112 protein-coding genes, 1 tRNA gene, 1 other RNA gene, 1 pseudogene and 1 riboswitch (2 of these 116 cut by a window edge) are annotated in these 109724 nt (G+C 72.6%); of the genes and pseudogenes, 49 read left to right on the top strand and 66 right to left on the bottom strand.

Annotated features, from left to right (window positions below):
- A protein-coding gene (locus ACFW47_RS02145; RefSeq protein ID WP_386304419.1) for a hypothetical protein crosses the window boundary here: on the top strand, positions 1 to 541 show its 3' portion. Its footprint begins 158 nt before the window's first position; the window shows 541 of its 699 coding nt (coding positions 159-699); the start codon falls outside the window, past its left edge; it ends in the stop codon at positions 539 to 541.
- A gap of 52 nt (positions 542 to 593) precedes the next feature.
- Here ACFW47_RS02145 and ACFW47_RS02140 read toward each other — a convergent pair whose 3' ends face one another.
- Complete coding sequence (locus tag ACFW47_RS02140; RefSeq protein ID WP_386279068.1) at positions 594 to 1034, bottom strand: MarR family winged helix-turn-helix transcriptional regulator; 441 nt, start codon at positions 1032 to 1034, stop codon at positions 594 to 596.
- 127 nt (positions 1035 to 1161) lie between these two features.
- Here ACFW47_RS02140 and ACFW47_RS02135 point away from each other — a divergent pair, with 127 nt between their 5' ends.
- The 3 genes from ACFW47_RS02135 to ACFW47_RS02125 all read left to right on the top strand — a co-directional run bounded on the left by ACFW47_RS02135 (position 1162) and on the right by ACFW47_RS02125 (position 3699).
- Positions 1162 to 2184 (top strand): NADP-dependent oxidoreductase, encoded by a 1023-nt coding sequence (locus tag ACFW47_RS02135; RefSeq protein ID WP_386279070.1) that lies wholly within the window; start codon positions 1162 to 1164, stop codon positions 2182 to 2184.
- A gap of 118 nt (positions 2185 to 2302) precedes the next feature.
- Positions 2303 to 2722 (top strand): organic hydroperoxide resistance protein, encoded by a 420-nt coding sequence (locus ACFW47_RS02130; RefSeq protein ID WP_102930817.1) that lies wholly within the window; start codon positions 2303 to 2305, stop codon positions 2720 to 2722.
- 116 nt (positions 2723 to 2838) lie between these two features.
- Positions 2839 to 3699 (top strand): EI24 domain-containing protein, encoded by an 861-nt coding sequence (locus ACFW47_RS02125; protein ID WP_386304416.1) that lies wholly within the window; start codon positions 2839 to 2841, stop codon positions 3697 to 3699.
- Here the strand turns inward: ACFW47_RS02125 and ACFW47_RS02120 are convergent.
- From ACFW47_RS02120 to ACFW47_RS02110, 3 genes are all read right to left on the bottom strand, one after another.
- Positions 3635 to 4954, bottom strand: a complete 1320-nt coding sequence (locus ACFW47_RS02120) for a pyroglutamyl peptidase (protein WP_386304415.1) — start codon at positions 4952 to 4954, stop codon at positions 3635 to 3637. The genes ACFW47_RS02125 and ACFW47_RS02120 overlap by 65 nt on opposite strands.
- A gap of 276 nt (positions 4955 to 5230) precedes the next feature.
- On the bottom strand, positions 5231 to 6208 hold the full coding sequence (locus tag ACFW47_RS02115; protein ID WP_386304413.1) for an aldose epimerase family protein: 978 nt from the start codon (positions 6206 to 6208) through the stop codon (positions 5231 to 5233).
- 39 nt (positions 6209 to 6247) lie between these two features.
- Positions 6248 to 7177 (bottom strand): SGNH/GDSL hydrolase family protein, encoded by a 930-nt coding sequence (locus ACFW47_RS02110; RefSeq protein WP_386279079.1) that lies wholly within the window; start codon positions 7175 to 7177, stop codon positions 6248 to 6250.
- Between the two features lie 258 nt (positions 7178 to 7435).
- Here ACFW47_RS02110 and ACFW47_RS02105 point away from each other — a divergent pair, with 258 nt between their 5' ends.
- A complete protein-coding gene (locus tag ACFW47_RS02105) occupies positions 7436 to 7930 on the top strand; it encodes a DUF3145 domain-containing protein (RefSeq protein WP_073722735.1) in 495 nt (164 codons plus the stop codon).
- Positions 7931 to 8009: 79 nt separating this feature from the next.
- On the opposite strand, the gene fabF is transcribed toward ACFW47_RS02105, so the two are convergent.
- The 5 genes from fabF to fasR all read right to left on the bottom strand — a co-directional run bounded on the left by fabF (position 8010) and on the right by fasR (position 12966).
- Complete coding sequence (gene fabF, locus ACFW47_RS02100; protein WP_386279082.1) at positions 8010 to 9290, bottom strand: beta-ketoacyl-ACP synthase II; 1281 nt, start codon at positions 9288 to 9290, stop codon at positions 8010 to 8012.
- 87 nt (positions 9291 to 9377) lie between these two features.
- Positions 9378 to 9626 carry an acyl carrier protein gene (locus tag ACFW47_RS02095; RefSeq protein ID WP_125506686.1) on the bottom strand — a complete coding sequence of 83 codons (249 nt, stop codon included), beginning with the start codon at positions 9624 to 9626 and terminating at the stop codon, positions 9378 to 9380.
- Positions 9627 to 9702: 76 nt separating this feature from the next.
- Positions 9703 to 10734 carry a ketoacyl-ACP synthase III gene (locus ACFW47_RS02090; RefSeq protein ID WP_386279084.1) on the bottom strand — a complete coding sequence of 344 codons (1032 nt, stop codon included), beginning with the start codon at positions 10732 to 10734 and terminating at the stop codon, positions 9703 to 9705.
- A gap of 16 nt (positions 10735 to 10750) precedes the next feature.
- Entirely contained in the window at positions 10751 to 11671 is a 921-nt protein-coding gene (locus ACFW47_RS02085) for an ACP S-malonyltransferase (RefSeq protein WP_386279086.1), read from the bottom strand.
- 89 nt (positions 11672 to 11760) lie between these two features.
- The gene (gene fasR / locus ACFW47_RS02080) at positions 11761 to 12966 is read right to left on the bottom strand and encodes a CdaR family transcriptional regulator (protein WP_217252297.1); all 1206 of its coding nucleotides are present in this window, start codon (positions 12964 to 12966) and stop codon (positions 11761 to 11763) included.
- A 62-nt stretch (positions 12967 to 13028) separates the two neighbouring features.
- On the opposite strand from fasR, the gene ACFW47_RS02075 reads away from it, so the two are divergent.
- The gene (locus tag ACFW47_RS02075; protein ID WP_386304818.1) at positions 13029 to 13691 is read left to right on the top strand and encodes a pirin family protein; all 663 of its coding nucleotides are present in this window, start codon (positions 13029 to 13031) and stop codon (positions 13689 to 13691) included.
- Positions 13692 to 13882: 191 nt separating this feature from the next.
- On the opposite strand, the gene ACFW47_RS02070 is transcribed toward ACFW47_RS02075, so the two are convergent.
- Entirely contained in the window at positions 13883 to 14704 is an 822-nt protein-coding gene (locus ACFW47_RS02070; RefSeq protein ID WP_386304411.1) for a serine hydrolase domain-containing protein, read from the bottom strand.
- Between the two features lie 39 nt (positions 14705 to 14743).
- Positions 14744 to 14878, bottom strand: a pseudogene (locus ACFW47_RS02065) (GNAT family N-acetyltransferase); the annotation flags it as partial.
- A 76-nt stretch (positions 14879 to 14954) separates the two neighbouring features.
- On the opposite strand from ACFW47_RS02065, the gene ACFW47_RS02060 reads away from it, so the two are divergent.
- Entirely contained in the window at positions 14955 to 15440 is a 486-nt protein-coding gene (locus tag ACFW47_RS02060) for a MerR family transcriptional regulator (RefSeq protein WP_386279091.1), read from the top strand.
- The gene (locus ACFW47_RS02055; protein WP_386304409.1) at positions 15437 to 16453 is read left to right on the top strand and encodes an aldo/keto reductase; all 1017 of its coding nucleotides are present in this window, start codon (positions 15437 to 15439) and stop codon (positions 16451 to 16453) included. The genes ACFW47_RS02060 and ACFW47_RS02055 overlap by 4 nt, the downstream gene beginning before the upstream one ends.
- Positions 16454 to 16562: 109 nt before the next feature.
- On the opposite strand, the gene ACFW47_RS02050 is transcribed toward ACFW47_RS02055, so the two are convergent.
- The 3 genes from ACFW47_RS02050 to ACFW47_RS02040 all read right to left on the bottom strand — a co-directional run bounded on the left by ACFW47_RS02050 (position 16563) and on the right by ACFW47_RS02040 (position 19477).
- Positions 16563 to 17432 (bottom strand): DUF4429 domain-containing protein, encoded by an 870-nt coding sequence (locus tag ACFW47_RS02050; protein WP_386304407.1) that lies wholly within the window; start codon positions 17430 to 17432, stop codon positions 16563 to 16565.
- Positions 17433 to 17507: 75 nt separating this feature from the next.
- On the bottom strand, positions 17508 to 18716 hold the full coding sequence (locus ACFW47_RS02045; RefSeq protein ID WP_386279097.1) for an alpha/beta hydrolase: 1209 nt from the start codon (positions 18714 to 18716) through the stop codon (positions 17508 to 17510).
- Between the two features lie 83 nt (positions 18717 to 18799).
- Positions 18800 to 19477, bottom strand: a complete 678-nt coding sequence (locus ACFW47_RS02040; RefSeq protein WP_386304404.1) for a TetR family transcriptional regulator — start codon at positions 19475 to 19477, stop codon at positions 18800 to 18802.
- 155 nt (positions 19478 to 19632) lie between these two features.
- Here ACFW47_RS02040 and ACFW47_RS02035 point away from each other — a divergent pair, with 155 nt between their 5' ends.
- Together ACFW47_RS02035 and ACFW47_RS02030 are read left to right on the top strand one after the other, a co-directional pair.
- Positions 19633 to 21249 carry an MFS transporter gene (locus tag ACFW47_RS02035; protein WP_386304402.1) on the top strand — a complete coding sequence of 539 codons (1617 nt, stop codon included), beginning with the start codon at positions 19633 to 19635 and terminating at the stop codon, positions 21247 to 21249.
- Between the two features lie 230 nt (positions 21250 to 21479).
- On the top strand, positions 21480 to 21788 hold the full coding sequence (locus ACFW47_RS02030) for a small hydrophobic protein (RefSeq protein ID WP_386279472.1): 309 nt from the start codon (positions 21480 to 21482) through the stop codon (positions 21786 to 21788).
- Here the strand turns inward: ACFW47_RS02030 and ACFW47_RS02025 are convergent.
- Positions 21773 to 22633, bottom strand: a complete 861-nt coding sequence (locus ACFW47_RS02025; protein WP_386279103.1) for a potassium channel family protein — start codon at positions 22631 to 22633, stop codon at positions 21773 to 21775. The genes ACFW47_RS02030 and ACFW47_RS02025 overlap by 16 nt on opposite strands.
- 79 nt (positions 22634 to 22712) lie before the next feature.
- The gene (gene aceE, locus ACFW47_RS02020) at positions 22713 to 25469 is read right to left on the bottom strand and encodes a pyruvate dehydrogenase (acetyl-transferring), homodimeric type (RefSeq protein WP_386304400.1); all 2757 of its coding nucleotides are present in this window, start codon (positions 25467 to 25469) and stop codon (positions 22713 to 22715) included.
- 412 nt (positions 25470 to 25881) lie between these two features.
- Between aceE and ACFW47_RS02015 the strand changes: the two genes are divergently transcribed.
- From ACFW47_RS02015 to ACFW47_RS01990, 6 genes are all read left to right on the top strand, one after another.
- A complete protein-coding gene (locus tag ACFW47_RS02015) occupies positions 25882 to 26319 on the top strand; it encodes a DUF3052 domain-containing protein (RefSeq protein WP_386279108.1) in 438 nt (145 codons plus the stop codon).
- 123 nt (positions 26320 to 26442) lie between these two features.
- The gene (locus tag ACFW47_RS02010; protein WP_386279110.1) at positions 26443 to 26901 is read left to right on the top strand and encodes a peroxiredoxin; all 459 of its coding nucleotides are present in this window, start codon (positions 26443 to 26445) and stop codon (positions 26899 to 26901) included.
- 153 nt (positions 26902 to 27054) lie between these two features.
- Positions 27055 to 27630 carry a calcium homeostasis/redox stress adaptation protein gene (locus ACFW47_RS02005; protein WP_219177445.1) on the top strand — a complete coding sequence of 192 codons (576 nt, stop codon included), beginning with the start codon at positions 27055 to 27057 and terminating at the stop codon, positions 27628 to 27630.
- A 111-nt stretch (positions 27631 to 27741) separates the two neighbouring features.
- The gene (locus tag ACFW47_RS02000) at positions 27742 to 28317 is read left to right on the top strand and encodes a TerD family protein (protein ID WP_386279112.1); all 576 of its coding nucleotides are present in this window, start codon (positions 27742 to 27744) and stop codon (positions 28315 to 28317) included.
- A 49-nt stretch (positions 28318 to 28366) separates the two neighbouring features.
- A complete protein-coding gene (locus ACFW47_RS01995) occupies positions 28367 to 29509 on the top strand; it encodes a DUF475 domain-containing protein (protein WP_386279114.1) in 1143 nt (380 codons plus the stop codon).
- A 165-nt stretch (positions 29510 to 29674) separates the two neighbouring features.
- Positions 29675 to 30412: a Tellurium resistance gene (locus ACFW47_RS01990; RefSeq protein WP_386304398.1), complete on the top strand. Its 738-nt coding sequence runs from the start codon at positions 29675 to 29677 to the stop codon at positions 30410 to 30412.
- A gap of 80 nt (positions 30413 to 30492) precedes the next feature.
- Here ACFW47_RS01990 and ACFW47_RS01985 read toward each other — a convergent pair whose 3' ends face one another.
- Positions 30493 to 31458 carry a TerD family protein gene (locus tag ACFW47_RS01985; RefSeq protein ID WP_386279118.1) on the bottom strand — a complete coding sequence of 322 codons (966 nt, stop codon included), beginning with the start codon at positions 31456 to 31458 and terminating at the stop codon, positions 30493 to 30495.
- A gap of 207 nt (positions 31459 to 31665) precedes the next feature.
- Here ACFW47_RS01985 and ACFW47_RS01980 point away from each other — a divergent pair, with 207 nt between their 5' ends.
- The 3 genes from ACFW47_RS01980 to ACFW47_RS01970 are packed head-to-tail and all read left to right on the top strand — an operon-like array spanning position 31666 to position 36344.
- Positions 31666 to 32832 carry an HpcH/HpaI aldolase/citrate lyase family protein gene (locus ACFW47_RS01980; protein ID WP_386304396.1) on the top strand — a complete coding sequence of 389 codons (1167 nt, stop codon included), beginning with the start codon at positions 31666 to 31668 and terminating at the stop codon, positions 32830 to 32832.
- Positions 32833 to 32862: 30 nt separating this feature from the next.
- The gene (locus ACFW47_RS01975; RefSeq protein WP_386304393.1) at positions 32863 to 35532 is read left to right on the top strand and encodes a phosphoribosyltransferase; all 2670 of its coding nucleotides are present in this window, start codon (positions 32863 to 32865) and stop codon (positions 35530 to 35532) included.
- Positions 35532 to 36344, top strand: a complete 813-nt coding sequence (locus tag ACFW47_RS01970) for an HAD family hydrolase (RefSeq protein ID WP_386279124.1) — start codon at positions 35532 to 35534, stop codon at positions 36342 to 36344. The genes ACFW47_RS01975 and ACFW47_RS01970 overlap by 1 nt, the downstream gene beginning before the upstream one ends.
- Here ACFW47_RS01970 and ACFW47_RS01965 read toward each other — a convergent pair.
- Positions 36262 to 37092 carry a DedA family protein gene (locus ACFW47_RS01965; RefSeq protein WP_386279126.1) on the bottom strand — a complete coding sequence of 277 codons (831 nt, stop codon included), beginning with the start codon at positions 37090 to 37092 and terminating at the stop codon, positions 36262 to 36264. The genes ACFW47_RS01970 and ACFW47_RS01965 overlap by 83 nt on opposite strands.
- A 132-nt stretch (positions 37093 to 37224) precedes the next feature.
- Here ACFW47_RS01965 and ACFW47_RS01960 point away from each other — a divergent pair, with 132 nt between their 5' ends.
- Both ACFW47_RS01960 and ACFW47_RS01955 read left to right on the top strand, forming a co-directional pair.
- Positions 37225 to 38367 carry a sensor histidine kinase gene (locus tag ACFW47_RS01960; protein ID WP_386304390.1) on the top strand — a complete coding sequence of 381 codons (1143 nt, stop codon included), beginning with the start codon at positions 37225 to 37227 and terminating at the stop codon, positions 38365 to 38367.
- On the top strand, positions 38358 to 39002 hold the full coding sequence (locus ACFW47_RS01955) for a response regulator (RefSeq protein WP_386279130.1): 645 nt from the start codon (positions 38358 to 38360) through the stop codon (positions 39000 to 39002). The genes ACFW47_RS01960 and ACFW47_RS01955 overlap by 10 nt, the downstream gene beginning before the upstream one ends.
- Positions 39003 to 39089: 87 nt before the next feature.
- Here the strand turns inward: ACFW47_RS01955 and ACFW47_RS01950 are convergent, their stop codons facing one another.
- From ACFW47_RS01950 to ACFW47_RS01940, 3 genes are all read right to left on the bottom strand, one after another.
- A complete protein-coding gene (locus ACFW47_RS01950; protein WP_386279132.1) occupies positions 39090 to 39320 on the bottom strand; it encodes a zinc ribbon domain-containing protein in 231 nt (76 codons plus the stop codon).
- Between the two features lie 97 nt (positions 39321 to 39417).
- Positions 39418 to 40824, bottom strand: coding sequence for a hypothetical protein (locus ACFW47_RS01945; protein ID WP_386279134.1), 1407 nt, complete (start codon positions 40822 to 40824; stop codon positions 39418 to 39420).
- 71 nt (positions 40825 to 40895) lie between these two features.
- Positions 40896 to 41678 (bottom strand): DUF4097 family beta strand repeat-containing protein, encoded by a 783-nt coding sequence (locus ACFW47_RS01940; protein ID WP_386304387.1) that lies wholly within the window; start codon positions 41676 to 41678, stop codon positions 40896 to 40898.
- A 225-nt stretch (positions 41679 to 41903) separates the two neighbouring features.
- Here ACFW47_RS01940 and ACFW47_RS01935 point away from each other — a divergent pair.
- Positions 41904 to 41978 (top strand) — tRNA-Val (locus ACFW47_RS01935).
- Between the two features lie 109 nt (positions 41979 to 42087).
- Here ACFW47_RS01935 and ACFW47_RS01930 read toward each other — a convergent pair.
- Positions 42088 to 42444 (bottom strand): hypothetical protein, encoded by a 357-nt coding sequence (locus ACFW47_RS01930; protein WP_386279138.1) that lies wholly within the window; start codon positions 42442 to 42444, stop codon positions 42088 to 42090.
- A gap of 116 nt (positions 42445 to 42560) precedes the next feature.
- Between ACFW47_RS01930 and ACFW47_RS01925 the strand changes: the two genes are divergently transcribed.
- On the top strand, positions 42561 to 43094 hold the full coding sequence (locus ACFW47_RS01925) for a GNAT family N-acetyltransferase (RefSeq protein WP_386279140.1): 534 nt from the start codon (positions 42561 to 42563) through the stop codon (positions 43092 to 43094).
- A gap of 4 nt (positions 43095 to 43098) precedes the next feature.
- Positions 43099 to 43332: a DUF2277 domain-containing protein gene (locus ACFW47_RS01920; RefSeq protein ID WP_386279142.1), complete on the top strand. Its 234-nt coding sequence runs from the start codon at positions 43099 to 43101 to the stop codon at positions 43330 to 43332.
- 139 nt (positions 43333 to 43471) lie between these two features.
- On the opposite strand, the gene ACFW47_RS01915 is transcribed toward ACFW47_RS01920, so the two are convergent.
- From ACFW47_RS01915 to ACFW47_RS01900, 4 genes are all read right to left on the bottom strand, one after another.
- Entirely contained in the window at positions 43472 to 44110 is a 639-nt protein-coding gene (locus ACFW47_RS01915) for a DedA family protein (RefSeq protein ID WP_386279144.1), read from the bottom strand.
- A gap of 194 nt (positions 44111 to 44304) precedes the next feature.
- Positions 44305 to 44760, bottom strand: a complete 456-nt coding sequence (locus tag ACFW47_RS01910; RefSeq protein ID WP_386279146.1) for a DoxX family protein — start codon at positions 44758 to 44760, stop codon at positions 44305 to 44307.
- A 233-nt stretch (positions 44761 to 44993) separates the two neighbouring features.
- Positions 44994 to 46724 (bottom strand): alkaline phosphatase D family protein, encoded by a 1731-nt coding sequence (locus ACFW47_RS01905; RefSeq protein ID WP_386304384.1) that lies wholly within the window; start codon positions 46722 to 46724, stop codon positions 44994 to 44996.
- An 88-nt stretch (positions 46725 to 46812) separates the two neighbouring features.
- Complete coding sequence (locus ACFW47_RS01900; protein WP_386279150.1) at positions 46813 to 47457, bottom strand: HNH endonuclease family protein; 645 nt, start codon at positions 47455 to 47457, stop codon at positions 46813 to 46815.
- A gap of 434 nt (positions 47458 to 47891) precedes the next feature.
- Between ACFW47_RS01900 and ACFW47_RS01895 the strand changes: the two genes are divergently transcribed.
- Positions 47892 to 48473 (top strand): TMEM165/GDT1 family protein, encoded by a 582-nt coding sequence (locus tag ACFW47_RS01895; RefSeq protein ID WP_386304381.1) that lies wholly within the window; start codon positions 47892 to 47894, stop codon positions 48471 to 48473.
- Positions 48474 to 48615: 142 nt separating this feature from the next.
- Positions 48616 to 49281, top strand: a complete 666-nt coding sequence (locus ACFW47_RS01890) for an HAD-IA family hydrolase (protein ID WP_386279154.1) — start codon at positions 48616 to 48618, stop codon at positions 49279 to 49281.
- Between the two features lie 267 nt (positions 49282 to 49548).
- Here ACFW47_RS01890 and ACFW47_RS01885 read toward each other — a convergent pair whose 3' ends face one another.
- Both ACFW47_RS01885 and ACFW47_RS01880 read right to left on the bottom strand, forming a co-directional pair.
- The gene (locus ACFW47_RS01885; RefSeq protein WP_386304378.1) at positions 49549 to 50742 is read right to left on the bottom strand and encodes a peptidoglycan-binding protein; all 1194 of its coding nucleotides are present in this window, start codon (positions 50740 to 50742) and stop codon (positions 49549 to 49551) included.
- 167 nt (positions 50743 to 50909) lie between these two features.
- Positions 50910 to 51404: a GNAT family N-acetyltransferase gene (locus ACFW47_RS01880; RefSeq protein ID WP_386279158.1), complete on the bottom strand. Its 495-nt coding sequence runs from the start codon at positions 51402 to 51404 to the stop codon at positions 50910 to 50912.
- Positions 51405 to 51566: 162 nt separating this feature from the next.
- Here ACFW47_RS01880 and ACFW47_RS01875 point away from each other — a divergent pair, with 162 nt between their 5' ends.
- Together ACFW47_RS01875 and ACFW47_RS01870 are read left to right on the top strand one after the other, a co-directional pair.
- A complete protein-coding gene (locus tag ACFW47_RS01875) occupies positions 51567 to 52238 on the top strand; it encodes a hypothetical protein (protein ID WP_386304376.1) in 672 nt (223 codons plus the stop codon).
- Between the two features lie 5 nt (positions 52239 to 52243).
- The gene (locus ACFW47_RS01870) at positions 52244 to 52702 is read left to right on the top strand and encodes a hypothetical protein (RefSeq protein ID WP_386304374.1); all 459 of its coding nucleotides are present in this window, start codon (positions 52244 to 52246) and stop codon (positions 52700 to 52702) included.
- A 10-nt stretch (positions 52703 to 52712) separates the two neighbouring features.
- Here the strand turns inward: ACFW47_RS01870 and ACFW47_RS01865 are convergent, their stop codons facing one another.
- On the bottom strand, positions 52713 to 53120 hold the full coding sequence (locus ACFW47_RS01865; RefSeq protein WP_386304372.1) for a DUF1992 domain-containing protein: 408 nt from the start codon (positions 53118 to 53120) through the stop codon (positions 52713 to 52715).
- An 87-nt stretch (positions 53121 to 53207) separates the two neighbouring features.
- Between ACFW47_RS01865 and ACFW47_RS01860 the strand changes: the two genes are divergently transcribed.
- A complete protein-coding gene (locus ACFW47_RS01860; RefSeq protein WP_386279166.1) occupies positions 53208 to 53600 on the top strand; it encodes an FHA domain-containing protein in 393 nt (130 codons plus the stop codon).
- A 13-nt stretch (positions 53601 to 53613) separates the two neighbouring features.
- On the opposite strand, the gene ACFW47_RS01855 is transcribed toward ACFW47_RS01860, so the two are convergent.
- Together ACFW47_RS01855 and proP are read right to left on the bottom strand one after the other, a co-directional pair.
- Positions 53614 to 54285 carry an O-methyltransferase gene (locus tag ACFW47_RS01855; protein WP_386279168.1) on the bottom strand — a complete coding sequence of 224 codons (672 nt, stop codon included), beginning with the start codon at positions 54283 to 54285 and terminating at the stop codon, positions 53614 to 53616.
- 538 nt (positions 54286 to 54823) lie between these two features.
- Positions 54824 to 56221 carry a glycine betaine/L-proline transporter ProP gene (gene proP / locus ACFW47_RS01850; RefSeq protein WP_386279170.1) on the bottom strand — a complete coding sequence of 466 codons (1398 nt, stop codon included), beginning with the start codon at positions 56219 to 56221 and terminating at the stop codon, positions 54824 to 54826.
- A gap of 481 nt (positions 56222 to 56702) precedes the next feature.
- On the opposite strand from proP, the gene ACFW47_RS01845 reads away from it, so the two are divergent.
- Entirely contained in the window at positions 56703 to 58862 is a 2160-nt protein-coding gene (locus tag ACFW47_RS01845) for a bifunctional glycosyltransferase 87/phosphatase PAP2 family protein (protein WP_386279172.1), read from the top strand.
- Here ACFW47_RS01845 and ACFW47_RS01840 read toward each other — a convergent pair.
- The 3 genes from ACFW47_RS01840 to ACFW47_RS01830 all read right to left on the bottom strand — a co-directional run bounded on the left by ACFW47_RS01840 (position 58816) and on the right by ACFW47_RS01830 (position 61638).
- Positions 58816 to 60453, bottom strand: coding sequence for a hypothetical protein (locus ACFW47_RS01840; RefSeq protein WP_386304371.1), 1638 nt, complete (start codon positions 60451 to 60453; stop codon positions 58816 to 58818). The genes ACFW47_RS01845 and ACFW47_RS01840 overlap by 47 nt on opposite strands.
- A gap of 95 nt (positions 60454 to 60548) precedes the next feature.
- The gene (locus ACFW47_RS01835; protein ID WP_386304369.1) at positions 60549 to 60830 is read right to left on the bottom strand and encodes a DUF397 domain-containing protein; all 282 of its coding nucleotides are present in this window, start codon (positions 60828 to 60830) and stop codon (positions 60549 to 60551) included.
- Entirely contained in the window at positions 60790 to 61638 is an 849-nt protein-coding gene (locus ACFW47_RS01830) for a helix-turn-helix domain-containing protein (protein ID WP_386304366.1), read from the bottom strand. Before ACFW47_RS01830 ends, ACFW47_RS01835 begins: the two co-directional genes overlap by 41 nt.
- Positions 61639 to 61788: 150 nt before the next feature.
- Here ACFW47_RS01830 and ACFW47_RS01825 point away from each other — a divergent pair, with 150 nt between their 5' ends.
- Positions 61789 to 62199 carry an ATP-binding protein gene (locus ACFW47_RS01825; RefSeq protein ID WP_386304364.1) on the top strand — a complete coding sequence of 137 codons (411 nt, stop codon included), beginning with the start codon at positions 61789 to 61791 and terminating at the stop codon, positions 62197 to 62199.
- Here ACFW47_RS01825 and ACFW47_RS01820 read toward each other — a convergent pair whose 3' ends face one another.
- The 3 genes from ACFW47_RS01820 to ACFW47_RS01810 all read right to left on the bottom strand — a co-directional run bounded on the left by ACFW47_RS01820 (position 62200) and on the right by ACFW47_RS01810 (position 64777).
- Positions 62200 to 63345: a hypothetical protein gene (locus ACFW47_RS01820; RefSeq protein WP_386304361.1), complete on the bottom strand. Its 1146-nt coding sequence runs from the start codon at positions 63343 to 63345 to the stop codon at positions 62200 to 62202.
- A 119-nt stretch (positions 63346 to 63464) separates the two neighbouring features.
- The gene (locus ACFW47_RS01815; RefSeq protein ID WP_386279184.1) at positions 63465 to 64187 is read right to left on the bottom strand and encodes a cysteine hydrolase family protein; all 723 of its coding nucleotides are present in this window, start codon (positions 64185 to 64187) and stop codon (positions 63465 to 63467) included.
- Positions 64187 to 64777, bottom strand: coding sequence for a cysteine hydrolase family protein (locus tag ACFW47_RS01810; protein ID WP_386304359.1), 591 nt, complete (start codon positions 64775 to 64777; stop codon positions 64187 to 64189). Before ACFW47_RS01810 ends, ACFW47_RS01815 begins: the two co-directional genes overlap by 1 nt.
- Positions 64778 to 64923: 146 nt before the next feature.
- On the opposite strand from ACFW47_RS01810, the gene ACFW47_RS01805 reads away from it, so the two are divergent.
- A complete protein-coding gene (locus tag ACFW47_RS01805; RefSeq protein WP_386279188.1) occupies positions 64924 to 65943 on the top strand; it encodes a GlxA family transcriptional regulator in 1020 nt (339 codons plus the stop codon).
- Here ACFW47_RS01805 and ACFW47_RS01800 read toward each other — a convergent pair.
- Positions 65915 to 66151, bottom strand: a complete 237-nt coding sequence (locus ACFW47_RS01800; protein ID WP_386279190.1) for a hypothetical protein — start codon at positions 66149 to 66151, stop codon at positions 65915 to 65917. The genes ACFW47_RS01805 and ACFW47_RS01800 overlap by 29 nt on opposite strands.
- A 95-nt stretch (positions 66152 to 66246) precedes the next feature.
- Complete coding sequence (locus ACFW47_RS01795; protein ID WP_386279192.1) at positions 66247 to 66903, bottom strand: M15 family metallopeptidase; 657 nt, start codon at positions 66901 to 66903, stop codon at positions 66247 to 66249.
- Positions 66904 to 66984: 81 nt separating this feature from the next.
- Between ACFW47_RS01795 and ACFW47_RS01790 the strand changes: the two genes are divergently transcribed.
- A complete protein-coding gene (locus ACFW47_RS01790; protein ID WP_384474118.1) occupies positions 66985 to 67164 on the top strand; it encodes a hypothetical protein in 180 nt (59 codons plus the stop codon).
- A 116-nt stretch (positions 67165 to 67280) separates the two neighbouring features.
- Here ACFW47_RS01790 and ACFW47_RS01785 read toward each other — a convergent pair whose 3' ends face one another.
- From ACFW47_RS01785 to ACFW47_RS01755, 7 genes are all read right to left on the bottom strand, one after another.
- Positions 67281 to 67694, bottom strand: a complete 414-nt coding sequence (locus tag ACFW47_RS01785) for a transglycosylase SLT domain-containing protein (protein WP_386304355.1) — start codon at positions 67692 to 67694, stop codon at positions 67281 to 67283.
- 197 nt (positions 67695 to 67891) lie between these two features.
- Complete coding sequence (locus tag ACFW47_RS01780) at positions 67892 to 68743, bottom strand: ECF transporter S component (protein ID WP_386304353.1); 852 nt, start codon at positions 68741 to 68743, stop codon at positions 67892 to 67894.
- Positions 68740 to 70431, bottom strand: coding sequence for an ABC transporter ATP-binding protein (locus tag ACFW47_RS01775; protein ID WP_386304351.1), 1692 nt, complete (start codon positions 70429 to 70431; stop codon positions 68740 to 68742). The genes ACFW47_RS01780 and ACFW47_RS01775 overlap by 4 nt, the downstream gene beginning before the upstream one ends.
- A complete protein-coding gene (locus ACFW47_RS01770) occupies positions 70428 to 71597 on the bottom strand; it encodes an energy-coupling factor transporter transmembrane component T (RefSeq protein ID WP_386304349.1) in 1170 nt (389 codons plus the stop codon). Before ACFW47_RS01770 ends, ACFW47_RS01775 begins: the two co-directional genes overlap by 4 nt.
- Complete coding sequence (locus ACFW47_RS01765; protein ID WP_386304347.1) at positions 71584 to 72240, bottom strand: SCO2322 family protein; 657 nt, start codon at positions 72238 to 72240, stop codon at positions 71584 to 71586. The genes ACFW47_RS01770 and ACFW47_RS01765 overlap by 14 nt, the downstream gene beginning before the upstream one ends.
- Positions 72237 to 73490 (bottom strand): prenyltransferase/squalene oxidase repeat-containing protein, encoded by a 1254-nt coding sequence (locus ACFW47_RS01760; protein WP_386304344.1) that lies wholly within the window; start codon positions 73488 to 73490, stop codon positions 72237 to 72239. Before ACFW47_RS01760 ends, ACFW47_RS01765 begins: the two co-directional genes overlap by 4 nt.
- A gap of 129 nt (positions 73491 to 73619) precedes the next feature.
- Positions 73620 to 73693: riboswitch (cobalamin riboswitch) on the bottom strand.
- 30 nt (positions 73694 to 73723) lie between these two features.
- Positions 73724 to 74428 carry a TetR family transcriptional regulator gene (locus ACFW47_RS01755; RefSeq protein WP_386279208.1) on the bottom strand — a complete coding sequence of 235 codons (705 nt, stop codon included), beginning with the start codon at positions 74426 to 74428 and terminating at the stop codon, positions 73724 to 73726.
- Between the two features lie 205 nt (positions 74429 to 74633).
- On the opposite strand from ACFW47_RS01755, the gene ACFW47_RS01750 reads away from it, so the two are divergent.
- From ACFW47_RS01750 to ACFW47_RS01740, 3 genes are read left to right on the top strand one after another with little or no spacing between them, the layout of a single operon-like run.
- On the top strand, positions 74634 to 76064 hold the full coding sequence (locus tag ACFW47_RS01750; protein ID WP_386304341.1) for a glycosyltransferase family 4 protein: 1431 nt from the start codon (positions 74634 to 74636) through the stop codon (positions 76062 to 76064).
- Positions 76058 to 76792: a class I SAM-dependent methyltransferase gene (locus ACFW47_RS01745; protein WP_217252414.1), complete on the top strand. Its 735-nt coding sequence runs from the start codon at positions 76058 to 76060 to the stop codon at positions 76790 to 76792. Before ACFW47_RS01750 ends, ACFW47_RS01745 begins: the two co-directional genes overlap by 7 nt.
- A complete protein-coding gene (locus ACFW47_RS01740; RefSeq protein ID WP_386304338.1) occupies positions 76789 to 77877 on the top strand; it encodes a prenyltransferase/squalene oxidase repeat-containing protein in 1089 nt (362 codons plus the stop codon). The genes ACFW47_RS01745 and ACFW47_RS01740 overlap by 4 nt, the downstream gene beginning before the upstream one ends.
- 4 nt (positions 77878 to 77881) lie before the next feature.
- Here ACFW47_RS01740 and ACFW47_RS01735 read toward each other — a convergent pair whose 3' ends face one another.
- The 5 genes from ACFW47_RS01735 to ACFW47_RS01715 form a co-directional block, all read right to left on the bottom strand.
- Entirely contained in the window at positions 77882 to 78172 is a 291-nt protein-coding gene (locus tag ACFW47_RS01735; RefSeq protein ID WP_383278927.1) for a hypothetical protein, read from the bottom strand.
- A 124-nt stretch (positions 78173 to 78296) separates the two neighbouring features.
- Positions 78297 to 79163 (bottom strand): hypothetical protein, encoded by an 867-nt coding sequence (locus ACFW47_RS01730; protein ID WP_386279216.1) that lies wholly within the window; start codon positions 79161 to 79163, stop codon positions 78297 to 78299.
- Positions 79164 to 79321: 158 nt separating this feature from the next.
- Positions 79322 to 80320, bottom strand: coding sequence for an N-acetylmuramoyl-L-alanine amidase (locus ACFW47_RS01725; RefSeq protein ID WP_386279218.1), 999 nt, complete (start codon positions 80318 to 80320; stop codon positions 79322 to 79324).
- Positions 80321 to 80342: 22 nt separating this feature from the next.
- Positions 80343 to 81017, bottom strand: a complete 675-nt coding sequence (locus ACFW47_RS01720; protein WP_386279220.1) for a class I SAM-dependent methyltransferase — start codon at positions 81015 to 81017, stop codon at positions 80343 to 80345.
- A gap of 142 nt (positions 81018 to 81159) precedes the next feature.
- Positions 81160 to 82926: an MFS transporter gene (locus ACFW47_RS01715; RefSeq protein ID WP_386279222.1), complete on the bottom strand. Its 1767-nt coding sequence runs from the start codon at positions 82924 to 82926 to the stop codon at positions 81160 to 81162.
- 221 nt (positions 82927 to 83147) lie between these two features.
- On the opposite strand from ACFW47_RS01715, the gene ACFW47_RS01710 reads away from it, so the two are divergent.
- Complete coding sequence (locus ACFW47_RS01710) at positions 83148 to 84602, top strand: MFS transporter (protein WP_386304335.1); 1455 nt, start codon at positions 83148 to 83150, stop codon at positions 84600 to 84602.
- Positions 84603 to 84620: 18 nt separating this feature from the next.
- On the opposite strand, the gene ACFW47_RS01705 is transcribed toward ACFW47_RS01710, so the two are convergent.
- From ACFW47_RS01705 to ACFW47_RS01690, 4 genes are all read right to left on the bottom strand, one after another.
- Entirely contained in the window at positions 84621 to 85244 is a 624-nt protein-coding gene (locus tag ACFW47_RS01705) for a response regulator (RefSeq protein WP_386279226.1), read from the bottom strand.
- 313 nt (positions 85245 to 85557) lie between these two features.
- A complete protein-coding gene (locus tag ACFW47_RS01700; protein WP_386279228.1) occupies positions 85558 to 86748 on the bottom strand; it encodes a sensor histidine kinase in 1191 nt (396 codons plus the stop codon).
- A gap of 28 nt (positions 86749 to 86776) precedes the next feature.
- Positions 86777 to 87496: an ABC transporter permease gene (locus tag ACFW47_RS01695; RefSeq protein ID WP_386279230.1), complete on the bottom strand. Its 720-nt coding sequence runs from the start codon at positions 87494 to 87496 to the stop codon at positions 86777 to 86779.
- Positions 87493 to 88434: an ABC transporter ATP-binding protein gene (locus ACFW47_RS01690; RefSeq protein WP_386304332.1), complete on the bottom strand. Its 942-nt coding sequence runs from the start codon at positions 88432 to 88434 to the stop codon at positions 87493 to 87495. The genes ACFW47_RS01695 and ACFW47_RS01690 overlap by 4 nt, the downstream gene beginning before the upstream one ends.
- A gap of 161 nt (positions 88435 to 88595) precedes the next feature.
- Here ACFW47_RS01690 and ACFW47_RS01685 point away from each other — a divergent pair, with 161 nt between their 5' ends.
- Positions 88596 to 89471: a MaoC/PaaZ C-terminal domain-containing protein gene (locus ACFW47_RS01685; RefSeq protein WP_386304330.1), complete on the top strand. Its 876-nt coding sequence runs from the start codon at positions 88596 to 88598 to the stop codon at positions 89469 to 89471.
- A gap of 72 nt (positions 89472 to 89543) precedes the next feature.
- Here ACFW47_RS01685 and ACFW47_RS01680 read toward each other — a convergent pair whose 3' ends face one another.
- Both ACFW47_RS01680 and ACFW47_RS01675 read right to left on the bottom strand, forming a co-directional pair.
- Positions 89544 to 89711, bottom strand: a complete 168-nt coding sequence (locus ACFW47_RS01680; RefSeq protein ID WP_361204959.1) for a hypothetical protein — start codon at positions 89709 to 89711, stop codon at positions 89544 to 89546.
- Positions 89712 to 89808: 97 nt separating this feature from the next.
- A complete protein-coding gene (locus tag ACFW47_RS01675; protein ID WP_386304328.1) occupies positions 89809 to 91053 on the bottom strand; it encodes a hypothetical protein in 1245 nt (414 codons plus the stop codon).
- 198 nt (positions 91054 to 91251) lie between these two features.
- Between ACFW47_RS01675 and ACFW47_RS01670 the strand changes: the two genes are divergently transcribed.
- The 3 genes from ACFW47_RS01670 to ACFW47_RS01660 are packed head-to-tail and all read left to right on the top strand — an operon-like array spanning position 91252 to position 94265.
- On the top strand, positions 91252 to 92109 hold the full coding sequence (locus tag ACFW47_RS01670) for a Nif3-like dinuclear metal center hexameric protein (RefSeq protein WP_386279239.1): 858 nt from the start codon (positions 91252 to 91254) through the stop codon (positions 92107 to 92109).
- A complete protein-coding gene (locus ACFW47_RS01665) occupies positions 92106 to 92849 on the top strand; it encodes a zinc ribbon domain-containing protein (protein WP_386279474.1) in 744 nt (247 codons plus the stop codon). Before ACFW47_RS01670 ends, ACFW47_RS01665 begins: the two co-directional genes overlap by 4 nt.
- Positions 92850 to 92897: 48 nt before the next feature.
- A complete protein-coding gene (locus tag ACFW47_RS01660; RefSeq protein WP_386279476.1) occupies positions 92898 to 94265 on the top strand; it encodes a bifunctional RNase H/acid phosphatase in 1368 nt (455 codons plus the stop codon).
- On the opposite strand, the gene eda is transcribed toward ACFW47_RS01660, so the two are convergent.
- From eda to ACFW47_RS01640, 4 genes are all read right to left on the bottom strand, one after another.
- The gene (eda, locus tag ACFW47_RS01655; RefSeq protein WP_386279241.1) at positions 94240 to 94905 is read right to left on the bottom strand and encodes a bifunctional 4-hydroxy-2-oxoglutarate aldolase/2-dehydro-3-deoxy-phosphogluconate aldolase; all 666 of its coding nucleotides are present in this window, start codon (positions 94903 to 94905) and stop codon (positions 94240 to 94242) included. The genes ACFW47_RS01660 and eda overlap by 26 nt on opposite strands.
- Before the next feature lie 73 nt (positions 94906 to 94978).
- Positions 94979 to 95761, bottom strand: coding sequence for a peroxide stress protein YaaA (yaaA, locus tag ACFW47_RS01650; RefSeq protein ID WP_386279243.1), 783 nt, complete (start codon positions 95759 to 95761; stop codon positions 94979 to 94981).
- A 33-nt stretch (positions 95762 to 95794) separates the two neighbouring features.
- The gene (locus tag ACFW47_RS01645; RefSeq protein ID WP_386279245.1) at positions 95795 to 96409 is read right to left on the bottom strand and encodes a hypothetical protein; all 615 of its coding nucleotides are present in this window, start codon (positions 96407 to 96409) and stop codon (positions 95795 to 95797) included.
- On the bottom strand, positions 96406 to 97167 hold the full coding sequence (locus ACFW47_RS01640; protein ID WP_386279247.1) for a MerR family transcriptional regulator: 762 nt from the start codon (positions 97165 to 97167) through the stop codon (positions 96406 to 96408). Before ACFW47_RS01640 ends, ACFW47_RS01645 begins: the two co-directional genes overlap by 4 nt.
- A gap of 176 nt (positions 97168 to 97343) precedes the next feature.
- On the opposite strand from ACFW47_RS01640, the gene ACFW47_RS01635 reads away from it, so the two are divergent.
- Entirely contained in the window at positions 97344 to 97910 is a 567-nt protein-coding gene (locus ACFW47_RS01635; protein WP_386304816.1) for a Uma2 family endonuclease, read from the top strand.
- 60 nt (positions 97911 to 97970) lie between these two features.
- Positions 97971 to 98374: RNase P RNA component class A (gene rnpB / locus ACFW47_RS01630), an RNA gene on the top strand.
- 51 nt (positions 98375 to 98425) lie between these two features.
- On the opposite strand, the gene ACFW47_RS01625 is transcribed toward rnpB, so the two are convergent.
- Positions 98426 to 99475: an LLM class flavin-dependent oxidoreductase gene (locus ACFW47_RS01625; RefSeq protein ID WP_386279249.1), complete on the bottom strand. Its 1050-nt coding sequence runs from the start codon at positions 99473 to 99475 to the stop codon at positions 98426 to 98428.
- A 359-nt stretch (positions 99476 to 99834) separates the two neighbouring features.
- Here ACFW47_RS01625 and ACFW47_RS01620 point away from each other — a divergent pair, with 359 nt between their 5' ends.
- Together ACFW47_RS01620 and ACFW47_RS01615 are read left to right on the top strand one after the other, a co-directional pair.
- Entirely contained in the window at positions 99835 to 100833 is a 999-nt protein-coding gene (locus ACFW47_RS01620; protein ID WP_386279251.1) for a glycoside hydrolase family 11 protein, read from the top strand.
- 33 nt (positions 100834 to 100866) lie between these two features.
- Positions 100867 to 101847 (top strand): polysaccharide deacetylase family protein, encoded by a 981-nt coding sequence (locus tag ACFW47_RS01615; protein ID WP_386304326.1) that lies wholly within the window; start codon positions 100867 to 100869, stop codon positions 101845 to 101847.
- A 44-nt stretch (positions 101848 to 101891) separates the two neighbouring features.
- On the opposite strand, the gene ACFW47_RS01610 is transcribed toward ACFW47_RS01615, so the two are convergent.
- Both ACFW47_RS01610 and ACFW47_RS01605 read right to left on the bottom strand, forming a co-directional pair.
- Positions 101892 to 102248, bottom strand: a complete 357-nt coding sequence (locus tag ACFW47_RS01610) for a MazG-like family protein (protein ID WP_386279256.1) — start codon at positions 102246 to 102248, stop codon at positions 101892 to 101894.
- Between the two features lie 39 nt (positions 102249 to 102287).
- On the bottom strand, positions 102288 to 102830 hold the full coding sequence (locus ACFW47_RS01605) for a DoxX family protein (protein ID WP_383278984.1): 543 nt from the start codon (positions 102828 to 102830) through the stop codon (positions 102288 to 102290).
- Positions 102831 to 103023: 193 nt separating this feature from the next.
- Between ACFW47_RS01605 and ACFW47_RS01600 the strand changes: the two genes are divergently transcribed.
- The gene (locus tag ACFW47_RS01600; RefSeq protein ID WP_386279258.1) at positions 103024 to 103350 is read left to right on the top strand and encodes a nuclear transport factor 2 family protein; all 327 of its coding nucleotides are present in this window, start codon (positions 103024 to 103026) and stop codon (positions 103348 to 103350) included.
- Positions 103351 to 103608: 258 nt separating this feature from the next.
- On the opposite strand, the gene ACFW47_RS01595 is transcribed toward ACFW47_RS01600, so the two are convergent.
- The gene (locus ACFW47_RS01595; RefSeq protein ID WP_386279260.1) at positions 103609 to 104400 is read right to left on the bottom strand and encodes an SDR family oxidoreductase; all 792 of its coding nucleotides are present in this window, start codon (positions 104398 to 104400) and stop codon (positions 103609 to 103611) included.
- A 132-nt stretch (positions 104401 to 104532) separates the two neighbouring features.
- On the opposite strand from ACFW47_RS01595, the gene ACFW47_RS01590 reads away from it, so the two are divergent.
- Positions 104533 to 106188, top strand: a complete 1656-nt coding sequence (locus tag ACFW47_RS01590) for an alkaline phosphatase D family protein (RefSeq protein WP_386304324.1) — start codon at positions 104533 to 104535, stop codon at positions 106186 to 106188.
- Here ACFW47_RS01590 and ACFW47_RS01585 read toward each other — a convergent pair.
- Positions 106175 to 107212: a Gfo/Idh/MocA family protein gene (locus ACFW47_RS01585; protein ID WP_386279264.1), complete on the bottom strand. Its 1038-nt coding sequence runs from the start codon at positions 107210 to 107212 to the stop codon at positions 106175 to 106177. The genes ACFW47_RS01590 and ACFW47_RS01585 overlap by 14 nt on opposite strands.
- Positions 107213 to 107328: 116 nt before the next feature.
- Here ACFW47_RS01585 and ACFW47_RS01580 point away from each other — a divergent pair, with 116 nt between their 5' ends.
- The gene (locus tag ACFW47_RS01580; RefSeq protein ID WP_386304322.1) at positions 107329 to 108627 is read left to right on the top strand and encodes a multidrug effflux MFS transporter; all 1299 of its coding nucleotides are present in this window, start codon (positions 107329 to 107331) and stop codon (positions 108625 to 108627) included.
- Positions 108594 to 109724: the 5' portion of a serine hydrolase domain-containing protein gene (locus ACFW47_RS01575; RefSeq protein ID WP_386279268.1), read on the top strand. The gene runs 39 nt beyond the window's last position; the window shows 1131 of its 1170 coding nt (coding positions 1-1131); the start codon lies at positions 108594 to 108596; its stop codon lies off the right edge, out of view. The genes ACFW47_RS01580 and ACFW47_RS01575 overlap by 34 nt, the downstream gene beginning before the upstream one ends.

The following is a 109724-nucleotide window of genomic DNA, read 5'->3' as shown; positions in this document are numbered from 1 at the left end:
GCCCTCTGCCGGCGGGCGGGCCGGGCGCCGCGACCGCAAGGCCGCCGCACACCGCAGGCGCCGCCGCCGGGTCCTGTTCGTCACCGCCGGTTTCGTCCTGGCCGTCGGCGGGCTGAGCCTCGCGGAACTCGGCCTGGACGCCCCGGGAACCCCGCCGCAACCGGCGGCGGCCGGTGGCGAGTCCACGGACGGCGAGGCCACGCGGGAGGTGGGGGAGACGTCCGCCGTGCCGGTCGACGCGGCTTCGGACAAGGTCTCGACCTCGGGCACGCCCTCCCCGGACGCCTCCGCGTCGACTTCGGCGTCGGCCTCGCCGTCCGCGTCGGTCTCTGGGTCCGCGTCGGCGGAGAGCCAGGAAACGGCCGAGGAGGGCGGGGGCCCGTCGCGCCCTGCGGCCTCGGCTCCGGACGCACCCGACACCCCGGACCGCCCGACGGCGTCCCCGGCCGACCCGCCCCCGACCACCACCCCCACCCCGACGACCTCGCCGGAGCCCACCCCCACCGAAACGTGCGACCGCTTCCTGTGGTGGTGCACGTAGCCCGGTCCCGCAGGGCGCGGGACGACCCGGGTGGGTGCGGCGGCACCCCGCCTCACTCCTCCAGCATCCTCCGCAGCGCGTCCCGCAGGGCCACCCGCTCACCCTCCGACAGCCCGGCGAGCGGCTCCCGCGCGAAGCGCAGGGACTCCCGCAGCCCTCGCGCGACCCGGCGCCCCTCGTCCGTCGCCGCCGCCACCTTCACCCGCCGGTCGCCGGGATCGGGCCGTCGCTCGACCAGCCCCCGCGCCTCCAGCCGGTCCACGATCCCGGTCACGTTCGACGGCTCGCACTTCAGCTTCTGCGCCAGCTTCCGCATCGGCAGCGGCTCCAGCGAGAGCAGGCTGAGCAGCTTGGCCTGCGCGCCGGTCAGCGCGCGCTCCGCGGCCGCCTCCTCGTAGTCGGCGTGGAAGCGGGCCACGACCTCGCCGATCAGCTCGACGACTTCGAGGGTGAGTGCGTCGGGTCGACGGGTCGTGTCGCGTGGTGTGGCCATGGAATCCAGGGTACCCATTTGTTTGACAACCTGAAATGTCCAGCCGCATGGTTGTTTCAGGACCTGAAACAACTGGAACACCGAGACGACCGCGAGACCCCCTTCCCGCCGCAGGAAAGGCGAACCCATGACCGACTCCCCCTCCCTCCCCGCCGTCAACCGCGAATGGCACCTGGACAGCCGCCCGGTCGGCTGGCCCAAGCCCGAGGACTTCTCCCTCGTCGAGGCCGAGCTGCCCACCCCGGGCGAGGGCCAGGTGCTCGTGCGCAACCTGTACGTCTCCGTCGACCCCTACATGCGCGGCCGCATGAGCGCCGCCAAGTCCTACGTCGCCCCCTACGAGCTGGGCAAGCCCATGCAGGGCGGCGCGGTGGGCGAGGTCGTCGCCTCCAACGCCGAGGGCATCGCCGTCGGCGACCACGTCCTGCACTTCTTCGGCTGGCGCGAGTACGCCGCCGTGGACGCGAAGAACGCGGTGCGGGTCGACCCGGAGGCGGCGCCGCTGTCGACGTACCTGGGCGTGCTCGGCATGACCGGCCTGACCGCCTACGCCGGGCTGCTGCGCACCGCGTCCTTCAAGGAGGGCGACTCCGTCTTCGTCTCCGGTGCCGCGGGCGCCGTCGGCAGCCAGGTCGGCCAGATCGCCAAGCTCAAGGGCGCCTCCCGCGTCATCGGCTCGGCGGGCTCGGACGAGAAGGTCAAGCTGCTCCTCGACGAGTACGGCTTCGACGCCGCCTTCAACTACAAGGACGGCCCGGTGAGCGAGCAGCTGCGCGCCGCCGCCCCGGACGGTGTCGACGTCTACTTCGACAACGTGGGCGGCGACCACCTGGAGGCCGCCATCGGGTCCCTCAACCGGGACGGCCGCATCGCCATCTGCGGCGCGATCTCCGTCTACAACAACACCGAGCCCGCCCCCGGCCCGAAGAACCTCGCCCGCCTGATCCAGACCCGCGGCCGCATCGAGGGCTTCCTGGTCGGCGACCACTACGACCTCCAGCCCCAGTTCGTCCAGGAGGTCGGCCCCTGGGTCCGCTCCGGCGAGCTGAAGTACCGCGAGACGGTCGTCGAGGGCATCGAGAACAACCTGGAGGCGTTCCTCGGCGTCCTGCGCGGCGACAACACCGGCAAGATGATCGTCAAGCTCTGACGATTCCGCGCGGGGGAGGAGCGGCCTTCACTGAATTTCCGGCATGCGGTAGCGTCTTTCCGAAATCCGTCGTGGTCGTGGGCGCGAGTCACGGCGGACCGAGGAGGAAGACAACCGCATGCCCATTCAGCAGTCCGAGGTCCTCTACACCGCCGTCGCCACCGCCGAGAACGGCCGCGACGGCCGGGTCGCCACCGATGACGGCAAGCTCGACGTGGTCGTGAACCCGCCCAAGGAGATGGGCGGCAGCGGCGCCGGCACCAACCCGGAGCAGCTGTTCGCCGCCGGGTACAGCGCCTGCTTCCAGGGCGCGCTCGCCGTCGTGGCCCGCCAGGAGGGCGCCGACGTCTCCGGCTCGACCGTCACCGCGAAGGTCGGCATCGGCAAGAACGACGACGGTTTCGGCATCATCGTCGAGATCTCCGCCGAGATCCCGTCGGTGGACGCCGCCACCGCGCGCTCGCTCGTGGAGAAGGCCCACCAGGTCTGCCCGTACTCGAAGGCGACCCGCGGCAACATCACCGTGACGCTCGTCTGACGGCGAGCCCGTCGCGCAGGACTCACCGGAGGCCGCACCCGGCGCACGCGGGTGCGGCCTCCGGCGTGCTGCGGCGGCGCCCGCCCGGCCGGCACGGTCCCGGTAGAGTTCCGCCCATGCGCGATCTTGGGGCGGGATTCGGTCATCTTCTGAAGGGCCAGCGCTGGGTGGCCCGGCACGGCAAGAGCTACGGCTTCGGGCTGGTCCCCGGCCTGATCACCCTTGTCCTGTACGTGGCGGCGCTGGTGTCGCTGGCACTGTGGGGCACGGACTTCGTCGCCTGGGCGACCCCCTTCGCCGACGACTGGTCGAGCTCCTGGTCCGGCCTCTTCCGCGGCTTCCTCACCGTCGTCCTCTTCGCCCTCGCGCTGCTCCTGGCCGTCCTCACCTTCACCGCGGTCACCCTCCTGATCGGCCAGCCCTTCTACGAGAGCCTCTCCGAGCGCGTCGACCGGGACGTCTCCCCGGACGGCACCGCTCCCGAGTCGGACCTGCCGCTCCTGCGCGAGCTGTGGATCTCGGGCCGCGACAGCCTCCGCATCCTCGTCCGCGCCGCCCTGTGGGGCGTACTGCTCTTCGCCCTCGGCTTCATCCCGGTCGTCGGGCAGACGGTCGTCCCGGTGGCCGGCCTCTTCGTCACCGGCTTCTTCCTCACCGAGGAGCTGACCTCCGTCGCCCTCCAGCGCCGCGGCGTCGGGCTGCGCGACCGGCTCGCCCTCCTGCGCGCCCGCAAGACACTGGTCTGGGGTTACGGCACCCCGCTGGCCGTGTCCTTCCTGGTGCCCTTCGTCGCGGTGTTCCTGATGCCGGGCGCGGTCGCCGGGGCCACCCTCCTCGCCCGCGAACTGCTGGGCGAGGAGATCCGGGACAGCGACGAGGGCCGTCCCGACGGCGGCTCCGCCGGCCAGACGGTCAGTTCCGGTCCGACCGGTCCGACCGGTCCGACCGGTCCCGCCGGTCCGGCTCCGACGCGCTGACCGCCACCGCCACGATCGACCGCACCTGCGCCACGATGTCCAGCCGGTTCCGCACGAACGCGGGGTCGGTGACCGTCCCCGTCGCCGGGTCGGTGTTCCCGTCCCCGAACCGCAGCACCGGCGTGTGGACGTGCCCGCCCGGCAGCGTGCCGCGCAGTCCGAGCCGGTCCCGCAGCAGGGTCGCCCGGTAGGCGATCTCGTTGGAGAGGTAGTCCCCGCCGCCGCCCGCCCGGGCCGTCGAACCGGGCGTCGGCCCGCCCGGCCGTACGACCGCCTCCGTGCCGCCCGCCGGGATCTCCGTCACGCTCGTGTTGTCGTACACGGGGAACCGGCCGGTGTCCGCGGCCGTGATCGCCTCGTACGGCAGCGTCGTGGCCGTCCACTGTGGCTGCGCGGCCGGATCGGCCACGGGCACCGTCTCCGTACGGGAGACGTTGTCGTTGTCCGGGAAGCCGCCCCGCCACGCCCCGTTGGTCCGCTCCACGTCGAACCGCCCGACCCGGCCCTGGCTCACGGTCGTGAACAGGTCCACCCGCGGCAGGTACGGCCGCAGCGCCTCCTCCACCGCCCCTCGCGTGAAGTCCCGCCACCGCACCGGGAACACGGCCGTCTCGACCCGCGCGGGACCCGCCTCGGTCTGGATCACGGTGCCGTCCAGCGCGAGCGCGGCGGCGCCGGACGGGTTGGAGATCCGGATGTCGCGGTCCAGGGTGAACGGGTCGAAGCCGGTGAGCAGGACCCGCTTGAGCCCCTTGCCCCGCTGCTCCCCGCCGGGCAGGTCGATGTCGGTCTGGCCGCGCGAGGTGCGCTCCAGCACGCCGAGCAGCGCGTCCCGCTGCCGCTCCGTCAGCCGGAACCCCGGATGCCAGGTGCGCAGTTCCCGGGTCATCCCGAGCCGGGCCCAGTAGAGCGGACGGTCGTCGTCCCGCGCCATGTCCCCGCCGGCGGGTCCCCGTCCCTGCGCCCGGTCCACCGCCCGCCGCCACAGCGCCGAGCCCTCGCGCGCGACGAGGCGGCGGGCCTCCCGGTAGGAGTCGGCCCGCCCGAGTCCGCGGGCGAACGCCGGTGCCGCCCCGGCGAACCCGGAGCGCCGCAGGATCTCCCGGGGCACCTCTCCGTCGAGCCGCCGTTCCTCGACGGTGGGAGCGTGGGCGGTGGCGGGGGCCGGGGGAGCCGCCGTGGCCGTCGCGGGGGCCACGAGTCCCGCCACCAGGGCCAGTCCGAGTACGCCGGTTCGAACGCGTATGTCTGTCAAGGGAGTCCAGGCCTTCCGTCGCCGAGAGGTGCGCTGCGGACGGCGGCAGTATCGCGTGACGGAAGGGACGCGCGCTACGGCGACCGGCTCCCGGACGTTTGTGAAGGGTTCGTACGAACTCCGGTCCGGACATCCGATCACCGGCCACCGGATCCCGGCGGCGATTAACGTCTGAGACGGGCCGCCGCGCGACGGCGTGGCCCCCGCGAGCAGCCCCGGCCCGGGACCTGACGGCCGGGCCGGGGCTCAGTACCGCGGGCAACGCCCGACGCACCGCTACCGCACGGAGAAGCCGTACACCGTCTCCGAGCGGAACACCTCACCCGGCCGCAGCACCGTGCTGGGGAACTCCGGACGGTTCGGGGAGTCGGGGAAGTGCTGCGTCTCCAGCGCGACACCGTCGCCGGGCGCGAAGGGCTCGCCCAGGTGGTCGGCGGTGTACAGCTGGAGGCCCGGCTCGGTCGTCGACACGGTCAGCACCCGCCCCGACGCCGGGTCGTACAGCTCGGCGACCTCGACGGCGGTGTCCGTCACGCCCTTGTCCAGGACGAAGTTGTGGTCGTAGCCGGAGCCGACCTTGCGCGAGCGCCGGAAGTCGAAGCGCGTGTCCGTCACGTCCTGAGGCGCGCCCTCCGGGACGAGGTCGGCGTCGACCGGCGTGATCCGGGAGGCGGCGAGCCGCAGCTCGTGACCGCCCGTGTGCCCGGACCGGGGCCCGCCCAGGTTGAAGTAGCTGTGGTTGGTCGGGTTGAGCACGGTCGGCGCGTCGGTGACCGCCTCGTAGACGATGCGCAGCGCACCCGACGCGTCCAGCGCGTACGTCACCGACATCTCCAGCCGCCCCGGGAAGCCCTCCTCGCCGTGCGGGCTGACCCGGCTCAGCCGGACACCGTCCGCCACCGGCGCCACGTCCCACACGCGCTTGTCGAAGCCGCGCTCACCGCCGTGCAGCGAGTTCGGCCCGTTGTTGAGCGCCAGCGCGTACGTCCGCCCGTCCAGCGGGAAGCGGCCGCCCGCGATCCGGTTGGCGTAGCGGCCCACGAGCGCCCCGAAGTAGGGCTCCGGGTGCGCCAGATAACCGTCCATACCGGCGAACCCCAGCACCACGTCGGCACTGTTCCCGTCCCGGTCCGGGACCTCGGCCGACTGCACGATCCCGCCGTACGACAGGATCCGCACCCGTACGCCGGCCCGCTGAAGGGTCCAGCGGTGGACGGGGGTGCCGTCGGGAAGTGTGCCGAAGAGTTCGTTCATGTGCGGAACTCTAGGACACGCCGCCCAGGTCAGAGCGGGTCAGGGTTTCTTCGCGGTGACCGCGCGGTAGGCGATCTCCGCCAGCCGCGCCTGGCCGTCCACGCTCGGGTGGAACCAGTCCCAGCGGCTCAACTGGTCCGTGCCGAACCGGAACTCGTGCACCGCCCCGCCGTCGGTGCGGCACCGCCGGTCCTTCGCGCAGACGTCCCGCAGCACCGCGTTGTAGTCCTCCACCCGGTCCCGCACGGTGTTGCGCCGCAGGACCGCCGCCGAGTCCAGCGCGTCCGCGTCCGCCAGCATCGACGGGCAGATGCCCAGCTTCCAGACCTGCTTGCCCAGCGGGTTGGTGCGCCCCTGGGACCACAGCCGCTTCAGGTCCGGGATGCTCGCGACGTACACCTGCGCCTTCGGCAGCTTCTCGCGCAGGACGCCCATCGCCTCCTCGAACTGAGCCCGGAAGTCGGCCACCGACGTCATCGCGGAGGTCGTGGCCCGGCACGCGTCATTGGCCCCGGCCATCACCGCCACCAGCTCCGGCTTCCGCGCCGCAGCCCGCGTCACCTGCTCCTTGAGGTCCGCCATCCGGGCGCCGGTGACCGCGTAGTTCCAGCTGTTCTCCGCCGCCCGCGCCTTCCCCAGCAGCCGTACGGCCAGACTGTCGACCTCGGCGCTGGTGCCGGTGGCCCACGAGACCTCGGGACAGTCCGACAGGACCGCGCACGCGTCGAAGCCGCGTGTGATGGAGTCGCCCACGGCGGCGACCGACTCGGGGCTGGTGTCCCACAGCGGAGCGGGCTTCGGGCTCTTCGACGCGGAGCCGGACGGGGCGGGGGAGTCGCCGCCCACCGCGTCGCAGCCCGTCGCGCCGACGACGGCCGCGGTCAGGACGGCCGCGGCGCGGACGGCGAGTGCGGCACGCGAACGGCGGCGGACGCGCCGCGCCCCGCGCTCCTCCCTGCCCTGCCCCATGCCGGTCCCGTCCCTCGTCTCGTGCCTCCAGTGTGCTCAACCCATGACACCGCGCGAGGGTTCCCGGGGGAGGCGATGCGACGTCTCACACCCGTACAAGCGTCCTGCCGGGTGAATGGCGGAGGTTTGTCGGCACCGGGACCGACGGTACGTCACACTCCGCGCCCCGGCGCACGGTAGCCTCGCCATCAACGTGGCCCGCCCGGCCACGGGCCGTTCCACCCGTTCCGAGATGTCCCGCTCAGCCCGGAGGTTCCGGTGACGACACGTGGAGTTCTGTACGTGCACTCCGCGCCGCGCGCGCTCTGCCCGCACGTCGAGTGGGCCGTCGCCGGGGTGCTCGGCACGCGCGTCAGCCTGGACTGGATCAGGCAGCCCGCCGCGCCCGGCACCTGGCGCTCGGAGTTCTCCTGGCAGGGCCAGGCCGGCACCGCCTCCAAGCTCGCCTCCGCGCTGCGGGGCTGGCAGCTGCTGCGCTTCGAGGTCACCGCGGAGCCGTCCGCGAACGCCGAGGGGGAACGCTACAGCTGCACCCCCGACCTCGGCATCTTCCACGCCGTCACCGGCATCCACGGCGACATCCTGGTCCCCGAGGACCGGCTGCGGGCCGCCCTGACCCGCTCCCAGCACGGCGAGAGCGACCTGGAGTCTGACATCGCCAAGCTCCTCGGCAAGCCCTGGGACGACGAGCTGGAGCCCTTCCGCTACGCCGGCGAGGGCGCCCCGGTGCGCTGGCTGCACCAGGTGGTCTGAGTCCCGGGCGCCGTACACGGGCATGTGTGAAAGGGCCCCACCGACCGGTGGGGCCCTTTCACATGCCTACGGGAGCCGCTCAGACCGTGCGGAACGCCAGCACCACGTTGTGACCGCCGAAGCCGAACGAGTCGTTCAGCGCGGCGATACGGCCCTCGACCGGGAGCTTCCGGGCCTCACCGCGCACGATGTCCGCGTTGGCCTCGGCCTCCGGGTCGAGATTCTCGACGTTGATGGTCGGCGGCGCCACCCGGTGGTACAGGGCGAGCACGGTCGCCACGGACTCCACGCCGCCCGCGCCACCGAGGAGGTGACCGGTCATCGACTTGGTGCCGGAGACCGCCATGTGGTCGACGTCGTCGCCGAGGACCTTGCGCAGCGCCTTCAGCTCGGCGATGTCACCGGCCGGCGTCGAGGTGGCGTGCGCGTTGACGTGCACGATCTCGGCCGGGTCGAGGTCGGAGCGGTCCAGCAGGTTCTGCAGGGCGTGCGAGATGCCGCGGCCCTCCGGCTCCGGCTGCACGATGTCGTGGCTGTCGGCGGAGACGCCCTGACCGACCGCCTCCGCGTAGACGCGGGCACCGCGCGCGGCGGCGTGCTCGGCGGACTCCAGGACGAGGACGCCGGCGCCCTCACCGAGGACGAAGCCGTCACGGCCCGTGTCCCAGGGACGCGAGGCGCCCTGCGGATCGTCGTTGTTCTTGGACATCGCCATCATGTTGCCGAACGCGGCGATGGGCAGCGGGTGGATCGCCGCCTCCGTGCCGCCCGCGACGACGACGTCGGCGCGGCCGGTGCGGATCATCTCGATGGCGTAGCCGATGGCCTCGGCGCCCGACGCGCAGGCGGAGACCGGCGTGTGCACGCCCGCGCGGGCGCCCACGGCCAGACCCACGTTGGCGGAGGGGCCGTTCGGCATGAGCATGGGGACGGTGTGCGGGGAGACGCGGCGGACGCCCTTCTCCTTGAGCACGTCGTACTGGTCGAGCAGGGTCGTCACGCCGCCGATGCCGGAGGCGATGACCGCGCCGAGCCGGTCGGGGTCGACCGTGCCGCCCTCACCGGCCTCGCCGGCCTTGCCGGTGAAACCGGCGTCCTTCCAGGCCTCCTGCGCGGCGATCAGCGCGAACTGGGCCGAGCGGTCCAGTCGGCGGGCCTGCGGCCGCGGGATGACCTCGGAGGGGTCCACGGCGACGGGTGCGGCGATGCGGACCGCCTGGTCGGCGGCCCATTCCTGCTCCAGGGGCTTGACGCCGGACTTGCCGGCGACCAGGCCCTCCCAGGTCGAGGCTGCGTCGCCACCCAGCGGTGTGGTTGCGCCGATACCGGTGACGACCACGGTGCGCTTGGTCGGGCTCACGGGAATTCTTTCTCCAACGGGATACGGATTCGTACGGCGCCACCGCCGGGTGGCGGGGCAGTCAGCCCAGAGGCAGTGATCGGGTGATCAGCTCTGGTGCTTGAGGATGTACTCGGTCGCGTCACCGACCGTCTTGAGGTTCTTGACGTCGTCGTCCGGGATCTTGACGTCGAAGCGCTCTTCGGCGGCGACGACGACCTCGACCATGGACAGCGAGTCGACGTCCAGGTCGTCGGTGAAGGACTTGTCCAGCTGGACGTCCTCAACCGGGATGCCGGCGATCTCGTTCACGATCTCGGCGAGACCGGCGACGATCTCTTCCTGAGTGGCGGCCATGATGGCGCTCCTTCGTAGATGTTCCAGAGTGTGTGGCTTGTTTCCGTACCGGACCGCATGATCCGGCACGGAGTGCCTAGGGGAGGGTAACGACCGTCGCGGCGTAGACGAGACCCGCCCCGAAGCCGATGACGAGCGCGGTGTCGCCGCTCTTCGCCTCGCCGGTCGCCAGGAGCCGCTCCATCGCGAGCGGGATCGAGGCGGCCGAGGTGTTGCCGGTGGTGCGGATGTCACGGGCGACCATGACGTGCTCCGGCAGCTTCAGTGTCTTCACCATCGAGTCGATGATCCGCACATTGGCCTGGTGCGGGATGAAGACGTCCAGGTCGTCCGGGCTGATCCCGGCCGCGTCCAGCGCCTGCTGGGCGACCTTCGCCATCTCGAACACGGCCCAGCGGAACACCGCCTGGCCCTCCTGCGTGATCGCAGGAAACTTCACGTTGCCCTCGGAGTCGAGGGGCAGCTCGGAGACGTCGCCGATCCGGAAGCGGTCCCAGGGGACCGTCTGCTTGATCGTCTCGGACTTGTCGCCCTCCGATCCCCAGACGGTCGGGCCGATCGCCGGCTCCTGGGAGGGGCCGACCACGACCGCGCCCGCGCCGTCACCGAACAGGAAGGCCGTGGCCCGGTCCTCCAGGTCGGTCAGGTCGCTCAGCCGCTCCACGCCGATGACCAGGACGTACTCCGCCGAACCCTCGACGATCATGCCCTTGGCCAGCGTCAGACCGTAGCCGAAGCCCGCGCAGCCCGCCGAGATGTCGAAGGCGGCGGCCTTGTCGGTGCCCAGCTTGTCGGCGATCTCCGTCGCGACGGCCGGGGTCTGGCTGAAGTGCGACACGGTCGAGACGACCACGGCGCCGATCTGCGTGGCGTCGATGCCGGCGTCCGCGATCGCCTTGCCGGACGCCTCGATCGACATCGCGGCGACGGTCTCGTCCGGACCCGCCCAGTGCCGGGTCTCGATGCCGGAGCGCGAGCGGATCCACTCGTCGGACGAGTCGATCTTCTCGAGGATCACCTCGTTCGGCACGACCCGGGTCGGGCGGTAGCCGCCGACACCGAGGATGCGCGCGTACGGGGCGCCCTTGCTGGGCTTGATCTTCGACATGCTCTCGCGCTCCTTGTCAGGCCTGCCGGCCGTGCTCGGCGACGAGTTCACGGGCCGCGTCCAGGTCGGCGGGGGTCTTCAGGGCCAGCGTCTTCACACCGGGGAGCGCACGCTTGGCCAGGCCGGTCAGGGTCCCGCCAGGGCACACCTCGATCAGCGCGGTGACGCCGAGCTCCTTGAACGTCTCCATGCACCGGTCCCAGCGGACCGGGTTGGCGACCTGTCCGACCAGGCGCTCCAGCACCTCGGTACCGGAGGCGACGGCCTGCCCGTCCTTGTTGGAGACGTACGTCACCTTCGGGTCGGCGGGCGTGAGCGCCTTCGCGGCCTCGGCGAGCTTGTCCACGGCGGGCGCCATGTGGTGCGTGTGGAACGCTCCGGCCACCTTCAGCGGGACGACCTTGCGCACGCCCTCGGGCTTGTCCTCGTTCAGCGCGGCCAGCTGCTCCATGGTGCCGGCCGCCACGATCTGACCGGCGCCGTTCACGTTCGCCGGGGTCAGGCCGAGCTTCTCCAGGTGCGCCACGCTCACCTCGGGGTCGCCGCCGAGCAGCGCCGACATGCCGGTCTCGGTGACCGCGGCGGCCTCCGCCATGGCCAGACCCCGCTTGCGTACGAGGGCCAGTGCGGCGGTGTCGTCGAGGACGCCGGCGAACGCGGCGGCGGTGATCTCACCGACACTGTGGCCGGCGACCGCGCCGGGCGCGATGTCACCGAGTGCCGCGGCGGACAGCAGGCCCGCGGCGACCAGCAGCGGCTGGGCGACGGACGTGTCACGGATCTCGTCCGCGTCGGCCTTGGTGCCGTAGTGGGCGAGGTCGAGTCCGATGGCGTCGGACCACGCGGCGACGCGGTCGGCGGCGCCGGGAAGGGCGAGCCAGTCAGTCAGGAAGCCGGGCGTCTGGGCGCCTTGGCCGGGAGCGACGAGTACGAGCACTCTCACACTCTCTCTTGTGGACGGGCGCGGCCGCCCGTGGGGACAGGGACGAAGAACACGAGGGGGTTTTGTAGGCCCCCCACAAAAGTCTAGAGTTGCGGATCTCCATCGGCCAGACGCCCCAGGATGAGCGCGATCCGCAGTGTGAACGCAGACCGTACATCAGAGGGTGACCATCCGGTGACGTCAGTCACACGTCGGAGCCGGTAGCGCACGGTGTTCGGGTGAACGAAGAGCATCCGGGCGGCCCCTTCGAGGCTGCTCGCCTGTTCGAGGTAGACGCTGAGTGTTTCCAGCAGCGCCGCCCCGGCTTCCTCCAGCGGTCTGTAGATCTCCTCCACCAACTGCACGCGGGCCGAGGGGTCGGAGGCGATCGCGCGCTCCGGAAGCAGATCGTCCGCCAGTACCGGGCGCGGGGCGTCCTGCCAGGCGGTGCAGGCCTTGAGACCGGCGGCGGCGGCCTGCGCGGACCGGGTCGCGGCGAGCAGGTCGGGCACCACCGGACCGGCCACCACCGGCCCCTGCGCGAACGGCCCGATCAGCGACTTGGCGACGGCGAGCGGGTTGTCGCTGCCGCCCGCGATCACCACCAGCCGGTCCCCGAGCACCCCGGTCAGCACCTGGAGCTTGGCGTGCCGGGCCGCCCGCCGGATCGCCTCCACGGTCAGCTCGGAATCCCCGTCGGGCGCGGTGCCGAGCACGACGCAGACATGCTCGGGCGAGTTCCACCCCAGCGCGGCCGCCCGGGACACGGCTCCCTCGTCGGCCTCCCCGCTGAGCACGGCGTTCACCACCAGCGACTCCAGCCGCGCGTCCCAGGCACCGCGTGCCTCGGCGGCCTGCGCGTACACCTGGGCGGTCGCGAAGGCGATCTCCCGGGCGTACACGAGCAGCGCCTCGCGCAGCACCGACTCGTCACCGGGCGCGGCGACCTCGTCGATGGCGGACTCCATCACCTCGATGGTCGTCCGCACCATCTCCACGGTCTGCCGCAGCGTGATCGCCCGGGTCAGCTCGCGCGGCGCGGTGCCGAAGACGTCGGTGGAGATGGCCTGGGGCGCGTCCGGCCGCCGGAACCACTCGGTGAACGCGGCGATGCCCGCCTGGGCCACCAGCCCGATCCAGGAACGGTTCTCCGGTGGCATGGCCCGGTACCACGGCAGGGTCTCGTCCATGCGCGCGATGGCCTGCGCGGCGAGCGATCCGGAGGACTGCTCCAGCCGCTTCAGGGTCGCGGTGTGCGGATGGACGGCGCGCGCCGCGGGCTCTGGCTTGCTGGTTTCGGGTTCGGGCACGGGGACAAGACTGCCTTATCGGGACGGGTGCGCGTGTCGCCGGGGCTACGGTGGACGGCGTGATGGACGTACGGCGCGCCGACGAGCGCTATCAGGGCGGTGACCCGGCGGCCGGGATCGAGACACGGCACGCCTTCTCCTTCGGCCCCCACTACGACCCCGGCAACCTGCGGTTCGGCTCGCTGATCGCCTGCAACGAGGAGCGCCTCGCCCCCGGCGCGGGCTTCGACGAGCACCCGCACAGCCACACCGAGATCGTCACGTGGGTGGTGGAGGGCGAGCTGACCCACCGGGACACCACGGGCCGCGAGACGGTCGTGCGGGCCGGTGACGTCCAGCGGCTCAGCGCGGCGGCCGGCGTACGCCACGTCGAGCGCAACGACGGCGCCACCCCGCTGACCTTCGTCCAGATGTGGCTGGCCCCGCTCGACCCCGGCGGCGACCCCGCCTACGAGATCGTCCGCGGCATCGCCGACTCCACCCCGTACGCCGTCCCGGAGGCCGGCGCGATGCTCCACGTGCGCCGTCTGTCGGCGGGGGAGCGGACGGCGGTGCCGGACGGGGCGTGCGCGTACGTGCACGTGGTGCGGGGCGAGGTGGTGCTGGGCGGGGAGACGCTGGGTCCGGGGGACGCGGCCCGCGTCACGGACGCCGGGGCGCTGGACGCGGTGGCGGGGGCGACGTCCGGCGCGGAGCTGCTGGTGTGGGAGATGACGGCCCGCTGACGCGGTGGGGGCCGCGCGTCAGGTCAGCGGGTGTGTGAACGGGCCCGCCGCCCTTCCAGTACTCCGCCGCCCCGTCGATCACCCCCTCGGGCCCTGCCGCGACGGGCGAGAGGACCGCCCGGACCAGGTCCGTGTCGAACTCTCCCGACTCTCCGTCGGAGAACAGGTGGCGGCCCAGGGAGTAGCCCACCTCAGCCGCGCGCCTCCGCCAGCACCGCGTCCGTGAACACCGGCCACGCCTCGACCGCCCACGGTCCGAACGCGCGGTCGGTGAGGGCCACGCAGGCGAGCCCGGCGTCCGGGTCGACCCACAGGAACGTACCGGACTGGCCGAAGTGCCCGAAGGTGCGCGGCGAGGACGACGCGCCCGTCCAGTGCGGGGACTTGGAGTCCCGGATCTCGAAGCCGAGGCCCCAGTCGTTGGGGTTCTGGTGGCCGTAGCCGGGCAGGACGCCCTTGGTGCCCGGGTACTGCACGGTCATCGCATCGGCGACCGTGCGCGGGTCCAGCAGTCGGGGTGCCTGCACCTCGGCGGCGAACCGCAGCAGGTCCTCGACCGTGGACACCCCGTCCTTCGCCGGGGAGCCGTCGAGAGTGGTGTGCGTCATGCCCAGCGGCTCCAGCACCGCCTGCCGCGCGTACTCGGCGAACGGGATGTCCGCGGCCTTCGCGATGTGGTCGCCGAGCTGCTCGAAGCCGGCGTTGGAGTACAGCCGGCGATCGCCGGGCGGGGCCGTCACCCGGTGCTCGTCGAAGGCCAGGCCCGAGGCGTGGGCGAGGAGGTGACGGACCGTCGACCCGGACGGCCCGGCGGGCTCGTCCAGCTCGATGGCACCCTCCTCGTACGCCACGAGCGCCGCGTACGCCGCGAGCGGCTTGGTGACCGAGGCGAGGGGGAAGCGGTGCGAGACCGGGCCGTGGGTGCCCAGCACCGTGCCGTCGGCGCGCACGACGCCCGCCGCGGCGGAGGGAACCGGCCAGTTCTCGATCAACGCGAGGCTCTGCAAGGACATGACGTCGAGCCTAAGCGCTCAGAGCCTCAGCTCCAGCAAGGGGTCGGTGGCGACGCTGCAGACGTGACCGTCCGTGCCGGCCACCAGGGCGGCCAGCGCCCCCGGACGCTCCGGGTGGTCCACCACGAACGCGGCGAAGACGCCGTCCGGCTCGGCCGGCCCGCCGCGCAGCACAGAGCCCGCCCATCCCGCCGTTTTCCCGCCTTACGCGCTTGCTTGGAGTGCACTCCAAGGTCATAGCGTGTGGCACATGACGGTGATGCAGACCACGGCCGGGACGCTCGCGCCGGACTCCACCAGCACGGACATCTGCTCCGCCCCGCCCCCGCGCCACCCGCGGCCGGACGGGCAGGACCGCTACACCATCAGCGAGGTCGTCGCCTTCACCGGGCTGACGGCCCACACCCTGCGCTGGTACGAGCGGATCGGCCTGATGTCCCACATCGACCGCTCGCACACCGGGCAGCGCCGCTACAGCAACCGCGACCTGGACTGGCTCGACTTCGTGGGCAAGCTCCGCATGACCGGCATGCCGGTCGCCGACATGGTCCGGTACGCGGAGCTGGTGCGCGAGGGCGAGAGCACCTACCTCGAGCGGCGGGAACTGCTGGAGTCCACGCGCCGCGACGTGCTGGCGCGGATCGCCGAACTCCAGGACACCGTCGCCGTACTCGACCGGAAGATCGGCTTCTACGGGGACGCCGGACGCGCCCGTGAAAAGGAGAGCACCCGATGACCGACCACACCATCCCGACGACGCGCCTCGGCGACGGCGGCCCCGAGGTGGGCGTCCAGGGCCTGGGCTGCATGGGCATGAGCTTCGGCTACGGTCCCTCGGACGCCGGCGCGTCACGGGCGACCCTGGAGCGGGCGCTGGAACTCGGCGTCACGCTGTACGACACGGCCGACGCGTACGGGGCGGGCGAGAACGAGCGGTTCCTGGCGCCGTTCCTCAGGGCCCACCGCGACGAGGTCGTCGTCGCGACCAAGTTCGCCCTGTCCATCCCGCCGGACGACCCGACGAAGCGGATCATCCGCAACGACCCGCCGTACGTCCGCCAGGCGGTCGAGGGCAGCCTGCAGCGCCTCGGCATCGATGTCGTCGACCTCTACTACATGCACCGGCGCGACGTGAACGTGCCGATCGAGGAGACCGTCGCCGTCATGGCCGGCCTCGTGCGCGAGGGCAAGGTCAAGCACCTCGGGCTGAGCGAGGTGACGGGCGACGAGCTGCGGGCGGCGCAGGCGGTCCACCCGATCGCCGCCGTCCAGTCGGAGTGGTCGCTGTTCAGCCGGGACATCGAGGCGGGTGTGGTGCCGGCCGCCCGCGAACTGGGCGTGGCCCTCGTCCCGTACTCACCGCTCGGCCGCGGCTTCCTCACCGGTGCCTTCACGGACGCGCACCAGGACCTCACGGACGGCGACTTCCGCCGTCAGCAGCCCCGCTTCACCGGCGACAACGCGGCGGCCAACGCGGCCCTCCTCGACCCGGTCCGCACGGTCGCCGAGGCCCACGGCGCCACCCTCGGCCAGATCGCCCTGGCCTGGGCCCAGCAGCGCGCGTCGGTGCACCGCCTGCCGGTGGTCCCGATCCCGGGCACGCGGAAGCCGGCACGGGTGGAGGAGAACACGGCGGCGACCCGCATCGTCCTGACGGACGCCGAGCTGGCCCTGCTGGACCCGATCGCGGGGAAGGTCGCGGGCGACCGCTACGCGGACATGACGTTCACGTCGGCGGGCCGGGAGTAGCGGCGACCACGGCCGGGTGCCGGGCACCGCAACGTCCCAGGGGCGCGGGGAACTGCGCGGCCAGCCACATACGACCCGCACCCAACGACGAACCCGAACCCCGCAGACGCTAAAGCTCCGCCAGCAACTCCGCCTTCTTCGAAGAGAACTCCTCGTCCGTCACCAGCCCCGCCTGATGCAGCTCCCCGAGGTGCCGTATCCGCTCGGCGATGTCCGCCGGATCCCGTCGAGGCGCCGGCACGGGCACGGGAACCGGGGCGCCCGCGCCCTGCTCCCGCACCGCCGCCAGCACCGCCGCGGCGAACGGCAGTGACTCGTGCACCGGCCCGTACCCGAGCCCGAACACGACGGCGGCGGGATCCTGGTCGGCCTGCGGAACGGCCGGCGCGGCGGCCGTGGCGGACGCGTCCCGCGGCAGCAGCCGGAGGTGCCCGTCGAACAGCTCGGGGGAGCGCCACTCCACCCCGCCCAGGCCGGCGACCGGGAACGTCTGGTCGCCGGCCTTCCACTTCGCCGACGACGCGCCGGTCCAGAACCACCGGAAGGAGACCGACGTGCCGTCGAAGGACGCCTTCCCGTCGTACGCCTTGAAGTGCAGCGGCGCCTCGGGCGCCGTCACCAGGTACCGCTCGGTCTTGCCGGACTCGGTCAGCAGTCCGCGCAGCTCGTCGGCGTAGTACTCCGCGAGTACCTCCCGTTCGGCGGGCAGCACCAGCCGGTACGGGTCGCACCCTTCCTTCAGCTGCCCGGCCGCCGCCTCCATCAGCGGGTCGGCGCCCGGGCGCGGCTCGGCGCGCAGCACGACGGTGCCGCGCCTGCCGGGCGTGAGCGTCACGCCGGCGATCGCCTCCAGGGGTACACGGCGTGCCCCCAGGGCCTGGAACAGCTTGGGTGTTCGAATCCCCCGTTCGTAGCGGATGAGCACGGAGTCGGACTCGAACTCCCAGGCGGCATGAAATCCGGCCAGTACGTCACCCATGCGGCTCATCGTATGCGGCACGAGCTCTTCCGTCCCCTCCCCGTGCAAACCGGAGTATCTGCACCTCTACGCGCGTCAGGCGGCCATCGCTCCGGACAAACCCGCCCGGCATGTGCCGTTCTCCACGGCGCAGGCGACCGTGCGGTATGCGCCAACGCCGATCTCCGCGAAGTTCCGCAGACTCTCCGTGCCCGGCACGAAGTAGCCGCTGTGTCCCTGGGCGCCCCGCGCGGACAGCACCCGTGCCCCGAACGCCGCGGACACCGGGTCCGCGCCGTGTCCGAGGCCGCCGACCTCCATGTACGGCACGTCCTGGATCCAGTCGTCGGCGTCCCGCATCGCCCACACGTGGGCGGAGGTGTTCAGGTGGGCGGCCTTCTCGACGCGCATGCCGGGGCTGCCGGCCACCGCTATGTCGGTCACCCGGACCGGCAGGCGGCCGGCGGCCAGTCCGCAGACCACCGAGCCGTAGCTGTGGCAGAAGAGGGAGACCGGGGCCCGGCCGGGGAGCGCCCGCAGCAGGGCGTTCAGCCGGACGGCGCCGTCCGCGGCGCGGGTCGCCGTGGCCGCCTCCATGCCGAGGCCGCTCGGCGAGGTGTAGTCGGCCCAGGCGATCACGGCCGTACGCGTGCCCGGGCTCGCCTCGTGCTCGGCCGCGTACAGCGACTCGGCCATGCCGGCGGGCGCCGAGTACTTGCGGTCGGTGCGCTGGAAGGTGAGCAGTTCGGTGTCCACGCCGGGCACGACGACGGACACCCGGTCGGCGCGGTTCAGGTTCCCGAACACCTCGGCGACCTTGCCCGAGCCCGCCGGGTCGAAGGCGAGGACGCGGCGGTCGGGGTCCAGCAACGAGTCGTAGCGGTGTGCGCGCCGGGCCGCCTCGCGCTGCCCCGACGGGGACAGGCGTTTGTCGTGCATCCGCAGTCGCTCCACCGCGCGGGCCTTGGTCAGCGCCGCCCGGTTGGCGAGGTAGCGCACGTCCACGGGGGCGCCGTTCATGTTGCCGACGGCGAGGGGGTAGCGGCGGGCCAGGCTCGTGCGCTGCCAGTCGGAGAGCGAGGCGAAGAAGCGGGCCAGGCGGGCGGGAGCCGACTGCGCGTCGGGCAGCCGGCGTCCGTCGATCCGGCCGTGCTCCCAGGCCGTGACCGACGCTTCGAGTGCCGTGGGTCCCCGCTGGTTGCGCAGGGCGGTCCACCCGGTCGTCGCCAGCATCACGAACACCACGGCCAGGGCGAGCAGTGCGCGCCAGACGTTGAGCTGCGGGGAGGTGTCGAAGGAAGTCACTGGGAGGACACACTAGGAGAACGGGACGGTCTCGCGTGAATGCAGTGACACGGATCACGTTTTGGTCTTCCGTTACGGGGTTCCTACGGGGTGCCCCCGGTCCCCCCGGCCTGTCGGCGGCCGGCCCGCCAGTCGCCGGCGAGGGCGGGCCCGACCTGGTCGAGGTAGGCGGAGGTCAGCTCGCGCAGCGCCGCGAGGCCGGCGTCGTCGCGCGTCGACCAGATCCGTTCGGTGACCCGCATGACCGCCCCGAAGACGGCCACGACCACGCGGGGCCGGGGGTCCGCGTCGACGTCGAGGTGTTCGCGGTCGGCGACGACGCGGGCGATCTCCTCCTCCAGCTCGGTGGCGCGCCGCAGGTGGGCGGCGAGCAGGGCGGGCGTCGACTCGATCACCCGGTAGAACCGCATGTGCAGCTCCAGCGGAACGAGCTGCTCGACGGCCTCCCCGATGGTGTCCCAGCTCTCCACGAGGGCGTGGCGCAGCGCGTCCAGGGGCGCCTCCTCGGGCGGCCGGCGGCGTACGGCGTCGACGAAGTGCCACTCCGCGAGCCGTGACACGAAGAAGGCCGCCTCCTCCTTGCTGGCGAAGTAGCGGAAGAAGGTGCGCTGCGAGACCTCGGCCGCCTCCGCGATGTCGTCCACGGTCGTCGCCTCGTAGCCCCGCGCCGTGAACAGCTCGAGGGCGGAGCGCAGCAGGGTGTCCCGGGTGCGCTGTTTCTTCCGCTCGCGCAGACCCAGCGGGGGCGCCGTCTCCGCCATGTTCAAAGGGTCGCTCCTCGGGTCGGCTCCGGCGTGTCGCCGCGCTGTCGTTCTCGCGTCGTTTCCGCAGTTCAGGCTAGCCGCAGATGTCCTGTCAGTTACCGACTGGTGAAACCGTTTGTCAACTGTCAGCGGCTGTCATTAGCCTCCCCGGTATGACTAGTCAGACCACCATCGACAAGACGGGACCGGGGGACGGACCGTCCACCCCGTCGGGCCCGGCGCCGGCCTCGGGGTTGCGCGGACACCCGTGGGTCACCCTCATCACCGTCGCGGTCGGGGTCATGATGGTGGCCCTCGACGGCACCATCGTGGCCATCGCCAATCCGGCCATCGGCAAGGACCTGGGTGCCAGCTGGTCCGAACTGCAGTGGATCACCAACGCCTACTTCCTCGCCCTCGCGGTCTCCCTGATCACCGCGGGCAAGCTCGGTGACCGCTTCGGCCACCGGCAGACCTTCCTCATCGGCGTGGCCGGCTTCGCCGCGTCCTCGGGAGCCATCGGGCTCTCCGACAGCATCGCCGCCGTCATCGTCTTCCGTGTCTTCCAGGGGCTGTTCGGCGCCCTGCTGATGCCGGCCGCGCTCGGCCTGCTGCGGGCCACCTTCCCGGCCGAGAAGCTCAACATGGCCATCGGTATCTGGGGCATGGTCATCGGCGCCTCCACCGCGGGCGGCCCGATCCTGGGCGGCGTGCTGGTCGAGCACGTCAACTGGCAGTCGGTGTTCTTCATCAACGTGCCGGTCGGCGTCCTCGCCGTGGTGCTCGGCGTACTGATCCTGCTCGACCACCGGGCCGAGAACGCCCCGCGCTCCTTCGACGTCGTCGGCATCGTCCTGCTGTCGGCCTCGATGTTCTGCCTGGTGTGGGCGCTCATCAAGGCGCCCGAGTGGGGCTGGGGCTCCGGGCAGACCTGGCTGTTCATCGCGGTGTCCGTGGTGGGCTTCGCCGCCTTCTCCTTCTGGGAGACCAAGGTGAGGGAGCCGCTGATCCCGCTGGCGATGTTCCGCTCGGTGCCGCTGTCGGCGGGTGTCGTCCTGATGGTCCTGATGGCCATCGCCTTCATGGGCGGTCTGTTCTTCGTGACGTTCTACCTCCAGAACGTGCACGGCATGAGCCCGATCGACGCCGGCCTGCACCTGCTGCCGCTCACCGCGATGATGATCGTCGCCTCGCCGCTGGCCGGCGCGATGATCACCAAGGTCGGGCCGCGCGTGCCGCTCGCGGGCGGCATGGTGTTCACCGCGGTCGCCATGTACGGCATGTCCACGCTCGAGAAGGACACCGGCAGCGTCGCGATGTCCGTCTGGTTCGCGCTGCTCGGTCTCGGCCTCGCGCCGGTCATGGTGGGCGCCACCGAGGTCATCGTGGGCAACGCCCCGATGGAGCTGTCGGGCGTCGCGGGCGGCCTCCAGCAGGCGGCGATGCAGATCGGCGGCAGCCTCGGCACGGCGGTGCTGGGCGCCGTGATGGCGTCCAAGGTCGACAGCGACCTCGCGGGCAACTGGACGGACGCGGGGCTGCCCGCGCTCATGCCGGACCAGGAGGAGCTGACGGCCCAGGCGGTGCAGCAGGGCATCGCGCCGGTGCCCGAGGGCGCCCCGGAGCAGATCGCCGCGAAGATCACCGACGTCGCGCACGACACCTTCATCTCCGGCATGAGCCTGGCGTCGCTCGTCGCCGCCGGTGTGGCCGCCGTGGCCGTGCTGGTCGCCTTCCTCACCAAGCGCGGTGAGAACACGGAGGCCGGTGCGGGCGTGGGCCACATCTGAGGCATTCCGGTGCGTCCCCGGCCCTGTTCGCCTATCCGGGTGACAGGGCCGGGGAACCCTCCCCTCCGACGGACCTCGCAGGTCACAGTGGGTCAAGTCCTCCGCAGGGCACGGAGGGCGAGAGGCTGCGGCGCGCTGCTGGAGGGGGGCAGCGCGCAGGCAGCCCGCTCCGGGCAGGCATGAGCCGCCGTGCGGGGGTACCCGAACTCCACGAGGAGTTCAGGGAGTTGATGATGGCGAGCTTCAATGCCGGATCGCGCAAGCACCCCCGCTCACGTGGCCGGACGTGGTCCCGGACCGGGCCGGATCGCGCGACCCTCGCCGTCGTCGGACTCGTCTGCGCGGTCGCCGGCTTCTTCGTGCTGGGGATCGTCCTCGGCCCCGCCGCGATCGTCTGCGGCCGGCTGGCCATGGGCCGTACCCGGGCGGGATCCCGCCCGGTCCCGGCCGTGGTCGCCCTGGTCCTGGGCGTGATCGACACGGTCCTCGCGATCATCTGGCTCGCCGGAGCGGCATCACCGGGCTACGGCGTGTTCTGACCCGGCACGGCGAGTGGCCCCCGGAGACGGTGGCCCGGGGGCTCGCTGCCGTCCGGACCGCTGCCCGTGGCGCCGGCCCCGGACGCGGCGGAGCCGTCGCCGGGGGGCCGCCGCAGCTCGGCCACCTCCGCCCGCAGCGCACGGACCTCTTCCGTCAGGACTCTGATCGCTTCCGTCTGACGTCGGCCCTCCACGTCGTCCCGCTCGAAGCGGGCGATGAACCACGCCGCGATGTTCGCGGTGACCACACCGAGCAACGCGATGCCGGACAGCATCAGCCCGACGGCCAGGACCCGGCCCATCGCGGTGGTCGGGGCCAGGTCCCCGTACCCGACGGTCGTCATCGTCGTGAACGACCACCACAGGGCGTCGCCCAGCGTCCGGATATTGCCGTCCGGCGCGCTGCGCTCCACCGACAGCACCGCCAAGGACCCGAAGATCAGCAGCCCGGCCACCGAACCGGCGACATACGTGGTCAGCCGGATCTGCGAGGCCATCCGCGCCCGCCGCCCCACCAGGAGCAGGGTGGAGACCAGCCGTAGCAGCCTCAGCGGCTGGAGCAGCGGCAGCGCCACCGCGCAGAGGTCCAGCCAGTGGGTGCGGACGAAGCGCCACCGGTCGGGGGAGAGCCGCAGGCGGATCAGGTAGTCGGCCGTGAACGCCCCCCACACCGCCCACTCGGTCACCAGGCAGGCCTGCCGTACGGCCGGGCCCGCCGAACCGTCCACGATCGGTACCGCGTAAGCGACGGCGAACAACACGGCCAGGGCCAGCAGAGGCCGCTGGCTGCGCCGTTCCCAGCGCGTCAGCGCCTCGTGCCGTCGGGTGTCCGCGTCCGTACTCATGGCGGCATCGTAGGCATCCCGCCCGGGCGGCGAGGTGGGCGGCGCCCCCGAGCCCGCCGCCCCGCGGACCGCCGGAGAGTCAGGCGTCTCCGCCCGCGACGCCGGGGTCGGCCGCCGCCACGTCCAGCAGCCGGTACCGGTCGATCGCCTGCTTCAGCACCGACCGGTCGACCTTCCCCTCCCGCGCCAGCTCGCTCAGCACCGCCACCACGATCGACTCGGCGTCGATGTGGAAGAACCGCCGGGCCGCCCCGCGGGTGTCCGCGAAGCCCCAGCCGTCCGCGCCCAGCGACTGGTACGTTCCCGGCACCCAGCGCGCGATCTGGTCCGGCACCGACCGCATCCAGTCGGAGACGGCCACGAACGGCCCCTGCGCGCCGGCCAGCTTCCGCGTCACGTACGGCACCTGCTGCTCCTCCTCGGGGTGCAGCAGATTGTGTTCCTCGCAGGCCACCGCCTCGCGCCGCAGCTCGTTCCAGGAGGTCGCCGACCAGACGTCGGCGCGTACGTTCCACTCCTCGGCGAGGATTCGCTGGGCCTGGACCGCCCACGGCACCGCGACCCCGGACGCCATGATCTGCGCCGGGATCGAGCCGCCCGTGCCCTCGCTGAAGCGGTGGACGCCCTTGAGGATGCCCTCGACGTCCACGTTCTCGGGCTCGGCCGGGTGCTGGATCGGCTCGTTGTAGACGGTGAGGTAGTAGAAGACGTCCTCGCCGTGCGGGTGCTGCTCGTCCGCCCCGTACATGCGGCGCAGGCCGTCCTTGACGATGTGCGCGATCTCGAACCCGAAGGCCGGGTCGTACGCCACGCACGCCGGATTGGTGGAGGCGAGCAGCTGCGAGTGGCCGTCCGCGTGCTGCAGGCCCTCACCGGTCAGCGTCGTACGCCCCGCGGTCGCCCCCAGTACGAAACCGCGCGCCAGCTGGTCGCCCATCTGCCAGAACTGGTCACCGGTACGCTGGAAACCGAACATCGAGTAGAAGACGTAGACCGGGATGAGCGGCTCGCCATGCGTGGCGTACGCCGATCCGGCCGCGATCAGCGAGGCCGTGCAGCCCGCCTCCGAGATGCCGTCGTGCAGCATCTGCCCGTTCGGCGCCTCCTTGTAGGCGAGCAGCAGGTCCCGGTCCACGGACTCGTACTGCTGGCCCAGCGGGTTGTAGATCTTCGCACTCGGGAAGAACGAGTCCATGCCGAAGGTGCGGTACTCGTCCGGCGCGATCAGCACGAACCGCTTACCGAGCTCCTTGTCCCGCATGAGGTCCTTGAGCAGTCGCACGAACGCCATCGTCGTCGCGATGGACTGCTGACCCGACCCCTTCTTCACGGTCGCGTACGTCTTGTCGTCCGGCAGGGCGAGCGGCTTCGACCGTACGACGCGGGTCGGCACGTAGCCGCCGAGGCCGAGCCGGCGGTCGTGCATGTACTGCATCTCCTCCGTGTCCCGGCCCGGGTGGTAGTACGGCGGCGGGCCGGACTCCAGCTCCTTGTCGGAGATCGGCAGGTGCAGCCGGTCGCGGAAGCGCTTGAGGTCGTCGACCGTCAGCTTCTTCATCTGGTGGGTGGCGTTGCGGCCCTCGAAGTTCGGACCCAGCGTCCAGCCCTTGATCGTCTTGGCGAGGATGACGGTGGGCTGGCCCTTGTGCTCGAGCGCCGCCTTGTACGCCGCGTAGATCTTCCGGTGGTCGTGACCGCCGCGCCCCAGGTGCAGGATCTGGTCGTCGGTCATGTTCTCGACCATCGCGCGCAGCCGGTGGTCGTCGCCGAAGAAGTGCTCGCGGATGTAGGCGCCGGACTCGGTGGCGTAGGTCTGGAACTGGCCGTCCGGGGTGGTGTTCATGCGGTTGACCAGCACGCCGTCGCGGTCCTGCGCGAGCAGCGGGTCCCAGGTGCGGTCCCACACCAGTTTGATCACGTTCCAGCCGGCGCCCCGGAAGACCGACTCCAGCTCCTGGATGATCTTCCCGTTGCCGCGCACCGGGCCGTCCAGGCGCTGGAGGTTGCAGTTGACCACGAAGGTCAGGTTGTCCAGGCCCTCGCGGGCGGCGATGGAGAGCTGGCCCAGCGACTCCGGCTCGTCCATCTCGCCGTCGCCCAGGTATGCCCACACGTGCGACCTCGACGTGTCCGCGATCCCGCGCGCGTGCATGTAGCGGTTCATGCGCGCCTGGTAGATCGCGCCGATCGGGCCGAGGCCCATCGAGACCGTCGGGAACTCCCAGAAGTCCGGCATCGAGCGGGGGTGCGGGTACGACGACAGCGCGTTCGGCGCCGCGGACTTCTCCTGCCGGAAGCCGTCCAGGTGCTGCTCGCTGAGCCGGTCCAGCAGGTAGGCGCGCGCGTAGATGCCCGGGGAGGCGTGGCCCTGGAAGAAGACCTGGTCGCCGCCGTCGCCCTCGTCCTTGCCGCGGAAGAAGTGGTTGAAGCCCACGTCGTACAGGGACGCCGAGGAGGCGAAGGTGGCGATGTGGCCGCCGACCCCGATGCCGGGCCGCTGCGCGCGCGAGACCATCACGGCGGCGTTCCACCGGGTGGCGTTGAGGATCTTGCGCTCGATCTCCTCGTTGCCGGGGAAGAACGGCTCGCTCTTGGTCGGGATGGTGTTGACGTAGTCCGTGCTGCGCATCTCGGGCACGGCCACGCGCTTCTCGCGGGCCCGCTCGATCAGCCGCAGCATCAGATACCGGGCCCGCTCCCGGCCGCGCGCGTCGACGGCGGCGTCGAGGGAGTCGAGCCACTCCTGCGTTTCCTCGGGATCGAAGTCAGGAACCTGACTCGGAAGGCCGCCAATGATGATCGGACTGCGATCACTGCGGTCGGATGCGGAAGCCACGCTGTTCCTTCGCTGTCAGAGGGCCACTTTGCGGGATGCTGCCTGATGCCGGATGCTGCCTGGTGTCTGCGCCGATTCCCCGCCGGATCCCCATCGTGTACCTCGCGGGGGGAAACGTCATCTGTACCGTGGGGTAACCGGTCCCCCCACGGGGGCCGGGGGCACGTTCATTCGAGTCTCGTACCCACACATGGTTCCCAAATACGCAAACGGGGCAGATAGGTGTGGTGTACGTCACCTTCGGTCTGGACGGCATGGCTGGAGTTGCGGCGACACGGCCGGGATCGTCACCGTTTCGGCGGTCCCAGTCGCCGGGTACTTGCGCGATCCGTCCCGCCCGTGTGGACTACGGCCAAGCTTCGCGCACGCGCGTGGCTGAAGACATCTACCGAACATGATCAGGAGGCAACCCGTGAGCGCGACCGCGGACCACGCGGAGGAGCGGACGAACCCTGCCGTCAGGCTGGGTTTCCAGCCCGGGCAGGTGGTCCAGGAGATCGGCTACGACGACGATGTCGACCAGGAGCTCCGCGAGGCCATCGAAGGCGCCGTCGAGGGCGAGCTGGTGGACGAGGACTACGAGGACGTGGCCGACGCCGTCGTGCTGTGGTTCCGTGACGACGACGGCGACCTGACGGATGCGCTGGTGGATGCCACCACGTACATCGAAGAGGGCGGGTCGATCCTCCTTCTGACGCCGAAGACCGGCCGTCCGGGGTACGTCGAGGCCAGCGACATCTCGGAGGCCTCGACGACGGCCGGACTGACGGCGTCCAAGAGCGTCAGCGTCGGAAAGGACTGGAGCGGCAGCCGGCTGGCGACGCCCAAGGCGGCCAAGTCCAAGCGGTAGCCGACCGGGCTCCGCACCACCGGACCCCGGACGGGCCGGCCGCCGTCGGCCCGTCCGCGGGTCCGTGATGATCCCTGCGTAGGGTGGTCCCAGCGAACCACCCTCTGAAGGGACGAACAGGACATGGCGCTCCAGGTCGGCGACAAGGCCCCCGACTTCGAACTCAAGGACAACCACGGCGCGACCGTCCGGCTGTCCGACTTCCGCGGGCAGAAGAACGTCGTGCTGCTCTTCTACCCGTTCGCCTTCACCGGCGTGTGCACCGGCGAGCTGTGCGAGGTGCGCGACCACCTGCCGCGGTTCTCCGACCGCGACGCCCAGGTGCTCGCCGTCTCCAACGACTCCATCCACACCCTGCGCGTCTTCGCCGAGCAGGAGGGCCTGGAGTACCCCCTGCTGTCCGACTTCTGGCCGCACGGCAACGTCTCGCGCGACTACGGCGTCTTCGACGAGGACAAGGGCTGCGCCGTCCGCGGCACCTTCATCATCGACCGGGAGGGCGTCGTCCGCTGGACCGTTGTCAACGGCCTGCCGGACGCCCGCGACCTTGACGAGTACGTGAAGGCGCTCGACACCCTGTGATCCGACGCTGTGATCCGACACCTGTGATCCGACACCTGTGATTTGTCGGCCGCAGGGCCTGCGGGGGGCGGGAACCCGTCACTAGGATCGGATCGTTGATCCGATATCCACGCACTACGGGGCTCCCCGCCCCTGGACACCAATGGAGGACTCGTGGGAGTCAGCCTCAGCAAGGGCGGCAACGTATCGCTGACCAAGGAGGCCCCCGGCCTCACCGCGGTCATCGTCGGTCTGGGGTGGGACATCCGCACCACGACCGGCACCGACTTCGACCTCGACGCCAGCGCGCTGCTGCTGAACAGCGGCGGCAAGGTCGCCAGCGACGCGCACTTCATCTTCTTCAACAACCTGAAGAGCCCGGACGGCTCGGTCGAGCACACCGGTGACAACCTCACCGGTGAGGGCGAGGGCGACGACGAGCAGATCAAGATCGACCTCGCCGCCGTCCCCGCCGACGTCGAGAAGATCACCTTCCCGGTGTCGATCTACGACGCCGAGAACCGCCAGCAGTCCTTCGGCCAGGTCCGCAACGCGTTCATCCGCGTCGTCAACCAGGCCGGCGGCGCCGAGATCGCCCGCTACGACCTCAGTGAGGACGCCTCCACGGAGACCGCCATGGTCTTCGGCGAGCTGTACCGGCACGGCGCCGAGTGGAAGTTCCGCGCCATCGGCCAGGGCTACGCCTCCGGCCTGCGCGGCATCGCCCAGGACTTCGGCGTCAACGTCTGAGCGACCTGAACCGCCGGGGCCAGCGCCCCGACCGTCCGGCGCCGCACGGTTTACGTGCGGCGCCGGACGCGCAGGAACACCAGGAACCATCACCCGGGGAGGGACAGCAACATGGGCGTCACGCTTGCCAAGGGAGGCAACGTCTCCCTGTCCAAGGCCGCACCGAACCTCACACAGGTACTGGTCGGACTCGGCTGGGACGCGCGCTCCACCACCGGAGCACCCTTCGACCTCGACGCCAGTGCGCTGGCGTGCAGCAGCGGCCGGGTACTCGGCGACGAGTGGTTCGTCTTCTACAACCAGCTCAAGAGCCCGGACGGCTCCATCGAGCACACCGGCGACAACCTCACCGGCGAGGGCGACGGTGACGACGAGTCGGTGATCGTCGACCTCTCGACGGTGCCCGACCGGTGCGACAAGATCGTCTTTCCGGTGTCGATCCACATGGCCGACGAGCGCGGCCAGACCTTCGGCCAGGTCAGCAACGCGTTCATCCGCGTGGTCAACCAGGCCGACGGCCAGGAACTCGCCCGTTACGACCTCAGCGAGGACGCCTCCACGGAGACCGCGATGATCTTCGGCGAGCTCTACCGCTACCAGGGCGAGTGGAAGTTCCGAGCGGTCGGGCAGGGGTACGCGTCGGGGCTTCGGGGCATCGCCCTAGACTTCGGAGTCAACGTTTCGTAAAGCCGCGTACGGCGCGGGGGAGCCCCGTACAAACACGATTGGGTAGCCAGTGGTTCTGAAAACCTTCGGGTGGTCGTTCGCGGTCACCGCGCTCGGCCTGGTGGCCGCGATCTTCTACGGGGGGTGGGCCGCTTTCGGCATCGTGGCGATCCTGTCCGTCCTGGAGATCTCGCTGTCCTTCGACAACGCGGTGGTCAACGCCGGGATCCTGAAGAAGATGAATGCCTTCTGGCAGAAGATCTTCCTCACCATCGGCATCCTGATCGCCGTCTTCGGCATGCGCCTGGTCTTCCCGGTCGTCATCGTCGCGGTCAGCGCGTCGCTCGGACCCATCGAGGCCGTCGACCTCGCTCTGACCGACAAGGACCGCTACCAGGAACTGGTGACGGACGCGCATCCGTCGATCGCCGCCTTCGGTGGCATGTTCCTCCTGATGATCTTCCTCGACTTCATCTTCGAGGACCGGGACATCAAGTGGCTCGGCTGGCTGGAGCGCCCGCTGTCCAAGCTCGGCAAGGTCGACATGCTGTCGGTCTGCATCGCCCTGATCGTGCTGCTGGTCTCCGCGATCACCTTCGGCGCCCACGCCCACCAGCACGGCGGCACCCACGCCGACAAGGCGGAGACTGTCCTGCTCTCCGGCATCGCCGGTCTGATCACTTACCTGGTCGTCGGCGGCCTCTCCGGCTTCTTCGAGGACAAGCTCGAGGAAGAGGAGGAGCGCGAGCACGAGGCGGAAGAGGCGGCCGAACGCGCGGGCAAGCCCAAGTCCGCCGTCAAGCTGGCCGGCAAGGCCGCGTTCTTCATGTTCCTCTACCTGGAGGTCCTGGACGCGTCCTTCTCGTTCGACGGCGTCATCGGCGCCTTCGCCATCACCAACGACATCGTCCTGATGGCCCTCGGCCTCGGCATCGGCGCCATGTACGTCCGGTCCCTGACCGTCTACCTGGTCCGTGAGGGCACCCTCGACGACTACGTCTACCTGGAGCACGGCGCCCACTACGCCATCGGTGCCCTGGCGGTCGTCCTCCTGGTCACCATCCAGTACGAGATCAACGAGTTCATCACCGGCATGATCGGTGTCGTCCTCATCGGCGCCTCCTTCTGGTCCTCCGTGCGCCGCAACAAGCGGCTCGCCGCGGCCGGGGGAGAAGGCGGCAAGGAGAGGGCGGAGGTCTCCTCCGGGGTGTGAAGCCCTTCTGTTCCCGGGCCGGGTTCGCCCCCGGTGCGCCCGCACCTCTGGTGTGAACGCGGCCCGGGTGAGGAACGCTCTCGACGGGGCGGCCGACGAGGACGACTCCTCGGGGCCGCCCCGTCGGGCGGTCCGCGGCCGGTGCGAGTGAACGTGGGGGCGGGAATGGGCTTCTTGGACGGTCTGTGGCGAGGACGCGAGTCCGAGTTCGACTCGGGCAGCGCGGCGACCAACGCCATCCAGCTGACCAAACGGCACAGCCAGGTCTCGCTGACCAAACAGGGCGCGGCGACCGGCAACCTCCGCATCAACCTCTCCTGGCGGATGCGGACCTCGGACATCATGGGCAACCAGCGCGAGAGCCTGCTGCGCCACCCCTTCAAGGCGCTCAAGCCCCCCGAGGTCGTGGGCCACAGCCAGAGCATGGTCAACGTCGACCTCGACCTCGGCTGCCTCTACGAACTCCAGGACGGCACCCGCGGGGTCGTCCAGCCGCTCGGCGGCTTCCTGGGCGACGTCAACGGGCCGCCGTACGTCAAGCTCAGCGGCGACGACCGGTTCGGCTCTGCCTCCGGCGAGACGATCTACGTCAACCTGGACCACAAGGACGCCATCAAGCGGTTGCTGCTCTTCGCCTACATCTACGACCAGACGCCGGCCTTCGACCGCACCCACGCCATCGTGACGCTCTACCCGAGCAACGGGCCCCGCATCGAGATAGGCCTCGACGAGCGTCACCCCCAGGCCAGGTCCTGCGCCGTGGTGATGATCGAGAACGTCAAGAACGAGATCCTCGTCCGCCGCGAGGTGAAGTTCGTGTACGGCTTCCAGGGTGAGCTGGACCGGCTCTACGGGTGGGGACTGCAGTGGGGCCGGGGGCACAAGAGCAAGGCGCAGCGCTAGGAACCCGGCCCGCGGCGTCCGGACCCGGACGCGGTGCGGGCCGGTGAGGCGACCGGTGGGGCACCAAGTCAGGCGACCGCCTACCGGCCGACGAACTGCGGCCCCTGCGGCGGCAGCCGGAAGTCCGGGTCGGGCGTCCCGGACGCCGGCGGCGGGTAACCGTAGCCGGACTGCGCGCCGGTGACCCCCGCCGCCGCGGGAGCCTGCGGGTACCCGTACGCGGGCCGGGCGGCCGGCTGCGGATATCCGTAGGCGGGCTGAACCGGCGGCGGCTGCTGCGGGTAGCCGTAAGCGGGCTGCGCCGGGACCCCCGCGGGCTGCTCCGGGGGCAGCGGGCGGGAGACCTCCGGGAGGGGCTGGACGGCCGTCGGCTCCTCGGGACCGACCGACGGCGCCGCGGGAGCGGGAGCGGACGGCTGAGCAGGGGCGGGCGGCGACGACTGGGCGGGCGTGTGCGGGGGCGTCTCCGGCCGTGGCGCCGACACGGGGTCGTCCGCCCCTTCCGACTCGTCCACCGAGATGCCGAAGTCGGTCGCCAGGCCCTTGAGTCCGTTCGAGTAACCCTCGCCCAGCGCCCGGAACTTCCAGCCTTCCCCGCGCCGGTAGAGCTCGCCGCAGATCAGCGCCGTCTCCTGGCCCGTCTCCGGCTTGACGTCGAAGTGGGCCAGCGGCTCCGCGTCGCCGGCCGTGGCGTCGTAGAGCAGGATGCGCAGCGAGGTGACCCGGTCGAAGGCGACGCCGTCGGCCGAGGCGATCAGCAGGATCCGGCCGACCGATGCCTCGACCCCGGTCAGGTCTGTCTGGATCGTGTCGGTCAGACCCTCGGCGACCCGCTTCTTGCCGAGCCGCCAGACCTGGCCCGAGGGATGCCGGGGCTGGTTGTAGAAGACGAAGTCCTCGTCGGAGCGCACGCGGTCGTCGGGCCCCAGCAGCAGTGCGGAGGCGTCGACGTCGGGGACCCCCTGCCCGGGAGCCCAGCGCAGCACGGCGCGTACCGTGGTGGCTTGCAGCGGGACGTTCGATCCCTTCAGCATCGCGTGCGTCATGCCGTCATCCTGCCTTCTCGGTCCTGGTCACGACAACGCGGGGGCGGGTACTCGGGTCGTGTCCGCGCAGCCCGGGTCGCCGTCGTCGACACGGCCGGGTTACCTGGAATTCATGCCCGGTGGGAACCGCCGACATGGTCACGTACGTACTATTACCGGCCACCTTGGACAGTTCACAGGTCGCCCAGACACCACGGGGGAGTATTCATGCGTCATTTCGGACAGATCGCCCCTGAAGTGCGGAAGCGTCTCTTCCATCAGGAGCCCTGCGCCTTCACGGCGGACTCCCCGGCCCGGCTGCTGTCCACGGCCCTGGGCGCGACGCTCTACAGCCCGGCCACCCGGCCCAGACTCGACGAGGACATCCTCAAGCAGGCCGCTCGGGGCGTGGTGTCCATGGTGCTGTGCCTGGAGGACTCGATCGACGACGCCGACGTACCGGTCGGCGAGGAGAATCTCGTCCGTCGGCTCAACGACCTGGAGAAACGTTCCGACGTCGACGTTCCCCTGCTGTTCGTCCGGGTTCGCACGCCCGAGCAGATACCCGACCTCGTGCGGCGCCTCGGCCCGGCGATCCGGCTGCTGTCCGGATTCGTGCTGCCTAAGTTCACCGAGACACGCGGCATGCCGTTTCTGGAGGCCCTCTCCGCCGCCGAGGCCGCCAGCGGGCACCGGCTCTTCGCCATGCCCGTGCTGGAGTCGCCCGACCTGCTGTACCGCGAGACCCGGGTGCAGACCCTGGAAGGCATCTTCCGCGCGGTCGACAAGTACCGTGACCGCGTGCTCGCCCTGCGCCTCGGCGTGACCGACTTCTGCTCCTCCTACGGGCTGCGCAGGGGCCCCGACATGACGGCGTACGACGTCCAGATCGTCGCCTCCGTGATCGCCGACGTGGTGAACATGCTGGCCAGGGCCGACGGCACCGGGTTCACCGTCACCGGACCGGTGTGGGAGTACTTCCGCGTCCAGGAGAGGATGTTCAAGCCGCAGCTGCGGCAGAGCCCCTTCCTCGAAGGGCAGGCCGTGGAACTGCGCTCGAAACTCATCGAACACGCCATGGACGGACTGCTGCGGGAGATCTCCCTGGACCGCGCCAACGGACTGCTCGGCAAGACCTGCATCCACCCCTCGCACGTGCTGCCGGTGCACGCTCTGTCCGTGGTCAGCCACGAGGAGTTCAGCGACGCCCAGGACATCCTGCGGCCGGAACGCTGCGGCGGGGGTGTACTGAGGTCGGCGTACACCAACAAGATGAACGAGGTGAAGCCCCACCGCGCCTGGGCCGAGCGGACGCTGCTGCGCGCCGAGGTCTTCGGGGTGGCCAACGAGGACATCGGCTTCGTGGAACTGCTCGCCGCCGGCCTGTCCGACTGAACACCCCGCTCGACCGAACGCAAGGAATCCATGACCGACGCAAGGGCCCACACTGCGGTGGACAACGGGAGGCACGAGTACATGACCGAGAGGGCGCGCGCCGACGAGCGAGCCGGAGTCTGGTCCGGCAGCTGGGTCGCCGAGCGGCTCGGCGTCGAACTCGCCGGCGACGACACACTGCCCGCCCTGCTGGGACTCGCCCTGCGCCGCAACCCCAAGCGGGCGCACCTGCTCGTCTCCAACGTGCTCGGCAAGCACGTCCCGCAGTCGCCCTCCGTCGTTCACGGCCACGGCGTCACCCTCGGCCGCCGCGTACGCGACCTGCTCGGTGCCGAGGCCGCCGAGCGCGCCGTCGTCCTCGGCTACGCGGAGACCGCCACCGGCCTCGGCCACTCGGTCGCCGACGGCCTCGGCACCGCCCCGTACCTGCACTCCACCCGCCGTCCGGTCGCCGGGGCCGCCCGCGCGGGCGGCTTCGAGGAATCCCACTCGCACGCCACGTCCCACCTGCTGCTGCCCGAGGACCCGGCGCTGCTCGCCGGGGACGGGCCGCTGGTCCTCGTCGACGACGAGTTCTCCACCGGCAACACGGTCCTCAACACCGTCCGCGCCCTGCACGAGCGCTACCCCCGCAAGCGGTACGTCGTCGTGGCCCTGGTCGACATGCGCTCGCCCGCCGACGCGGGCCGGCTGGAGGATTTCGCCCGGGAGATCGGTGCCCGCGTGGACCTGGTGACGGCCGCCTCCGGCACGGTCCGGCTGCCGGACGACGTCCTCCAGAAGGGGCAGGAACTGGTCGCCCGGTACGAGGCGCTCGCCGCCGGGCCGGCCGGCGAAAGCCGGGGCGCCGGGAAACCCGGGCTCGCGCAGTCCTCCCGCGACGGGGTGACCGGCGCCGACGCCACCGCACCCGGCCCGGACCGCGCGGGAGCCTCCGCACAGGGCGCCGCCTGGCCGCAAACGCCCGCTCCTGCTCCCACGCCGGCCCCCGGGACCGTCGCGCGCGTCGACCTGCACTGGCCCGCGGGCGTGCCGGACGGCGGACGGCACGGGTTCACGCCCGCCCACCGGGAGCGGCTGGAGGCGGCCCTGCCCGGCATGGCCGGCCGGATCGCCGAAGCGCTGCCCACCGACGCCCGGCGCGTGCTCGTCCTCGGCTTCGAAGAGCTGATGTACGCCCCCCTGCGCCTGGCCCGCGAGCTCGAGCACACGGTCGATGCCGACGTGCGCTACTCGACCACCACCCGCTCGCCCGTCCTCGCGGTGGACGACCCCGGCTACGCGATACGCACCCGCCTGGTCTTCCCCGCGCACGACGACCCGGCCGACGGCCCCGGCGAGCGCTATGCCTACAACGTCGCGGGCGCCGGCTTCGACGCCGTCGTCGCCGTCGTCGACTCGGCCGCCGACACCCCCGCACTCCACGCGCCCGACGGACTGCTGGCCCGGCTCGCCGCCCACTCCCCGCACGTCCTGCTGGCCGTGGTCCCGTCCTACCTCCCCCAAGCCCCGCATGCCTCGCACGCCCCCGAAAGGCCCCCCATGCTGCCCGAGCCCCTGCGCGGCCCCGACTTCTCCTCGTACGCCCCCGACGAGGTCGGCTGGCTGCTCCAGGACCTCTCGGACGTGACGCTGGAAGCTCCGACCGAGGAGCGCGAGGAGGCCATCCAGAGCGGCGGCGCCCACTACGCGGAGTCGCTGCCGGTGGAGTACCAGCCCAGCGAGCAGTACCAGGAACTGTTCCACGCGGCGCTGCAGACGTCCGCCGCCCGCCTGGCCCGAGCCGTCGGCGCCGTCACCGAGGTCGTGCTCACGGAGCGGTCCCCCCGCCCCGTCCTGGTGTCCCTCGCCCGCGCGGGCACACCCGTCGGAATCCTGATGCGCCGCTGGGCGCAGTACCGTCATGGTCGCGACCTCCCTCACTACGCGGTGTCGATCGTCCGGGGCCGCGGCATCGACGCCAACGCACTGCGCTGGCTGGCCGACCGCCACGACCCCGCCGACGTCGTCTTCGTCGACGGCTGGACCGGCAAGGGCGCCATCACCCGCGAACTCGCCGCCGCTCTGAGCGACTTCGAGTCCACCGACGGCGTCACCGGCTTCGACCCCGAGATCGCCGTGCTGGCCGATCCCGGTTCCTGCGTACGCACCTACGGCACCCGGGACGACTTCCTCATCCCCTCCGCCTGCCTCAACTCCACGGTCTCCGGCCTGATATCGCGCACCGTGCTCCGCGCCGATCTCGTCGGCCCGCACGACTTCCACGGCGCGAAGTTCTACCGCGAACTCGCCGGCGCCGACCTGTCGACGGCCTTCCTCGACGCCGTCACCGCCCGCTTCCCGGACGTCGCCGACACGGTCGACGCCCAGGTCAAGGACCTTCTCTCCGCCGACCGCAGCCCCACCTGGGAGGGCTGGGCCGCCGTCGAGCGGATCAGCGAGGAGTACGGCATCCACGACGTCAACCTCGTCAAGCCCGGCGTCGGCGAGACCACCCGCGTCATGCTGCGCCGAGTCCCGTGGAAGGTGCTCGCCCGAGCCGGCGCCGGCGCCGACCTGGACCACGTACGCCTCCTGGCGGACCAGCGGGGCGTCCCCGTCGAGGAGGTTGCCGACCTCCCCTACACCTGCGTCGGTCTGATCCACCCCAAGTACACGCGGGGCGCGACCGGCGCCGACGGCAAGGCGGTGGCGCTCTGATGCCGGTGCTCGTCGCGAGCGACCTCGACCGCACGCTCATCTACTCCGCCGCCGCGCTCGGGCTGACCATGCCCGATCTGCGGGCACCCCGGCTGCTGTGCGTCGAGGTCTACCAGAGCAGACCCCTCTCCTACATGACCGAGACGGCCGCCGGACTGCTGACCGAACTCGGCGACACGGCGGTCTTCGTACCGACGACCACCCGCACCCGCGCGCAGTACCAGCGCATCAACCTCCCCGGCCCGCCCGCCCGGTACGCGATCTGCGCCAACGGCGGCCACCTGCTGGTGGACGGCGTCTCCGACCCCGACTGGCACGCGCGGGTGACCGCGCGGCTGGCCGACGAATGCGCCTCGCTGGCCGAGATTCGCGACCACCTGATGAACACGGCCGACCCCCTGTGGGTCCGCAAGCACCGGGTCGCCGAAGACCTCTTCGCCTACCTCGTGGTCGAGCGCGAACTGCTGCCCGAGGACTGGGTGAAGGAACTCGCCGTGTGGGCCGAGAACCGGGGCTGGACCGTCTCCCTCCAGGGCCGCAAGATCTACGCCGTCCCCAAGCCGCTCACCAAGAGCGCCGCCGTGCGCGAGGTCGCCCGTCGCACCGGCGCCGATCTCACCCTCGCCGCCGGCGACTCCCTCCTCGACGCCGACCTGCTGCTCGCCGCCGACCGGGGGTGGCGCCCCGGTCACGGCGAGCTGGCCGACTCCGACTGGACGGCTCCGGCGATCAGCGCCTTGCCCGAGCGCGGCGTGCTGGCCGGTGAGCGAATTCTCCGGGAGTTCCTTCGCGCGGCGAATCCGGCTCGCTGACCCCGCCGCCACGGCCCCCGGCACCACCCCCGGTGCCGGGGCGGCCGTCGTCACTGGCCGGCGGCCGTATCTCCTGTCCTCCATCGCGTCCACGGCCCCGCCGGCGCTGTCCGCCGCCGGGCCGCAGCAGACGCATGCCTACGAAGACCAGCAGCGCCAGGGCGGCCAGGGCGAGGATCACCTTCGAATAGGCGGAGGCGATGCCCGACACCTCGGACCAGTTGTCCCCCAGCGCGTAGCCCGCGAGCACGAACACCGTGTTCCAGATCGCGCTGCCCAGCGTGGTCAGAGCCAGGAAGACGGGCAGCCGCATCCTCTCCACGCCTGCCGGCACGGAGATCAGACTCCGGAAGATGGGGATCATCCGGCCGAAGAAGACCGCCTTGGTCCCGTGCTTCTGGAACCACGCCTCCGTCTTCTCTATGTCCGACACCTTCACCAGCGGCAACTTGCCCGCTATCGCCACCGTGCGGTCCCGGCCGAGCAGGGCGCCCACCCCGTACAGGGCGAGCGCACCGATGACCGAACCCGCCGTCGTCCACAGCAGGACGGCGATCAGGTTCATCCGGCCCGAACTGGCCGCGAAGCCGGCGAGGGGAAGGATCACTTCGCTCGGCAGCGGAGGGAAGAGATTCTCCAGAGCGATGGCCAGGCCGGCGCCCGGTGCGCCGAGCGCGTCCATGAGGTCGTTGATCCACTGCGGAGCGGCACCGCTGTCCGCGGCCGTCTGCGCTGCGATGGCTGTCATGCCGACCACGCTAGAAAATCGCAGCTGAAGGGAGCCTGAGGAAGACCGCACGATCGTGTGCGGTGTACCGCAGGCGGGAATTGCGGTTTTCCGCAGTGTGCGTCGTGCCGGCGCCCGGCTAGCCTCGCGATCATGCGAGACATGGCGCGACGTGTAGTGCGGTGCGGGGTGGGCCTCATCATGGGGACCGCCACGGCCGCCGTCGAGCTGCTCTTCGCCCTGCTGGCAGGCGCGGCACTCCTGCCGGTGGCGGCCTGGCCCACCGCCCGCCGTGCCGTCCTGCGCCCGGTCCTCGCGGGCGCGCGGATACTGGCGGGCCTGGAGCGGGCCCGGCTGGCGATGTGGCTGGACCTCCGCATCACGCCCGCGCACGAGGACGTGCGGGCCCTGCGGTACGTGGCCTGCCACTGGGCACTGGGCGTCCTGGGCGGCGTGGTGATGCTGACCGCCGCGATCGGCCTCGGATACGGCACCTTCGGGATGTACGGCTGGTTCCTGCTGGACGGCATACGCAACCCCGGTTCGTTCGTCCTCGGCAGTCTGGGCGGCTTCTTCCTCGTGTTCCTCGCCGTGCAGGGAATATTCGGCGTGGTGGGACTGGAGGGGCAGCTGGCGCGCCACTTCCTCGGCCCCCGCCACCAGGAGGAGCTGGAGCGGCGCATCGCCGAGCTGTCCGCCAGCCGCGCCGCCGTGGTCGACGCGGTGAACGACGAACGGCGCCGCATCGAGCGTGACCTGCACGACGGCGTGCAACAGCGCCTCGTCGCCCTCGGCATGCTGCTCGGCCGTGCCCGCCGCAGTCAGGACGCCGACCGGCGCGACCGGCTCCTGGGCCAGGCCCACGACGAGAGCCGCCGCGCCCTGGACGAGCTGCGGGAGGTGGCCTGGCGGATCTACCCGACCACGCTGGACGAGGCGGGTCTGCGCGCGGCCCTGGAGACGGTCGCCGAGCGGGCGTCCGTGCCGGTGGGAGTGGAGTACGACGTGGCCGAGGAACCCGAGCAGGCCGTGGCGACCGTCGCCTACTTCGTCGTCTGCGAGGCTGTCACGAATGCCGTCAAGCACGCGGCGCCCACCCGGATAAGCGTCGCTGTCAGAGCTGAGGAGCAACGGATGTACGTGAGCGTGCAGGACGACGGCTGCGGCGGGGCGAACGCCGCCGGCAGCGGACTGTTCGGGCTCGCCCGACGTGTCGCGGCCCTCGACGGCAGCCTCAGCGTGGTCAGTCCGCCGGGCGGGCCCACCCTCGTGGCCGCGGAGCTGCCATGCGCTTGATCCTCGCCGAGGACTCGACACTGCTGAGGGAGGGGCTGGTGCGGCTGCTGATGGAGGAGGGGCACGAGGTGCTCGCGGCCGTGGGCAACGCCGAGCTGCTGCTGAAGGCGGTCGCCGAGGACCCCCCGGACGTGGTCGTCGCCGATGTCCGGATGCCGCCCACGCACACGGACGAGGGCCTGCGCGCCGCACTGGAGATACGCGAGCGCTGGCCCGAGGTCGGGGTGCTGGTCCTCTCCCAGTACGTCGAGAAGCGGTACGCGACGGAGCTGCTGACCGGTGACACCGAAGGGGTGGGGTACCTGCTGAAGGACCGGGTCGTCCAGATCGACGAGTTCCTGGACGCGCTGGAGCGGGTGGCCGCCGGACGCGCGGCCTTCGACCCGGAGGTCGTCCGGCAGCTGCTCGGCCGCACGACCCACACCGACCTGCTCGCCCGGCTCACCGCGCGGGAGCGGGACGTGCTGGCCGAGATGGCACAGGGGCACACCAACGCGGCGATCGCGCGGCGGCTGCACATCTCGCAGAGCGCGGTGGAGAAACACACCAACGCGATCTTCGACAAGCTGGAACTGACCGGAGGGGAGGGCTATTCGCGCAGAGTGCTGGCGGTACTTCGCTACCTGGGCAGTTGAAGGAGGCCGAGGGGAGCCGGAGCCGGGTCGCCCCAGGTAGTCCGGTGACGGCCCGGCCGCCTGCCGGAAGGCGCGATCAGGATCGGGTCAGCCGCAGCAGCCCCCGCCGCAGCAGCCGCCACCGCCTCCGCCACCCGGTGCTGGAGCGGGAGCGGGAGCGGATCCGGTGGAGGAGCCGCCGACCGCGACCGTCGACAGCAGCTTCACCGTGTCGTCGTGGCCCGCCGGGCAGGCGGCGGGAGCGGAGGACTCGGCCATGGGGCGGCTCAGTTCGAAGGTGTCGCCGCAGCTCCGGCAGCGGTACTCGTAGCGAGGCATGGGCACAGGTTAACCGGCCGGGCGGCCGGCGCCGGCGGGTGAAGCCGGAAATCCGGTCGGGAGGAGACGCGCGCGGTCACCGGCAGCCGGTCGATGATCAGTGACCGGCGCCGCGCTCCTCGCGGATCCGGGAGACCACGTGGGCCACCGTCTGCCGGACCTCCTCGGTCTCCGTGAGGAAGTGCCAGTAGTCGGGGTGGCGGCCCTCCAGCGTGGTGATCGCCCGTTCCAGCCGCGCCACGGCGTCGTCCAGTGGGCGCGCGTGGCGGGGATCCGGGGTGTTGCGGCCGGCCATGGCCAGGCGCTGGGCGTCCCGGATGGCGAAACGGGTGCGTTCGATCTCCTGCTGGGGGTCCTTCTGCACGGCGTTCAACTGCCGCAGGCGGTCGCCGGCGGCCGAGACCGCCTCGTCGGTCGCGTTCAGCAGCGCCCGTACCGTCGACAGGAGGGCGGTGGCGTCCGGCCAGCGCTGTTCGTCGCGGGCGGTCTGGGCCTCGGCCAGTTTCCGTTCGGCCTGCCGGACCGACTCGGCGGCCTGGTCGGGCACCTGCTGGAGGTCCTGCCAGCAGGCGGCGGTGAAGCGTCGGCGCAGCTCGCTCAGTACCGGTTCGACCTGCTCGGCGCGGGTGGTCAGGGCCTGGGCGCGGGTGCGCAGGGAGACCAGCCGGTGGCCGATCTCGGCGGCGCGCTCGGGCAGCCGCTCGGCTTCCGCGCGGACCGACTCGGCCTCCCGGGTGACCCGCTCGGCCCGCTCCAGGGTCTGCGGCACGCCGTGCTGTCCGGCGCCCTGGTTCAGCCGGGTCAGCTCCGGGCCGAGGGCGGCGAGCCGGGCGGCGAGGTCGTCCGCGCTCAGCCGGGACTCGCGTGCCGCGTCCAGGGCGTTGGAGGCGGCGAGCAGAGCCTGCCGGGCGCGCTCGACGGCCGGCGCCAGCCGGGCCAGCTGGGTCTCCGCCTTGCCGAGCAGGGGGCCGAGTCCTTGGGCGAAGCGGTCCAGCTCCTGTTTGACGCGGCCGAGCTCGGTCTTGGCGGCGGTGAGTTCGGAGCGGGCGCGGGAGGCGGCCGACGCCTCCAGGTCGTCCCGGTCCAGGTCGTGGGCGTCCACGGCGTTGATGTACTGGTGGCTGACCTCGTCGATGCGCCGGCCGAGCGCCTCGAAGTCGCCGACCGCGCGCCGGGCGGCGGGGGAGGAGTCGACGGCCGCGATCGTCTCCACCGAGATCCGCAGGTCCCGCTGCGCGGTGTCCAGCTCGTAGAAGGCCGCCGCGGCGTCGTCCTTGGCGGCCTGTGCCTCGGCCCGCTGGCTCTCGGCCCGCCCGCCGAACCAGCGGCGCGTGCCGCCGCCGGTGAACGCGGCGGGAAGCGCGAGCGCGACGAGGAGCGGCATGCCCACGAGGGTGAGAAGGTCATGGACCGCGGCGGGTGTGCGGCGGCGGGTGGAGCGGTGAGGCGGGCGCCGCGCGCACGGCACCATCGGCGAGTCCGGCTGCGATGGTGTCGCCGTCACATCCCTCTCCCGTGTCGTCCGTCCTGCCCGGGTTCATTCTCCCACCCGTTAGGGACGAACACACGGGCCGGTCAGTTCGCGGTTCGGACCGCGACTTTGCCGTCCTGGGTCCGCGCGTTCACCACGTGGGCGCTGGAGTCGTCACGGGGCACGGACACGTCGACCGAACCGTCGTCGCTCTCGGCGGACACCTTGTACGTGCCGCGGGGCAGGGCGACGCTCACGGAGCCGTCGTCGCTGCGGGTCTCCACCAGGTCCGGGACGGCTCGCAGATCGAGGCGGACGGAGCCGTCCTTGGTGGACGCCGCGACGCGGCGCGAGGAGACGTCCGCGCGCAGTGACCCGTCGTCGCTGTGCAGTTCCAGCGGCCCGGTGGTGTCGCTGACGCGGACGGACCCGTCCGCCGTACGGATCTCCAGCGCGTCCCGGAAACCCCGCGCCCGCACGCTGCCGTCGTCGGACTCCACCTTGACGGCGACACCGCGCGGCACTTCCACGCGGTGCTTGCTGGCACAGTCGGCGACCACGCCGGAGCAGTGCGTACGCAGCTTGAGCCGGTCGCCGTCCATGCTCCAGGTCACCTCGGGGTCGGAACCGAGGACGACCGAGCCCTGGAACCACCGTGTCACCTCTACCTTGCCGGCGGCATGGGCGTCGGCGGCGACCACCTCCAGGCCGGAGTCGTCGGCGTCGATGGTGAGGGTGTCGCCCCGGAAGGAGAAGGTCCGGTGGTCGGGGTCCGTGTCGTCCTCCGCGGAGGCGCAGGCACCGAGGCCCGCGACGAGGACGGCGACGGTACCGGCGGCGGCGAGCGCGCGGACCGATGCGCGGGCCGGAAGGATACGGCGGGACATGACGGTTCCCCCAAGGACGGACGACGAGGTGCCGCCGGGTGGATCCGCGGAGCGGGGCCCGGCGCGGCGAGGCTCTTCGAGCGTATGGAGCGGTGGGTCCCTGCGGGATCCGGGCCGCTCCCGGATCGAGGGTGGGGTTAACCCCCCGGCCGGGAGGGACCGGAGTCCGGCACCGACGCGATTGCCGGGCAGCGCCCTGTGCCATGTAGGCTGTCCACTCGTCCTGGGTGCGTAGCTCAGGGGTAGAGCGCCTGCCTTACAAGCAGGATGTCGGCGGTTCGAAACCGTCCGCGCCCACCAGGACCGGCGCCGCTGTCGTCGGTGCGAGGCCCTCGGAGAATGCTCCGGGGGCCTTTCGCGTGCGCCCGCTCGGCGCGCACCGCACGATGCCGGCCGGTGCGGGGGCTTCTCAGGCGTCGTCGGGCGGGGTCCCGGGGTCCGGGGCGGCGTGTGCGCGTTTCAGTTCCGAGCGGGCGGTCACCTGGTCGGGGCCGGTGATCTGCGACCAGTAGCGATGGGTGCTGACGAACACGGCGAGTTCGCGCTCGCGCTGTCGGAGCTTCTCCACCTCGGCCTGCTCGTCCGCGGACCAGCCGGGCGATGCCGGGCGTTCGACCTTGCGCCAGCCGTTGTCGTCGCTGAAGCCGTCGAGCGGTTCGACGGACCAGGGAAGTCTCTTGAGCAGGGCCGACAGCTCGGCCCGGACCTGATGCAGTTCCTCCTGGCCGGCGAGGAGGTCACTGGGGAAGTCATAGGTCGTAGCCACGATCCAATGATACGCCTGTTCGATTTTAAGGCGCGCGTTCCCTTCAGTGGTTCACGCGAAAGGGTGGCCCCCGCCGCCGGGGCCGACTGTCAGACCCCTGCCCTACCGTGAAGAACATGGACGGCGTGGAAGAGCGGGCCGGTGGTGAAGCGGGCCGGGTGTGCCTGGTGCCCTGGGCGGAGGGGGATCTGTGGCTGCTGCGCAGGACCAACGCCCCCGAGATGACCGCGCACCTGGGCGGCCCGGAGACCGAGGAGCAGCTCGCGGTGCGGCACCGGCGCTACGTCGGGCTGGAATCGGGACGGATGTACCGGGTCGCGCTGGCGGACGGTGGCGAGACCGTCGGCTCGATCGGGTACTGGCAGCGGACCTGGCGGGGCGCGGAGGTCTGGGAGACCGGGTGGGCGGTGCTGCCGGAGTTCCAGGGGCGGGGGCTGGCCGCGCGGGCCGCCCGTGCGGTGGCGGAGGCCGCCCGGGACGCCGGTCCGCACCGGTATCTGCACGCGTTCCCGAGCATCGACCACGCCGCTTCCAACGCGGTCTGCCGGCGGGCCGGCTTCATCCTGCTCGGCCAGGCCGACTTCGAGTACCCGAAGGGCCACTGGATCAGGTCGAACGACTGGAGAGTGGACCTGGAGAGAGGAGACTGAGGCCATGTGCCGAAGCATCAAGACACTGCGTCCGCCCGCGCTCCCCGAGGAGGCCACCGAGGACGAGATCAGAGCCGCCGCCCTGCAGTACGTCCGCAAGGTCTCCGGCTTCCGAGCGCCGGCCGCGCACAACCGCGAGGTCTTCGAACGTGCCGTGGAGGCAGTCGCGGGTGCCACGGCCGAGCTGCTCGCCGGCCTGGAGGTACGGGGAGGCGCCGGTGCCCGGCGGGCCTCATGACCTGCGACCCGTGACCTGCGACCCGTGCCTCGTGACCTGAGATCTGTGACCTGCGACCCGTGACCTGAGACCTGTGACCCGTGACCCGTGACCCGGGATCGGGCCCCGTGGGCCGTCGCGTCCCCGACCCCGGCGTCCGCTACGACGCCTCCCGCGCCCCGGGCTGTCGGCGCATCAGGTACGCGGCCGCCGCGCCCGCGCCGAAGAGCGCCGCGAGGGACACTCCCGTGGCCAGCCAGGTCGCGCCCAGCCACTGGCTGCCGAAGTAGCCGAGGGCCACGCTGTACAGGGCCCAGGCGAGTCCGGCGAGGGCGGACCAGGGGAGGAACTCGCGGATCCGGCGGTGCGCGGTGCCGGCGAGGAGGGAGACGACCGAGCGGCCGGCGGGCGCGAAACGGGCCAGTACGACGAGGGCGCCGCCCCCTCGGGCGAGCGCCCCGCCGAGACGTTCCTGCGCCGTCGTCAGCCGGCGGGAACGGGCGATGGCGCGGTCCAGACGCGGCCCGCCGCGCCAGGCGAGACGGTAGACCGCCAGGTCGCCGAGGACGGAGGCGGACGCCGCGCACAGGATCAGGACCAGGATGTCCGGCACGTCCTGCGGGACCCGCCCGGCGGCCGCCGCGCCCGAGCCCGCTGCCGCCGCCGTGGCCGCCGCGATCACCAGCACGCCGCTCGGCAGCACCGGCAGGAAGATGTCGAGGAGTACGGAAGTGGCCACCAGCACATAGATCCATGGGCTGCTGACCAGCGAACCGATGCTTCCGAGACTCTCGACCACCACAACTCCCCGTTACTCCCCCGTGGGCCGGGCCATGCCGCAGGACGCGGGGACGGCAGGAGCGGCCGATGACAGCCATACAGCGTACGCCCGGGGTGTGACAGGCGGTTCACAGGGGGCTTGGGTGTTCGGCACGGAACGTTCACCGGGAGGCGGGCGTCACGTCCCCGGGTCGTTGGGGGACGTGGAGGCGATCAGGCCGCGACCGGGGTCTGCCGCTCGGTGGCCGCCTTCTCCGGCTCGGTCGCGCGCCGGGCGAGGAGCCGGTCGAGGCCGAAGGCGCCGGAGCCGGTGAAGGCCAGCAGCAGGAAGGCCCAGCAGAACATGGCGGAGGCCTCGCCGCCGTTCTCCATCGGCCACAGGGCGCCCGGCTGGTGCACCTTGAAGTACGCGTAGGCCATGGATCCCGAGGAGACGAGTGCGGCGGCGCGGGTGCCGAGGCCCAGCAGGACGAGGCCGCCGCCGACCAGCTGGATCACGGCGGCGTACCAGCCGGGCCAGGTGCCCGCCTCGACCGTGCCGCCGGTGCCCGACGCGCCGCCGAGGACCCCGAAGAGGGAGGCGGCGCCGTGGCAGGCGAAAAGCAGGCCGACGACGATGCGGAACAGGCCGAGGGCGTAGGGCTGGGCGCTGTTGAGGCGTCCGGACATGTGGGGGGTGCTCCTTCGGTCGGGCCGGCCCGGGACGGGGGCCGGTGGGGGACGGAACCGAGTGGGCTGTCCACGTTAGGTGAGCCTAATGAGTACTTGCAAGTTCAACATTTGGCCATGGCGTGGCGGGTGGTCACCGTCCTGTCGCGGCGCACCCTGCTGGTGGGAGCGCTCCCACGGGCGGGCCGAGGCCTGTCGGCATGACTGAATCCATACCCGCCCCCGCCCTGGGCCTACGCCAGCTCCCGGTCCGTGATCACCCGCAGGGCGGTCGTCCCGTCGCGCTCGGCCCGGGCCTGCTCGAGCCGCAGCCGGGCCGACCGCCCCCGCAGCGTCAGCGTCATGATCTGGTTGCCGAACCACGGACCGCCGGTTTTGCGCCAGCCGACCGCCGGCTCCGCGCAGCGTCCGTGGCGGGCGACGCGCCGCCCGAGGGCGCGCGCCCAGGCGCTCCAGCCGAAGCGGAAGCCGAGCCGGATGGAGAGCGGGACGGAGTTGTGGACGGGGGAGCAGGTCAGCTGTGCGACGTGCGCGTCGGGTGCGCGCCCCGGCCAGGACGGTTCGGCCACGTAGGCGTGGTGGACGTCACCCGACAGCACGCTCACCGTCGCGGGCGCCCCGGGCCCCGTACCGGCCTCGGCGATCAGGTCCGCGAGGGCGTCGAAGGAGGAGGGGAAGGCCGACCAGTGCTCCAGGTCGGCGCCCCGCCGGATCCGCTCCCCGAGCCGTGCCCAGCGCGCGCCCCGCTCACCGGCGCACATCGCGGCGTTCCACGCCTCCACGTCGTGCACCAGGTGAGGCAGCAGCCAGGGCAGGGAGGTGCCGATCAGGAGGTGGTCGTAGGCGCCCTCCGGCTCGCCGACGCGCGCCTCCTCTGCCCGGCCGTCGCCCGCGCCCGCCTCCGTGTGGCCGCTCGTCCCCGCGCCCGCCTCCGCACCGCCGCCCCGTCCGTCGAGGATCTGCTCGCGCAGCCAGGCGGCCTCGCCCGGGTCGAGCATCGCGCGGCGGTTCTCCTTCAGGACGCGGGCCGCGCGGGAGTCCACCATCAGCAGCCGTACGCGGCCGAGGTCGCGTCGGTAGCTCCAGCGGACGGAGGAGGGGTCGGCGTCGGTCCGCGCGGCGAACGTACGCAGCACGTCGGTGCCGTCGGGGGTGTCGCGGACGGCGGCGTAGAGGGGGTCGGTGGCCAGCTCCGCGGGGGAGAGGTTGCCGAGTTGCTGGTACACCCAGTAGGACATCAGCCCGCTCAGCAGCCGCTCGCGCCACCAGTCGGTGGCCCGCATGTCGGCGAGCCAGGCCTCTGAGGTGTTCCAGTCGTCGATGACGTCGTGGTCGTCGAAGATCATGCAGCTGGGCACGGTCGACAGCAGCCAGCGCACCTCGGGGTCGAGCCACGACTCGTAGTAGAGGCGGGTGTACTCCTCGTAGTCCGCGACCTGGTCGCCGGGAGGATCGGCGAGGTCGCGGCGGCCGGAGATCCAGCGGCGCGTGGCGTCGGAGACCTCGTCGGCGTAGACCTGGTCACCGAGCAGGAGCAGCACGTCGGGGCGCGCGGCCTCCGGGTCGGCCGCGATGCGGGCGGAGAGGGTGTCCAGCGCGTCCGGCCCCACCGGATCGTGGCCGCCGGCCGGAGGCGCGGCCCAGCGACAGGAGCCGAAGGCGATGCGCGTGCCCGCGTCGGCCGGGGACGAGGCGATGACGGAGGGCGGGAAACGGGAGTCGGGCGGCGGCCACACGCGCGCGCCGTCGAGGAGCACTTCGTACTCGGTAGCCGTGCCGGGTGTCAGGCCGCTCACCGCCACCAGCGCGTAGTGGTGGCCCGCGATCTGGAACGTACGGCTCGTGCCCGAGGCGCCGTCGGCGCAGCGCACCTCGGCGGTGCACGGGCGGTCGCTCTCGACCCACACGGTCGCGCACGAGCCGTCGGTGTATCTCAGCAGTGGCCCCAGGCGCAGTCCGGCCATGGTGATCCCCTCCTCCGTCGCCCCGTACGGTACGGAACGACGGAGGCCGGCGGGGAGATTCCGCGCCGAACACACGGTGGACGGTGGGTCAGCAGTTCGCGAGGTGGCCCTGCAGCGCCGACTTCTCCGCGGAGTCGACCGAGAGGTCGTAGTAGTACTTCACCTGGACCCAGGCGCGGACGTACGTGCAGCGGTAGGCGCTGCGCGAGGGCATCCAGGTGGCGGGGTCCTGGTCGCCCTTGGACTGGTTGACGTTGTCGGTGACCGCGAGGAGCTGGGGGCGGGTCAGGTCGTTGGCGAAGGACTGGCGCCGGGAGGTGGTCCAGGAGCCGGCGCCGGAGTCCCAGGCCTCGGCGAGCGGGACCAGGTGGTCGATGTCGACGTCGGAGGCGGCGGACCAGGTGGCGCCGTCGTAGGGGGAGTACCAGCTGCCGCGCGTGGGGTAGCAGGAGGAGTCGGTGGTGACGCCCGAGCCGTCGCGCTTGAGGACGGTCTCGCGGGTGTTGCAGGTGCCGGACTGGGTGATCCAGTGCGGGAAGAGGTCGCGGTCGTAGCCGGTGCGGCTCTCGGTCTTCACGGTGAGGGAGGCGAGGTAGGCGCGGGCGGTGGCGGCGCTGACCGGGGTGGGGAGGGCGGCGGAGGCGGCCGGGCCGTTGAGCAGCCCGGCCGAGGCTATGAGCCCGGTGAACGCGGCGAGGAAACCGAGCCGTCGACGCGCGTAGAACTTCGGCATGCGAACTCCCTTGGGGTGTGGGGGTGTCGGGACGCGAGCAGGGGAATGCTCACGGCGCCGCATGGCGCACAGGTGTGCGGCCGGTAAGAAGTTAGTGACGTGTGCATGGCACGTCTACGGGTGCGGCAGGACTCGTGACGGAGCGTCCCGGGACTTTCGTCCCACGGGTTGGCCCGCGGGCGTCGCGTACTATGGACGGCGCAGAAGGGGAGTAGCTCTTCGCCGGACCGTCGACACACTGCTCAGCTCGCCTGAGCCGGCGCCCGGAGGCGGGTCTCGTGCGCGAGGCCGGCCAGCGAGACCTTCGGCAAGCAGTGCACGCCCGTGCCGTACGGCGGGGGCGATCCGTGTGCTGCCGTGCCGAGGTGTCCGCAGCGCAGGAGCGGCAAGGACCAGCACTCTCGGCGGGGCGGCCCCGACCGATAGAGGATCCCTTGATCAGCCTGACCGTGACGGCAGTCGTCTTCGGCGTCGTCTTCCTCGCCGAACTGCCCGACAAGACCGCGCTCGCCGGCCTCGTCCTCGGCACCCGCTACCGGGCCTCGTACGTCTTCGCCGGCGTGGCCGCCGCCTTCCTCCTGCACGTCGTGCTCGCGGTCGCGGCCGGCAGTGTGCTGACCCTGCTGCCGCAGCAGATCGTGCACGCGATCACCGGAGTGCTCTTCCTGGGCGGCGCGGCCGTGCTGCTGATGAAGAAGGGCGACGAGGACGAGGAGATCCGCAAGCCCGAGGACCAGTCCTTCTGGAAGGTCTCCGGCGCGGGCTTCATGCTCATCCTGGTCGCGGAGTTCGGCGACCTCACGCAGATCATGACCGCGAACCTCGCGGCCCGCTACGACGACCCGCTCTCCGTCGGCCTCGGCGCGGTGCTCGCGCTGTGGGCGGTGGCCGGACTCGGCATCGTCGGCGGGAAGGCCCTGATGAAGCGGGTGCCGCTGGCGCTGATCACGAAGATCGCCGCGCTGCTCATGCTGGGTCTGGGTGTGTGGAGCCTGTGGGAGGCGGTCGCCGGCTGAACGGTCCGTGAACGTTCCGGCGGGGCGGTGGCGCGATCCCCGACGCGTTTTGTACCGTGGAGAAACAAAGTGGCTCCCGTCCGTTCTCCCTGACCGGCGGGCGGGGCCGCCTTGTTTCCTCCCCGCGCTTTGGAGTCTGCCGATGACGGCCACCGCCCCCACCGTTCTCACCGCCCGTGCCCTGCTGCTGGACATGGACGGCACCCTCGTCAACTCGGACGCCGCCGTCGAGCGCGTCTGGCGGCGCTGGGCCGACCGGCACGGGCTGGACGGCGACGAGGTCATGAAGGTCGTCCACGGGCGTCAGGGCTACGCCTCCATGGCGCTGTTGCTGCCGGAGCGGCCGATGGAGCAGAACCACGCCGACAACGCGCGCATGCTCGCCGAGGAGACCGCCGACACCGAGGGCGTCGTCGCCATCCCGGGCGCGCCGGAGTTCCTGGCCTCGCTGCGCGGCCTGCCGCACGCCCTGGTGACCTCGGCCGACGTGCCGCTTTCCACCGCGCGGATGGCCGCCGCCGGGCTCGCCCAGCCGGACGTCCGGGTCACCGCCGAGTCGGTCGGCGCCAGCAAGCCGGACCCCGAGGGCTTCCTCAAGGGCGCCGCCGAGCTGGGTGTCGAGCCCGCCGACTGCGTCGCCTTCGAGGACTCCGGCGCCGGCATCGCCGCCGCCCGCGCCGCCGGGATGCGGGTCGTGGGCGTCGGCCCGCGTGCCGGTCTGCACGGGCCGGACGTGGTCGTGGAGGACCTGACGCGGGTGCGGGTGGAGGCCGGCGCGGACGGCTCGCTGCGGCTGCACATCGGCTGACGGCCGTCCGCTGACGCGCGATGAGCGAGTCGGCCGGTGTACGGCGAGCGTCGGCTGACGCACGGCGTCGGCTCGCACCGGACGACCGTCGGCTGCCGCACGACCCGAGCACAGTGTCCGTACGACGAGCACAGTGTCCGTACGACGGGCACAGCCGACGTGCGACGACCACGGTGTCCGTACGACGAGCCCAGCCGACGTGCGACGAGCACGGGCTGCCCCGAGCGAGCCGCGGGACCGCCCCCGCGGCTCGCGGCCGGACGCGGACTACGGCTCGTGCGTCTCCGACTCCAGCATGCGCCGGGTGTCCTGCCCGTAGACGCCGAGCTCGTCGGAGCGGACGCCGCGGGCCCACTGGTATCTCCGGACCGCGTCCTCGACCTGGTGGTTGTAGTTGCCGTTGATGTCACCGTTGTAGAGGTACAGCTGGGTCAGCCGCTGCTGCAGCTCGGCCACCTCGGAGCCCCGGTCGCCGCGGTGCAGTGTGGGGCCGCCGCCGTAGCCCTGGTCGCGGTCGTCGTCCTCGGGCTCCTCTGCGGGCGCGTCGGAAGGGGTGGTGGCGGCGGCCGGCGACGTCTCGGCCGACCGGGACGGCGACGGCGGGGCACTGGACGCCGACTGCGAAACGGACGGCGAGGGTGACGGACTGGTGCTCGCGGACGTCGACGCGGACGGCGACGGTGACCCGGAGGTCTGGGAGGCGGACGGCGAGCTCGGCGCGGGCGCGGTGGACGCCGCACTGGCCGACGGCTCCGGCACGCTCGCCCTGACCTCCTCCGGCAGCGCGCCGTCCCGCGAGGGCGACTCGTAGGCGAACAGGCCGCTCGCGAACCCGGCGGCGCCCACCACGACCACGACCGCCCCCACCGCACTGAGCAGCACTCCCCGGCGCCGCCCGCGACGCCCGCCGGTGCCGTCCGCGCCGGGCTCCACCGGCATGACGGGCGCGGTGGCCGAGACGGCCGACGTTTCGAACAGGCGCAGGTCGTGCGCGCGTGGCGCGCCGGTCGAGGGTGCCAGCGGCGTGGGCAGCACGGAGGTCGCCTCGGTGGCCGCGGCCGGCGGCTGCCCGGCATCGACGGCGCGCAGCGTCATGGTGGCGTCGGATTCCGGCGCGGCCGTTGCGGCGGCCGGGGCGGGTGAAGTGGACGCGGACGGGGGCGTCGCGTCCGGCGGAACGGTGGCCTCCGGTGCCCCGTCGGCGGAGGTGTCTCGCGGCGGCTGCCCGCCCGTGCCGTCCAGCTCGACGTACGGACGTATCCGCAGCGGGTCGAAGTCCTCCGCCGCTGCCGCCTGCGCCGTACGCGCGTCGCGCAGGGCGTCTGACGCGCGCGTTCCGCAGGCGCAGGCGGGCGTGTTGTCCGCTTCCCTGGGCGTGCCGCACTCCGGGCACGAGTGCCCGGAGGAGGCTCGCTCCCGCGACGCCTCTCCCTGCCGTTCAGGCTGTTCCCGCTGCTCCAACGCGCTCGTCCCTCCCCTCGCGACTCCCCTCGCGAACTCCAGAGATTATGCAGATCTTCTCCCTGCTTCCGCGCGGACGCCCCCGGAATCCCGGCTTCCCTCAGTTCCGAACCGCCCAAATCCGGTCACACCCACTGCGAAGCCCGGCCCGGGTCCCGCGACCACCGTCACGACGGCAGCGGCTTGGCGAACCAGTGCTCGGCGTACGGGCCGTCGTTGTACGGCTCGGTCTCCGCGTAACCGAGTCGGGCGTACAGGGCACGGGCCTCCACGAGGTCACCGCGCGTGTCGAGCACCATCCGCGAGGCCCCGAGCGCCCGTGCCGCCTCCTCGGCGGCCCGTACGAGGAGCGCGGCGCCGCCCCGGCCGCGCATCCGCTCGTACAGGAACACCCGGGTCAGCTCGGCGGTGCGGGCGTCCAGCAGCCGCACGCCCGCCGTGCCCGCCGCCTCGCCGCCGTACCGCGCGACCAGCAGGCGGCCCCGGGGAGGAGCGAGGTCGGCGCCGGACTGGGCGGCGATCTCCCGCTCCAGTTCGCCGGAGTCGGTGGGCCGCCCCTCGTGCAGCAGGTACCAGCGGTCGCTGACTTCGGTGTAGTACGCGCGCCACAGGGCGACGGCCTCGGGGGAGTCGTACGGCTCCGGGGCGACAGTCCAGGTCATCCGGCCATTCTCGGAACGGACCGTCCGCCGCGCGAGCGTATTTTCCCACGGACGCGCCGTCCCCGCTCCCCGTGCGCCGTTTGACCGGGAACTGAGGGGCAACCCGAACGGCGAACCGGCCCGCCAGGAGAGCCGGTGGGGCCGACAACCCGGAAGGCACTCATGTCCACAGGCGTGATCATCGCGTTGATCGTGATCGTGGCGGCCGTGCTCGTCGTGGCGGCCGTCCTGGCCCTGCGCGCACGGGGCCCTCAGCACGGCGGAAGCCTGAAGCGGCGCTTCGGGCCCGAGTACGACCGGGCCGTGGCCCGGCACGACGGCGACACCAAGGCGGCCGAGCGCGAGCTGGCCGACCGCGTGGAACGGCACGGGGCGCTGCGCGAACGGGAGCTGGAACCGGCCGAGCGCGAGCGCTTCGAGGCGCGCTGGACGGCGGCCCAGGAGCGCTTCGTCGAATCCCCGCGGGAGGCGGTCGGCGAGGCGGACCGGCTGCTCGCGGAGCTGGCCGGCGCCCGGGGTTTCCCGGACGGCGGGCAGTACGAGGAGCAGCTGGCCGCGCTGTCCGTGCACCACGCCCACCACGTCGACGGCTACCGGCGCGTGCACCGCGTGACGCACGCGAGGGTGGACGGCGCGCACGACGCCGGAGCGGGCACGGAGGAGATGCGCGAGGCCATGGTCGCGGCCCGGGCGCTGTTCGAGGATCTGGTACGCCCGGCCCGCCACCACGACGGAGGCCGGCACCGGGCCGGCACGGACGGCCACGGAGCGGCGCCCGCCACTCGCGCGCACCACTCCTGGTCGCTCGGCAAGAGCCGCCCGAAGGAGAGTTGAGGCACATGTCCGACGTGACCCGGCAGCCCGACGGCACGCCCGTCGGGCCCCAGACACCCGAACCCCGAGCACGCGGTGCGGAAGCGGCCCTCGGACCGCGGACCGACGGCGAGACCCACCCCCGGTCCACCGGTGGCACCACCACCCCGGCCGCCACCACCCCGGCCGCGGCCCACGGGGACGCGCTCCTCCCGCACGACGAGTGCGACAAGCTCGGACAGCGGCTGCAGCACGCGGTGGCCGGCTTCGTCGACGCGCCGCGCGCCTCCGTGGAGGAGGCCGACCGCGTCCTGGAGGAGCTCACCGCACGCTTCACGGACGCCGTGGCGCACCGCCGGCGCACCGTGCGCACGTCCTGGCACGACACGGACCCGGACGACCGCGCGACGAGCACCGACACCGAACAACTCCGCCTGGCCCTGCGGGACTACCGCGAACTGGCGGACCGCCTGATGCGCCTGTGACCGACGGGCGTCACCGCTCCGCCCGGCGCTCCCGCCACTGCCGTACGACCTCTTCGACGTCGTAGGGCTTCAGACCCAGCGGGGGGCCGGGCGGCGGCTTGAACATCACCTCGCGGATCTTGACGTTGATCTCCCCGACGATGCGGCGCACCACCCGCTCCGACGGGGCGTTCACCGCCGCCTGAAGGGCGTCCTCAGCCTCCTTGCGCAGGGCGAGGGTCGGCGGCAGTACGGAGAAGCCCTCGCGGGCCATCTTCCGCTTCACCCACCACAGCTCGTCGTAGGTGCTGTCCACCTCGCTCGGCAGGGGCTTGCCCGCGCCGGGCAGTTCGGCGAACTCGCCGCGCGCCTCCGCGTCACGGATCTGTTTGTCGACCCAGGACTCGAAGTCGACGCCGGGTGGCTTTCGCTCGGTCATGACCCCATTGTGCCGGACACCACACCACCGGCCGACTTATCATGCGGCGGCGGTACGTCAACGAGGGACGTCACTGGAGGAGCGCACGTGCTCGAACTCACCATGGCCGCCGTCACCGCGGCGGACGCGGGTGCCACGGCCGGCATGCAGATGGCCGAGGCGCCCAGCGAGCCGGGAGCGGTGCTGCGGGTGGGCAGGGACAAGTCCGTGTGCCGGCTGTCGACGCCGGACGACTGGCTGTTCGTCTCCCGGGTCCACCTGGAGTTCCGCTGCGGGCCCGACGGCACGTGGCAGCTGACGTGGCTGCGCGGCTCCCAGCCGGACCCCTCCTCGGAGGTCCGGCTCACCGTCGGCGGCCACGCCCGGTCCCTGTCCTACGGCGGGACCGTGCCGCTGCCCGGGGGCGGCAGCGGCGAGATCGTGGTCCAGGACCGCTCGCAGCCGCGCAGCGTCAACGTCGGCTTCTACCACGAGGCCTGAGGGCGCGCCGCCCTCACTCCAGCACGCGGGCCAGCGCGAAACCGTCGTAGCCCTTGCTGCCGACCGTCTGGATCGCCGTGCCGCTGAGCCGCGGGTGGCTGCCGATCATCTCGATGGCGGCGCGGGTGCCGCGCACGTCGTCGCCGGTGTCACCGGCGTCGGCCACGCGGCCGCCGCGGACCACGTTGTCCACGACGATCAGACTGCCGGTGCTGGTGAGCTTCAGGGCCCACTCCAGGTAGTGCGGGTTGTTGCCCTTGTCCGCGTCGATGAAGACCAGGTCGAACGGCGGCGGGTTGTCGTCGGCGAGCTTCGGCAGCGACTCCAGGGCCGGGCCGACGCGTACGTCGACGAGGGCGTCGAGGCCGGCGCGGGCGATGTTGCGGGTGGCGACCTCGGCGTGCCGGGCGCTGTACTCCAGCGTGACCAGGCGGCCGTCGGCGGGCAGGGCGCGGGCCAGCCAGATGGTGCTGTAGCCGGCGAGGGTGCCGATCTCCAGGATGGTGCGGGCGCCCTGGATCTGCGCGAGCAGCTGGAGGAGCTTCCCCTGGCCGGCGGTGACGTTCACCGGCGGCAGCCCGGCGGCGTCGCTTTCCCGCAGGGCGGCGTCCAAGGCGTCGTCGGCGGGGGAGAGCTGGGCGGTGAAGTAGGCGTCGACGTCGTCCCAGAGCTGTGAGTCGCTCATGCGGGCCTCCCGTGTGCGTCGTTAGCTTTTCTAAGTAGATGCGCTAACGAAGATAGCCGGGGGTGGGGCGGGGGAGGTGTGTTCCGGACGGGCGGGTGTTGCCGTGTCGCCGGTCTCTGGGGCCCGGCGCGGGTGTGGGCGTCGGGGGTGGGTCGCGCGGCCCGGCGCGGCGGGGTGCCTCCGCCGCTCTCGGCTTCGCTCGGGCGGGAGGTGCCCCCACCGCCCACCCGTGCCGCCCTGGGGGTACCTCCCAGGCCGTTCAGGCACCGGGGGAGGCACGGCTGCCCGCAGCTGGGGCGGGACGGCGGCCCGCCTCGCGCGGGCGGTTGGCCGCGTACGGCGGGAAGGGGACGTGTCGGGGGTGTCCGCCCGCAGCGGTTGGCGCGTCCGCGCCGTTCAGCCCCGTAGCCGACCGATTCCGCGCCGTTCCGAGGACGGACACCCCCCGGCGCGCCCCGACCCACCCACCGAACCAACCGCGCTACCCGCCCCCCCCCACCGAACCCGCGCAGGCCGCCGCAGGCACCCGTCACACGCGTCAGCGTTCACGCTCGCGCGCGTCCACCGCCGGTGCCGAGCCCGGCAGCGGCCGGCCCGCCGACTCCGACATGAACCACACCGCCACGCCGCCGACGACGGCCGCGGCCATCATGTAGTACGCGGGCATCATCATGTTCCCCGTCGCCCCGATCAGCGCCGTCACCACCAGCGGCGTCGTCCCGCCGAACAGGGAGACGGACACGTTGAAGCCGATCGACAGCGACCCGTACCGCACCCGCGTCGGGAAGAGCGCGGGCAGTGCGGACGGCATCGACGCGGTGAAGCAGACGAGCAGCAGACCCAGCGCGGCCATACCCAGGCCCACCGCCCACAGGCTGCCGTCGCGGATCAGCAGCAGCGCCGGGACCGACAGCAGCAGGAAGCCCGCGCAGCCCGCCGCGATCACCGGACGCCGCCCGACCCGGTCGGTCAGCGCTCCCGCGAACGGCTGGACGACCATCATCAGCGCCATCACGGCCAGCACCACGAGCAGCCCGTGCGTCTCGTCGTACTCCAGCTCGCTCGTCAGGTAGCTCGGCATGTACGACAGCAGCATGTAGTCCGTGACGTTGAAGACCAGCACCAGGCCGACGCAGAGCAGCAGCGCCTTCCACTGCCCGGTGACCATCTCCCGCAGCGGCACCTTGACCCGCTCGGCCTCCGCCTTCTCGACCTCGGCGGCGAACGCCGGCGTCTCCTCCAGCCGCATCCGCAGGTACAGCCCGATGATGCCCATCGGCCCCGCGATCAGGAACGGGATCCGCCAGCCCCAGGACGTCAGGTCGCCGTCCGACAGCAGTGCCGTCATCAGCGTCACCAGGCCGGCGCCGGCGATGTAACCGGCCAGCGTGCCGAACTCCAGCCAGCTCCCCAGGAACCCGCGCCGCTTGTCCGGCGCGTACTCCGCGATGAAGGTGGACGCGCCCGCGTACTCACCCCCGGTGGAGAATCCCTGCACCAGCCGCGCGACCAGCAGCAGCACCGGCGCCCACACGCCGATCGACGCGTAGGAGGGGATCAGCCCGATGGCGAACGTGCCCGCCGCCATCATGATCATCGTCAGGGCGAGGACCTTCTGCCGCCCGACCCGGTCGCCGAGCGGCCCGAAGACCATGCCACCGAGCGGCCGGACCAGGAACGCCGCCGCGAAGGCGCCGAAGGTGGAGAGCAGCTGGGCGGTCGGGTTCCCCGACGGGAAGAAGACCTTGCCCAGCGTCACGGCGATGTAGCTGTAGACGCCGAAGTCGAACCACTCCATCGCGTTGCCGAGCGCCGCCGCCTTGACGGCACGCCTGACCAGCGCGGGATCGGTTGCGGTGGGGGTACCGGAGGAACCCGAGGGGAACGGTGCGGGGGTCGTACGGGACGGATGGGCGACGACGGGGGCGGCCGACAAGACTCCGCTCGCCTACCTTTCGACGGGAACAGGGACGCCCCGACCCGCACGGCGGCACTGTCGCCGGGCCGGAAAGAACCCGCGGCCACTCGGCCACGGGCAGAAAAGCGACCATAGGCGCTGATGCGCCGCTTACGCCCGGTATGCTTTTCGTTGCACACTGCACCAAAAGGGCGTACACGCAGGGACATCCGCGCGCCAGGGAGCGCTCCTCGCCCCTGTGGCCTGTGATCCTTCTCGCTCCCCGGAGAGGCAACCGGCCCGTTCCCGCACTATCGTCGTCCGAACATGGCCCGAACAAACGGCCGGAAGGCGGCCGAAACCCGGGCAGGAGAAAAAACAGGGCGAAAAGCGGGCGGCCGTCAGGTTGAGCGGGGGTTGCCTGCGTCTCCCTCCGGGGGTGGTGCGAGCCTCATAGGGTTCGCAAGGACGACACATCGCGCGCGGGCGCGGTACGAACGGGGCGGGAGGCCGACGGGGCGTGGCGAATGCGGAGCACAGTGGGCGACCGGCGGAGGCTTTCGGAGCCCCGGCCGTCGATGCGACCAGGGCGCGGCTGCGCGTAGCCCGCCTCGGCCTGTGGCTGGTCGCCGCCATCCTCGCCGTCCGGCAGCTGGCCGCGGTCCTCAGCACCCCGAGCGGAGAACGGCTCACGGACCTGGAGACCTGGGTCGGCGAGCACGGCGTCCTGCACGTCGAGGGCTCGCTGTACGAGTCCACACAGTTCACCGGCACCCCCTTCGTCGGCCTGGTCCTCAAACCCTTCACCCGCGCCGCCGAGCAGGCCCTCGGCTGGGGCTGGACCTTCGGCTCACTGCTGCTCGTCGTCGCCCTCGGCCTGGTCGCCGCCCGCGCCCTGCCCCAGCCGGTGGGACGCCGTACGGCGCTGCTGGCGGCGCCCGTCGCGATCAGCCTGCTGATGCTGTCCCTGCCGGTGCGCAACGCCCTGTGGCTCGGCCAGACCAGCATCATTCCGGTCCTCCTCGTGCTGCTGGGCTGCTTCGCCGTACGCGGCGCACACGCCGACCGGATCGGCGGCGTACTGATCGGCGTCGCCGCCGCCTTCCAGCCGACCGTGCTCCTCTTCGTGCCCCTCCTCTGGTTCACCGACCGCAGACGCGCCGCCGTCTCCACCGGCGTCACGTTCCTCGCCTGCACCGCCGTCGCCTGGGCGGCGATGGCGCAGGACTCGTACACCTACTGGGTCCACCACATGGCCGGGGTGGGCCTGGGCGGCGAGGCCGACGACCTCGCCAACCAGTCACTGCACGGCGCCCTGCTGCGACTCGGCCTCAACGGCCCCCTGGAGACCGCCCTCTTCCTCCTGCTCGGCGCGGCCGTAGCCGTCCTCGCCCTGCGTCGCGCCGTGCGCTACGCCCGCGACGGCCAGCTGCTGCTCGCCGTCGCCATCACCGGCTGCGCGGCCGTCGTCGTCTCCCCGGCCACCTGGCAGCACCAGCTGCTGTGGGTGCTGCCCGCGCTCGTCGGCCGGGTCGGCAAGCGCGCCTCGGACCGGCTGGTGTGGCCGGTCGCCGTCGTCCTCGTGATGACGCTGCCCGCCAAGATGATGCTGCCGAACATGGCGGCCCTGTACCCGCTGCGCGACAACGTCGTCCTCCTCGCTGCCCTGGCCGCCGCCGTCGCTGTGCCCTTCCTGTCCCGCACCTCGCCGTACTTCGACAGCCCGGTCCCGACGAGTTACGCACCGCCCGTCCCGGCCCGCTTCAAGCGCGTCCCCCTCCTGCCCTTCCTGCGCAGGGTCCTCACCCGCCCCAACCTCCTCCTGGAGCTGCTCCTCATCCGGGTCACCTACGCCGCCTACTCCCAGGTCCGCCTCGCGGCGACCGGGGGCAGCAACTCGGCCGGCCGGGCCCGAGCGGAGGAGCACGGCCGGCAGATCCTCGACATCGAGCGCTTCCTGCACCTCGACATCGAGCACGCGATCAACCACGCCGTGGTGAAGATCGGCTGGCTGCGGGACTTCTTCGACTTCTACTACACGTCGTTCCACTTCGTCGTGCCGCTGGCCGTCCTCGGCGTCCTGTACTGGCGCCGCCCGGTCGACTACCGCTGGGCCCGCGCCTCCCTCGGCTTCACCACGCTGCTGGCCCTGGTCGGCTTCTGGCTGTACCCGCTGGCGCCGCCGCGCCTGATGCCGGGGCTCGGGATCATCGACACGGTGCACGGCGTGCAGGACTTCTCCAAGCCGGACTACGGCACGCTGACGCACCTCACCAACCAGTACGCGGCGATGCCGTCGCTGCACTTCGGCTGGTCGCTGTGGTGCGGGGTGGCGATCGCGGTCATCGCCCCGAAGCTGTGGATGAAGGCCCTCGGCCTCCTCCACCCCCTCTTCACCGTCGCCGCGATCGTGGCCACCGGCAACCACTGGGTGCTGGACGCGGTGGGCGGCGCGGCGGTCGTCGCGGCGGGCTTCGGACTGGCGTACCTGTTCCAGGGGCCGAGGGCGCGGGTGACGGCGGCGCCCGAGGCACCGTCGGTGGCGGAGGCGTCCCCAGCGTCCGGGGTGCCCTCGGCGGCCGGGACCGAGAAGACCGCCACCGTCCCGCCGCCGACCCGGGAAGCCGAAGGCCTCAGCAGCGATCCCCCGCCCCCGGCGAAGGACCGTACCGGGAGCTGATCCGGTACTCGCCGGGTGCCTCGACGGTCAGGCGGGCGAACTCGCCGTCCCGGGCGAGGCACCCGCCGTCCGCCCGCAGCCACGGCGACCAGGCGACCCGCACCGTCACCGGGCCGGGCCGGTCCACGCGCAGCACCAGCTCGGCGCCGGTGGCGGCCACGACGGTGCCGGGCTCGGAGACCAGCGGTACGGCGTCCCGCACCCGGAACACCCTCCAGTGCTCGTCCTGCCAGACGGGCTCCAGCCAGTCGGGCCGCCGTTCCGGGTCCCGCACGAGGACGGCCTCGGCCTTGGCGGGCCCGTCCGGCTTGGCCAGCGGCAGCACGACGAAGCCGACCGCCCAGCGGTCCAGCCAGTCCCGGTAGGCGGCCGCGGAGAAGGTGCCGTCGTAGAAGAGACGGGCGCGTTCCACGTCGAGCTGCCGGTTCCAGCCACGGGCCAGGTTGACGTGCGGGGCGAGCGAGGCGGCCTCGCGGTGGTCGCGGGCGGGCACCACCTCCACCCGCGTACGGTCGGCGCCGAGGCCGTCCAGTGCGCGCACGACACCGTCGGTCTTCGTGGCCCAGGCGGGCACCGCGGTGTACTCCGTCAGGTCGTCGGCGGTCTTCTTCCCCATCCAGCCCACGCAGAAGACGAGGGCGACGACCAGCAGACCCCGCGCGACCCGCCGCGCCCGGTCCGCGCCGAGCAGGGCCGCGAGCAGCACGGGCGGCGCGAAGTACTCCGCGAACCGCTCGACGTTCGTGCCGACGGCGGAGGGTATGAGGTACGTCAGCACGGTCCCGACCGCGTACACGGCCCCGCTCCACCGGGCGACCCGCCAGTCGCGCGGGGCCAGCGCCGTGACGGCGAGACCGAGCACGACCGGCGGCCATACGCGGCCGGCCGGCATCGGCTGCTCCCCGCTGAAGGGGAAGAACAGCGTGGTCAGCCCGACCACCGCGGCGGGCGGCACGAGCAGCACGAGGGCCCGCCCCCGGTCCCGTACGAGCAGGAACCCGGCGCCCACGACGGCCAGGAACAGCCCGGCCACCGGCGACGCCATCGTGGCCAGCGCCGCGTACCCGGCGGCGAGCACCAGCCGCCGCTCCCGCACCAGGTGCACGCACGCGGCCAGCCCGAAGGCGACCCCGAGCGCGAAGGTGGTACGCCCCGAGGCGACGTTGCACCACAGGGCGAGGGAGGTGAGCAGGGCGACCCACAGCGGCTTGCGCACACCGGTCCGCGTGATCAGCACCGCCGCCAGCCAGGAGGCCGCCAGCCCCGACAGGGCGGTGACCGTGCGGACGCCGAGCGCGGCCATCAGGTACGGCGAGATGACGCTGTAGTTGGCGGTGTGCACCCCGCCGTACCAGAAGAACCCGTACGCCGAGGCGCCGTGCCGCGAGACGAAGTCGGCCCACGCCTCCTGCGCCGCCAGGTCGCCCCCGCCGGTGGCGAGAAACACCCACCACACCGCGTACAGCGGGATGGTGGGCAGGGTGACGAGCAGGGCCACGCGATGCCGGCGCCCGAAGGCACGCAGGGCATCGCTGGGGCGTCTCTCCCGGCGCCGTTCAGGTCGGGAGAGGGGGAGTATGGCAGGGACCACGGTCGGGGTTTCCGTTCGGCGTCATCGGGGTGCACGGCTGGGGCACGTGCGAAGACGATAAATCGAACAGAAACGTTGATCGGGTTCCGGCCGGGTCAGTGGGCGGCGGTGGCCGCCCAGTCGACGAAGGCGGCGAACGCGGCGGGGGCCAGGGGGATGATCGGCCCCGCCGGGTTCTTGGAGTCGCGGACGGCGACGGCGGGGTGGCGGGGGAGATCGGCGACTTCGAGGCACTCGCCGCCCTGGTCGCTGCTGTAGCTCGACTTACGCCACGCCAGCCTGCGGAGCGGCGCGCACTCGAGGCAGTCGCCGCCCTGGTCGCCGCTGTAGCTGGACTTACGCCACTGGATCCTCGTCGGCAGAGCCTTGTTCCCCATAGCGTTCCTCCATCAACCGGCGGATCAGCCCCGCCGAGTCCCTGAGGGGAAGTGCGGCGGCCCGGAGATGATCGTAACGGAGTGAACAGTCCTTGACGGTGTCCGGGTTGGCGGTCGGATGGCCGGTGCCGTACCCCTCCGTGTAGACAATGGCGGGGTCCCTCGCGAAGCGATAGAGGTTGAATGAGCCTTGCAGCCCCGCGTGTGCACCCGCCGAGTACGGCAGCACTTGGACGTTGATCTGGGGATTGCTCTCGAACGACAACAGGTGGGCCAGTTGGCCGCGCATCGTCTCCCGGTTGCCGATCTCCTGACGCAGTGCAGCCTCGCTGAGGATCGCCCAGAAGACCGGAGGCTCCTCCTTGTCGAAGATGCGCTGGCGGGCGAGCCGCACGGCGGTGCGGTCGTCGAGGTCGGCGGGATCGAGTGTGCCGAGTACGGCCCGTACGTACGCGTCGGTCTGGAGCAGGCCGTGGATCATGTGCGTCTGGAAGGTGCAGATCTCGACCGCGCGCACCTCCAACTCGGCCACCTGTTGGAACCAGGCCGGAAGCTGGCTGCGCATCACCAGGCCGACCAGCCGCGACAGGAACCCGCCCGTCCCCAGCGCCGCGTCCACCCGCTCGCTGAACTCCGGCGTCGGCAGTTTCCGCGCCGTCTCGATCTGGCCGACCAGCGACCCGGTGTAGTTGACGATGTCCCCGAGCTGCCGTTGGGTCAGCCCGGCGGCCTCCCGATGGCGGCGCAGCTCGAAGCCGTAGTAGTCGAGCGGCGAGGCGCCCGGGTCCAGGACGTTGATGTGGGTCACGCACAGCCCCCTTCGCGCACAACTCGGTCCACTGGGGCACCGGTTGTATCCGTTCCGTAGCCCACGGTAGTCGTCCGACGTCAGGCTCGTGCCGTGAACGATTACTTTCCCTCGGTCCTTGTGGGCCACCGCCCGGCAGACCAGTACCGGATGAGCTTCACGGCCGGAGCGCACTCGGCGCGGCACGTGAGGCGCATCGTGCGTTCGTACCTGCGCGAGTGGGACCTCGCCGGGCTGGCCGACGCGGTGGAGCTCGGCGTGACCGAGCTGCTGGCCAACGTCGTACGCCACGTCCCGGACCGCCGCTGCACGCTGCTGTTGCTGCGGCGGGCGGACGGGGGCGGGGTCCGGGTGGAGGTGGCGGACGGGAGTCCCCGGCAGCCCGTACCGGTCGCGCGGGTGAGCGACGACGCGGAGTGCGGCCGGGGCCTGGTGCTGCTGGACGCGGTGGTGGACAAGTGGGGTGTGGGGCCCGGCCTCGGGGACGGCAAGGCCGTGAAGACCGTGTGGTTCGAGTGCGGTGGGGCGTCCCCCGCCCCGGAAGCGGGGGACGCCCGGTGATCACACCGCCGCGGTGTGCCCGGTGATCGGGCAGGCGCCGGCCGACGCCGTGGCTGCCGCCGTACCGAAGGAAGCGGTCCTGGCGGTGGGCGCCGTGCCGCCGATCTGCTGGAGGATCTCGTCGGAGAGCAGGTCCTCCTTGCCCTTGAGGGCGTCGGCGACCTTGAGGTCGGTGTTGAAGACCATCTCGGCGGCGACGTTGTCCTGGACGATGCGGGCCAGGTTGTCGAGGGCGACGAAGATCGGGTCCGAGGGGGTTTCCACGGTCGGCAGGTCGATCAGGTGGGTGTCCACCTTCGCCTGGTTCATGGTGCGGCGGATGATGATGGACGCCTGGTTCAGCTCGGCCGTGGTCCAGATCGACAGGACCGTGACGTAGAGGTCGCTCCACGCCTTCTCGCCGATCAGCGTGCGCCACCGCTTCATGAGCCCTTCGATGCCGGTGATCTGCGCGGTGGCGGCGAAGGTCATGTTGACGCGGATGGACGGGTAGACCGCGGCGGCGAACCGGTTGAAGGACACCATGTCGAACGACTCGGCCGTGACGGACGCGTCGATGAACTTGACGGCCTCACTGAGGATCTTGTCGCAGGAGTTCTCCAGGTCCAGGGGGAGGTTCGCGGTGCCGAGCTTGGTGTGTGCCGTCTGCAGCGTGGACTTGAAGGCGTTCAGCGGGGTGATCCAGCCCTTGTCGCCCGGCGCCTTGGTGACGACCATGTCGAGGTCGTGCGGGTCGATGCGGTCCGCGTTGGGGATGTTGGGGACCTGGTCGCTGAGGTACGAGGCGAGCACCGAGAAGACGCCCAGCGGAACGTGGGCGATCGACTTGGCCAGTTCGAAGTACTCCGGGACCGGGTCGACGGTCTCGACCTGTGTGCCGTTGTTGATGAGGGTGAAGCGTCCGCCGACCGCGTTGTTGGAAACGACGATGACGGGACTGAGCTGCGTCGTCAGTTCGCTCTTGAGGGTCGCGTAGTTGGCGCGCATCCTCGCGTTGACGGCGCGTATCGCGTCGCGTGCCGCCTTCTCGTCGGTCGCGGTGATTCCCGCGGTGGCCGCCGAGGCGGTGGAGGCCGATTGGCCGGTGAACAGCGTTGCCGCCCCGACGGCCGACGCGGTACCCAGAAATCCTCTACGTGTTGCCATGCCCCGTCTTTCTGCTTGCTTCGTGAGTGAAAGTGCCGTTTGGCGATGTGGGGGGGCGTGGGGGGAGTTCAGGGTGGGGGGATTTCAGGGTGGGGGGTGGGTCAGAGCCTGAGGCCAGGTCAGGTGAGGGACTTCTGCGACGGCACCACGACGCCGTAGAGATCCTGGACCGTGGCGAGAGCCGCCTCGTGGACCTGCTGTGCCGGAATGCCGTTCGGGTTGCCCTTCAGCGGCAGCGGCCGGGTCGCGGAGGCGTCGGCGACCACGGTCGGAGCGTTGCCGTTGAGGAAGGCGCCCTGAGCGGTGAACAGGGTGCACATGTTCGTCATGAACCCGGCGACGATGACGTTCTTGTTGCCGGCCTTCTTGACCTGCTCGGCGAGGTCCGTGCCGTGGAACGCGTTGGGGACGCTCTTCTCGACGACGGGCTCGCCCTCGGCCGGCTTGAGTGCCGGAATGATCTGGCCCGCCTGCGACTTCAGGTCATAGCCCTTGTCGACGATGTGGATGACCGGGGTGCCCGCCTTCCGGGCCCGCTTCAGCAGTGCTTCGGCGTTGTCCACGGCCGGCTTCCAGCCGTCGAGTTCCATCACACCTTCCGTGTAGGTGTTCTGGTAGTCGACGAGGATGAGCGTCGCGTCGGAGAGCGTGGCCGGGGTCTCGCCGAGTTTGTTGAGCTCGCGCAGCGTCGTCGTGTCCTTCGCGACGTTCGTCGCGGTGGTGGCGGAGGCCGACGGCTCGTCCTTGGCGGTGGCGGCCTCGGAGTCACCGCCGCACGCGGTGGCGGTGACCGAGAGGACGGCGGCGGCGGCGAGCGCGACGGCCGGACGGAGCAGCTTCATCAGGAGATCTCCTTCTGCGACGGAACGACGACCCCGTACAGGTCGGCGATGGTGGCGAGGGCGCTGTGGTGCACCTGGCGGGCGTCCAGTTCGGTGCCCGCGACCGGCAGTGCGCGGGTGGCGCAGGCGTCGGCGACGACCGTGGGGCGGTTGCCGCGCAGGAAGGCGCCCTGGGCGGTGAAGGCCACGCACATGTGCGTCATGAAGCCGGCGAGGACGAGGTCGGTGTTGCCGGCGGCGTCGACGTGCTGGTCGAGGTCCGTGCCGACGAACGCGTTGGGCACCTTCTTGACGACCACGGGCTCACCGTCGAGCGGTGCGACGCTCGGGTGGATCGAGCCGATCTCGGCGCGGATGTCGTAAGGGGTGCCCTCGCCGCCGTCGTTGACGACGTGGACGACCTTCGCGCCCTCCTGGCGGGCCCGCGCCAGCAGCCGGGCACCGGCGTCGAGCGCGTCCTGCCAGCCGTCCAGTTCCATCACACCGGTCGTGTAGGTGTTCTGGTAGTCGATCAGGACCAGGGTCGAGCCGGCGAGCTTCGCGGGTGTGTCGTCGAAACCGTTGAGCTGGCGCAAGGTCGTTCTGGGCATGGGAAACCGCCTCATGTGGCTTGTCGGGAAAGGCAGTTCACCGGCTCGGTGACCTGCGCCTATGACGCTACGGGCCACCGGCGGTGTCGGCAATGTCGTCTAACATGCAGAAACCGACACCGGTGTCGCCGAGCGTGGGGGGTCCCTTGCACACCGTCAGCCGACTGATCGCCATCGTCCTCTTCGAAGACGTCGACCTGCTCGACGTCACCGGACCGCCGGAGGTCTTCTCCCTCGCGCGGCGGGAGACGGACGAGGCGGCGGGCTACGACGTCGTCCTCGCCGCCGAGACCATGGAGCCGGTCACCACCGGCGCGGGGGTCCGGGTCCTGCCCGACGTCACCTTCGACGAGCTGTCCGAGCGGAGCATCGACACCCTGATCGTGCCCGGCGCGGTGGAGGTCGACGGCCAGCGCGGCGTCCATCCGCGCACCGACCCGGCCGTGGTGGACCGGGTGAGGCGACTGGCCGAGCGGACCCGACGGGTCACCTCCGTCTGCGTCGGGGCCCACATCCTCGCCGCGGCCGGTCTTCTCGACGGCAAGCGGGCCACCACCCACTGGTCGACGGCGGGGCAGCTGGCCGCCGATCACCCGGCCGTCGAGGTCGACGCCGACCCGATCTTCATCCGCGAGGGCGACGTGTGGACCGGCGCCGGTATCAGTGCCTGCCTCGACCTGTCCCTCGCCCTCATCGCCGACGACCTCGGGGAGGCCGTCGCGCTGCGTGTCGCCCGGCAGCTCGTGATGTACCTGAAGCGGCCGAGCGGGCAGAGCCAGTTCAGCGTTCCCCTGGAGCAGGTCTCCACGACGCGGCGCATCGAGGATCTCCGGCACCACATCATGCGCCACGTCGCCGAACCGCTCACGGTCGCGGACCTCGCCGCGTGCGCCCATGTCAGCGACCGGCAGCTCACCCGGATCTTCAAGAACGAACTCGGCACGACCCCGCACGCCTACATCGAGTCGGTCCGCGTCGAGGCGGCGCGCCGACAGCTCGAATCCACGGACGCCACCTTGGAACGTGTCGCCTCCGCCTGCGGCTTCGGCACCGTCGACACCCTGGTCAGGGCCTTCCGCCGCCGACTCGACACGACCCCCACCGAGTACCGCCGCCGCTTCCGGACCGTGCCGGCGCTCACACCTGACGGAGATCCGCGCGGGTGAGCCACCACCGCAGGGTGGGCAGGACGCTCAGCGTCATACCGGCCGCACCGATCCACAGGGTGGCGGACGCTCCGAACGCCGAGCCGAAGGCCCCGCCCAGGAGGCCACCAAGAGGGACTCCGCCCGAGGCGACGAACCGGGCCGTCGCGCTCATCCGTCCCAGCAGCCGGTCCGGTGTCAGCGCCTGTAGCAGACTCGACTGCGCCACCACGCGGACGCCCCCCGGTGGAGAGCGCCGAGAGGCCGAGCACGGCCAGGTAAGCGCTCGTCCGAGCGCGTCGATGACAGTTGCCTCCTTGGTGTTCACGTTTTCGCGATGGGGCCGTAGAGCGCGGCCGTCGCTCCTGTCGCCAAAGCCCAGTAACGGTCTCCGTACGACCAGTGCCACCACTCCGTCGGGTAGTTGACCAGGCCCGCGGCGGTGAGTGCGGCGCCCAGCACGGAGCGGTGGGAACGGGCCTTCTCGCTGATGTTGGCGGCGTGCGTGTAGCAGGCGCCCGCGCTCTCCTCCGGGGTCGCGTTCATGCGGGTGCCCAGGTCGAGTTCGCGGCCGTCGAGGTCCGCGAGCGTCAGGTCGACGGCCGCGCCCGCGCTGTGGGGGGCTATCGCGGGCGGGGAGACGTAGCGACTGGCCGCCGAGCGGATCCGATCGGGGGACCAGTCGGGATGTTCGGCGCGCAGTCGGGTCGCGTACTTGTCGAAGTAGTGGCGCTGGAGAGCGGGTGGGCGGTATCCCTCGACGAAGAGCAGTCGCAGTCCCGGCGGCAGCTGTGCCTGGGCTTCGAGGAGTCGGGCGAGCACGCCTTCCCGCAGGTAGGCGAAGTCGCCCGCGGAGTCCTGCCACTTGCGCCGGTCGACCAGCAGCGGACTGTCCTGCCGAACGTCGACGAGTCGCTCGTCGCACTCCTGGACGGGCACGGCGGCGACCCTCGGGTCGGACATCAGAACGATCTCGGTCATGGCGCGATCATCTCGCGGCCGGGCTGTCCGACGGGCGAGTCTTCGGGCCCGCGGGAGCGGGCACGGGCTCATACTCCGCGTATGAGCGATGCGATGATCCGGGTCCCGGCCGAGGTGCGGGACCGGTTGGCAGCGATCGCGGAGGCGCGGGCCGAGAGGACGCGCGCATACCTCGCCGCGAATTTCGGCGTCGAGGTGGGTGACGAGAAGAGCGCGGTGATGGGACACAGGCTCCGGGAGGTGTTCGCCCGCCGGGGTTGACCGGCAATCGCCAGGCGTCCGTTCTGATCCCCGGACACACGAAGACGGCGACCCCGGGGATCAGGGGTCGCCGCCTTCGGTACGGGGGGAGCGGGGTGCCGGTCGTGTCGGCGGGGTCAGTACCAGCCGTTGGACTGCCAGAAGCTCCACGCGTCGCAGGCGCTGCCGTAGCGGTCCTTCATGTAGTCCACACCCCACTCGATCTGGGTGGCCGCGTTGGTCTTCCAGTCGGAGCCGGCCGAGGCCATCTTCGAGCCCGGCAGGGCCTGGACCAGGCCGTAGGCGCCGCTGGAGGAGTTGGTGGCGTTGACGTTCCAGTCGCTCTCGTGGTCGACGATCTTCGAGAAGCACCGGTACTCGGCCGAGTCGCCGATCATCTTCTTCGCGGTCGCCTGTGCCGAGGAGGCCGGCGTCGCGGCCTGCGCGGGCGCGGCGGCGATCAGGGAGCCGCAGGTGGCCGCGGCGAGGGCGGCACCCGCGAGAGCTTTCTTCGGGGTGGCGACGGTGCGGAGGATGGAGGCGGCGGTCAACGAAGGGCCTTTCGTCGGGGACGGGGTCGCGTCGCTGCCTGGCGACCGGTTCAGAGAAACAGGCGGGCCAGTCGTCTGCAATCGTCCCTTTTGCTAAGCGTGGTCGTAGACGCGGGTGGAGTGTGGTCCATGCCGTGCGGCGAGGCCCGCTCGCCGCACGGCCGTCGGCTACGAGGACACTTCGTAGGTGAACCGCGTCACGTGGGGCGGCTCACCCCGTCGGCCTTCTCGAACGTGACCGGCGCCTCGAAGGCCGCCCGGCGGGTCGCGCGGCGCAGCGCCTTGAGGAGCGGGGTGCCGAGCGTGAGGGTCAGGACGACCGTCATGGCGGCGCGGCCCCCGTCCCAGCCGAGGGACGTGGCCAGGCAGTAGGCGACGAAGCGGGCCAGGTTGTCGGGGATCGACGCGTCCGGGTCGAAGGCGATGTCCGAGGCGAGCGTGTTCATGAAGGTCCAGCCCGCGAGGTTCATGACCGTGCCGTAGGCGAAGGCGGCCAGGAAACCGTACGCGGCCAGCATGAGCAGCTCCGCACGGCCGCGCAGCCGGTCGGGGCCCGGCAGCAGGCCCGCGCCCATCGTGAACCAGCCCATCGACAGCATCTGGAACGGCATCCACGGCCCCACCCCACCCGTGAGCAGCGCGGACGCGAACATCGTGACCGAGCCCAGGACGAAGCCGAAGCCGGGGCCCAGGACCCGGCCGCTGAGGACCATGAGGAAGAACATCGGCTCCAGACCGGCCGTCCCCGCGCCGATCGGACGCAGCGCCGCGCCCGCCGCCGCCAGGACGCCGAGCATCGCCACCGCCTTGGGACCGAGGCCCGACTCCGAGATCGTCGCCGCCACCACGGCCACCAGCAGCACCAGCAGGCCCGCGAACAGCCACGGCGCGTCCTGCGCGTGCGCGTTCAGGGACGCGTCCGGCGGGGCCAGGAAGGGCCAGCCGAAGCCCGCCACCCCGACCGCGCTGACCAGGACGAGGGCGGCGACCGAGCGGGGGCCGAGGCGGACGGCTCGGGCCTGGCGCTGGGGAGGGGGGCCGCCGGTCATGCCAGCGCCTCCCGTACCTGCGTGACCGTGAGCCACTTGCGCGGCGCCAGCACCTTGGCGACCTGCGGCGCGAAGGACGGCGAGGCCACCACCACGTCCGCCGCCGGACCGTCGGCGATCACCTCGCCCTCCGCGAGCAGCACCACCCGGTGGGCCAGCTCGGCCGCCAGCTCCACGTCGTGCGTGGCCAGCACGATCGCGTGCCCTTCGGCGGCCAGCGAGCGCAGGAGGCCCGCCAGCCGGGCCTTCGCCGCGTAGTCCAGGCCGCGGGTCGGCTCGTCCAGGAGGAGAAGGGGCGGGCGGGCGGTCAGGACGACGGAGAGGGCGAGGGTGAGGCGCTGGCCCTCGGAGAGGTCGCGGGGGTGGGTGTCGTCGGTGACGCCCGGGAGCAGTTCGGTGAGCAGCGCGCGGCAGGTGCCGGGGGCCGCCTCCGCGTCCCGGTCGGCGGCCGCGCACTCGGCGGCGACCGTGTCGGCGTACAGCAGGTCGCGCGGCTCCTGCGGGACCAGGCCGACCCGGCGTACGAGGTCGCGGGGGGCCGTGCGGTGCGGCACCGCGTCACCGGCGCGGACGGAACCGGCGGACGGTTCGACCAGGCCGACGAGTGCGGAGAGGAGGGTCGACTTCCCGGCGCCGTTGCGGCCCATGAGGGCGACCGTCTCGCCGGGGGAGACGGTGAGGTCGACGCCGCGCAGAGCCCGGACGCGGTCGCGGCGGACGGCGAGGGAACGGACCTCGGCGGCGTAGGGGGTGGTGGAGGTGGCAGCCGTTTCCGCCCGCTTGCCGCGCCGCCACCGGCGGGAGGCGGGGGGCCGGAGCGCGGGGGGCGCGGGGAGCGCGGCGGCCGGTGGGGTGTGGTCCGGTATCTCCCGGCCGGCCAGCCGGTCCCGCAGCGGGGCCGCGCGGCGGCGGGCGTCCCGGATGGTCAGCGGCAGCGGGGACCAGCCCGCCAGCCTGCCCAGGCCGACCACGGGCGGATAGACCGGGGACACGGCCATCACCTCCGCCGGGGGGCCGAGGAGCGGCGGCGCGCCGGGGGCCGGGAGCAGGACGACCTGGTCGGCGTACTGGATGACCCGCTCCAGGCGGTGTTCGGCCATCAGGACCGTCGTACCGAGGTCGTGGACCAGGCGCTGGAGGACCGCCAGCACCTCCTCCGCGGCGGCCGGGTCGAGGGCGGAGGTCGGCTCGTCCAGGACCAGCACGTCCGGGTGCGGGGTGAGGACCGAGCCGATGGCGACCCGCTGCTGCTGGCCGCCGGAGAGCGTGGCGATGGGGCGGGAGCGGAGGTCGGACAGGCCCAGCAGGTCGAGGGTCTCCTCGACGCGACGGCGCATCACGTCCGGGGGCAGGCCCAGGGACTCCATGCCGTAGGCGAGCTCGTCCTCGACGGTGTCCGTCACGAAGTGCGACAGCGGGTCCTGGCCGACCGTGCCGACGACGTCGGCCAGTTCGCGCGGCTTGTGGGTGCGGGTGTCGCGGCCGGCGACCGTGACCCGGCCGCTCAGCGTGCCGCCGGTGAAGTGCGGGACCAGACCGCTGACCGCACCGAGGACGGTGGACTTGCCGACCCCGGACGGGCCGGCGAGCAGCACCAGTTCGCCCTCGGGGACCTCGAAGTCGATGCCCCGGACGGTGGGTTCGGTCGCACCGTCGTACCTGACCGATACGTCCTCGAAGCGGATCACGACGGCTCCTTGGCGGGTGCGGGTGCGGGTGCGGGTGAGGGGTGGTCGGGGGCGGGAGTGACGAACGCCGGGAGCAGGCCGATCAGTACGGCTGCCGCCGGCCACAGGGGGAGGGACGGCGCGACCAGCGGGACCACGCCCGGGTGCAGTGCCGCCGGGTCGCGGGCGGCGGCGAGGAACATCAGCGCCGCGACGGCCGCGCCGGAGGCGGTGACCGACCAGGCGCGGGCGTCCCAGCGGTCCGGGCGGTAGCGGGTGCGGACCGTCCTGCGGCCGCCGAGCCGCAGTCCGGCGAGGGCGGCGGCGACCCCCAGCAGGAGGACCGGGACGCCGTACGTGCCGCCCGCCGCGGTCAGCAGCCCGTACGTCCCCGCGCAGACGCCGAGCAGGCCCGTGAGGGTGAGCGCGGCGGTGGTGCGGCGTACGGCGGGCGGGACCTGGGCGGTACGGCCGTACCCGCGGGCATCCATCGCGGCGGCGAGGGCGACGGAGCGCTCCAGGGCACCCTCCAGCACCGGCAGCCCGACCTGGAGCAGGCCCCGTACGCCGTGGTCGGGGCGGCCGCGCAGGCGGCGGGCGGCGCGCAGGCGCTGGACGTCGGCGATGAGGTTCGGGGCGAACGTGAGGGCGACGACGACCGCGACACCCATCTCGTACAGGGCGCCGGGGAGGGACTTGAGGAGGCGGGAGGGGTTGGCGAGGGCGTTCGCGGCGCCGACGCAGATGAGGAGGGTGGCCAGCTTCATCGCGTCGTACAGGGCGAAGGTGAGGCCCTCGGCGGTGACCCGTCCGCCGAGTCGGATGCCCTGCGCCCAGGCGGGGAGGGGGACTTCGGGGAGGGTGAAGAGGGTGTGGGTGCCGGGGATGGGGGAGCCCAGGACCGTGGTGAACAGGAGGCGGATGAGGAGGACGGCGAGGGCGAGCTTGACGAAGGCGCCGTAGGAGCGGGACCAGGGCGCGTGGGGGCGGCGGGTGACGACGACGTAGGCGGAGACGGCGATGAGGAGGGCGAGGAGGAGGGGGTTGGTGGTGCGGGTGGCGGCGGTGCCGAGGGCGAGTGCCCAGAGCCACCAGGCGCCGGGGTGGAGGGCCCCCAGGCGCTGGTCGCGCGGGGGGACCCCCATCGCCCCCCTGACACGGTTCCTCGCAGGGTCAGTCGGTCGCATTCCTGCGCCGCCTCGCCTGCCAGGCCGCCGCTCCGGCCAGGGCCGCGACGACGGCGATGCCCGCGTAGAGGCCGACCGACGGGCCGTCCTCGTCGTCGGCGGCGTCCGCGGCGGGCCGCTGCTTCGGGGTGGCCGTCGGGTCCTGCTCCGCCACCTGCTCCCCGCACCCCGACTTCGGGTAGCCCGCGATCGCGCACAGCAGGGCGCTGTTGTTGTAGCGGAGCGGGTCCGCCACGGCGGCCAGGGCGTCGGCCGTCGTCGCGTCGGGGGAGACCTGGGCGCAGGCCGTGCGCGCGGCCGGCGGGGTCTCGCCGGGCGGGGCGTCGGACGCCGTGCCGAAGTCGAGGACCAGGGCGACGCGCTTGGTGCCGTCCTCGGCCGGTGTCTTCGCGCAGATCGACGCGAAGTCAGCCGTGCCGCGGGGCTGGGCCGCGTCACCGGAGTTCGCGCTCACCGCGAAGCGGAAGCCCTGCACGTCGCCGTCGGAGGGGCGGGCGAGGGACGGGCCCTGGGTGGCGTAGACCCACTTGTCGCCGTCGCGGTCCCAGAAGGACCAGTAGCGGTAACCGGCGGCCTGCGCCTGGCCCGCGCTCCCCAGGAGGAGGAACGCGGCCAGGAAGAGGAGTACGACGCGGCGGGTCACGGCTGCTGCTTCTTGCTGCGGCCGCTGAGGAGGAAACCGATGCCGATGCCGAAGACCAGGCAGACGCCGACGAACCACCAGACGCCGAAGCCCGAGTCGTCCTTCTTCTCGTCCTTCGTGTCGTCCTCGCTGCTCGCGGTCGCGGTGTCCTTGGCCGCCGCCCCCTGCGGAGCCGGTCCCGTCGCGTTCAGCTCCGCCACCAGGTCCGTGCCGCCGAAGGCGCGCGGGTCGGTGCCCGTGGCGTGGGCGGCGAGGATCAGCTGGGCGTAGGCGGCCGGGCCGCTCTCCTTCGCCCACTTCGCGGCGTTCTTCTCCAGCCAGGCCAGCGGCTTCGCCGCCTTGTCCGCGCCGCCCTGCGCGGCGAGCGCGACGACCGCGTCGGCGGTGTTGCCGTAGTCGGGCTGCTCGGCGGACCCGCCGAGGGCCGACGTGAGGTGGCCGTCCTTCGCGAGGGCGCCGGCGAGGTAGGCGGCGCCGCCTGCGGCGGCCTGCTCGCGGGTGGGCTTGTCCGAGGTCGTGCAGCTGGCGTCGGCGCTCTTCTCACCGGCCTCGGTGACCAGACCCGTGCCGAGCACGCCGAGCACGCCGGCGGCGGTCGCGTCGGCGTTGGCGACCAGCTTTCCCTCCTGGTCCGGGTAGCCGAAGGCGCCGCCGTCCTCCGCGCAGGGCAGGGCGGCCGCCAGCAGGGCGTCGTACGGGGACCTGCCGCCCTTCTCCACGGTCTCCGGGTCGGTCTCCGTGGCGGTCAGGGCGCCGATGACGACGGAGGTGGAGTTGGCCTCGCTGGGGCTGCCGGGGGTGTAGCCCCAGCCGCCGTCCTCGTTCTGCACGGACTTCAGCCAGTCCAGGGCGTCCTTCACGGCGTCGCCGTGCCCGCCGACGGCCCACAGCGCCTGGACGGCGGCGGCCGTGCTGTTGGTGTCGACCATGGTCTTGGCGTCGCAGGCCTTGGCCGGGTCGGGGCGGAAGGGGGCGAAGGCGCCGTTGTCGCACTGCTGGTCCGTGAGCCACTTCACTGCCTGCTGTGACGGGACGACGCCCGCCGTGTCCTGCGCGAGCAGCGCGAGGGACTGGCGCCAGACACCGTCGTACTGAGGGTCGGCGGACCCGTACAGGCCGGATTTGCCCGGTGTGCCGGACGGCGCGGACGCCGACGGGGACGGGTCGGCGGCGACCGCGGGCGCGGCGGCGCCGCCGATCACGGCTATGGCGGCGAGAGCCGCGGCGCTGCTGCGACGGCGGACGTTCATGAGCGGCGGGTGCCTTTCCCTGTGCGGGGCCGGACAGCACGGGGCACCCCCGGCGGCTCGGCCCCGTATGCCTCGACGGTGCCCGTGCTCCGGCGGGTGCCGGGCACGTGAGCCGGTCACGTCCGTGCGGGGCAGTCCGGCTCACCACCCGGGACGGGCGGCTCACGGTTGCGGGTCAGCGCCGGAATTGCACCGGCTTCCCCCCGTACGGGTGTGATGACGACGCGGCCACTTTACCCGGAGGCAACCGGCCCGGACCCGTGTGCCCGCTCACGCTTGCCCGCTCCGGACGCCTCGGGCTCCCCGGCCCCCGTCACCTCGATCAGCCGGCACACCGTCTCGATGTCCACCCCCACCTGCGCGATGGACGCCCGCCCGGAGAGCCAGGCGATCAGGGTCGAGTGCCAGGTGTGCTCGATGACGCGGACCGCGGAGAGCTGCTCGGCCGTCGGGTTCTCCGGGCCTCCCACGGCGTCCAGGATGATCGCCGTGGTCCGGCGGGAGACCTGGTCGACCTCGGCGGAGACGCTGCGGTCGGCGAAGGTCAGGGCGCGGGCCATCGCCTCGGCCAGCCGCGGTTCGCGCTGCAGGGCCTCGAAGGCCCGCATCAGGGTCCGCGCCACCCGGTCCGCGGCCGTCTCGCCGGCCGGCGGGTTCCTGCGCAGCGTCCCGTGCAGCTGCTCCAGCTGATCCTGCATGGTCGCGACCAGCAGATGGACCTTGGAAGGGAAATAGCGGTACAGCGTGCCGAGCGCGACCTGCGAGGACTCCGCGACCTCGCGCATCTGCACCGCCTCGAAGCCGCCCCGGCAGGCGAGCCGGGCGGTCGCGTGCAGGATGCGGCGGCGACGCGCCCGCTGCCGCTCCGTGAGGGGCGGGGCGGGGGAGCGGTGCGCGGATCCGGACCCGGCCGCTTCCGGGTTGTCCACCTTGGTCACCTTCTCCCCGCCGTCCGCCCGGCACCGTGTCCGGCACCGTCTCCAGCACGGGGGCGGGCCGTGGCGTGAATCACCTGATCCACTCGTCACAGCATCCCTACCTGCCGGTAGATTCGGAGCCTCCGAACGATCAAGTCTGAAACTTGTTCTAGATTAACGTCCCGGCATAGGGTCGCGGGACAGTGCAGTGAGAAGGGGGCCCAGGGTGACCGCTGAGGCCAGTCGGACGGGTCCCCGTCCGGAGCCCGCCGCCGACGGCTTGCGACCGCTCCGCATCGCGCTCCTCACCTACAAGGGGAACCCGTTCTGCGGCGGACAGGGCGTCTACGTCCGTCACCTCTCCCGCGAACTGGCCCGCCTCGGCCACCGGGTCGAGGTCATCGGCTCCCAGCCCTACCCGGTGCTGGACGACGGCCCGGACCACGGCCTGGAGGACCGGCTCTCCCTCACCGAGCTGCCCAGCCTCGACCTCTACCGCCAGCCCGACCCCTTCCGCACGCCGAAGCGCGACGAGTACCGCGACTGGGTCGACGCGCTGGAGGTCGGCACCATGTGGACCGGCGGCTTCCCCGAGCCGCTGACCTTCTCGCTGCGCGCCCGCCGCCACCTGCGCGCCCGCCGAGGCGACTTCGACGTCGTCCACGACAACCAGACCCTCGGCTACGGGCTGCTGGGCGACGTGGGCGCCCCCCTCGTCACCACCATCCACCACCCCATCACCGTCGACCGGCAGCTCGAACTCGACGCCGCCGACGGCTGGAAGCGGCGGTACTCCGTGCGCCGCTGGTACGCGTTCACCCGCATGCAGAAGCGCGTCGCGCGCCGCCTGCCCTCCGTGCTCACCGTCTCCGGCACCTCCCGCCAGGAGATCGTCGACCACCTCGGCGTACGCGGCGACCGCGTCCACGTCGTCCACATCGGCGCCGACACCGACCTGTTCTCGCCCGACCCGTCGGTGCCGAAGGTGCCGGGCCGGATCGTGACGACGTCCAGCGCGGACGTGCCGCTCAAGGGCCTGGTCTTCCTCGTCGAGGCACTGGCGAAGGTGCGGACCGAGCAGCCCGCCGCCCACCTCGTCGTCGTCGGCAAGCGGCCCGCCGAGGGCCCGGTCGCCCAGGCGATCGAGCGGTACGGCCTCGAAGGCGCCGTCGACTTCGTCAAGGGCATCTCCGACGCCGAACTGGTCGACCTGGTCCGCTCGGCCGATGTCGCCTGCGTGCCCTCCCTGTACGAGGGGTTCTCGCTGCCCGCCGCCGAGGCCATGGCGACCGGCACGGCGCTGCTGGCCACCACCGGCGGGGCCGTCCCGGAAGTCGCCGGACCCGACGGCGAGACCTGCCTCGCGGTGCCGCCGGGCGACGCGGGAGCCCTGGCCGCCGGACTGAACCGGCTGCTCGGCGACCGCGAACTGCGGGCCCGGCTCGGCGCGGCCGGACGCGAACGCGTCCTGCGGCACTTCACCTGGGCCCGCGCAGCCGAGGGCACGGCCGCCCGCTACCGCGAGGCCATAGGCCCCTCCTCGACCGCCCCCGAGGGCACCCCCGCCGCGACCCCGGCCGGCGACCGCGGAGACCACCGCGACCCACGCGACACCAGAGACACCGGCGTCTACCCCGAAAGCAGGGCCACGTGCTGACCGTCGACTTCTCCCGGTTCCCGCTCGCCCCAGGCGACCGCGTCCTGGACCTCGGCTGCGGCGCCGGCCGGCACGCCTTCGAGTGCTACCGGCGCGGCGCCCAGGTCGTCGCGCTGGACCAGAACGCCGAGGAGATCCGCGAGGTCGCCAAGTGGTTCGCGGCGATGAAGGAGGCCGGCGAGGCCCCGGCCGGGGCCACCGCCACCGCCATGGAGGGCGACGCGCTCGCGCTGCCCTTCCCGGACGAGTCCTTCGACGTCGTCATCATCTCCGAGGTGATGGAGCACATCCACGACGACAAGGGCGTCCTCGCCGAGATGGTCCGCGTCCTCAGGCCCGGCGGACGCATCGCGATCACCGTGCCGCGCTACGGCCCCGAGAAGGTCTGCTGGACCCTCTCCGACGCCTACCACGAGGTCGAGGGCGGGCACATCCGCATCTACAAGGCCGACCAGCTCCTCGCCCGCATCCGCGAGGCCGGCCTCAAGCCCTACGGCACCCACCACGCGCACGCGCTGCACTCGCCGTACTGGTGGCTGAAGTGCGCCTTCGGCGTCGACAACGACAAGGCGCTGCCGGTGCGGGCGTACCACAAGCTGCTGGTCTGGGACATCATGAAGAAGCCGCTGGCGACCCGGGTCGCCGAGCAGGCGCTGAACCCGCTGATCGGCAAGAGCTTCGTGGCGTACGCCACCAAGCCGCACCTGCCGCCGGTGGATGCCGCGTGACCTCGTCCCGGGCTCCCCGCACCCCCCGTACCGAACACCTCGTCCTGCCCGGCGTCCTCACCGCCGAGCAGGCCGCGGCCACCGTCCGCGGCATCCTCGCCGTGCAGCGCCCGGACGGCGCGATCCCGTGGTTCCGCGGGCACCACCTCGACCCCTGGGACCACGTCGAGGCGGCGATGGCCCTGGACGCGGCCGGCGAGCACGACGCCGCCGAGCGGGCCTACGAGTGGCTGGCCCGGCACCAGAACCAGGACGGCTCCTGGTACGCCGCCTACGCCGACGGCGCCCACGACGACGTCACCGACCGGGGCCGGGAGACCAACTTCGTCGCCTACGTCGCCGTCGGGGTCTGGCACCACCACCTCTCGACCGGCGACGACACCTTCCTCGACCGGATGTGGCCCGTCGTCCACGCGGCCGTCGAGTTCGTGCTGCGCCTCCAGCAGCCCGGCGGACAGATCGGCTGGCGCCGCGACGACGACGGCACCGGCACCACGGACGCGCTGCTGACCGGCAGTTCCTCCGTCCACCACGCGCTGCGCTGTGCCCTCGCCATCGCCGAACAGCGTGAGGAGCCGCAGCCCGACTGGGAGTTGGCGGCCGGCGCGCTGCGGCACGCGATCCGCCGCCACCCGGAGCGGTTCCTGGACAAGGGCCGCTACTCGATGGACTGGTACTACCCGGTGCTGGGCGGCGCGCTGACCGGCACGGAGGCCAGGTCCCGCATCGCCGAGAGCTGGGACCGCTTCGTGGTCCCGGGCCTCGGCGTGCGCTGCGTCGTGCCCAACCCGTGGGTCACGGGCGGCGAGTCGGCCGAACTCGCCCTCGCCCTGTGGGCGGTCGGCGAGTCCGACCACGCGCTGGAGATCCTCCAGTCGATCCAGCACCTGCGCGACGCGGACAGCGGCCTGTACTGGACGGGTTACGTCTTCGACGACGACGCCATATGGCCGCGCGAACTCACCACCTGGACGGCCGGCTCGCTGCTCCTCGCCGTCGCCGCGCTCGGCGGCCACGAGGCGACCTGCCAGGTGTTCTCCGGAGACCGCCTGCCGAAGGGCCTGGACCCGGACTGCTGCGTCTGAGCGGTCAGCGGCGGCCGAGGCGGCCCGCGATCGCGTGGCCGACGAACAGGTAGACCACGGCGGCCAGGCCGTATCCGGCGACGACGCGGGCCCACGCCTCGTCGAAGGTGAACAGGTCACGTGACCAACCGGCGAGCACGTTGGCCACCTCGTGGACGAACTGCACCAGGTCGTTGGCCCGGTTGGCGTCCAACAGGTACATGAGGATCCACAGCCCGAGGATGACGGCCATGATGTCGGCGATCACCGCGATGGCCGTCCCGGCGCTGGAACCACTGCGAGTTCGAGGGGACATGACTTCCGTCTGGCCCCGGACGTCTGTTTGAAACCCCGCGGCGGCAGGTACGCCGACGGCCCCCCGCCCCGGGAAGAACCGGTGGGCGAGGGGCCGTCGGCGACGTACGGCCGGGCGGACGCGGTCAGCCGCGCTGGATGCCCGAGGTGTCCTGGAGGACGCCGCGGCGGCCGTCCTGCGTCTGCGCGACCAGGTTGGCGCCGCGCTGCTCGACCGCGAGGTACCAGGTGCCCGGCGCCAGTTCGGCGATAGGCGTGGGGCTGCCGTCCTCCGCGAACAGCGGACGCGGCACCGGCACGGCGAACCAGAACGGTGAGAAGTCCCCGGACGGCTGCGCCTGCTGGGGCGCCTGTGCCTGCTGCGGGGCCTGCGGCTGCGGCTGGCCCGGCTGGGGCTGGCCGCCACCGAAGGACTGGCCCGGCTGACCGGGCTGCCCCGGCTGGGCGCCGTACGGCTGCTGCTGCGCGCCCGGGTAGCCGTAACCACCCTGCGGCTGGCCGCCGTAGGGCTGCGGCGCGGCCGGACGGGCGGCCGGGATCAGGGAGCCCCTGAGCGCCGGCACCAGCGGGGTGGCGACGGCCGCGGCGGCCATGATCAGGGTGGCGATGAGGGCGAGGATCAGGCCCATGCCGAGATCCGGGCCTTCGGAGCTGCCGCCGCCGACGTTGTCGACACCGCTCGCCGGGTCGAAGACGTTGCCCAGGGCGCTCCACGCGGCGAAGATCGTGAAAGCGATGCCGAACTGGCCGAGGTCGAGGCCGGCGACCTTCTTGGGCTGCGGCAACCCCCGGGCCACCACGATGAGCGCGGCGCCGATGATGCCCGCCAGGACGACACCGAGCACGACCGGTCCGCTGCCCCACAGGCTGGGCAGTTCGAGACCGTCGGGAGCGTCTTCGACGGAGTAGAGGCCGAGGAACGACGCGATGAACAGCAACACCGCTGCTCCGATCACCACGCCGTCGCCTCGAGTGAGGGAGCGGATATTCACTTCAGGTCCTTCGTAGGTCGTCTCGTCGTCGGTAGAGGCGTCGCTGTCACGATGTCGCCGAAAGGTTCCGGTGTGAAGCGCGGGGGTGGCCCCTCATCGTACGGATGACACTATCGTCCGCACCTCGGGCCTGTCCCCGGGGATCGGCGCGCTGATCGCTACCCGCGCAGGAAACTCACGATTCCCTCAGACATCCCTTGCGCCGCCTTCTGCCGCCACGCGCCGCTGGTCAGCAGCGCCGCGTCCTCGCCGTCGCGCATGTTGCCGCACTCGATGAACACCTTGGGAACCGTTGACAGATTGAGACCGCCCAGGTCCGTGCGCGTCACCAGTCCGGTGCCGCCGCCGACGTAGTTGGAGGGCGCGCTGCCCGTGACGCGGACGAAGCTGCCCGCGATGCGCTCGCCGAGTTCGGCGGACGGGGCGACGATGGCGCGGGTGTCGGCCTCGCCGTCGTGCACGGAGCCCGGCAGGATCACGTGGAAGCCGCGGTTGCCGGCCCCCGACCCGTCGGCGTGGATCGAGACCGCGGCGTCGGCCTTCGCCTCGTTGCCGATCCGGGCCCGCTCGTCCACGCAGGGCCCGTACGGGCGGTCGTCGTCCTGCGTCAGCTTCACGGTCGCGCCCTGCTCCTCCAGGAGGGTGCGCAGCCGGTGGGCCACGTCCAGGGTGAACTTCGCCTCGGGCCAGCCCGCGTTGGTGGCCGTGCCCGTCGTGTCGCACTCCTTCCAGTGCGTGCCGACGTTCACCTTGCGGTTGATCTCGGAGGCGTGCTGGAAGTTGCCCGGGTTGTGGCCCGGGTCGATGACGACGACCTTCCCCTTGAGGGGGCCGGTCGCCGGGGCGGCGGGCGCGGACTTCGACGCGGAGGCCGAGGCGGACGGCTCGTCGGCGGTGCGCGAAGGGGATGTGCTCGCCGGTCCCTTGGCGTCGTCGGGCGGGGACTCGGAACCGGGGGACGGCGCCGCCGAAGTCCGCGCGCCCTCCGCGCGGTCCGCACCGCCGCCGCTCCCGTCGTCCGGGCCGGCGACCGCCGCGTACACCCCCCAGCCGAGCAACGCCCCGGGCACGAGCGCCGCGATCGCCACGGTCAGCGGGCGGCGCAGCGGGGAGCGGCGGGGCTGGGGTGGTTCGAAGTCCGGGCCTGTGTACGACACGTCAGCGACTCTAACCGGGCCCTCAGATCCCCGCGCCCGTTCGCCGCAGGACGCGCAGCGAGTCGGTCACGGAGACCTCGGTGAACGCCCCGGACGCCAGCGCCCTGAGGTACACGCGGTACGGGGCCTGGCCGGTGAACTCGTCGGCCGGGTCCGGGAAGACGTCGTGGACGACCAGCAGGCCGCCGTCGGCGACGTGCGGGGCCCAGCCCTCGTAGTCGGCGGTCGCGTGCTCGTCGGTGTGGCCGCCGTCGATGAACACGAGGCCGACAGGTGAGTTCCAGACCGACGCCACCTGGGGCGAGCGGCCGACCAGGGCCACCACGTGCTCCTCGAGACCGGCCCGGTTGAGGGTGCGGCGGAAGGTGGGGAGGGTGTCCATCACGCCCAGTTCGGGATCGACCGTCTCCGGGTCGTGGTACTCCCAGCCCGGCTGCTGCTCCTCGCTGCCCCGGTGGTGGTCGACGGTGAGCGCGGTCACCCCGGCCCGGCGGGCGGCGTCGGCGAGCAGGACGGTGGAGCGTCCGCAGTACGTGCCGACCTCCAGCAGCGGCAGCCCCAGCCCACCGGCCTCCACGGCCGCCGCGTACAGCGCGAGGCCCTCGTGCGCGGGCATGAACCCCTTCGCGGCCTCGAAGGCGGCCAGGACGGCGGAGGCGGGTGCGGGGGCGGCTGAGGCCGCGGACGCTGCGGTCATGGGGGGCCTTTCGGTGGTGCGGGCGCGGGGGACGGCTGACGTGCCGGGTGCGGGCGTACGGCGCCCCATGCTGCCGCACCCCCCGCCGCGTGGTGCGACGGGGGGTGCGTGGGCCGGAGCGGGTGTGCGGGGAGGGGTGCGGTCAGGCGGAGACCGTCTCGCCCGGCAGGGACAGGTCCAGGTCGACCGGGTGCTCGCCGGTGTGGGTCGCCGACTGTGCGAGCGGGCCGTGGCCCGTGGCGCGGGCGGCCAGGACGTACGGCCCCGAGGCGGGGACGGCGAGGGCGTAGCCGCCGTCGCCGGCGGAGAGCGTCGCGCCCGCCTGGCGGCCGTGCCGGTCGATCAGCGTGACCTTGGCACGGGCGACGGGGACGCCGTCGGCGGTCAGCACCCGGCCGCGGAAGCCGGACAGCTCCGCGTCGGACGGGAACTCGCCGGCCAGCGCCCGCTCGGCGCGGGCCAGGTTCGCGTCCTCCTCGCTGCTCGCGCGCAGCCGCGTGGTCGCCGCCGGGCTGCGACGGGGGAGGAAGAACGCCAGGGCCAGGCCCACGGCGACCGCGGCGGTGGCGATCAGGAACGAGACGCGGAAGCCGTGCATGGTGGGGACGGCGACGCCGCCCACGTCGTTCGCCGTGTTGGCCAGCACCATGCCGATGACGGCGCTCGACACCGACGTACCGATGGACCGCATCAGGGTGTTGAGGCCGTTGGCCGCGCCCGTCTCCGAGGCCGGGACCGCGCCGGTGATCAGCGCGGGGAGGGAGGAGTAGGCGAGGCCGATACCGGCGCCGATCAGGACCGAGGTGACGACGGTCTGCCAGGCGGCGCTCATCAGGCCGAGGCCGCCGCCGTAACCGACCGCGATGATCAGCAGGCCGGCGATCAGGGTGGTGCGGGGGCCGTAGCGGGCGGAGAGGCGGGCGTAGACCGGCGCGGTGAACATCATCGTCAGGCCCAGCGGGGCCACGCACAGGCCCGCGACGACCATTGACTGGCCGAGGCCGTAGCCGGTCTCCGAGGGCAGCTGGAGGAGCTGCGGCAGGACGAGCGAGATGACGTAGAAGGCGACGCCGACCATGATCGAGGCGAGGTTGGTGAGCAGGACCTCGCGGCGGGCGGTGGTACGCAGGTCGACCAGCGGGGCGGCGACGCGCAGCTCCATCAGTCCCCACAGGAACAGGACCACGGCGGCGGCCGCGAACAGGCCAAGCGTGGTGGGCGAGGACCAGCCCCAGTCGCTGCCCTTGGTGATGGGCAGGAGGAAGAGGACCAGGCCGGCGGAGAGGCCCAGCGCGCCCGGCAGGTCGAAGGAGCCCTTCGCGCGCAGCGGGGACTCCGGTACGACGAGCAGGGTCAGGGCGATGGCGAGGACACCGAGGCCGGCGGCGCCGTAGAACAGGGCGTGCCAGTCGGTGTGCTGCGCGACCAGGGCCGCGGCGGGCAGCGCCAGGCCGCCGCCGACGCCGATCGAGGAACTCATCAGCGCCATCGCCGAGCCGAGCCGCTCGCGGGGGAGCATGTCGCGCATCAGGCCGATGCCGAGGGGTATCGCCCCCATCGCGAAACCCTGGAGGGTGCGGCCGACGATCATCGGGAGCAGCGCGTCGGTGAAGGCGCTGACCAGTGCGCCCACCACCATCACCGACAGGCTGGCGATCAGCATGCGGCGTTTGCCGAACAGGTCGCCGAGCCGGCCCATGATCGGCGTGGCCACGGCTCCGGACAGGAGCGTGGAGGTCAGGACCCAGGTGGCGTCGCTGGGTGACGTGTCGAGGAGTCGGGGCAGGTCCTTGATGACCGGGACGAGCAGGGTCTGCATCACCGCGACGACGATGCCCGCGAAGGCGAGCACCGGGACGGTGGCCCCGGTCGCTCGCCGGGCGGGTTCGTCGGTCGTCGTGGGGGACATGTGGTGGGGCCTCCAGGCCGGGTCGGCGGACGCGGTACGTGATCGTGTGATGTGTGCAGGTTGAACCTCGTGCGCCGGGGCAACTATTCCGTTGCTTCGAGTCCCTAACGAATTCTTGACCGTCTCTTGGGACGAGGTATCTCCTGGGTCGCTGGACCTGGGCCGGTCCGGGGCCGAAATGCCGATGCAAGGGGCGCTTCCGGGTTGAGACCATGACACTCATGCTCGAATCCACCGGTGCCTCCGTCACCGCCCGAATATCCGCCCGCCGCAACCCTCCCCCCACCTGGCTGGTCGTCGCGCTCGCCTGCGCCGGACAGTTCCTGGTCGTGCTCGACGTGTCCGTCGTCAACGTCGCCCTGCCGTCGATGCGGACCGACCTGGGCCTGAGCGCGCAGGGCCTGCAGTGGGTGGTCAACGCCTACGCCATCGCCTTCGCCGGCTTCATGCTGCTCGGCGGCCGGGCCGGTGACCTCTACGGACGCAAGCGGATGTTCCTCGTCGGGCTCGGGCTGTTCACCCTTGCCTCGCTGGGCGGCGGGTTCGCGCAGGAGGGCTGGCAGCTGCTGCTCGCCCGGGCCGTGCAGGGGCTGGGCGCGGCGGTGCTGGCGCCGTCGACGCTGACGATCCTGACCGCGGCGGTGCCCGAGGGGGCGGCGCGGGCCCGGGCGATCGCGACCTGGACCGCCGTGGGCGCGGGCGGCGGCGCGGCGGGCGGTCTGGTGGGCGGCGTCCTGGTGGACGGGCTGTCGTGGCGCTGGGTGCTGCTGATCAACGTTCCGGTGGGCGCGGTGGTGCTGGCCGGTGCCGTGGTGTGGCTGGCCGAGAGCCGGGCCGGGGAGCGGCGGCGGCTCGACCTGCCGGGCGCGATGCTGGTGACCGCCGGTCTGGCCACGCTGGCCTACGGCATCTCGCAGACCGAGTCCGAGGGGTGGGCCTCGGCGGCGGCGCTCGTGCCGCTGCTCGCCGGGCTCCTGCTGCTGGGACTGTTCCTCCTCGTCGAGGCGCGGACGGCGGCGCCGCTGATGCCGCCGGGGCTGCTGCGGCTGCGGTCGGTGGCGTCGGCGAACGTGGCGATGCTGGTGTCCGGGTCGTCGATGTTCGCCATGTGGTTCTTCATGACCCTGTACGCGCAGAACGTGCTCGGGTACTCGCCGCTGGAGGCCGGTGCCGCCCTGGTGCCCAGCTCCCTGGCGGTGGTCCTCGGGTCCAAGCTGGCGCCGCGCTTCATGCCGGTGCTCGGGGCGCGGAACGTGGCCGTGCTGGGCACCCTGGTGGCGGCGGCCGGCTTCGGCTGGCAGTCGACGATGAGCGCGGACGGGGCGTACGTGACCGCGATCATGGTCCCGGGGGTGCTGATGATGCTGGGGGCCGGGCTGGCGGCGACTCCGCTGGCGTCGCTCGCCATCTCCGGTGCGGGGGCCGGGGACGCGGGGCTGGTCTCCGGGTTGATCAACACCTCCCGGACGATGGGGGGTTCGCTGGGGCTCGCGGTGATGTCGACGATCGCGGCGGCACGGGCCGGTGGGGAGGACGCGGGGCCGGTGGCGCTGACGGAGGGGTACGCGCTGGTGTTCCGCACGGGGGCGGCGGTGCTGGTCGCGGGGGCGGTGCTGATGTGGGCGTGGCTGCCGGCGGGGGAGCGGGGGAAGAAGGCGGAGGAGAAGGCTGCGTGAGGGACCCGGCGGTCCGGGTCAGACCCAGCCCTGGCGTCTGGCCTCGCGCAGTGCCTCCGTGCGGTTGCGGGTGGCGGTCTTGCCGATGGCCGAGGAGAGGTAGTTGCGGACCGTGGACTCGGACAGGTGCAGGGCGCCGGCGACGTCGGCCACGGTCGCGCCGTCGGCGGAGGCCCGGAGCACGTCGCACTCGCGGGCGGTGAGCGGGTTGGGGCCGGCGCTGAGCGCGGCGGCGGCGAGCGTGGGGTCGACGACCGTCTCGCCGGCCAGGACGCGGCGGACCGCGCCGGCCAGCTCCTCCACGGGGCCGTCCTTCACCAGGAAACCGGCGGCGCCGGCCTCCATGGCTCGGCGGAGGTAGCCGGGGCGGCCGAAGGTGGTCAGGATCAGCACCCGGCAGCCGGGAGCGCGCTCCCGCAGCTCGGCGGCGGCGTCGAGGCCGCTGCAGCCCGGCAGTTCGATGTCGAGGAGGGCGACGTCCGGGCGGTGCGTGAGCGCGGCGCCGACGATCTCGTCGCCGGCCGACACCTGGGCGACGACCTCGATGTCCTCCTCCATGCCGAGCAGCAGCGCGAGGGCGCCGCGCATCATGCCCTGGTCCTCGGCGAGGAGGACGCGGATGGGGTGGGGTGTGTCGGTCACGGGGCCAGGGTAGAGGGGGGTGCCCGCGGCGCCTGTGCGCGTCCCCTTCCCGCCGTGCGCGGTTCTCCCGCCGTGCGCGGTGCGCAGTCTCCGGTCGGGGCCGCGCCGTCGCGCGCGACTGCGGGCGGTGCGCCGTTGCGCCGCGGGGCTGCGGACCCTGGCTGCGGGCAGTCGTGCCTCCCCCAGTGCCTGAACGGCCTGGGAGGTACCTCAGGGCGGCACGGGCGGGCGGTGTTGGGCACCTCCCGCTCGAGCAAGCCGAGAGTGGGGGGGGGGAGGCACCTCGCAGCGCCGGGTTGCGCGCCCCCCCCCGCTACACCTCCCCGCCGGAGACGACCGGCAGCACCGCCGTCACCGAGAAGCCACCCCCCGCCCCGGCGCCGGCGGTCAGTGAGCCGCCCGCCGTGGCGAGCCGTTCCGTCAGCCCGGTCAGCCCCGTCCCGGGGCCGGAGGACGTGCCGCCGCCGTCGTCCGTCACCGTCAGCCGGACCCGCTCCGCACTGCCCGACACCGCGATCTCGCACCGGCTCGCCCCGCTGTGCCGTACGACGTTGGTGACCGCCTCCCGTACCACCCAGCCCAGCAGCGCCTCGGCCTGCGGCGGCAGCGGTGGGCCGGAGCGGTGGACCACCGGCTCCACGCCGGCCGCGCTCAGTGCGGACCGGGCCCGGTCCAGCTCCGTGCCGAGGCTGCCTTCGCGGTAGCCGGTGACCGCCTCGCGGACCTCGGTCAGCGCCTGGCGGCCGACCGCCTCGATGTCGGTGATCTGGGTCAGGGCCGCGTCCGGGTCGCGGGGTGCCAGGCGCCGCGCCGCCTCCGACTTGACCACGATCACCGACAGGGTGTGTCCGAGCAGGTCGTGCAGGTCGCGGGAGAAGCGCAGCCGCTCCTCCGCCACCGCGCGGGCGGCCAGTTCCTCGCGGGCGGCCCGCAGTTGCCGTACCGCGTCGGACAGGCTCAGGATCGCGGCCGTCACCATGGTGGACAGGAAGGTCCCGTAGGCGATGTTCAGGCCGGTCCAGCCGTCCTTGAGGCCACCGACCGTGCCCGCCAGTGCCGCCAGCGCACCGCCCCAGCGGCCCAGCCGCCGGCCGCGCAGCGCCGCGCCCGCGGCCAGGCCGAGCAGGAGGAAGAAGAGCAGCCAGGTGCCGCCGTAGGCCAGCGAGAGCGCGCAGGTCAGCACGGTCATGGCGGCGAGGGCCAGGCGGGTGGACGGCGACTTGCGCAGTTCCTGGTCGAAGGAGCGGAAGGCCACGTAGATGTAGAGGGAGTTGAAGGCGAGCAGGCCCAGGCCGCCGAGCCAGGGGTTGGAGGTGCGGCCCTGGAGGATGCTGGCGAGGCTGCCCAGGCCCAGCAGCAGCCAGGGCAGGAGGGTGAAGCCGGTGGGGGGCGGTCCGATGGGCTCGGGGCGTTCGCCGGGTTCGGACGGGTCGGGCCGCCGGGCCAGGTGCCACGCGTCCAGGCGGCACGAGAGCCGGCGCAGCCGGCCTTGCTTCCCGCTCATGGCCGTCGTTTCCCCTCCGGCGAATCGCTCAGTCGTTTGCCGTGGCGCGGCGGTAGGACAGGACGGCGTACGTCCCGAACGCCAGCAGCCACGCCGCCAGTACGAGAATCCCACCCGGGGGCGGCGCGTGCCCCGTGGCGACCGACGTGCCCAGCTCGGCGAAGCGGTTGGCCGGCGTGTACGCCGAGGCCGTGCGCAGCCACTCCGGGAACAGGGCGAGCGGGAACCACAGTCCGCCCAGGACCGCCAGGCCCAGGTTGGCCACCATGTTGACCACGCCCGTGGTCTGGCCGGTCAGCCGGTAGCCGTTGCCCAGGCCGAGCAGGGTGAAGGGGAGTGAACCCAGCCAGAGGAGGAGCGCCAGCGCCGCCCACTGCCAGGCGGCCAGCCGTACGCCGTTGAGCAGGCCGCCGGCGGCGAGTACGGCGGCGATGGCGGGGAGCACGGTGACCGAGGCGGTCAGGGTCCGGCCCACCACGACCTGGTGCGGCCGCATCGGCGTCACCCGCAGTTGCCGCAGCCAGCCGATCGCCCGGTCCTCGGCGACCCCGCCGCCGGTGTTGAGGGCCGAACCGACCGCGCCGTAGGCGGCCATGCCGACCATCGCGGCGGTCTTCCAGCCGCCCGTGCCGCCGTCCCCGAGGTTGGTGAAGAGCAGGTACATCAGGACGGGCACGGCGACGCCGCCGACGACGAAGCCGGGGTCGCGCAGGGTGCGGCGGACCTCCAGGCGCAGGTAGTCCCTCATCGGGCGGCCTCCGTTCCCGTACGGGCGTGCGCGGTCGTCGTCAGGGCCAGGAACGCGTCGTCCAACGACGCCGGGGCGACCTCCAGGCCGCGGATCGCGCCGAGTTCCGCGAGGGCCACCACGGTGGCGTCGGAGTCGTCGGTGCGCAGGTGGACGCGGTCTCCCCGGACGTCCATGGCGCGTACGCCCGGCAGCAGCGTCAGGTCCGCGGCGGGGCGGCCGTGCAGGTCGAACGAGACGCGGCTGCCGCCGGCCGCCCGGCGCAGCTCCTCGCCGGTGCCGTCCGCGACGATCCGGCCCCGGTCGACGACCAGAACGCGGTCGGCGTGCGCCTCGGCCTCCTCCAGGTAGTGGGTGGAGAAGAGGACCGTGCTGCCGCGCCGGGCGTACGCCCGCATCGACTCCCAGAAGGTGTGCCGGGCCTCCACGTCGAGGGCCGCCGTGGGCTCGTCCAGGACGAGCAGGCCGGGGTTGCCGGCCAGCGCGACCGCGAACCGGACGCGCTGGGTCTGCCCGCCGGACAGCCGGTCCACGCGGCGCCCGGTCAGATGGGCGATCCCAGCCAGCTCCAAGGCCCGGTGGACGGGCATCGGGGCAGGGTAGCGGCCGGCCACGAAGGTGATCAGCTCGCCCACCGTGACCCGGGGTACCGCCCGGGTCTCCTGGAGCATGGCGCCCACCCGGCCGGCCCGCACGGCCTTGTCGGGCGGTCCGCCGAAGAGCTCCACCGTGCCGGTGTCCGGCTCGCACAGGCCGAGCAGCAGCGCGATCGCCGTCGACTTCCCCGCGCCGTTGCGTCCGAGCAGCGCGACCGTCCCGCCCCCCGCGATCTCCAGGTCGACGCCGTCGACGGCACGGACGGCGCCGTACGCCTTGGCCGCCGCGGAGAAGGAGACGGCGGGGGTGGTGCGGTGTGTCGTCCTCGGTCCGGGTGCCATACGGGCGACGCTACGGAGAGGGGCGGGGCGGGCGGCAGATGCGGTTGTCCGGTCTTCGGCGGGACAAATGTCACGGGTGGCCGGCCCCTGTCACGGGTCGTCCCGGTCCCGTACGGTCGTGGCAGTCCGTGATCGTCTTCTCGAACGGGGGCAGGAGAGCCGTGCCCATCGACGCAGCCCGGGCGCTCGCCGCCGCCCCCCGTGTCCGTGAGATCGCCTGGGACCACAAGGACGTCCTGCTCTACCACCTCGGCATCGGCGCCGGCCCGCCCGCCACCGATCCCCGCGAACTGCGCTACACCCTGGAGTCCCGGCTGCGGGTGCTGCCGAGCTTCGCGACGGTCGCGGGCGGCGGGCCGCCCGGCGTGATCGGCGCGCTGTCCGTGCCCGGCGTCGACGTCGACCTGGCCGGCGTCCTGCACGGAGGGCAGCGGCTGCGGGTGCACCGGCCGGTTCCCGTGCGCGGCCGGGCGCGTGCGGCCTCGCGGATCACCGCCGTGTACGACAAGGGCACCGCCGCCGTCCTCGTCCTGCGCACCGAGGCCGCGGACGCGGACGGGCCGCTGTGGACGGACGAGGCCGAGGTCTTCGTGCGCGGGGAGGGCGGCTGGGGCGGTGAGCGGGGGCCGTCCGGCCGTCCCGGACCGGCGCCGCAGCGAGCACCGGACCGGGTGGCCGAGCGGGCGGTGCGCGAGGACCAGGCCCTGCTCTACCGGCTCTCCGGCGACTGGAACCCCCTGCACGCCGACCCCGAGTTCGCCGCGCGGGCCGGCTACGAGCGGCCCGTCCTGCACGGGCTGTGCAGCTACGGCGCCGCCCTCAAGGCGGTCGTGGACACGCTGCTCGACGGTGACGCGGGCCGGGTGCGGGAGTACGGGGCGCGGTTCGCCGGGGTGGTGTACCCGGGCGAGACGCTGCGGGTGCGGATGTGGCGGGCGGCCGGGCCGGAGGAGGGCGGGAGCGTGCGGGTGGAGGTGCGTGTGCGGGAGCGGGACGACGCGGTCGTGCTCGCCGACGCGGTGGTGCGGTACCTGTGACGGCTCCGGCCCCCGTCCCGCGATGCGCTGGACGGGGGCCGGAGCCGTGTGCCGTGTGTGCTCGCCGAGCCGTCAGGCGGCCGTTTCGGACTCCTCGGCCGGCTTGCGGTGGCGGCCCCGCGGCGCCTGGGCGCCGTCCTGGCTGGACACCGGTCCCCGGTGCCTGCCGTGGCCGCTCTCGATCTCGGTTACGTCGGCGCCGTCGGCCTGCGTGGGCTGGGTCGTGCTGGCGTCGTTCATCGGAAGGAATTCACCCCGTCAACATGATCTTTCCTACAGCCGGGCGAGTCTAACCGGCACCCTGAGGGGCGAATCCAGGCGGCCGCGCCAACCGGCACTACTTCGTTACAAGCCGTGCCAGCGGGGCCTGTTGCAGCGGTACGGGGCGTGGTGGGCAGGGAGCCGGGGCCTCCGGTTCCGTCGTGTTCCGCGTGCCCTCCGGGGCGGGCGCGGGCGGCTCGTCGAGGGCCTGGGCGGGCGGCTCGTGGGGAGCGGGAGGGGAAGTCGGAGCGGAAGTGGAAGCCTCCGTCTCCGCCGTCTCCCGCCCGCCGTCCGCTCCCCGTGGTGCGGGCAGCCGCGCCACCCCGCACGGCGACTGCGGCGTGGCGCACGGCAGCCGCAGCTCCCCGTCCGCGGTCCACAGCCCGGCACCGGTCAACCAGCCCGCGGGCGCCGGAAGGTGACGCACCCGGCGTTCGGCGGGCCGCCACACCGCGACCCAGGTGCCGAGCGCGCCGTCCACCCGCAGTGCCACCGCGCACCGTTCCGGCGTCAGCGCCTGGCCCGGCTGGATCGCGAACGGCGTCACCACGCAGTCCGGCAGCCGCAGGCACTCCGGGAAACGCACCGGCAGCGTGCTGCCCAGCACCCCCCAGCCCAACCGTTCCTGCCCGGGGGAAGGCGCGTCCGAGCGGATCAGCACCAGCCCGCTGTCCGGGTCGGCCAGCAGTATCCGGTCGTCGCTGTCCGCGGCGATCTGCAGCAGCGGGGACACCTCGCCGTCCCGCTCCAGGTCCAGTACGACCGCCTTGGTGCGCCCGCCCGTCTCCCGGTCCACGGCCAGTATCCGGCCCGTGCGGTCCAGCCAGACCCCGCCCGAGCAGCGCCCGGGGATCTCGGCCAGCCGCTCGGGCCCGAACGCGCCGCCCGCCACCTGCCACAGCACCGTGGAACGGGGACCGGCGGCGAGGGCGTACGCACGCTCCCCGCCCGGGGCCGGGGGCAGCAGCCGCAGCCCGGTGGCGCCCCCCGGGCACTCGACCGCGCCGAGGGGCTGCTCGCCGGTGCCGGGGTCGGTCGGGTACAGCAGGGAGAAGAAGTGCCGTCCGGTCGCCACCCGGTGGACCAGGACCCGCCCGTCGCCCATCGGCTGCACCTCGGTGCCGGGCTCCTCGGGTTGGTTGCCGGGCAGCGGCACCGCGTACGGTTCGGGGCCGTCCAGGGTCCAGCGCTCCGGGTACCAGGAGTCCCCGCGACGGGCCAGGCGCGCGGCGTAGGCGCCCTCGGCGGTGATGGTGCAGCCCGCCGGTGGCGGGCCGTCGTTCCCGGGCGCCGCCGAAGGTTCGATAGCACAGGCTGTCATCGTTCGGTCACCTCCGGCGACGAAGGTAGTTTTCGCACGCACGGGCGGGGGACCGGCGAGCGTCCGCATCACACGTACGTGTGGCACAGGAACGATTCGCCTGAGGGTTGGGCGGGGTGTGTGCTGGGCCCGGCCCGAGCGGAGCCGGGCGGCCGCCGCGGGTACGACGGCGCAGTACAGGCAGGTAGCCTTGCACCCGTGCCCCGTCTGTCAGAAGTCATCGCCGCGCTGGAGAACCTGTGGCCCGCCGAGCGGGCCGAGTCCTGGGACGCGGTCGGCACCGTCGTGGGCGACCCCGGCCAGGAGGTCTCCCGGGTCCTGTTCGCCGTCGACCCGGTCCAGGAGATCGCCGACGAGGCGGTGAAGCTGGGCGCCGACCTGCTCGTCACCCACCACCCGCTGTACCTGCGCGGGACGACCACGGTCGCGGCCTCCACCTTCAAGGGCCGCGTGGTGCACACGCTCATCAAGAACGACGTCGCCCTGCACGTCGCCCACACCAACGCCGACACCGCCGACCCGGGTGTCTCCGACGCGCTGGCCGGCGCCCTCGACCTGCGCGTCGTACGGCCCCTGGTGCCGGACCCGGCCGACCCGCACGGGCGTCGGGGGCTCGGCAGGGTGTGCGAGCTGGAGCACCCGCTGACCGTCCGCGAGCTCGCCGCCCGCGCCGCCGAACGGCTGCCCGCCACCGCGCAGGGCATCCGCGTCGCCGGCGACCCGGAGGCCACCGTCCGCACGGTCGCCGTCAGCGGCGGTTCCGGCGACAGCCTCTTCGACCACGTCCGGGCGGCCGGCGCCGACGCCTTCCTCACCGCGGACCTGCGCCACCACCCGGCCTCGGAGGCCCGCGCCCACAGTCCCCTCGCGCTGCTCGACGCGGCGCACTGGGCCACCGAGTGGCCCTGGTGCGAGCTGGCCGCCGCCCAGCTCGACGAGATCTCCGACCGGGAGGGATGGGACCTCAGGGTCCACGTCTCCAAGACGGTCACCGACCCCTGGACCGCCCACGCGGCGTCCGCCCCGACCTCCGACGCAATGGGAGCCCCCAACTGAAAGCCGAGCCCGCCGACCAGATCCGACTGCTGGACGTCCAGGCCCTCGACGTCCGGCTCCAGCAGCTCGCGCACAAGCGCAGGTCCCTGCCCGAGCACGCCGAGATCGAGTCGCTGACCAAGGACCACACCCAGCTGCGCGACCTGCTCGTGGCCGCGCAGACCGAGGAGAGCGACTGCGCCCGCGAGCAGACCAAGGCCGAGCAGGACGTGGACCAGGTGCGCCAGCGCGCCACCCGCGACCAGCAGCGCCTGGACTCCGGCGCCGTCACCTCCCCGAAGGACCTGGAGAACCTCCAGCGCGAGATCGTCTCCCTCGCCAAGCGGCAGGGCGACCTCGAGGACGTCGTCCTGGAGGTGATGGAGCGCCGCGAGTCCGCGCAGGAGCGGGTCGCCGAGCTGACCGAGCGGGTCGGCTCCGTGCAGGGCAGGCTCGACGACGCCGCCGCGCGCCGGGACACGGCCGTCGGGGAGCTGGACGCCGAGGCGGCCTCGGTGGCCAAGGAGCGCGAGGTCATCGCCGCCTCCGTCCCCGCCGACCTGCTGGGGCTCTACGACAAGCTGCGCGAGCAGCAGGGCGGCGTCGGCGCGGCCAAGCTGTACCAGCGCAGCTGCCAGGGCTGCCGCCAGGAGCTGGCGATCACCGAGCTGAGCGAGATCCGCTCGGCGGCGCCCGACACGGTCGTACGCTGCGAGAACTGCCGCCGCATCCTGGTGCGCACGGCGGACTCCGGCCTGTAGGGAGCCGGTTCGGTGGCAGATCCGGTGACGGAGGCGGGTGCCGGCCCCGTGCGGGAGTTCGTGGTCGAGGCCGACGGCGGGTCACGGGGCAACCCGGGGCCCGCGGGCTACGGCGCGGTGGTGCTGGACGCGGCGACGGGGCAGACCCTGGTCGAGGCGGCCGAGTACCTGGGCGTCGTCACGAACAACGTGGCCGAGTACCGGGGCCTGCTGGCCGGTCTGCGCGCGGCGCGGGAGCTGGACCCGGACGCGGCCGTCCACGTCCGCATGGACTCCAAGCTCGTGGTCGAGCAGATGTCGGGCCGCTGGAAGATCAAGCACCCCGACATGAAGCCGCTGGCGGCCGAGGCGGCGCGGATCTTCCCGCCCGGGCGGGTGACGTACGAGTGGATCCCGCGCGCCGGCAACAAGCACGCCGACCGCCTGGCCAACGAGGCGATGGACGCGGGGGCGCGCGGCGAGCAGTGGTCGCCGTCGGCGTCGACGGCGGAGCTGGACGCGGGGCACTCCGCGGGTGGGCGTGGCGCGGCGGGCACCGAAGCCGCCGGCTCGGCGGCGCCGGAATCCGGTGTCGGCTCGGCACTGCCGGGAGCGGCCGTACCGGCTGCCGAGGCCCCCGCAGTGCCGGAGGCTTCCGCAGTGCCCGAAGCCGCCGCGCCGGGAGCCGTCGGGCCGGAAGTCCCCGCCTCCAGAGCTGCCGGGCCGGAAGTCTCCGCTCCCGAAGTCGCCGCCTCCGCCGACGTCCGCGCCGCGAGGACGGTCGCCTCGCCCGGCTGGGGGCCGCCCGACATGGGCGCCCCCGCCACCTTCGTCCTGCTGCGGCACGGGGAGACGCCCCTGACGCCGCAGAAGCGCTTCTCCGGGAGCGGCGGCAGCGACCCGTCCCTGTCGGCCGCCGGCCGTGAACAGGCCGAGAAGGTCGCCGGGAGTCTTGCCCGGCGCGGCACGGTCCAGGCGATCGTGGCCTCACCGCTGGCCCGCACCCGCGAGACAGCCGGCATCGTCGCCGCCCGTCTCGGCCTGGAGGTGCGGGTCGAGGAAGGCCTGCGGGAGACCGACTTCGGCGCGTGGGAGGGGCTGACCTTCGGCGAGGTGCGCGAGCGCTACCCCGACGACCTGAACGCCTGGCTCTCCTCCCCGGACGCGGAGCCGACCGGCGGCGGCGAGAGCTTCGCGGCGACCGGCGCCCGGGTCGCCGCCACCCGCGACAGGCTGGTCGCGGCGTACGCGGGCCGCACGGTGCTGCTGGTCTCCCACGTGACGCCGATCAAGACGTTCGTCCGCCTCGCGCTGGGTGCCCCGCCCGAGTCGCTGTTCCGCATGGAGCTGTCGGCGGCGTCGCTGTCGGCGGTGGCGTACTACGCGGACGGCGGCGCGAGCGTCCGCCTGTTCAACGACACGTCCCACCTGCGCTGAGCCCCGCCGCCGCCCGGGCCAGCGCCGCCACGCGCTCCCAGTCACGGCCGGCCACGGCGTCCTTCGGAAGCATCCAGCTGCCCCCGACGCAGCCGACGTTGGGCAGCGCCAGGTACTCCGGTGCCGAGGCCGGGGTGATGCCGCCCGTCGGGCAGAAGCGGGCCTGCGGCAGCGGCGCGGCGAGCGCCTTGAGGTAGGCGGTGCCGCCCGCGGCCTCGGCCGGGAAGAACTTCATCTCCCGCACCCCGCGCTCCAGCAGCGCCACCACCTCGGACGTGGTCGACACCCCCGGCAGGAAGGGCACCCCGGACGCCCGCATCGCCTCCAGCAGCGCCTCCGTCCACCCCGGGCTGACCAGGAACCGCGCCCCGGCCGTCACGACCTCCTCGACCTGCTGAGCCGTGATGACGGTGCCCGCGCCGACCACCGCGTCCGGCACCTCGGCGGCGATCGCCCGGATCGCGTCGAGCGCGGCCGGCGTCCGCAGCGTCACCTCGATCGCGGGCAGCCCGCCGGCGACGAGCGCACGGGCGAGCGGCACGGCGTCCGCGAGGTCGTCGACGACCACCACGGGTACGACGGGGGCGAGGTCCAGCACCGAGGCGGAGGCGGCGGGGGAGGAGGGCAGCGGTGAACTCATGCCCTCATCGTGCCGCCGTAGAGCATCACGTGCAACGCGCGTTGCGGTCTGTGCAACGAATGGCCCGGTCGCTTCAGTGAACGTCCGCCACCAGTACGTCCAGCGACCACGCCTTCCCCGCCTTGGCCGGTGCCTCCGCCTCCACCTCGTACCCGAGGTCCCGCAGCGTCTCCACCAGCTCGGCGGGCCCCTCCGGCGCACTCCCGGACGTCAGCAGACTCCGCACGATCCGGCCCTTGGTCGCCTTGTTGAAGTGGCTGACGACCTTCCGGGTCGGCGCGTGCAGCACCCGCACGGTCGCCGTCCGCCCGGCGACCTCCCCCTTCGGCTTCCACGCCGCCGCGTACGCCGCCGAACGCAGGTCGAGCACCAGCCCGTCCCCGGCCGCCTCCGGCAGCACCTCGGCCATCGGCGCCCGCCAGTACGCGCCCAGCGCCCCGAGCCCCGGCAGCTTCACGCCCATCGAGCACCGGTAGGAAGGAATCCGGTCGTTCACGCGCACCGCGCCCCACAGCCCGGAGAACACCAGCAGCCACCGCGCGGCCCGCTTCCTGGCCGCCGTGTCCAGCGAGGCCAGGTCCAGAGCGTCGTACAGCACGCCGGTGTAGATCTCCCCGGCCGGACGCGCCCCCGCCGTCCGCAGCTCCGCGTTCTTGGCGACCTCGCCGCGCAGCCCCTGGCTCAGCCCGAGCACCTCGCGCGCCTTCTCCTCGTCCCCGGCGCACAGCTCGACCAGCTCCCCGAGGACGGTCTCCCGGGCGGGGGCGAGCCCCGGCAGCGACAGCGACTCCGGCTTCAGCGGAGCGCCCCGGCCGGACGCGGCCTTCCCCTCGGACGGCGGCAGCAGGACAAGCACACGTACTCCTTCACTTCGAGCTCTGGCCCTCGGTCAGGGTACGGCGTAGCCCTCCCGTGCCTGGCCGACGGCCCGTACGAGCTCCCCGGGATGGTCGGCGTGGAAGCGCACGACACGTACCTCGTGCCGCCGCCCGAAGAAGGCGGCATGGGTGACGGGCTCGATGAGTTCGAGGGTGACGGAGGTCTGCGCCCCCACGGCGAGATCGAGCTCACCCTCCGTCCGCTCCTGCGCCGTCCGCAGCTCCCGGCGCACGGACGCGATCCGCTCCAGCGGTATCCGCAGGTCGACGTGGACGGCCCGGCGGATCCGCAGCGTGCCGCCGACGGGGTCCAGGACGTGCGGCCGGACCACGGAAGCGGCGTGCAGCCCGATCACGACGACGATGGTGTACACGTCCAGGACCAGCACCACGTGGTGCACGGTGGGCCAGTCCCGCAGCAGCACGGACATCATCACGGTCTCGATCACGCACACGAACGCGAACCCGAACATCATCGCGCCCTGCCCCCGGGCGTACCCGAAGGCCGTCCCGCCGCCCACCGTCCCGTGGGTCCGCCGGCGCGCCCACAGCCACAGACTGGCCAGCAACCGCAACTCGTGCCGGACCGTGAGCCAGGGAATCCTCGCGAAGCGCGGGCCGCTCATGACCGCCGCCCCCGCGCGACGATCTCCAGGGCCAGCCGGATCGCCTCCGCCTGTCCCGGCGCGAAGTCGGCGTACATGACGCGCAGGAAGCTGTGATCGGAGTCGAGCTCGGCGCCCTCCTCGGGCAGCATCTGGGCGGGCAGGCACTCGGCGAGCACCCCGGCCGCCTCCGCCACTCGCGGATCGTCGACGTCGACGTCCGCCAGCTCGTCGAGCAGCGCGTACGCCCGATGCGCCTGTGCCACCGCCTCCGGCGAACCCAGGGCGCCACGCAGCGCGGCCAGCAGCCCCTCCCGGTCCTCCGGCGCCATCGTGCTCTCCAGCAGCGCCAGCATCTCGCGGTCCCGTACGGCCATGGGGGAGCCGGAGACGTCCCCCATCCCCGCGAACAGCTCGGCCAGCTCCGGCGAGACCGGCCCCTCGGCCGGCAGCCCGCCCTCCGCCGCCAGCAGCTCCTGCAGCCGCGCCCGGCGGTCCCGGATCGCCTCCTCCTGCCGCGCGAGGTCCGCGTCCAGTTCCTCCAGCACCTCGGTGAGATCCTTCCCGGCCTCGTCCGCGAGCACGTCCCGCACCTCCGCGAGCCCGAGCCCCAGCTCGGTCAGCCGCCGGATCCGGGCCAGCACGACGACGTGCCGCAGGGTGTACGTCCGATAGCCGTTGGCCAGCCGCTCCGGTTCGGGCAGCAGGCCCTGGTGGTGGTAGTGCCGCACGGTCCGCGTGGTGACGCCGACGACGTCGGCGAGTTCTCCGATCCGCATGGCTCCAGTAGAGACGTTGACGTTGCGGCAGGGTCAAGCGGACGCGGGTCCGGCTTCCGGACAGCGCCGCCGGTCCTGTGCCACGATCGAGAGAACGGTTTCCGATCTCACGGACAGGTGATCAGCCGATGTCCCAGTCTGGCGAGCGACCGAGGGAGGGGCGTGACATGACTGCCATGGCACACGAACCGATCACGCGGGACCTCTTGCTGGAGTGGTTTCTCGACCTGGACACCCCGGAGGGGTTCCGGGCGGAGCTGATCGAAGGGGAGATCGTGGTGACACCGCCACCGGACGGGGACCACGAGGACTACATCGGGCTGATCGTGAGCCAGGTGCACCGGCGATCCGTCACCGACATGCAGTTCTCCGGCAACAAGGGCCTCAAGCTGAAGAACGCCGACGGTCTCCTGGCGGACCATGTGATCCCTGACGGAACCTTCGCGCCCAGGAAGTCCAGGCTCTATCGCGGAGCCGAACCCTGGATGCCCTGCGACGGTGTATCACTGGTGCTGGAGGTGACCTCCACCAAGCCCAAGGCCGACCGCGAGGCCAAACGCCATGCGTACGCGCGCGGCGGCATCCCGTACCACCTGCTCGTCGACCGTCAGGAGTCGTCGATCACGTTGCTCGGCGACCCGGGCCACGACGACTACCGACAGCACTGCACCGTCGCCTTCGGAAAGCCGCTGACTCTGCCCGACCCCTTCTCCTTCGACCTGGACACCGCCGACCTCCTCTGAGCTCGTCCGGTCCCGTCCGCAGGTCACCCGCCCGCCCGGTACCATGGTCGACACGGCAGACGAGCCGGGCGGGCGGCCGCGTGGAGTCCCTTGCGGGACTTCCCGAGGAACGTCCGGGCTCCACAGGGCAGGGTGATGGCTAACGGCCACCCGGGGTGACCCGCGGGACAGTGCCACAGAAAGCAGACCGCCGGAGGCTTCGGCCCCCGGTAAGGGTGAAACGGTGGTGTAAGAGACCACCAGTGCCCAGGGCGACCTGGGCAGCTAGGTAAACCCCACCCGGAGCAAGGTCAAGAGGAGCGCCGTGAAAAGCGCTCTGCGCGGACGATCGAGGGCTGCCCGCCCGAGTCCGCGGGTAGACCGCTGGAGGCCGGTGGCAACGCCGGCCCTAGATGGATGGCCGTCGCCGGCGGGACCGCGAGGACCCGCCGGAACAGAACCCGGCGTACAGCCCGACTCGTCTGCCGCCTCTCACTTCCCCCCGCAGGGCGGTGCCCGCTCCGGCCCCGTCCGGTTCACCCGATCCCGGGCATCACCCGCTCCGCGATCAGCCGCAGCTGCGTGTCCACGTCCGCCGCCTCCGGCAGGTCCCGCCCCGTGAACGCCTTCACCAGAGCGCGGTCGGTGACGGCGCAGATCATGTGGTTGACGCCGCTGGGGGCGATGTCCCGTTCGATCTTCTCCCGGCACTCCTCGGGCGTGCCCGCGACGGAGAGGCGCTCGGCGATGGCCGGGGTGGTGAGTTCGATGCCGCGGGCCAGGTCGCCGGCGGCGATCGCGTCGATGACCGGCTTGAGCTCGGCGGGGTCGACGCCGTTGCGGAGGAGTTGCTCCTCCGGCATCGAGGACGCGTAGATGCCGACCATGCTGCGGGCCGCCTCCTTCGCGACCGCCGAGTCGGGGCCGGTCGCGAAGACCACCCAGGCGCCGATGTCCAGCGTGCGCCAGTCCTTCCCGGCGCGCTCCGCGCCCGCCCGGATGTGCCGCACCGCGTAGTCGTACGCCTCGCGGGTGTAGCTCAGGGCGTGGTGGCAGCCGTCCGACAGTTCGCCCGCCGCCTCGAAGGACCTCGGCCCCCGCATCGCGCCGAGCTTCAGCGGCAGCCGGTCCTGCACGGGGCGGGCGAACGTGAACAGGCCGTCGTAGGAGTAGAACTCGCCGTCGTGTGTGATGGCGCCCTCGTCGAGGAACGTGCGCATCACGTGCAGGGCTTCCTTGACGCGGGAGAGGGGCTTGGTGCGGGCCCAGTCGATGCGGTACTGGGCGAGCAGGCCGAAGTTGCCGCTGGACAGGACGCCTTCGGCGCGTCCGCCGGAGAGTTCGTCGAGGGTGGCGAGGGCCTGGGCGATCAGGGTCGGCTCCCGCAGGGTCACCGGGGAGACGCTCGGCCCGAGGCGGATGCGGCTGGTGCGGCCGGCGGCCGCGGCGAAGAGCAGCCACAGGTCCTTGTGCCAGGTCTCGTCGGCGGCGTAGCAGGCGTGGAAGCCGAGTTCGTCGGCGAGCTGGATGGAGGCCAGGGACTCGGTCAGGGGGTAGTCGGGGAGCATGGCGTAGCTGAACTTCACGTGCGGCACCTTCCGTCGGGTGGAGGGCGTGCGTCGTGCGGCCGTGTCGTGCTCTGACCGACCGAGGATCCGAGCTCCGGTCCGTGGTTGTCCAGAGGGAGCGCGATCGAAACTTTCGACGTGTCTGTTCGTCGTTTCAGGGGTCGGTACTCCTTCGAATTTCGCTGATGTGCTTCCGGGGGTGGTGCGATGGCGTTGAACTGGAGATTCATCGCGTTGATGGTCGAGCAGGGTAGGGCGAAGGTTTCGAAACATCTACCGCAACTGTTGACGCTTGACGGGTGCAGGCCAACACTGGCGCCGTTGTCAGAACCTCCGCAGGTCCTCGCAGGACCCCTCCAGGAGAGGAAGCACCCCCCATGAACCCGCTCGTGCAACCGAGGCGTCGCAGAAGCGGCCTCGTCACGCTGTTCGTCAGGAGCGCCTGGGCCGTCGCGCTGGCCGCTCTCGCCGCCATGATGCTGCCGGGCACCGCCCACGCCGGCACGGTCGTCACGACCAACCAGGAGGGCACCAACAACGGCTACTACTACTCGTTCTGGACCGACAGCCAGGGCACCGTCTCCATGGACATGGGCTCCGGCGGGCAGTACAGCACCTCGTGGCGCAACACCGGCAACTTCGTCGCCGGCAAGGGCTGGAGCAACGGCGGACGCCGGACCGTGCAGTACTCGGGGACCTTCAACCCGTCCGGCAACGCGTACCTGACCCTCTACGGGTGGACGGCGAACCCGCTCGTCGAGTACTACATCGTCGACAACTGGGGCACCTACCGGCCCACGGGCGAGTACAAGGGCACCGTGACCACCGACGGCGGCACCTACGACATCTACAAGACGACCCGCTACAACGCGCCCTCGGTCGAAGGCACCCGCACCTTCGACCAGTACTGGAGCGTGCGGCAGTCCAAGCGGACCGGGGGCACCATCACCACCGGCAACCACTTCGACGCGTGGGCGCGGGCCGGAATGCCGCTGGGCAGCTTCAGCTACTACATGATCATGGCCACCGAGGGCTACCAGAGCAGCGGCAGCTCCAACATCACCGTCGGGGGCACCGGTTCCGGCGGCGGTGGCGGGGGCGGTGGCGGCGGTGGGTGCACCGCGACGGTGTCCGCCGGGGAGAAGTGGGGGGACCGGTACAACCTCAACGTCTCCGTCAGCGGGGCCAGCGACTGGACGGTGACGATGAACGTGCCGTCCCCGGCGAAGGTCATGTCCACCTGGAACGTCAACGCCACCTACCCCAGTTCCCAGGTGCTGACCGCCCGTCCCAACGGCAACGGGAACAACTGGGGCGCCACCATCCAGGCCAACGGCAACTGGACCTGGCCGTCGGTCTCCTGCAGTGCGGGCTGACACCGGCAGCGAGAGAGGGGAGGACCCGTTCCGATGCGCACCGGATCTCGTCCGGCCTGGCGGTCGCTGCTGACGGCCGTCTCCGCCGTCGCGCTGGCCGCCGCCGGGACCGTCGCCGCCGACGCCGCGCCCGCGCGTCCCGCCGTCTGCAACGGCTACGTCGGGCTGACCTTCGACGACGGCCCGTCCGGCAACACCCAGGCCCTGCTGAACGCGCTCAGGCAGAACGGGCTGCGGGCCACCATGTTCAACCAGGGCCAGTACGCGGCCCAGAACCCGTCCCTGGTCCGGGCCCAGGTCGACGCCGGCATGTGGGTCGCCAACCACAGCTACACCCATCCGCACATGACTCGGCTGAGCCAGGCGCAGATGGACTCGGAGATCTCCCGGACCCAGCAGGCCATCGCGAACGCGGGCGGCGGCACGCCGGAGCTCTTCCGTCCGCCGTACGGCGAGACCAACGCCACGCTGCGGTCGGTCGAGGCCGAGTACGGGCTGACCGAGGTGATCTGGGACGTCGACACGCAGGACTGGAACAACGCCAGTACCGACGCGATCGTGCAGGCCGTCTCCCGGGCGGGCGACGGCCAGGTCGTCCTCATGCACGACTGGCCCGCCAACACCCTCGCTGCCGTCCCGCGCATCGCGCAGACCCTGGCGGCCAAGGGCCTGTGCTCCGGGATGATCTCGCCGCGGACCGGACGTGCCGTGGCCCCCGCCGGGGGTGGCGACGGCGGGGGCGGTGGCGGCGGTTGTACCGCCGTCCTGTCCGCCGGGCAGCGGTGGGGGGACCGGTACAACCTCAACGTCTCCGTGAGCGGTGCCAGTGACTGGACGGTGACGATGAACGTGCCGTCCCCGGCCCGGGTCATGTCGACCTGGAACGTCAACGCCAGTTACCCCAGTGCCCAGGTGCTGACCGCCGAGTCCAACGGCAGCGGCGACCACTGGGGCGCCACCATCCAGGCCAACGGCAACTGGACCTGGCCGACGGTCTCCTGCAGTACGGGCTGAGCCCGGTCAGCCGGGCCCGGGACGCCGTTCCCGGGCCCGGCACCTCACGTACCGGGCGGCAGCGACCGTGCCGCCACCCGCGCCAGATGGCGGTCGAACACCGCCCGCGCCCCGGGTGTCAGGGTGCGCAGCGCCACCAGCGCCGTGATCACGACGTCGCACAGTTCCGCCTCGACGTCGCCCCACGTGTGGGTGACGCCCTTGCGCGGGTTCTGGCCGGTCGCGCCGATCACCGCCTCGGAGACCTCGCCGACCTCCTCCGACAGCTTCAGCATCCGCAGCAGCAGGCCCTCCCTGCCGCTCACGGGCTGGTCCGCCTCCAGCCACTTCCACAGGGCGTCGACGGTGGTCCACAGGTCGGTGGGGGCGGAGGCACGGGTGCCGTGGTCGTCGTCGTTCATGGCGGGCAGCCTGCCACGGGAGGCGGAGCGAGTGGTACGTCAGTCGAACAACGGCTCCTGCTCGCCCTCCGCCGCCTTCCGCACCCGCTTGTTCCGGGCCCCGACGACCGCCACCGCGGCCGCCGCCGTCACCGCGAGCGCGGCCGGGACCATCCAGTTCCGGTTGACCGCGTGGCCGAGGACGTGGTCCAGGGAGTAGCGGCCCGGGCCCGAGACCGCCAGACCCGCCGCCGTCAGGCCGAGGGAGACCGCGTACTCGTAACCGCCGGCCTGGGCGAAGAAGCCGTTGGGGGCGTGCACCGCCGCGGCGCCCGCCATCGCGCCGGCCGCCGCCGCGCCCGCGGCCGGGGTGGCCAGCCCCAGCGCCAGCAGCGTTCCGCCGCCGGCCTCCGCGAGGCCCGCCGCGGTGGCGCTGGCCCGGCCGGGCGCGTAGCCCATGGCCTCCATGGCCTGGCCGGTCCCCTCGATGCCGCCACCGCCGAACCAGCCGAGCAGCTTCTGCGCGCCGTGTGCGGCCAGGACGCCGCCGGTGCCCAGCCGGAGCAGCAGCAGGCCCAGATCACGCCGGTCATAACAGTTCACGTCGTCGACTCCCTCGCGGACGGTGGATCGTCGCACCACTCATCACTCACCATCCACCGTCGCCCGCCGCTGCCGTGCGGACCTTTCGCGGACGCCGTTCGGGTGAAGGGGAGGGGCAGGAGAGGGGGGCGGGCGGACGAGCGGGCCGACGGTCGGGTGGCGGGGCGTCGTGGGCGGTGTGACTCTGGCCGGCATGACGATTCAGACCACGCGACTGAGCGACCCGGCCGTCCGCGCCTTCGTCGCCGCCGTCAACGCCCACGACCGTGACGCCTTCCTCGCGACCCTCGCGCCGGACGCCACCATGGCCGACGACGGGGACGACCGGGACCTCGCCCAGTGGATCGACCAGGAGATCTTCTCCTCCAACGGGCACATGGAGGTCGACAACGAGTCGAACGGCGGTCGCGCCCTCATCGCGCGCTACCGCAACGACACCTGGGGCGAGATGCGTACGCGGTGGAGCTTCACCGTGGACGGTGACGGCCGGATCGCACGGTTCGAGACCGGTCAGGCGTAAGCAGGTACGAAAACGCGGCAGCCGTGCCGCTCACCGGTGTGTTCCCGCGATCCCGCGCGGGTCCACCCCCAACCGGTGCGGCGGCACGGCTGCCGCCTCCCCCCTCGGTGTGGCTCGCCGAGCTCCGTGGAAGTTCTGGCTTCCATGTGTGAAGCTCCGGTGAAGGAGAGTTGAGCATAAGTCCGCCACCGGCCGCAATACTGCGGACTTTGATATTCCGATTGTGTGGATCCAGGGGGCGGCTCCCGCGGTTCTTCCTCAGCCGCGGCCCACGTACGGCATCGCTGTCGCCATGACCGTCGCGAACTGCACGTTCGCCTCCAGCGGCAGCTCGGCCATGTGCCGCACCGTGCGCGCCACGTCGGCGACGTCCATCACCGGCTCCGGCGCCGTCCGGCCGTCGGCCTGGAGCGCGCCGGTCTGCATCCCCGCCGTCATGTCGGTCGCCGCGTTGCCGATGTCGATCTGGCCGACCGCGATGCCGTAGGGCCTGCCGTCCAGCGACAGTGACTTGGTCAGGCCGGTCAGCGCGTGCTTGGTCGCCGTGTACGCCACCGAGTGCGGGCGCGGGGTGTGCGCCGAGATCGAGCCGTTGTTGATGATCCGGCCGCCCTGCGGCTCCTGTTCCTTCATCTGCCGGTACGCCGCCTGCGCGCACAGGAACGCGCCGTTGAGGTTGGTGTCCACCACGTGCCGCCACGCCTCGTAGGGCAGCTCCTCGACCGGCACCCCGCCGGGGCCGAACGTCCCCGCGTTGTTGAACAGCAGGTCGAGCCGCCCGAAGCGGTCGCGTACGGCGTCGAACAGGGCGGTCACGTCTTCGGGGCGTGACACGTCGGCGCGCACGGGGAGTGCCGTCCCGCCGTCGGCGGGGGCCTGCGCGGCCGTCTCCTCCAGCGTCTCCGCGCGCCGGCCGGCCAGGGCCACCGACCAGCCGGCCGCGAGCAGTTCGACGGTGACCGCCCGGCCGATGCCGGAGCCGGCTCCCGTGACGAGGGCTACCTTCTGTGCGCCGGTGTTCTCCTCGGCGCCGGTTCTCACGGTGTTCATGAGTCGGCAGCGTACGCGTGGCCGATCATGCGGAACTCATCCGTCCGACATGGCTTCGTCATGTCCGCGCCAAGCCAGGGTCGCCCCCGGCCATTCGAATGCCCCCTGCAACCACCGCAAGGGGAGGAACGGATGACACCCGCGAACCACCAGGCCCGGCCCGCCGCGCCGTCGCACGCCCCCGAACTCCGCGCCGCCGCCCGGCAGCTGGGCCGCCGCCGCTTCCTGACCGTCACCGGCGCCGCCGCGGCGCTCGCCTTCTCCGTCAACCTGCCGGCCGCCGGCACCGCGAGCGCCGCCGAACTCGACGCGGCGCGGCTCACCGACGACCCCTTCACCCTCGGCGTCGCCTCCGGCGACCCGCAGCCCGGCTCCGTCCTGCTGTGGACGCGCCTGGCCCCCGTCCCGTACCAGGCCGACAGCGGACTGCCCGCGAAACGGATCGACGTGAGCTGGGAGCTGGCCCTCGACGAACGCTTCCGCCGCGTGGTCAGACGGGGCACGGCCACCGCGCACCCCGAGTTCCACCACACCGTGCACGTCGAGGTCGACCACCTCGCCCCCGGCCGCGTCTACCACTACCGCTTCCGCGCCGGACGGTACGTCAGCCCGGCCGGCCGCACCCGCACCGCGCCCGCCCGGCACAGCCGGGTCTCCGGGCTCACCTTCGGCCTGGTCTCCTGCCAGCGTTACGACCAGGGCTACTACACCGCGTACCGGCACCTGGCGCAGGAGGACGTGGACGTCGTCCTCCACCTCGGCGACTACCTGTACGAGTACGCCGTCAACTCCAGCGCGGGCTCCCGCGCCTACCCCGCGGGCACCCTGCCGGACCTCTTCGACCGCGAGACGGTGACGCTGGAGGACTACCGCCTGCGGTACGCCCTCTACAAGTCCGACCCCGACCTCAGGGCCGCGCACGCCGCCCACCCGTTCGTCGTCACCTGGGACGACCACGAGACCGAGAACAACTACGCCGGCCAGACGCCCGAGAACAGCGTGCCGCCGGAGGAGTTCCTCATCCGCCGGGCCGCCGCCTACCGGGCGTACTGGGAGAACATGCCGCTGCGCCGGCCGCAGCTCCCCGACGGGGCGGACCTGAAGCTGTACCGCCGCCTGCACTGGGGCCGGCTCGCCCAGTTCGACGTGCTCGACACCCGCCAGTACCGCTCCAACCAGGCCTACGGCGACGGCTGGCAGTTCCCCGGCCCCGAGTCCGAGGACCCGAGCCGCACCCTGACCGGCGACGCCCAGGAACGCTGGCTGATCAATGGCTGGCACCGGTCGGACGCCCTGTGGAACGTGCTGCCCCAGCAGGTCACCTTCTCGCAGCGGTTCAACTCGACCAGCACCCCGTCCAAGGTCTCCATGGACTCCTGGGACGGCTACCCGGCCTCCCGCGAGCGGGTGCTGGCCGGCGCGCGGGCCGCCGGTGTCGAGAACCTGATGGTCCTCACCGGTGACGTGCACGTCCACTACGGCTTCGACATCAAGCGCGACTTCGACGACCCCGGCTCCCGGACCCTGGGCACCGAGATCGTCACCACCTCCGTCACCAGCGGGCGCGACGGCTCCGCGAAGCCGTCCAACTGGGACACCCTCATGGCCGCCAACCCGCACCTGAGGTTCTACAGCGGGCTGCGCGGCTACACGACCGTCTCGCTCGGCCGCGAGCTGGCGCGCGCCGACTTCAAGACGGTCTCCCACGTCACCACCGAGGGGGCGCCGCTGACGACCGCCGCGTCCTTCGTGACGGAGGTGGGGGAGCAGGGGCTCAAGCCGGCGTGACCTCGCGGTCGGCGGCCGGCTCGTCGCTCTCCTCGCCGGGGTAGCGGACGCCGACGCGGTCCCGGATCGCGTCGAGCGTCCGCATCACGGCCAGCGTGCCGTCCAGCGGGACCAGCGGCGACTCGTTCTCACCGGCCCGCAGGGCCCGCATCACCTCCCGGGCCTCGTGCTTGAGGCTGGCCCGGGGCCCGTCGGCCGGGTCCGCCCGGAACTCCTCGGGCTCCTTGCCGTCGCGGTGCAGCACGAAATGGTCCGGGAAGAAGAAGCCGTACGGCACGTCGACGCGGCCCCTGGACCCGGTGACCGATGCCGAGTTGGGCGTGCCACCGGTGATGGAGCAGTGCACGGAGGCCAGGGCGCCGCTGTCGTAGGAGAGCAGGGCGCCTGTCTGGAGGTCGACGCCCTCCGCCGAGAGCACCGCCCGCGCGGCGATGTCCGACGGCTCGCCGAGCAGCAACTGCGCGAACGACACCGGGTACACGCCCAGGTCGAGCAGCGCGCCGCCGCCCTGCGCCGGGTCGCGCAGCCGGTGGGCGGGGGGGAAGGGACCCGCGAGCCCGAAGTCCGCCTGCACACTGCGCACCTCGCCGATCGCGCCGTCGTCGACCAGCGCCTTCAGGCGCCGCACCAGCGGGTTGCAGTACATCCACATCGCTTCCATCAGGAAGCCGCCGTTCTCGCGGGCGAGCGCGACCAGTTCCGCCGCCTCGCGCGCGTTCAGCGTGAACGGCTTCTCGCACAGCACGTTGCGGCCCGCCTCCAGGCACAGGCCGGCCGCCGTGCGGTGCGCGGAGTGCGGGGTGGCGACGTACACCACGTCCACGTCCTCGTCCCGGGCGAGGGTCTCCCAGCCGCCGTACGCCCGCGGTATCCCGAACCGCTCCGCGAACGCCTTCGCCGACGCCTCGGTCCGCGAGGCCACCGCCACGACCTCCGCGTCCGGCAGATCGACCAGATCCGCCGTGAACGTCGCCGCCATCCCACCGGTCGCCAGAATCCCCCAGCGCACCTTCTGCCCGGTCACCGCTGACACCCTGCCCCACCCTCGCTCAGGTCGTTCGAGTCTGTTCGTTCCGTGTTCGTTCAAGTCCGTACGAGCTGAGAGCATAGGTGCCGGATCCGTCGAAGAGGGAGGGGCACATGCCCGAGCGCGGGCCGTCCATACCGCACACACCACCGCAACCGACCGTCACCTCACGCACGGACGCGCCACAGGCCGGCGACGTCCGCGGCGCCCGCCGTGCCGGGCTGCTCGTCACGCTGCTCCTCGGCGGGCTGACCGCGACGCCGCCGCTGGCGATGGACATGTACCTGCCCGCGCTCCCGGAGGTCACCCGGGCCCTGAGCGCGCCCGCCGCCACCGTGCAGCTCACGCTCACCGCCTGCCTGGCCGGCATGGCGCTCGGGCAGCTCGTGGTCGGGCCGATGAGCGACAAGTGGGGGCGGCGGCGCCCCCTGCTGACCGGCCTCGCCGTCTACGTGGTCGCCACCGCGCTGTGCGCGCTCGCGCCCACCGTGGAACTGCTGGTCGCCTTCCGGCTGGCACAGGGCCTCGCGGGGGCCGCCGCGATCGTCATCGCCCGGGCCGTCGTACGCGACCTCTACGACGGTGTGGCCATGGCCCGCTTCTTCTCCACCCTCATGCTGATCTCCGGGGTCGCGCCCGTCGTCGCGCCGCTCATCGGCGGGCAGATCCTGCGGGTGACGGACTGGCGGGGCGTCTTCGTCGTGCTCACGGTGGTGGGGGTGGCGCTGGGCGTCGTCGTGTGGGCCAAGCTGCCCGAAACGCTGCCGGAGGACGAGCGGCACGAGGGCGGGGTCGGCGACACGCTGCGCGCCATGCGGGGGCTGCTCGCCGACCGGGCCTTCACCGGGTACATGCTCGCGGGCGGGTTCGCCTTCGCCTCGCTGTTCGCTTACATCTCCGCGTCGCCGTTCGTCATCCAGGAGATCTACGGGGCCTCGCCGCAGACGTTCAGCCTGCTGTTCGGCCTCAACTCGATCGGGCTGGTCGTGGTGGGGCAGATCAACGGCAAGATCCTGGTCGGGCGGGTGCGGCTGGACCGGGTGCTGGTCCTCGGGCTCCTCATCGTCATCGCCGCCGCGACGGCCCTGCTGCTGATGTCCCTCGGCGTCTTCGGCGAGGTCGGGCTCGTGCCGGTCGCCGCCGCGCTGTTCGTGCTGATGTCGGCGATGGGCATCAGCCTGCCCAACACGCAGGCGCTCGCGCTGATGCGGGTGAAGAAGTCGGCCGGCTCCGCCTCGGCGCTGCTCGGCACGTCGTCCTTCCTCATCGGCGCCGTGGCCTCGCCGCTGGTCGGGGTCGCGGGGGAGGACACCGCCCTGCCGATGGCCGTGGTGCAGCTCGTCGCGGCGGTGGTGGCGCTCGCCTTCTTCGCAGGGATGTGCCGTCGTCCTCCGGAGGGAGAAGAGAACTGAGCGCCCCGAGACTGCGTCACGGCACCCCGGAGCGGGCCGGGCTCGATCCCGAGCAGCTCCGCCGTGTCGTGGAGGAGGTCCACGCCCTCACTGCCGGGGAGCGGCCCTGGGCGGCGGGCGCCGTCGTCGCCGTGGGGCGGGGGCCCGTGCTCGCCGTGGAGGAGGCGGCGGGGTGGGCCGTGCGCTACTCGGCCTACGACGCGCGAGCCGACGCGGGCGTGGAGCTGCCCGAGGGGGCGCGGGTGCCGATGACCGTCGGTACGCCCTTCGACCTGGCCTCCCTGACGAAGGTGTTCACCGCCGTCGCCGCCGTGCAGCAGATCGAGCGGGGCACGCTCGGCATCGACGCGGAGGTGGGGGCGTACCTGCCGGACTTCCGGGCGGCGGCGGTGCACGGAATCACGGTGCGGCAGCTGCTCACGCACACGTCGGGACTGCGGCCGGAGCTGCCGCTGTACGACTGCGCCGGCGAGGAGGAGCGGCTGCGGAGGCTGCGGGCGGAGCCGCCGGTGGGGGTGCCGGGGACGTACTGCTACTCGGATCTGAACATGCTGCTCCTCCAGCACGTCCTGGAGCGCATCACCGGGCGGACGCTCGACGTCCTCGTCCGCGACGGGATCACCCGGCCGCTGGGCATGGCGGCGACGCGGTTCGGGCCGTGTCCGGGGGCGGCGGCCACGGAGGACCAGCGGCGGCCCTGGGCCAAGGCGGACCGGGGGATGCTGCGAGGGGTCGTGCACGACGAGAACGCGTGGGCGCTGGGCGGGGTGGCGGGCCATGCGGGGCTGTTCTCGACCGCGCGGGACCTGGCGGTGTTCTGCCGGGCGCTGCTGGCGGGGGGCTCGTACGGGCCGGCGCGGGTCCTCGGGCCGGACTTCGTGGAGCTGCTGCTGACCGAGCCGGGGCTTGGGTTCGCCCTCGACCAGCCGTGGTTCATGGGGGAGCTGGCGGGGCGGGGGGCGGCCGGGCACACCGGGTTCACGGGGACGATGCTGGTCCTCGACCGGGCGACGGACACGTTCGCGGTTCTGCTGGCCAACACGGTCCACCCGCGCCGCCGGGCACCGGACAACGGGCCTCGGGCGGGGGTGGGGACT

The sequence above is a fragment of the Streptomyces sp. NPDC058796 genome (assembly GCF_042745235.1).
Taxonomy (GTDB): Bacteria; Actinomycetota; Actinomycetes; order Streptomycetales; family Streptomycetaceae; genus Streptomyces.
Note: the sequence above shows the minus strand (reverse complement) of the source record. Positions and strands in the feature narration are given on the sequence as shown.

Bases quoted from the DNA above. Each gene is read 5' to 3' on its own strand.
- ACFW47_RS02140 (WP_386279068.1), bottom strand. From the start codon at position 1,034: ATGGCCACACCACGCGACACGACCCGTCGACCCGACGCACTCACCCTC.
- ACFW47_RS02135 (WP_386279070.1), top strand. From the start codon at position 1,162: ATGACCGACTCCCCCTCCCTCCCCGCCGTCAACCGCGAATGGCACCTG.
- ACFW47_RS02130 (WP_102930817.1), top strand. From the start codon at position 2,303: ATGCCCATTCAGCAGTCCGAGGTCCTCTACACCGCCGTCGCCACCGCC.
- ACFW47_RS02125 (WP_386304416.1), top strand. From the start codon at position 2,839: ATGCGCGATCTTGGGGCGGGATTCGGTCATCTTCTGAAGGGCCAGCGC.
- ACFW47_RS02115 (WP_386304413.1), bottom strand. From the start codon at position 6,208: ATGAACGAACTCTTCGGCACACTTCCCGACGGCACCCCCGTCCACCGC.
- ACFW47_RS02110 (WP_386279079.1), bottom strand. From the start codon at position 7,177: ATGGGGCAGGGCAGGGAGGAGCGCGGGGCGCGGCGCGTCCGCCGCCGT.
- ACFW47_RS02095 (WP_125506686.1), bottom strand. From the start codon at position 9,626: ATGGCCGCCACTCAGGAAGAGATCGTCGCCGGTCTCGCCGAGATCGTG.
- ACFW47_RS02090 (WP_386279084.1), bottom strand. From the start codon at position 10,734: ATGTCGAAGATCAAGCCCAGCAAGGGCGCCCCGTACGCGCGCATCCTC.
- ACFW47_RS02075 (WP_386304818.1), top strand. From the start codon at position 13,029: ATGGACGTACGGCGCGCCGACGAGCGCTATCAGGGCGGTGACCCGGCG.
- ACFW47_RS02070 (WP_386304411.1), bottom strand. From the start codon at position 14,704: ATGTCCTTGCAGAGCCTCGCGTTGATCGAGAACTGGCCGGTTCCCTCC.
- ACFW47_RS02060 (WP_386279091.1), top strand. From the start codon at position 14,955: ATGACGGTGATGCAGACCACGGCCGGGACGCTCGCGCCGGACTCCACC.
- ACFW47_RS02055 (WP_386304409.1), top strand. From the start codon at position 15,437: ATGACCGACCACACCATCCCGACGACGCGCCTCGGCGACGGCGGCCCC.
- ACFW47_RS02050 (WP_386304407.1), bottom strand. From the start codon at position 17,432: ATGGGTGACGTACTGGCCGGATTTCATGCCGCCTGGGAGTTCGAGTCC.
- ACFW47_RS02040 (WP_386304404.1), bottom strand. From the start codon at position 19,477: ATGGCGGAGACGGCGCCCCCGCTGGGTCTGCGCGAGCGGAAGAAACAG.
- ACFW47_RS02035 (WP_386304402.1), top strand. From the start codon at position 19,633: ATGACTAGTCAGACCACCATCGACAAGACGGGACCGGGGGACGGACCG.
- ACFW47_RS02030 (WP_386279472.1), top strand. From the start codon at position 21,480: ATGATGGCGAGCTTCAATGCCGGATCGCGCAAGCACCCCCGCTCACGT.
- ACFW47_RS02025 (WP_386279103.1), bottom strand. From the start codon at position 22,633: ATGAGTACGGACGCGGACACCCGACGGCACGAGGCGCTGACGCGCTGG.
- ACFW47_RS02010 (WP_386279110.1), top strand. From the start codon at position 26,443: ATGGCGCTCCAGGTCGGCGACAAGGCCCCCGACTTCGAACTCAAGGAC.
- ACFW47_RS02000 (WP_386279112.1), top strand. From the start codon at position 27,742: ATGGGCGTCACGCTTGCCAAGGGAGGCAACGTCTCCCTGTCCAAGGCC.
- ACFW47_RS01990 (WP_386304398.1), top strand. From the start codon at position 29,675: ATGGGCTTCTTGGACGGTCTGTGGCGAGGACGCGAGTCCGAGTTCGAC.
- ACFW47_RS01985 (WP_386279118.1), bottom strand. From the start codon at position 31,458: ATGACGCACGCGATGCTGAAGGGATCGAACGTCCCGCTGCAAGCCACC.
- ACFW47_RS01980 (WP_386304396.1), top strand. From the start codon at position 31,666: ATGCGTCATTTCGGACAGATCGCCCCTGAAGTGCGGAAGCGTCTCTTC.
- ACFW47_RS01975 (WP_386304393.1), top strand. From the start codon at position 32,863: ATGACCGACGCAAGGGCCCACACTGCGGTGGACAACGGGAGGCACGAG.
- ACFW47_RS01970 (WP_386279124.1), top strand. From the start codon at position 35,532: ATGCCGGTGCTCGTCGCGAGCGACCTCGACCGCACGCTCATCTACTCC.
- ACFW47_RS01965 (WP_386279126.1), bottom strand. From the start codon at position 37,092: ATGACAGCCATCGCAGCGCAGACGGCCGCGGACAGCGGTGCCGCTCCG.
- ACFW47_RS01960 (WP_386304390.1), top strand. From the start codon at position 37,225: ATGCGAGACATGGCGCGACGTGTAGTGCGGTGCGGGGTGGGCCTCATC.
- ACFW47_RS01955 (WP_386279130.1), top strand. From the start codon at position 38,358: ATGCGCTTGATCCTCGCCGAGGACTCGACACTGCTGAGGGAGGGGCTG.
- ACFW47_RS01950 (WP_386279132.1), bottom strand. From the start codon at position 39,320: ATGCCTCGCTACGAGTACCGCTGCCGGAGCTGCGGCGACACCTTCGAA.
- ACFW47_RS01940 (WP_386304387.1), bottom strand. From the start codon at position 41,678: ATGTCCCGCCGTATCCTTCCGGCCCGCGCATCGGTCCGCGCGCTCGCC.
- ACFW47_RS01925 (WP_386279140.1), top strand. From the start codon at position 42,561: ATGGACGGCGTGGAAGAGCGGGCCGGTGGTGAAGCGGGCCGGGTGTGC.
- ACFW47_RS01920 (WP_386279142.1), top strand. From the start codon at position 43,099: ATGTGCCGAAGCATCAAGACACTGCGTCCGCCCGCGCTCCCCGAGGAG.
- ACFW47_RS01910 (WP_386279146.1), bottom strand. From the start codon at position 44,760: ATGTCCGGACGCCTCAACAGCGCCCAGCCCTACGCCCTCGGCCTGTTC.
- ACFW47_RS01905 (WP_386304384.1), bottom strand. From the start codon at position 46,724: ATGGCCGGACTGCGCCTGGGGCCACTGCTGAGATACACCGACGGCTCG.
- ACFW47_RS01900 (WP_386279150.1), bottom strand. From the start codon at position 47,457: ATGCCGAAGTTCTACGCGCGTCGACGGCTCGGTTTCCTCGCCGCGTTC.
- ACFW47_RS01890 (WP_386279154.1), top strand. From the start codon at position 48,616: ATGACGGCCACCGCCCCCACCGTTCTCACCGCCCGTGCCCTGCTGCTG.
- ACFW47_RS01880 (WP_386279158.1), bottom strand. From the start codon at position 51,404: ATGACCTGGACTGTCGCCCCGGAGCCGTACGACTCCCCCGAGGCCGTC.
- ACFW47_RS01875 (WP_386304376.1), top strand. From the start codon at position 51,567: ATGTCCACAGGCGTGATCATCGCGTTGATCGTGATCGTGGCGGCCGTG.
- ACFW47_RS01870 (WP_386304374.1), top strand. From the start codon at position 52,244: ATGTCCGACGTGACCCGGCAGCCCGACGGCACGCCCGTCGGGCCCCAG.
- ACFW47_RS01865 (WP_386304372.1), bottom strand. From the start codon at position 53,120: ATGACCGAGCGAAAGCCACCCGGCGTCGACTTCGAGTCCTGGGTCGAC.
- ACFW47_RS01855 (WP_386279168.1), bottom strand. From the start codon at position 54,285: ATGAGCGACTCACAGCTCTGGGACGACGTCGACGCCTACTTCACCGCC.
- ACFW47_RS01835 (WP_386304369.1), bottom strand. From the start codon at position 60,830: ATGGGGAACAAGGCTCTGCCGACGAGGATCCAGTGGCGTAAGTCCAGC.
- ACFW47_RS01825 (WP_386304364.1), top strand. From the start codon at position 61,789: ATGAGCTTCACGGCCGGAGCGCACTCGGCGCGGCACGTGAGGCGCATC.
- ACFW47_RS01820 (WP_386304361.1), bottom strand. From the start codon at position 63,345: ATGGCAACACGTAGAGGATTTCTGGGTACCGCGTCGGCCGTCGGGGCG.
- ACFW47_RS01815 (WP_386279184.1), bottom strand. From the start codon at position 64,187: ATGAAGCTGCTCCGTCCGGCCGTCGCGCTCGCCGCCGCCGCCGTCCTC.
- ACFW47_RS01810 (WP_386304359.1), bottom strand. From the start codon at position 64,777: ATGCCCAGAACGACCTTGCGCCAGCTCAACGGTTTCGACGACACACCC.
- ACFW47_RS01795 (WP_386279192.1), bottom strand. From the start codon at position 66,903: ATGACCGAGATCGTTCTGATGTCCGACCCGAGGGTCGCCGCCGTGCCC.
- ACFW47_RS01790 (WP_384474118.1), top strand. From the start codon at position 66,985: ATGAGCGATGCGATGATCCGGGTCCCGGCCGAGGTGCGGGACCGGTTG.
- ACFW47_RS01780 (WP_386304353.1), bottom strand. From the start codon at position 68,743: ATGACCGGCGGCCCCCCTCCCCAGCGCCAGGCCCGAGCCGTCCGCCTC.
- ACFW47_RS01770 (WP_386304349.1), bottom strand. From the start codon at position 71,597: ATGCGACCGACTGACCCTGCGAGGAACCGTGTCAGGGGGGCGATGGGG.
- ACFW47_RS01760 (WP_386304344.1), bottom strand. From the start codon at position 73,490: ATGAACGTCCGCCGTCGCAGCAGCGCCGCGGCTCTCGCCGCCATAGCC.
- ACFW47_RS01735 (WP_383278927.1), bottom strand. From the start codon at position 78,172: ATGTCCCCTCGAACTCGCAGTGGTTCCAGCGCCGGGACGGCCATCGCG.
- ACFW47_RS01720 (WP_386279220.1), bottom strand. From the start codon at position 81,017: ATGACCGCAGCGTCCGCGGCCTCAGCCGCCCCCGCACCCGCCTCCGCC.
- ACFW47_RS01715 (WP_386279222.1), bottom strand. From the start codon at position 82,926: ATGTCCCCCACGACGACCGACGAACCCGCCCGGCGAGCGACCGGGGCC.
- ACFW47_RS01710 (WP_386304335.1), top strand. From the start codon at position 83,148: ATGCTCGAATCCACCGGTGCCTCCGTCACCGCCCGAATATCCGCCCGC.
- ACFW47_RS01700 (WP_386279228.1), bottom strand. From the start codon at position 86,748: ATGAGCGGGAAGCAAGGCCGGCTGCGCCGGCTCTCGTGCCGCCTGGAC.
- ACFW47_RS01695 (WP_386279230.1), bottom strand. From the start codon at position 87,496: ATGAGGGACTACCTGCGCCTGGAGGTCCGCCGCACCCTGCGCGACCCC.
- ACFW47_RS01690 (WP_386304332.1), bottom strand. From the start codon at position 88,434: ATGGCACCCGGACCGAGGACGACACACCGCACCACCCCCGCCGTCTCC.
- ACFW47_RS01680 (WP_361204959.1), bottom strand. From the start codon at position 89,711: ATGAACGACGCCAGCACGACCCAGCCCACGCAGGCCGACGGCGCCGAC.
- ACFW47_RS01675 (WP_386304328.1), bottom strand. From the start codon at position 91,053: ATGACAGCCTGTGCTATCGAACCTTCGGCGGCGCCCGGGAACGACGGC.
- eda (WP_386279241.1), bottom strand. From the start codon at position 94,905: ATGAGTTCACCGCTGCCCTCCTCCCCCGCCGCCTCCGCCTCGGTGCTG.
- ACFW47_RS01645 (WP_386279245.1), bottom strand. From the start codon at position 96,409: ATGAGCGGCCCGCGCTTCGCGAGGATTCCCTGGCTCACGGTCCGGCAC.
- ACFW47_RS01640 (WP_386279247.1), bottom strand. From the start codon at position 97,167: ATGCGGATCGGAGAACTCGCCGACGTCGTCGGCGTCACCACGCGGACC.
- ACFW47_RS01635 (WP_386304816.1), top strand. From the start codon at position 97,344: ATGGCACACGAACCGATCACGCGGGACCTCTTGCTGGAGTGGTTTCTC.
- ACFW47_RS01620 (WP_386279251.1), top strand. From the start codon at position 99,835: ATGAACCCGCTCGTGCAACCGAGGCGTCGCAGAAGCGGCCTCGTCACG.
- ACFW47_RS01615 (WP_386304326.1), top strand. From the start codon at position 100,867: ATGCGCACCGGATCTCGTCCGGCCTGGCGGTCGCTGCTGACGGCCGTC.
- ACFW47_RS01610 (WP_386279256.1), bottom strand. From the start codon at position 102,248: ATGAACGACGACGACCACGGCACCCGTGCCTCCGCCCCCACCGACCTG.
- ACFW47_RS01600 (WP_386279258.1), top strand. From the start codon at position 103,024: ATGACGATTCAGACCACGCGACTGAGCGACCCGGCCGTCCGCGCCTTC.
- ACFW47_RS01595 (WP_386279260.1), bottom strand. From the start codon at position 104,400: ATGAACACCGTGAGAACCGGCGCCGAGGAGAACACCGGCGCACAGAAG.
- ACFW47_RS01590 (WP_386304324.1), top strand. From the start codon at position 104,533: ATGACACCCGCGAACCACCAGGCCCGGCCCGCCGCGCCGTCGCACGCC.
- ACFW47_RS01580 (WP_386304322.1), top strand. From the start codon at position 107,329: ATGCCCGAGCGCGGGCCGTCCATACCGCACACACCACCGCAACCGACC.